Source organism: Caldimonas brevitalea (assembly GCF_001017435.1).
Classification (GTDB): domain Bacteria; phylum Pseudomonadota; class Gammaproteobacteria; order Burkholderiales; family Burkholderiaceae_C; genus Caldimonas; species Caldimonas brevitalea.
Genome location: NZ_CP011371.1, coordinates 3,374,978 through 3,490,320 on the forward strand (window position 1 = coordinate 3,374,978; position 115,343 = coordinate 3,490,320).

Consider the following 115,343-nt stretch of genomic DNA (forward strand, 5'->3'; position numbering starts at 1 on the left):
ACCGGCGGCGGCCGGGCGGGCAGGCAGCAGCCGCTCAGGCGCTGATCGCGACGTTCAGCGGACGCAAGCCTTCGATGCGGCCCTGCAGCAAATCGCCGCTGACCACCGCGCCGACGCCTTCCGGCGTGCCGGTGTAGATCAGGTCGCCGGGCGCCAGCGTCCACGCGGCCGACAGGTGCTCGATGACCTCGGAAACATTCCAGATCAGTTTGCTGGTGCGGCTGCTCTGACGGGTCTGCCCATTGACTGTCAGCACGATTTCAGCATCGTGGATGCCGGGCACCACCCCGGCCGGCGAGATCGGCCCGATCGGCGCCGAGGCTTCGAAGCCTTTGCCGATCGACCAGGGCCGGCCCTGCTGCTTCATTTCGTTCTGCAGGTCGCGGCGCGTCATGTCGAGACCAACTGCGTAGCCCCATACATGCTCCAGCGCCTGGCCCGACGGAATGTTGCGCCCGCCCTTGCCGATCGCCACCACCAGTTCGAGTTCGTGGTGCAGGTTTTTCGTCAGCGTCGGATACGGCATCTGCCCCACGTCGCCTTCGCCAACCGGCAGCACGACGTCGGCCGGTTTCAGGAAGAAAAACGGTGCTTCCCGTCCGCTGTGGCCCATCTCGATGGCGTGCTCGACATAGTTGCGGCCCACGCAATAGATCCGGCGCACCGGAAACTGGCCGGCGCCGCCGGCGATCGGCACGCGGGGCACCTCGGGTGCGGGTATGACGTCGTTCAAGGGTTTCTCCTGATCATCAGGTCTCCATGCTAGCGCGGAGATGCTTGCACCCACCTTGCCGCCTCACGCGGCACGCTACACTGCCCGCCATGCTCCACGCCCGACAGATCAAGCATTGCCGAGCCTGCGGCGCCGCCGTGAACTACGTCGTCCCGGCGGACGACAACCGCGACCGCGCGGTGTGCGCATCCTGCGGCACGATCCACTACGAAAACCCGCTCAACGTGGTCGGCACCCTGCCCATCTGGCAAGACCAGGTGCTGCTGTGCCGCCGCAATATCGAGCCCCGCTACGGCTTCTGGACCCTGCCCGCCGGCTTCATGGAACTAGGTGAAACCACCGAGCAGGGGGCGCTGCGCGAAACCGAGGAAGAAGCCGGCGCGAGCGTCGAACTCCAAGGCCTCTACACCGTGATGAACGTGGTGCGCGTGGGCCAGGTGCATCTGTTCTACCGGGCGCGCCTGCTCAACACCCATTTCAATCCCGGGCCGGAAACCATCGAGGCGCGGCTGTTCCGCGAAGACGAAGTGCCGTGGGACGAATTGGCCTTTCGCACCGTGCGCGAAACGCTGAAGTGTTACTTTTCCGACAGAATTCGGGGTCAATTCGGGCTGCACACGGCCGATATCGCTTAGGAGCACCGTCCCCGCACGTCCTTCCCCCGCGCCCGCCCGGCGCCGCCCCATGCAGTCGTCCTCTCCAGCGCAGTCCGTCGGCCCCAATCCTGCTTCCGCTACCGCGGGGCGCCAGCGCGAGGACCTGATCCACCCCGACCCCCTGCTCGACTGCCTGATGGAGGTGTGCCGGCTGCACGGCCACGCCGCATCACGGGCGTCGCTGTCGGCCGGGCTGCCCCTGGTCAAGGGCCGGCTGACACTGGGGCTCACCGAGCGGGCCGCAGCCCGCGCCGGCATGGTCAGCAAGCTGCAGCGTCGCGCGCTCGACAAGATCGACCTCGCGCTGCTGCCGGTGATCCTGGTGCTGCACGAAGACGAAGCCTGCGTGCTGCTGGGCTGGGACGAGACGAGCGGTGACGCCCGCGTGCTGATGCCGTCTTCGGGCCAAGGCGCCGTGACGCTGAGCCGCGACGAACTGCAGCGGCGTTATGCCGGCCTGGCGTTGTTCGTGCGTCCGCATTTCCGTTTCGATGCGCGCACGCCGCAAGTTCGGCGCGAGCGGGCCCGCCACTGGTTCTGGGGCGCTTTCGCCGACCAGCGTTTCGTCTACCGCGATGTCTTGTGGGCGGCCCTGCTGATCAATGTGTTCGCCCTCGCCTTCCCGCTGTTCTCGATGAACGTCTACGACCGCGTGGTGCCGAACAACGCGGTCGAAACCTTGTGGTCGCTGGGCATCGGCGTGGTGCTGGTGGTTGGCGCCGACCTCGTGATGCGCTTGCTGCGCGGGCGTTTCGTCGACGAGGCCAGTGCCCGCATCGACGTGCAGATTTCCGCGACGCTGATGGAGCGCGTGCTCGGCATGCGCATGGAAACCCGGCCGGAATCGGTCGGCTCGTTCGCCGCCAACCTGCGCGGGTTCGAGCAGGTGCGCGACTTCATCGCCTCGTCCACCGTGACGGCGTTGATCGACCTGCCGTTCGCGCTGCTGTTCGTGGTGGCCATCGCCTGGATCTCGCCGTGGCTCGCGATCCCGGTGGTGACGGTGTTCGTGCTGATCCTGATCGCCGGCTACATCCTGCAGCACCGGCTGCACACGCTGTCCGAAACCACCTACCGCGCCAGCGCGATGCGCAACGCTACGCTGATCGAAAGCCTGAGCGCGCTGGAAACCATCAAGTCGCAGGGCGCCGAGGGCGTGATCCAGAGCCGTTGGGAGCGCGCCAACAGCTTTTTGGCGAGCATCAATGTGCGCATGCGCGGGCTGACCGCGGCGGCCATGTACGGCACCGCGTCGGCGCAGCAGCTGGTGTCGGTGGTGTTGATCGTCTGCGGCGTCTATTTGATTGCGCAACGCGAGCTGACCATGGGGGGCTTGATCGCCTGCACCATGTTGTCGGGGCGCGCCTTGGCGCCGGCCGGGCAGATCATCGGCCTGCTGATGCAATACCAGGGCGCCCGCACCGCGATGGAGTCGCTCAACCGCATCATGGACCAGCCGGTCGAACGCCCGCTCGGCCAGAGCTTCGTGCAGCGCAAGGAACTGAGTGGCGAAATCGAGTTCCGCAACGTCAAGTTCGCCTACCCGAACCGGCAGGAAGCGGCCCTCGACGGCGTCAGCTTCAAGATCAACCCGGGTGACCGGGTGGCCCTGATCGGCCGGGTCGGCTCGGGCAAAACGACGATCGAAAAGCTGATGCTGGGGCTGTATGCGCCCACCGAAGGGTCGGTGTTGCTCGACGGCATCGACCTGCGCCAGCTCGACCCGGCCGACGTGCGCGCCAATGTGGGCTGTGTCTCGCAAGACGTGACGCTGTTCTATGGCACCTTGCGCGAGAACATCACCTTCGGGCTGCCGTACGCCGACGACGCGGCCATCGTCGCGGCAGCCGAAGTGGCAGGGCTGACGGAATTCATCAACCGGCACCCACGCGGCTTCGACATGATGGTGGGCGAGCGCGGCGAGTCGCTCTCGGGCGGGCAGCGGCAAAGCGTGGGCATCGCCCGCGCCGTGTTGCACAACGCGCCGATCCTGCTGCTCGACGAACCGACCAGCGCGATGGATTTTTCGACCGAGGCGCACATCAACCAGCGCATCTCGCAGTACGCGGAAGGCAAGACGGTGGTGCTGGTGACGCACCGCACCTCGCTGCTGTCGCTGGTGAACCGGGTGATCGTCGTCGACGGCGGCAGGATCGTCGCGGACGGCCCGCGTGACCGCATCCTCGAAGCGCTGTCGACCGGCAAGATCGCGAGGGCGGCATGAGCGCCCGCCTGACCGCCCCGTTCCTGTGGCTCGGCGCTGCGCTGCGCGGTGCGGCCGACCGTGTGCTGGGCAAGGTGCAGCTCCAAGAAGAGGAAGAGCGCGCGGCCTACCGCGGCTTCGAGTTCGAGGCCGACGAAGTGATGGCGCGGCGCGACACGCAGCGCGCCCAGCGTATCGTGCGCGCCGCGGTGATCGTGCTGGCGCTGTTCGTGGCCTGGGCTGCACTCGCCCATGTCGATGAGATGACGCGCGGTGAAGGCAAGGTCATCCCGTCGCGCCAGCTGCAGGTGTTGCAGGCGCTGGACGGCGGCGTGGTGGAGGAGATCCTGGTGCGCGAGGGCGAGGTGGTCGAGCCCAACCAGTTGCTGCTGCGCATCGACAAGACGCGTGCGGTTTCCGGCGTCAACGAGAGCCAGTCGCAGGTGTTCTCGCTGCAAGCGCGGGCGGCGCGGCTCAAGGCCCTGGCCGAGGGCAGCGCCTTCAACCCGCCGCGCCCCGGCGCCGACTCGCCGGACGAAGCGAGGACGGTCGAGGAAGAACGCCGCATGTACGAATCGCGCGTCTCGGAGCTGGGCACGCTGATGTCGATCAGCCGGCAGCAGCTGGCGCAACGCCAGGAAGAATTGGCCGAAGCGCGCGCCAAACGCAGTTCGGCCGAGCGCAGCCTCGAACTGGCGCAGCAGGAACTCAACAAGACCCGGCCGTTGCTCGCCTCGGGCGCGGTGTCGGAAGTCGAAATCCTGCGGCTGGAGCGCGAAGTGATCCGCTTCCGGGGCGAGGTCGAACAATCGACGGCCCAGATCGCACGGGTCCAGGCGGCCATCGGCGAGGCGCAGCGCAAGATCCAGGAAACCGACATCACCTTCCGAAACGAGGCCCGCAAGGAGCTGTCGGAGGTGCTTGCGAAACTCAATGCGCTGACCCAAGGCGCGCCAGCGCTGGCCGACAAGGTCGAGAAGACGGCGGTGCGCTCGCCCGTGCGCGGGCGCGTGCAACGGCTGCTCGCCAACACCGTCGGCGGTGTGGTGCAGCCGGGCAAGGACATCGTCGAAATCGTGCCGCTGGACGACGCGCTGCTACTCGAAGCGCGCATCCTGCCCAAAGACATCGCCTTCATCCGGCCCGGTCAGCGCGCGCTCGTCAAGCTCACGGCCTACGACTTCTCCATCTACGGCGGACTGCCGGCGACGGTTGAAAACATCAGCCCCGACACCGTGGTCGACGAGCGCGGCAACGCGTTTTATGTCGTCCGCGTGCGCACCGACCAGCCCAACTTCAGTGAAAAGCTGCCCATCATTCCCGGCATGACGGCAGAGGTCGATATTCTCACCGGGAATAAGACGGTGCTCTCCTACCTGCTCAAGCCGATCTTGCGCGCCAAGTCGGTGGCCCTGAGCGAACGCTGAACCGGACCGGTCAGCCGTGTACCGCAGGGCCCGCCACGGGCCCTGTTCCGCTAAAGATTCCACAAAAACTGCCGTATTTCCCCCCGAAAGCGTCACTCGGGGCGGAACGCTGGGCGCGGTGCGCTCTCCATCGCAGGGCAGTCCTTCAATTTGTGGGAAATCGTGCCGGTTTTCGTGCAGGCGATCACGAAACCCGCTGACCCTGCCGTCCCCCCGGAACACGCTGCCTCGGTATTCTGTAGCTAACTGTATCTGGCTGTCACCAGCCGCTCGCGCTCAAGGAACAACGCATGGCCACCGCCCCCTCCACACTCACCGGCAAGGTTTCCGCTGTCGTCGGGAAGGCGTATCTGAAATTGGCCGACGGCTCGATGCGCGAACTGAAGGTGGGCGACGTGATCCGCGAAGGTGACGTCGTGGTGGTGGCCGACAACGGTCGGGTCGAAATCACCGACGAGTCCGGCGCGGTGTACGTGCCACGCAGCGGCGAACCGCTGAGTCTGGCGGATCTCGACACCAGCGCTCCGTCCGGGCGCCGCGCGGCGGCAAATGCGGCGGTGGGTGACGACGACCTCGACCGGGCGATCGCGGCGGTGGACGCCGGGACCGATCCCAATGAAGCCCCTGCCGCTGGCCTGACCGGTGACGCGGGCGGCGGTGACGGCTTCGGCCCCGGGTTGCGCGTGGACCGTGTGAGTGAGGCGGTAACGCCCGCTGGGTTGGAGACCGGGACGGTGAACGCCGGCGCCGCGCCGCCGGTGCAGCAGACGACCGGCAGTGCGTTGGCGGCAGAGACCTCGTCCGCCCCGGCCCCGGCCCCGGCCCCGGCCCCGGCCCCGACCCCGACCCCCGCGCCCGCCCCGGCCCCGGCGGTCGTGTCGACTGGCGCCGGTGCGGTGAGCGAGGACGTCGCACTGTCCACCGGCGGCACCTTGGCCGCCTCCGACGCCGACAACCCCGGGCTCGCCTTCGTGCCGCAGACGGTCACCACCGCCTTTGGTCTGTTCTCGATCGACGCCGCAGGGGCTTGGACCTATCGGCTCGACAACACCACAGCGCAGAGCCTGGCCGACGGCGAAGTGCGCAGCGAAGCGGTCACGGTGGTGCTGACCGACGGCACCACCACACAGGTGCGCATCGACATCACCGGCCAGGACGACGCGGCCGTGGTGGGCGCTTCGCGCGCCGAGACGTCTGAAGACGGAACGTCGTCGCTTTCCGGCAGCCTGAGCGCGGCCGACATCGACAACCCGGGCCTGGCCTTCGTGCCGCAGGTGGCCGCCGGCGGCCTTGGCAGCTTCGCGGTGGACGCGGCGGGCAACTGGACTTACACGCTCGACCGCGGCCCCGCACAGGGTTTGGCTGCCGGCGCGGTACGGACCGAGAGTTTCGTCGTCGCGCTGAACGATGGCTCGTCGACCACCGTGACCGTGTTGGTCTCCGGGGTGAACGACGCGCCGGCCGTGGTCAGCGCGCTGAACGGCGTGAGCAGCGTCGACGGCGCGGCCGTCTCGGTGAGCACCGCCGCCGCGTTCGCAGACGCCGATGCTGGCGACACCCTGCGCTTCTCGGCGACCGGCCTCCCCCCCGGCCTCAGCATCGATCCCGCCACCGGCGTCATCTCCGGTGCCCTGCAGGCGGATGCCAGTGTGGCCGGGCCTTATCTGGTCAATGTCACGGCGACCGACGCGAGCGGTGCCACAGTCTCCCAAGGGTTCACGCTGGCAGTGCGCAACGCAGCGCCGGTGGGCACCGACCTGGCGGTTTCGGCTGCGGAAGACGGCACGCTGTCGGGCAGCGTGACGGCGAACGACGCGGACGGCGACAGCTTGTTTTTCTCGAAGGCTTCGGACCCGGCGCATGGCACGGTGGTTGTGAACGCCAACGGCAGCTACACCTACACGCCCAACGCCGACTACAACGGCCCGGATTTGTTCACGGTCACCGTGACGGACGGCCAGGGTGGTGCCGACACGATGACGGTCAACGTCACGGTCACGGCTGGCAACGATGCGCCGGTGATCGTGGGCGCCCTGGCGAACCAGACTGGCACCGACGCCACCGCGGTCAGTATCCCGACCGCTGCCGGCTTCGCCGACATCGACGCTGGCGACACGCTGACTTTCTCTGCCACCGGCTTGCCCGCTGGCTTGACCATCGACCCGGCCACGGGCGTCATCTCCGGCACCTTGGCGTCGAACGCCAGTGTCTCGGGCCCGTACTCTGTCAATGTCACGGCCACCGACACGGCGGGCGCCGCCGTCTCGCAGAGCTTCTCACTGACAGTCGGCAACCCCGCACCGGTCGCTGCTGATCAAACGCTCTCGACCACCGAAGACACCGCACGCACCGGCACCGTCACGGCAACTGATGCCGATGGCGACGCGCTCACGTTCACGAAGGCAACCGATCCGGCTCACGGCACAGTCGTCGTGAACGCCAACGGCAGCTACACCTACACGCCCAACGCCGACTACAACGGCCCCGATTCGTTCACCGTCACGGTGAACGACGGCCAAGACGGTGCCGACACGATGACGGTCAACGTCACGGTCACGGGTGGCAACGATGCCCCGGTGATCATCGGCGCTCTGTCCAACCAGGTTGGCACCGACGCCACCGCGGTGAGCATCCCCACCGCTGCCGGCTTCGCGGACATCGACGCTGGCGACACGCTGACTTTCTCGGCCACCGGCCTGCCCGCTGGCTTGACCATTGACCCGACCACCGGTGTTATCTCCGGCACCCTGGCCTCGAACGCCAGCGTCTCTGGCCCCTACACCGTCAACGTCACGGCCACCGACGCGGCTGGCGCCGCCGTCTCGCAGAGTTTCTCGCTCACCGCCGGCAACCCGGCTCCGGTCGGTGCGGATCAAACGGTGTCGACCACCGAAGACACCGCCCGCACCGGCACCGTCACGGCCACCGATGCCGACGGCGATAGCTTGTCCTTCTCGAAGGCCTCGGACCCGGCTCACGGCACAGTCGTCGTGAACGCCAACGGCAGCTACACCTACACGCCCAACGCCGACTACAACGGCCCCGATTCGTTCACTGTTTCGGTGACCGACGACCAAGGCGGTGCCGACACGATGACGGTCAACGTCACGGTCACGGCTGGCAACGACGCCCCTGTCATCGTGGGCGCGCTGGCCAACCAAATCGGTACCGACGCAACGGCAGTCAGCATCCCGACCGCTACCGGCTTCGCTGATATTGATGCCGGCGACAAGCTGACTTTCTCCGCCACCGGCCTACCCGCTGGCTTGACCATTGACCCGACCACCGGTGTCATCTCGGGCACCTTGGCGTCGAACGCCAGTGTCTCCGGCCCGTACTCCGTCAACGTGACGGCGACCGACGCCGCCGGCGCTGCCGTCTCGCAGAGCTTCTCGCTCACGGTCGGCAACCCCGCACCGGTTGCTGCTGACCAAACGGTTTCGACCACTGAAGACACTGCCCGAACCGGCACCGTCACGGCAACGGATGCCGATGGCGACGCACTGACGTTCTCGAAGGCCTCGGACCCGGCTCACGGCACAGTCGTCGTGAACGCCAACGGCAGCTACACCTACACGCCCAACGCCGACTACAACGGCGCCGATTCGTTCACCGTCACCGTGACGGATGGCCAAGGCGGTGCCGACACGATGACGGTCAACGTCACGGTCACGGCTGGCAACGATGCCCCGGTGATCGTCGGCGCCCTGCCCAACCGGACCGGCACCGACGCCACTGCAGTCAGCATCTCCACCGCTGCCGGCTTCGCGGACATCGATGCTGGTGACACGCTGACTTTCTCCGCCACCGGCCTACCCGCTGGCTTGACCATCGACCCGGCCACCGGTGTCATCTCCGGCTCCTTGGCGTCGAACGCCAGTGTCTCGGGTCCCTACACCGTCAACGTCACGACCACCGACGCCGCTGGCGCTGCCGTCTCGCAGAGCTTCTCGCTCACGGTCGGCAACCCCGCACCGGTTGCTGCTGATCAAACGGTTTCGACCACTGAAGACACTGCCCGAACCGGCTCCGTCACGGCAACTGATGCCGATGGCGACGCGCTCATGTTCACGAAGGCAACCGATCCGAGTCACGGCACCGTGGTGGTCGCCGCCAACGGCAGCTACACCTACACGCCCAACGCCGACTACAACGGCGCCGATTCGTTCACCGTCACGGTGACCGATGGTCAAGGCGGTGCCGACACGATGACGGTCAACGTCACCGTCACCGCCGGCAACGACGCCCCTGTCATCGTGGGTGCGCTGACCAACCAGAGCGGCACCGATGCCACTGCGGTCAGCATTCCGACTGCTGCAGGCTTCGCCGACATCGATGTCGGCGACACGCTGACCTACTCCGCCACTGGCCTGCCCGCTGGCTTGACCATCGACCCGGCTACCGGTGTCATCTCCGGCACATTGGCCTCGAACGCCAGCGTCTCAGGCCCATACTCCGTCAATGTCACGGCCACCGACGCGGCTGGCGCCGCCGTCTCGCAGAACTTCTCGCTCACGGTCGGCAACCCGGCTCCGGTCGCTAACGACCAGACGCTCTCAACCAACGAAGACACCGCTCGCAACGGCACCGTCACGGCCACTGATGTCGATGGCGACGCACTGACGTTCTCGAAGGCCTCCGATCCGGCTCACGGCACAGTCGTCGTGAACGCCAACGGCAGCTACACCTACACGCCCAACGCCAACTACAACGGCGCCGACTCGTTCACGGTCACCGTGAGCGACGGCCAAGGCGGGGCCGACACGATGACAGTCAGTGTCACGGTCACCGCAGGCAACGACGCCCCTGTCATCGTGGGCGCGCTGACCAACCAGACCGGCACCGATGCCACTGCGGTCAGCATTCCGACTGCTGCAGGCTTCGTAGACATCGATGCCGGCGACACGCTGACCTACTCCGCCACGGGCCTGCCCGCTGGCTTGACGATCGATCCGACTACCGGTGTCATCTCTGGCACCTTGGCGTCGAACGCCAGCGTCACGGGTCCCTACACCGTTAACGTCACGGCCACCGACGTGGCTGGCGCTGCTGTCTCGCAGAGCTTCTCACTGACGGTCGGCAACCCTGCACCGGTCGCTGCTGACCAAACAGTGTCGACGACCGAAGACACGGCTCGCACCGGCACCGTCACGGCAACTGATGCCGATGGCGACGGGCTCACGTTCACGAAGGCCTCCGATCCGGCTCACGGCACAGTCGTCGTTAACGCCAACGGTAGCTACACCTATACGCCCAACGCCGACTACAACGGCGCCGATTCGTTCACTGTGACGGTGACCGACGGCCAAGGCGGCGCTGACACGATGACGGTCAACGTCACGGTCACGGCTGCCAACGACGCCCCGGTGATCGTCGGCGCTCTGGCCAACCAAACCGGTACCGACGCCATCGCGGTCAGCATCCCGACCGCTGCCGGCTTCGCGGACATCGATGCTGGTGACACGCTGAGTTTCTCCGCCAACGGCCTGCCCGCTGGCTTGACGATCGATCCGGCCACCGGTGTCATCTCTGGCACCTTGGCGTCGAACGCCAGTGTCTCCGGTCCGTACTCTGTCAATGTCACCGCCACCGACGCCGCTGGCGCCGCCGTCTCGCAGAGCTTCTCGCTCACGGTCGGCAACCCCGCACCGGTTGCTAGCGACCAGACGCTGTCCACCGGCGAAGACACGGCCCGTACCGGTACCGTCACGGCCACTGATGCCGACGGCGACACCTTGTCCTTCTCGAAGGCCTCCGACCCGGCGCATGGCACCGTGGTTGTGAACGCCAACGGTAGCTACACCTACACGCCTAACGCCAACTACAACGGCGCCGACTCGTTCACGGTTTCGGTGACCGACGGCCAAGGCGGTGCCGACACGATGACGGTCAACGTCACGGTCACCGCTGGCAACGATGCCCCGGTGATCGTCGGCGCTCTGGCCAACCAAACCGGTACCGACGCAACCGCGGTCAGCATCCCGACCGCTGCCGGTTTCGCTGATATTGATGCCGGCGACACGCTGACTTTCTCGGCCACCGGCCTGCCTTCCGGGTTGACCATCGACCCCGCCACCGGTGTCATCTCTGGCACCTTGGCCTCGAACGCCAGTGTCTCCGGCCCGTACTCCGTCAACGTCACCGCCACCGACGCGGCTGGCGCCGCCGTTTCGCAGAGCTTCTCGCTGACGGTCGGCAACCCCGCACCGGTCGCTGCTGATCAAACGCTCTCTACCAGCGAAGACACTGCTCGCACCGGCACCGTCACGGCAACTGATGCCGATGGCGATACCTTGTCCTTCTCGAAGGCCTCGGACCCGGCTCACGGTACCGTGGTGGTGAACGCCAACGGCAGCTACACCTACACGCCCAACGCCAACTACAACGGCGCCGACTCGTTCACGGTCACCGTGACCGACAGCCAGGGTGGTGCCGACACGATGACGGTCAACGTCACGGTCACGGCTGGCAACGATGCCCCGGTGATCGTGGGCGCGCTGGTCAATCAGACCGGCACTGACGCCACTGCGGTCAGCATCCCGACCGCTGCAGGCTTCGCGGACATCGACGCCGGCGACACGCTGACTTTCTCTGCCACTGGCCTGCCCGCTGGCTTGACGATCGATCCGGCCACCGGTGTCATCTCTGGCACCTTGGCGTCGAACGCCAGTGTCTCGGGCCCGTACTCCGTCAATGTCACGGCCACCGACGCCGCTGGCGCTGCTGTCTCGCAGAGCTTCTCGCTCACGGTCGGCAACCCCGCACCGGTCGGAGCTGATCAAACGGTTTCGACCAACGAAGACACCGCGCGCACCGGCACCGTCACGGCCACTGATGCGGACGGCGACACCTTGTCCTTCTCGAAGGCCTCCGACCCGGCGCATGGCACCGTGGTTGTGAACGCCAACGGCAGCTACACCTATACGCCCAACGCCGACTACAACGGCCCGGATTCGTTCAACGTCACGGTGACCGATGGCCAAGGCGGCACCGACACGATGACGGTCAACGTCACGGTCACGGCAGGCAACGACGCTCCTGTCATCGTCGGTGCCCTGGCGAACCAGGTTGGCACCGACGCCACCGCGGTGAGCATCCCCACTGCGGCTGGCTTCGCGGACATCGATGCCGGCGACACGCTGACTTTCTCCGCCACCGGCCTGCCCGCTGGCTTGACGATCGATCCGGCCACCGGTGTCATCTCCGGCACCTTGGCGTTGAACGCCAGTGTCTCCGGCCCGTACTCCGTCAATGTCACGGCCACCGACGCCGCTGGCGCTGCCGTCTCGCAGAACTTCTCGCTCACCGTCGGCAACCCGGCTCCGGTCGCTAACGACCAGACGGTCTCGACCAACGAAGACACCGCTCGCAGCGGCACCGTCACGGCCACTGATGCCGACGGCGACGCACTGACGTTCTCGAAGGCAACCGATCCGGCTCACGGCACAGTCGTTGTGAACGCCAACGGCAGCTACACCTACACGCCCAACGCCAACTACAACGGCGCCGACTCGTTCACGGTCACCGTGAGCGACGGCCAAGGCGGGGCCGACACGATGACAGTCAGTGTCACGGTCACGGCCGGCAACGACGCCCCTGTCATCGTGGGCGCGCTGACCAACCAGAGCGGCACCGATGCCACTGCGGTCAGCATCCCGACTGCAGCTGGCTTCGCAGACATCGATGCCGGCGACACGCTGACCTACTCCGCCACGGGCTTGCCCGCTGGCTTGACCATCGACCCGGCCACCGGTGTCATCTCCGGCACTTTGGCGTCGAACGCCAGTGTCTCTGGTCCGTACACGGTAAACGTGACGGCCACCGACGCCGCTGGCGCCGCCGTCTCGCAGAACTTCTCGCTGACCGTCGGCAATCCCGCGCCAGTAGCGGCAGACGCGTCGTTCTCAACAGACGAAGATACGCTCCTGACTGGCGCCCTCTCCGCCACCGACGCTGATCACGATGCCCTGACTTTCACCAAGACCAGTGAGCCGGCTCACGGCACGGTCACGGTCAACACCGACGGCTCCTACACCTACACGCCCGACGCCAACTTCCGTGGCAATGACAGCTTCACGGTCCAGGTATCGGACGGCCAGGGCGGCGTCGACACGTTCACCGTTTCGGTGAACGTCGACTCCAGTAATGACGCGCCCGTCATCGTCGGCGTGCTGCCCAACCAGGCCGGCACCGACGCCACCGCGGTCAGCATTCCCACTGCGGCCGGCTTCGCCGACATCGACGCCGGCGACACGCTGACCTACTCCGCTACCGGCCTGCCCGCCGGCTTGACCATCGATCCGGCCACCGGTGTTATCTCCGGCACCCTGGGCTCTGACGCCAGCGTCTCGGGGTCATACTCCGTCAATGTCACGGCGACCGACGCCGCCGGCGCTGCCGTCTCGCAAAGCTTCTCGCTCACCGTCGGCAATCCGGCTCCGGTCGCTGCTGACCAAACGGTGTCGACCACCGAAGACACTGCTCGCACCGGCACCGTCACCGCGGCTGATGCCGATGGCGACACCTTGTCCTTCTCGAAGGCCTCCGATCCGGCTCACGGCACCGTGGTTGTGAACGCCAACGGCAGCTACACCTACACGCCCAACGCCAACTACAACGGCGCCGATTCGTTCACCGTCACCGTGAGCGACGGCCAAGGCGGTGCCGACACGATGACCGTCAACGTCACCGTCACGGCCAGCAACGACGCCCCTGTCATCGTGGGCGCGCTGACCAACCAGAACGGCACCGATGCCACTGCGGTCAGCATTCCGACTGCTGCAGGCTTCGCCGACATCGATGCCGGCGACACGCTGACCTACTCCGCCACCGGCCTGCCCGCTGGCTTGACCATCGACCCCGCCACCGGTGTCATCTCCGGCACCTTGGCGTCGAACGCCAGTGTCTCTGGTCCGTACACGGTGAACGTGACGGCCACCGACGCCGCTGGCGCTGCCGTCTCGCAAAGCTTCTCGCTCACGGTCGGCAACCCGGCTCCGGTCGCTAACGACCAGACGGTCTCGACCAACGAAGACACCGCACGCACCGGCACCGTCACGGCAACTGATGCCGATGGCGACGCGCTCACGTTCACGAAGGCAACCGATCCGGCTCACGGCACAGTCGTCGTGAACGCCAGCGGCAGCTACACCTACACGCCCAACGCCAACTACAGCGGCGCCGATTCGTTCACTGTTTCGGTGAGCGACGGCCAAGGCGGTACCGACACGATGACGGTCAATGTCACCGTCACGGCGGGCAACGATGCCCCTGTCATCGTGGGCGCGCTGGCGAACCAGGTTGGCACCGATGCCACCGCCGTCAGCATCCCGACCGCAGTTGGCTTCGCGGACATCGATGCCGGCGACACGCTGACTTTCTCCGCCACCGGCCTGCCCGCTGGCTTGACCATCGATCCGGCTACCGGTGTCATCTCCGGCACCTTGGCGTTGAACGCCAGTGTCTCCGGCCCGTACTCCGTCAATGTCACGGCCACCGACGCTGCCGGCGCTGCTGTTTCGCAGAGCTTCTCGCTGACCGTCGGAAATCCCGCACCCGTTGCTAACGACCAGACGCTGTCGACTAGCGAAGACACCGCCGGCACCGGCACCGTCACGGCAGCTGATGCCGATAGCGACGCATTGACGTTCTCGAAGGCCTCCGACCCGGCTCACGGCACAGTCGTCGTGAACGCCAACGGTAGCTACACCTATACGCCCAACGCCGACTACAACGGCACCGACTCGTTCACCGTCACGGTGGCGGACGGCCAAGGCGGTGCCGACACGATGACGGTCAACGTCACGGTCACGGCAGGCAACGACGCCCCGGTGATCGTCGGCGCGTTGGTCAATCAGACCGGCACCGACGCCACCCCGGTCAGCATTCCGACTGCTGCCGGCTTCGCAGACATCGATGCCAGCGACACGCTCACTTTCTCCGCGACCGGCCTGCCCGCAGGCTTGACCATCGATCCGGCCACCGGTGTCATCTCCGGCATCTTGGCGTCGAACGCCAGTGTCTCCGGCCCGTACTCCGTCAATGTCACGGCCACCGACGCGGCCGGCGCTGCTGTCTCGCAGAGCTTCTCGCTCACGATCGGCAACCCCGCACCGGTCGGAGCTGATCAAACGGTTTCGACCACCGAAGACACCGCGCGCACCGGCACCGTCACGGCCACTGATGCGGACGGCGACACCTTGTCCTTCTCGAAGGCCTCCGACCCGGCGCATGGCACCGTGGTTGTGAACGCCAACGGCAGCTACACCTATACGCCCAACGCCGACTACAACGGCCCGGATTCGTTCAACGTCACAGTGACCGATGGCCAAGGCGGTGCCGACACGATGACGGTCAACGTCACGGTCACGGCTGGCAACGATGCCCCGGTAATCGTCGGCGCTCTGCCCAACCGGACCGGCACCGACGCCACTGCAGTCAGCATCCCCACCGCTGCCGGCTTCGCGGACATCGATGCTGGTGACACGCTGACCTTCTCGGCCACCGGCCTGCCCGCTGGCTTGACCATCGATCCGGCCACCGGTGTCATCTCGGGCACCTTGGCGTCGAACGCCAGCGTCACGGGCCCGTACTCCGTCAATGTCACCGCCACCGACGCCGCTGGGGCTGCCGTCTCGCAGAGCTTCTCGCTGACGGTCGGCAACCCTGCACCGGTCGCTGCTGACCAAACGGTTTCGACCACTGAAGACACTGCTCGCACCGACACCGTCACCGCGACGGATGCCGATGGCGACGCGCTCACGTTCATGAAGGCAACCGATCCGGCTCACGGCACAGTCGTCGTGAACGCCAACGGCAGCTACACCTACACGCCCAACGCCGACTACAACGGCCCGGATTCGTTCACCGTCACCGTGACCGACAGCCAAGGCGGTGCTGACACGATGACGGTCAACGTCACCGTCACCGCGGGCAACGACGCCCCTGTCATCGTGGGCGCGCTGACCAACCAGAGCGGCACCGATGCCACTGCGGTCAGCATTCCGACTGCTGCAGGCTTCGCCGACATCGATGCCGGCGACACGCTGACCTACTCCGCCACCGGCCTGCCCGCTGGCTTGACCATCGACCCCGCCACCGGTGTCATCTCCGGCACGCTCGCGTCGAACGCCAGCGTCTCCGGCCCGTACTCCGTCAACGTCACGGCCACCGACGCCGCCGGCGCTGCCGTCTCGCAGAGCTTCTCGCTCACCGTCGGCAATCCGGCTCCGGTCGGAGCTGACCAAACGGTGTCGACCACCGAAGACACTGCTCGCACCGGCACCGTCACGGCAACTGATGCCGATGGCGACGTGCTCACGTTCACGAAAGCGACCGACCCGAGTCACGGCACCGTGGTGGTCGCCGCCAACGGTAGCTACACCTACACGCCCAACGCCAACTACAACGGCCCGGATTCGTTCACCGTCACCGTGACCGACGGCCAAGGCGGCGCTGACACGATGACGGTCAACGTGACCGTCACCGCGGGCAACGATGCCCCGGTGATCGTTGGTGTCTTGGCCAATCAGACCGGCGCCGATGCAACCGCGGTGAGCATCCCCACCGCTGCCGGTTTCGCTGATATAGATGCGGGCGACACGCTGACTTTCTCTGCCACCGGCCTGCCCGCTGGCTTGACCGTCGATCCGGCTACCGGTGTCATCTCCGGCACCTTGGCGTCGAACGCCAGTGTCTTGGGTCCCTACACCGTCAACGTCACGGCCACCGACGCCGCGGGCGCTGCCGTCTCGCAGAGCTTCTCGCTCACGGTTGGCAACCCGGCTCCGGTCGCTGCTGACCAAACGCTCTCTACCAGCGAAGACACCGCCGGCACCGGCACCGTCACTGCGACGGATGCCGACGGCGATAGCTTGTCCTTCTCGAAGGCCTCCGACCCGGCTCACGGCACCGTGGTTGTGAACGCCAATGGCAGCTACACCTATACGCCAAACGCTGACTACAACGGCCCCGATTCGTTCACTGTTTCGGTGACCGACGACCAAGGCGGTGCCGACACGATGACGGTCAACGTCACGGTCACGGCTGGCAACGACGCCCCTGTCATCGTGGGCGCCCTGCTAAATCAGACTGGCACCGACGCTACGGCCGTCAGCATCCCCACTGCGGCTGGCTTCGCCGACATCGATGCCGCCGACACGCTGACCTTCTCCGCCACCGGCCTGCCCGCTGGCTTGACCATCGATCCGGCCACCGGTGTCATCTCGGGCACCTTGGCGTCGAACGCCAGTGTCTCCGGCCCGTACTCCGTCAATGTCACCGCCACTGACGCGGCCAGCGCTGCTGTCTCGCAGAGCTTCTCGCTCACGGTCGGCAACCCCGCACCGGTCGGGGCTGAGCAAGCGGTGTCGACCACTGAAGACACTGCCCGAACCGGCACCGTCACGGCAACTGATGTCGATGGCGACGCACTGACGTTCTCGAAGGCAACCGATCCGGCTCACGGCACAGTCGTGGTGAACGCCAACGGCAGCTACACCTACACGCCCAACGCCGATTACAACGGGCCGGATTCGTTCACGGTCACCGTGACCGACAGCCAAGGCGGTGCTGACACGATGACGGTCAACGTCACGGTCACTGCTGGCAACGACGTCCCTGTCATCGTGGGCGCGCTGGCCAACCAGACTGGCACCGATGCCACTGCAGTCAGCATCCCCACCGCTGCAGGCTTCGCGGACATCGATGCCGGCGACACGCTGACTTTCTCCGCCACCGGCCTGCCCGCTGGCTTGACCATCGACCCAGCCACCGGTGTCATCTCCGGCACGCTCGCGTCGAACGCCAGCGTCTCCGGCCCGTACTCCGTCAATGTCACGGCCACCGACGCCGCCGGCGCCGCTGTCTCGCAGAGCTTCTCGCTCACCGTCGGCAATCCGGCGCCGGTCGGAGCTGACCAAACGGTCTCCACCACCGAAGACACCGCCCGCACCGGCACCGTCACCGCCACTGACGCCGATGGCGACAACTTGTCCTTCTCGAAGGCAACCGATCCGGCTCATGGCACAGTCGTCGTGAACGCCAACGGTAGCTACACCTACACGCCCAACGCCAACTACAACGGCCCGGATTCGTTCACCGTCATGGTGACCGATGGCCAAGGCGGTGCTGACACGATGACGGTCGACGTCACGGTCACGGCTGCCAACGACGCTCCTGTCATCGTGGGCGCGCTGGTCAATCAGACTGGCACCGACGCCACAGCCGTCAGCATCCCGACTGCTGCTGGCTTCGCGGACATCGATGCCGGCGACACTCTGACTTTCTCGGCCACGGGTTTGCCCGCTGGCTTGACCATCGACCCCGCCACCGGTGTCATCTCCGGCACCTTGGCGTCAAACGCCAGTGTCACTGGTCCGTACACGGTGAACGTGACGGCCACTGACGCCGCTGGCGCTGCCGTCTCGCAGAGCTTCTCGCTCACCGTCGGCAACCCCGCGCCGGTTGCTAGCGACCAGACGCTGTCCACTAGCGAAGACACGGCCCGCACCGGTACCTTCACCGCGACTGATGCCGACGGCGACACCTTGTCCTTCTCGAAGGCCTCCGACCCGGCTCACGGCACGGTCGTCGTCAACGCCAACGGTAGCTACACCTACACGCCCAACGCCGACTACAACGGCCCCGATTCGTTCACTGTCACGGTGACCGACGGCCAAGGCGGTACCGACACGATGACGGTCAACGTCACGGTCACGGCAGGCAACGACGCCCCTGTCATCGTGGGCGCCCTGGCGAACCAGGTTGGCACCGACGCCACCGCGGTGAGCATCCCCACTGCTGCCGGCTTCGCAGACATCGATGCCAGCGACACGCTGACTTTCTCTGCCACTGGCCTGCCCGCTGGCTTGACGATCGATCCGGCCACCGGTGTCATCTCCGGCACCTTGGCGTCGAACTCCAGTGTCACGGGCCCCTACACGGTTAACGTCACGGCCACCGACGCTGCCGGCGCTGCCGTCTCGCAGAGCTTCTCGCTGACGGTCGGCAACCCGGCACCGGTCGGGGCTGACCAAGCGGTGTCAACGACCGAAGACACGGCTCGCAGCGGCACCGTCACCGCGACGGATGCCGATGGCGACACACTGACGTTCACGAAGGCCTCCGACCCGGCTCACGGCACAGTCGTCGTGAATGCCAACGGCAGCTACACCTACACGCCCAACGCCAACTACAACGGCCCCGATTCGTTCACGGTCACCGTGACCGACAGCCAAGGCGGTGCTGACACGATGACGGTCAACGTCACCGTCACCGCCGGCAACGACGCCCCTGTCATCGTGGGCGCGCTGACCAACCAGAGCGGCACCGATGCCACTGCGGTCAGCATCCCGACCGCTGCAGGCTTCGCGGACATCGACGCCGGCGACACGCTGACTTTCTCTGCCACTGGCCTGCCCGCTGGCTTGACGATCGATCCGGCCACCGGTGTCATCTCTGGCACCTTGGCGTCGAACGCCAGTGTCTCCGGCCCGTACTCCGTCAATGTCACGGCCACCGACGCCGCTGGCGCTGCTGTCTCGCAGAGCTTCTCGCTCACGGTCGGCAACCCCGCACCGGTCGGAGCTGATCAAACGGTTTCGACCAACGAAGACACCGCGCGCACCGGCACCGTCACGGCCGCTGATGCGGACGGCGACACCTTGTCCTTCTCGAAGGCCTCCGACCCGGCGCATGGCACCGTGGTTGTGAACGCCAACGGCAGCTACACCTATACGCCCAACGCCGACTACAACGGCCCGGATTCGTTCAACGTCACGGTGACCGATGGCCAAGGCGGCACCGACACGATGACGGTCAACGTCACGGTCACGGCTGGCAACGATGCCCCGGTGATCGTCGGCGCTCTGCCCAACCGGACCGGCACCGACGCCACTGCAGTCAGCATCCCCACCGCTGCCGGCTTCGCGGACATCGATGCTGGTGACACGCTGACCTTCTCGGCCACCGGCCTGCCCGCTGGCTTGACTATCGACCCGGCCACCGGTGTCATCTCTGGCACCTTGGCGTCGAACGCCAGTGTCACTGGTCCCTACACCGTTAGCGTCACGGCCACCGACGCCGCTGGCGCCGCCGTCTCGCAGAGCTTCTCGCTGACGGTCGGCAACCCTGCACCGGTCGCTGCTGACCAAACGGTTTCGACCACTGAAGACACTGCCCGAACCGGCTCCGTCACGGCGACGGATACCGATGGCGACGCGCTCACGTTCACGAAGGCAACCGATCCGAGACACGGCACCGTGGTGGTCGCCGCCAACGGCAGCTACACCTACACGCCCAACGCCGACTACAACGGCCCCGATTCGTTCACCGTCACGGTGACCGATGGTCAAGGCGGTGCCGACACGATGACGGTCAACGTCACCGTCACCGCCGGCAACGACGCCCCGGTGATCGTGGGTGCGCTGACCAACCAGAGCGGCACCGATGCCACTGCGGTCAGCATTCCGACTGCTGCCGGCTTCGCAGACATCGATGCCAGCGACACGCTGACTTTCTCTGCCACTGGCTTGCCCGCTGGCTTGACCATCGATCCGGCCACCGGTGTCATCTCCGGCACCTTGGCGTCGAACTCCAGTGTCACGGGCCCCTACACGGTTAACGTCACCGCCACCGACGCCGCTGGCGCTGCTGTCTCGCAGAGCTTCTCGCTGACGGTCGGTAACCCGGCACCGTTCGGGGCTGACCAAGCGGTGTCGACGACCGAAGACACGGCTCGCACCGGCACCGTCACCGCGACGGATGCCGATGGCGACACACTGACGTTCTCGAAGGCAACCGACCCGGCTCACGGCACAGTCGTCGTGAACGCCAACGGTAGCTACACCTATACGCCCAACGCCAACTACAACGGCACCGACTCGTTCACCGTCACGGTGACGGACGGCCAAGGCGGCACCGACATGATGACGGTGAACGTCACGGTCACGGCAGGCAACGACGCCCCTGTCATCGTGGGCGCGCTGGTCAATCAGACTGGCACCGACGCCACGGCCGTCAGCATCCCGACTGCTGCTGGCTTCGCGGACATCGATGCTGGTGACACGCTGACTTTCTCCGCCACGGGTTTGCCCGCTGGCTTGACCATTGATCCGGCCACTGGTGTCATCTCCGGCACTTTGGCGTCGAACGCCAGTGTCTCGGGCCCGTACTCCGTCAATGTCACGGCCACCGACGCCGCTGGCGCTGCTGTCTCGCAGAGCTTCTCGCTGACGGTCGGTAACCCGGCACCGGTCGCTGCTGACCAAACAGTGTCGACGAACGAAGACACTGCTCGCACCGGCACCGTCACCGCGACGGATGCCGATGGCGATACCTTGTCCTTCTCGAAGGCCTCGGACCCCAGCCACGGCACGGTGGTGGTGAACGCCAACGGCAGCTACACCTACACCCCCAACGCCAACTACAACGGCTCGGATTCGTTCACGGTCAGGGTGACGGACGGCCAAGGCGGTGCCGACACGATGACGGTCAACGTCACGGTCGCGGCCCGAAACGATGCACCGGTGATCGTCGGCGCTCTGACCCACCAGAACGGCACCGACGCCACCGCGGTCAGCATTCCGACTGCTGCAGGCTTCGCCGACATCGATGCCGGCGACACGCTGACCTACTCCGCCACCGGCCTGCCCGCTGGCTTGACGATCAACCCGACCACCGGCGTCATCTCCGGCACCCTGACCTCGAGCGCCAGTGTGTCGGGTCCCTACACCCTCAACGTTACGGCGACCGACGCCGCGGGCGCCGCCGTCTCGCAGAGCTTCTCGCTCACGGTCGGCAACCCCGCACCGGTGGGTGCGGATCAGACCGTGTCGACCAACGAAGACACGCCTTTCACCGGATCGGTGACAGCGACCGACAGCGATCGCGACACGCTGACCTACACCAAGGCCAGCGACGCCGCCCATGGCAGCGTCACGGTGAGCAGCGACGGCCGCTACACCTACACGCCGGACGCGAACTTCACGGGCAACGACAGCTTCACGGTGCAGGTGTCGGACGGCCAGGGCGGCGTGGACACCATCACCGTGTCGGTCAACGTCACGAGCGTCAACGACGCCCCGACCACCGGCAATGTCGCGACGACCGGCAACGAAGACGCCGTCTCGATCAGCATCACGCTGACCGGTGCCGACGTCGACGGCACCGTCGCCAGCTTCAGCCTCGCCGGCCTGCCGGCCAATGGCCAGCTGTACCGCGATGCGGCGATGACCCAGCTGGTCATGCCCAACACCGACCTGCCCGCGACGGCCAACTCGCTGACGCTGTACTTCAAGCCGGCAGCAGACTGGAACGGCAGCACGTCCTTCCAGTACACCGCCAAGGACAACCTCGGCCTGGTCGACGCCACGCCCAACACCGCGACGATCAGCGTGGCGGCTGTCAACGACGCGCCGACCGCCACGCCGACGACTGTCTCGGGCACTGAAGACCAAGCCGTCACGCTCACCTGGGCCCAGTTCGGCATCACCGACGTCGACAGCGCAACCAGCACGCTCGGCATCCGCGTCAGCGCCCTGCCGGCAGACGGCGCGTTGCAGATCAACACCAATGGTTCGTGGACGGCGGTGAGCGCCGGCACGTTGATCACCAAGGCGACGATCGACGCGGGCGGTCTGCGCTTCGTGCCGGACGCGAACGAATCGGGCCACGACGCGATGGGCGGCACGGGCACCGGCAACCGCCAGGCCGACTACGCGAAGTTCGACTTCGTGCCGACCGACGGCACCAGCAATGGCGCGACCCAATCGGTGCGCATCGACATCACGCCGACGGTGGATGCCGTCACGATCACCCATGCCGGCGGCAGCGATGCCGGCTCGGTACTGGGCCTCGTGAACTCGGTCGGACTGATGCGCGACTACTACGACGCCATCCCGACACTGACCTCCGGCGCCAACAGCACCAACCCGGGCACCGCAGAAACCGGCATCGAAAACGCCGTGCCGACCTCGAGCACCATGGTCACGAACGTCGGTGTCGCCGGCGGCGGCACCGGACTCACCGTGACCGAGGACGACGCCTACAAGGTGCAGGGCCTGGTGTACCTCGAGGCCGGTCGCAGCTACACCTTCTCGGGCTACGCCGATGACACGGTCCGCCTCGAGGTCGGGGGCAACACCTTGGTGTCGGGCCAATGGGGTGTCTCGGGCCAGGCGAGTGCCGGCTACTTCACGGCCTCGACCTACACGCCGACCGCCACCGGCTATTACAGCTTCGAGTTCTTCGTCTACAACACGAGTGGCCCGGGCAGCTACGACCTCAACGTCAGCATCGACGGTGCGGCCGCGGTCGACGTGTCCAGCGCCAACCTGCGGCTTTATGGCAGCGTCGGCCAGATCGACAACCTGGGCGGCCAGCACGGCGCCTTCGTGCCCAACAGCACGACCGGCGAAGGTGGCTACTACCCGGTGAGCTACAACGTCGGCATGCAGGACAGCGTGGTGCGCCTCGCACCGGTCATCGCCACGCTGGGCGACACGGACGGTTCCGAGGTGCTGACCGCGACCATCGCCGGCGTACCAGTGGGTGCCCTGCTGAGCGACGGTGTCAACACCTTCAGCGCGTCCGCGGGCAACACCACGGCCAACGTGAGCGGCTGGAACCTGAGCCAGCTGCGCATCGCGCCGCCGGCGGGCTACAGCGGCAGCTTCACGCTGCAGGCCGAGGTCACCGCCACCGAGTCGTCCACCGGCGCCAGTTCCAGCGCGTCCACCACGGTGCCGGTCACGGTGCTGGCGCCAACCATCGACGTGGCCGCCACCTTCAATGCCGATGCTGTGTTCGGCAAGGACGGCGCGGACGTCTTCACCGTGTTGCAAACCGGCAGCGGGTTGAACGTGGCGATCAGGCACGGCAGCACCGGCAGCTACAACACGATGAGTGGCACCGAGACGACCGTGACGACGTCGCAGGTCTTCGACACCGAGGGCGGCAACGACCTGGTCGACGCGGGCCTCGGCAACGACGTGATCTATCTCGGCGACTCGACCGCGGCGACGCAGTCCGACACCGCTGCGCGCCAGTTCATGACGATCGCCGACACGTCCATGCTGGATGCCGACGGCACCTTGTCCAGCAGCGCGATGTTCTACCGCAACAACGCCAGCCTCCAGGGCCTGATCGACATCGGGAATGGCGCGGGCGGTGACGACCGCATCTACGGCGGCGCAGGCTCCGACCTGATCTACGGCGGTGCCGGCAACGACGTGCTGGACGGCGGCAGCCAGAACGACGGCCTGCGCGGCGGTGCCGGCGACGACACGCTGCAAGGCGGCGCCGGCAGCGACGTGCTGCGCGGCGACGCCGGCGCGGACGTCTTCCGCTGGGAATTCGCGGACCGCGGCACCGTCGGCAACGCAAGCGGCACAGCATCGGACATCATCACCGACTTCGATGCTCGCCCCGTCAACGCCGGCGGCGACATCCTCGACCTGCGCGACCTGCTGAGCGGTGAAGCCAGGGGCAGCGCCAGCACGGGCACGCCGAACGGCACCGTGGGCGATCTGGCAGGCCACCTCGATTTCAGCGTGAGCGGCAGTGGCAGCAGCTTGCAGACCCAAATCCTGATCAGCTCGACCGGCCAGTTCGGCAGCGGCACCACGTCGTCGAACGTGGCCGACCAACGTATCGTGCTGCAGAACGTCGACCTGCGCGCCGAGCTGGGCCTGACCAGCAACGCCACCGACACGCAGATCATCCAGGAGCTGTTGAACCGCGGCAAGCTGATCACCGATTGATGCGAGGGCACAAGCCCCGACGTTCCGGCACGGTGGGCGCTTGCAGGCCCACCGCACCGGCGCTTTGGCACTCCCTCCCCGCCCGACGGGCGGTCCGGCCGTGGTGCCAGGCGACCGCCGGTGACATGGCCGTGGTGGCGCTGTTCGGTCAGGTCTGGTCCAGCTCGAACGCCGGCACCTGCCGGCCGTCCACGTCCGTGAAGCCGTACTCGCGCGCCAGGTCGGCGACCCGGTGCACCCGCCCGGTCTTCTGCAACACGTTCGGGTCCGCGGCAAGCGCGGCCACCGCCCGCCCCAGGTAGCGTGGCGACTCGGTGCGCGCCAGCGCCGGCCGCTCCTGCCAATGCGCCTCGTCGGTCTTGTGGCCGGCCAACACGAACTCGGTGCGCATCCAGCCGGGCGACAGCGCGAGCGAGGTCACGCCATGCGGGCGCAACTCCTGCGCCATCGCAAAGGCGAGCCGGTTCATCGCCGCCTTGGCGAGGTCGTAGTAGAGATTGCCGCGCAGGTAACGATCGCGGTCCCAGAAGGTGGTGGTGACGACCAGGCCCCGCCGCTGCCGCACCAACATCGGCGCCGCATGGCGACTGGCGAGCAAATGATTGCGGACGCCGCGGTCGAACATCGTGTCCCAATGCTCGATCGGGTGCTCCCAGAAAGGTGCATCGAACACGCCGTTGAAGCTCTCGTGGCCGCCCCAGGCGTTGTTCACCAGCAGGTCGAGCCGGCCGGCCTCGCGCTGCACGCGGTCGAACAACTGCGCCACGTCTTCGTCGCGCGTGTGGTCGCAGCGCACCGCGATACCCTGGCCGCCCTCACGCGTGACCGCTTCCGCGGTCTCGTCGATGGTGCCGGGCAGTGTCGACAGGCCCGACAAGGCCAGCAGTTCATCGTAGTTCGGCGCAGGCTCGGTTCGGGTGCTGCGCCCGGTGACATAGACCGTCGCGCCGGCCGCGCCCAGTTCGACCGCAATGCCCCGTCCTGCGCCCCGACTGGCGCCGGTGACCACTGCGATACAACCCTGCAGCGGCGGTGTGGTGCTTCCCGCTGTGCTTCCCATGCGCGCTCCTTTCGTTTGACTCGGTCACGGACGTCATGACGATAGCGTCGCCTGGACGGGGGGTCTGTGAAACTTGCAAACGAAGCGAGGTCACCACGCCGCGCGGCGCGACAGGTCAGCGCCTGCCGAGCCGGTCAGCCGACGCTGGCGTCAGGCAGCTTGGCGATGACCTTGATCTCGAACTGAAAGCCATAGAGCCAGGTGACACCGACGCCGGTGAGCGTCGGGTACGGCGCATCGCCCCAGTGCTCGGCGACCACCTTCCAGATGCGTTCCAGGTGCGCAGCCGGATCGACAACGAAGACCGTCACGTCGACCACGTCCTGGAAGGTGCAGCCGGCGGCCGACAGGATCGCGTTCAGGTTGTCGAACGCGAGCCCGACCTGCGCCTCCAGATCGGGCTCCGGTGACCCGTCGGGTCGGCTGCCGACCTGGCCCGAAACGAACAGAAGGCCGTTGGAACGGATGGCCGGCGAGTAGCGGTTCCTTTCGTACAACGCCTGGCGTCCGGCAGGGAACACAACATCACGTACAGACATGAAGGATCTCCTTGTATGGATAAGTTCGGGGGGCGATGGCAGCCCGCGCTGAAAGAACTCTAAAGGCGTGCTCGCGGCGGATCGACAAGCAAGCCGCACAATCACTGTTTGCACAATCCAAACAATCTTCGAAGGGTCAGGAGCAGAGATGGACCGTTTCGATGCGCTGCGGGCTTTTGTCCGTGTGGTGGAAGCGGGCAGCTTCACCAAGGCGGCGCAGACGCTGCACATGAACAAGACCAGCGTGACGCAGCTGGTGCAGCAACTGGAAGCGCGGCTGCGCGTCAAGCTGCTGAACCGAACCACACGGCGGGTCGCGGTGACGGCCGACGGCGCGGCGTATTACGAGCGTGTGGCACGCCTGCTGGCCGATCTGGAAGACGCCGACACCAGCTTGTCGGGCGCATCGGCCACACCCAAGGGTCGATTGCGCGTGGATGTGCCCAGTCCGTTGGCCCGCATGATCCTGGTGCCGGCATTGCCGGCGTTTCATGCCCGCTACCCCGAGATCCAGCTCGACATGGGCGTCAGCGATCGGATGGTGGACCTGATCGGGGACAACGTGGATGGTGTGCTGCGCGGCGGCGAGCTGACGGACACGTCCTTGATGGCCCGCCGTGTGGGCGATCTGCAACTCGGCGTGTACGCGGCCCCCAGCTACCTCGAACGTGCCGGCACGCCGTCGCATCCGAGTGAACTGGAAGACTCGCATCAGCGTATCGTGGGCTTTCTGCGGGCGCGCAGCGGCAAGGTGGCTGGCGTCACGATGCGGCGCGATGGCGAGCACATCGACGTGCAGGGCCGCTATGTCGTCGCGGTCGACGATGGCAATGCCTACCTCGCGGCCGGCCTGGCCGGCATGGGCATTCTTTGGCTGCCGCACTACATGGCCAAGGCTCACGTGGCGTCGGGCGAGCTGGTGCCGTTGTTCGACGACTGGCACATGGACCCGATGCCGCTGTACGTGGCGTACCTCCCGAACCGGCATGTCAGCGCGAAGCTGCGGGTGTTGATCGACTGGGTGGCCGAACTGATGGGGGAGCACGCGCCGCCCGTGACGGCCCGCCGTGAGCCCTGACGCTGCGCCTTGGTGCGGCCGACTCGGAGGCTGTCGCGGCTTCGCATGCCCGTCGCGTGCTTCGCATGCGGTGGCGTGCGACGGCACAGCCTTGCCGATGATGAAGCGGTTCAGGCCCCCCGCCTACGGCAGGCATTCAGGCGGCACCCTGAGTTCCTTCCCCGTCAGGAGCGCACGATGATCCCACCCCTTCGGCCCCGGCCCGCCATGGCGGCCGGCACCCCGGCCTCGACGCCCCCGCCCCCGCCCGCAGCGGGGATGGGTTCCTCCAACAGCGTGGCAACGCCTTTGTCACCGCCCGGGTTGGCCGCGCGTCCGCCGGCGCTGCGTTCCGGCGCCAGCGCGAGGGTGCCGCCGCCGCCGTCCTGGCTCACCGCCTTGCCCTGGACCGCCCCGGTGAAGCTGGAAGACCTGCGGCACCACCGGGGGACAGCACCGAAAACCGCCGGAATCTATGTCTTCACCAGCCACGACGGACCGTTGCACCCGGGCCCCGGCATGCTCTACATCGGCAAGGCCAGCTCCTTGAGAACACGGCTCGGCAGCTATCTGGCCGATCCCGAGAAGGTCCTCGTGCTGTCACGCCGCGCCGGGCCGCCGCAGGTGTCCAGCACCCTGCGGCATCCGGGCAAGTCGCTGCTCCTGATGGCCGTGCAGCAAAGAACCCGCGCGCTGCCGCACGGCGAATCAGGCGTCTGGATTCGGTGGACACCGGCGTCCGACCTGAACGCCTTGGAGTCACGTCTGGTCAAGCACCTGCAACCGGGCTACAACACGCTGCTGCGCTAGGGCCTGTTAACACTCAGGCCCTAGCCGCGCACCGCGCCCGCCGCCCAGGGGCCGGTGATGCCGTCGACGCCGCAGGTCCACAAGGCCTCGGCATCCGCCGCCGCCGTCACGCCTTCGGCGTACACCTGGATGCCGAGCCCGTGCGCCATCGCGGTCGCACTTTGCACGAAGTTGCGCACCGCCTGCTCTTCTGCGGCCCCGCGCACGAAGCGGGCATCGAGCTTCAGGTAGTCCAGCCCGATCTCATAAAGCCGCTCGATCTTGGGCAGGTGTTCCCCGGCGTGTTCGAGGCCGAAGCGCGCGCCGGCGTGACGCACCTGCTGGCACAGCTCGCGCACCAGCCCATGGTGCCGCAGCGCGGCCACCTCCGGCACTTCCAGCCACAGCTGGCGCGCCGCCGGCAAGCCTTCGAGGCGCATGCGCAGGGCGGCGGCAAAACCGGGGTCGACGACCGACGCGACCGACAGGTTGACGCCGACCGGACGTGCATTGGCCGCGATCTCCCGCAACGCCAGGTCGACCACCGCCAGATCGACCGCCGCGACCGTGTGCGTGCGCACGGCCAGCGGCAGCCATTGCGCGGCCGACAGGAAGGGGCCGCCGGGCTCGAGTTGCAGCCGCAGCGGACTCTCGTCGTGCACCAGCTGACCGCGGGGGTCGACCAGCGGATAGCGGGCCAGTTGCAAACGTCCCTCGGACAGCGCCGCCTCGATGCGACGTTTCCAGCCCTCCTCGCCGGTGGCCACCGTGCCGGCGGCACTGTCCGTTTGCACCACGCAGGCAAACAGCCCTTGCGATTCGGCACGCGCCAGCGCCTCGTCGGCGCGCGACAGCAGCTGCGACAGCGCCGTGCCGGCGGTGTAATGGACGGCCCCGAGCATCACCCCCTGGGCGGCCCCGAAAGGCTCGCAGGCGGCTCGAAGCGCGGCCATCAAACGCGCCGCATCGGCTTCGATCGCAGGCCGCTCGGCGTCGTGCGCCGGCAGGCACAGCGCGAAGTCCGAGCCGTTGAGCCGCCCGACCCAGCCGCCGTGGCCCTGCGCTGCATGCGTCTGCAGCACCTCGGCCACTTGCTGGATCAGCCGGTCGGTATCGCGCCGCCCCAGTTCGGCGTTCACCCGCGCCAGTTCGGCGATGCGCACCATGATCAGCGCGCCCTCGAGCGCCGCGTCCTCGCGCTCCAGCTCCGACTCCAGCCGGGTCAGGAAGTGACGGCGGTGCGAGACACCGGTGGCCGGGTCGCGCGTGGCCTGCTGCCGCAGCGTGTCGACCTGGCCGGCCTGCTCCTCGAAGGCGGTCTTGACCCGCACCACCATGCCGTTCATCGCGCGGGTCAAACGCTGCAGCTCGGGCACGCGCGGCTCCTCGACCGTCACGAACTGCCCGTCGGTCAGGGCCTGCGCCTGCCGCACGGTTCGGTGCAGCGGCCGGCGTATGCCTTGCACGATGACGTTGCCCAGCACGCCGGCCACCAAGGCCACCAGCGCCAGCCAGGCGCCCGCACGCAAACAACCGCGCCAAAGATCACGATAGGCATACGACACCTGGCTCACCACCTCGACCGAGCCGAGCGCCCGCCAGCCATCGCTCACCTGCCCCACCCCGGGCTCGGACGCGATCGGCACCAGGGCGACGAACCAGGCCGGCGCATCGGCGCGCGCGCGCGAGGGGTCGGCGACCCGCTCGATGACACGCCCGTCGGTGCCGCGGAAGCGGATGCGCTGATAGAAACCGGTGTCGAATTGCGCCGCCACCAGCAACTCCATCAGCTCGGCGTCACCCTTCTGCTGCGACAGCGACAAGGCCAGAGCCGCCGCGTTGTCGCTGTTCTTGACGCGCAGCTGGGTCTGCAGGTATTGCCGCGCCGACGCGACGGTGACGCCGAAGCTTCCAGCGAAGGCGATCACGGCGGTCGCCACGATCACCAGCCACATTTGTCGGATCAAAGACATCCGGTTGTCTCCTCGGCCATCACGGCAAGAATCCCTGGTCGCGGGCCTTGGCCAGCACCTCGCGCCAGCGCGACAAGCGCGTGGTCGGGTCGCCGGCCGACAAGGGACCGACCCCCTGCCACAGACCTTCGGCATTGAAACTGAACACCGGCGTCAGGTCCGGGCGGCGGGAGGCCGGTCGGATGTCGCCGATGAGGTTGTCGAGAATGAGCGGCTCGGCCTGCGGCGTGGGGTAGTAGGCCAGCACCATGTGCGCCTGGCTTGCGCCGCCGGGTCCGCCGATGGCCGCACGGACATAGACCAGCCGCATGCGCTCGGGCGGCATGCCCACGGCCAGCAGACTGAAGTACTTGGCCATCGCGAAGTCTTCGCAATCGCCCTGGCCCTGCTGCAGGGTTTCGAGCGGGCTGGCCCAGTAGTCGAGTTGGCCCCACACCAGCTGGTCGTCGCGGAAGGCGAGCCGCCGGTTGAAAAACTGGTTGACGCCGGCGAGCTTCTGCCGGTCTTCGGCGCTCTGCAGCTCGGCCAGGTCTTGCTGCAGCGCGCGGGCGCCACTGACGGCGTTGGGGCCGAGTTGCTGGGCGGCCTTCTCCATGCGCTGCGCATCGAGCGCCGCCACGCTCCAGGTGACGCCCAGCCACAGCAGCGCGCACGGCAGCAGCCGCGGGCGCAGCCCCGCGCGGGCGTGCTGCCGCCCGCGCCGGGTCGCGCCTCGCTTGGTCGCGGCGGCGGGAAACCAGAACATGAGGCCGCCAGACTACCGAAGGACCGCACCCTGCAGGCGAGGAATAAGGCCGCAAATGCGGCAGTTTTCGCTACTTGTCAGCGGCTCGCCGTGGGTAAGCTGCACATCGTCCTGCGGTGCCGCGAGTGCGCGCTACCTCGCGCCGCGCAGCGGCCACACCGGACCTGTCCATACTCAGGGACCGGCAAGGGGAATTACAGATAGATACACTGCGCAGCCTCCGGCGGCGTGTGGTGGACGCGCGCACCTGGCCGGCCGCCGATCTCGGCGGATGTGTGGCCGACCCGCTGCGGCATGCAGCGGCGCAGCTTGGAAAGAGTTTCGATGACCCTCAGAACCCGTGTTACCGCCCTTGCCCTGTTGCTGGCATCGCTGCCCGCAGCGGGCCAGTCGTCGCCCGCACTGCAAACGGCGGCACGGCAGGCGCTCGACAGCAACCCGGAACTGGGCGCGCGGCTGCATGCCTGGACGGCGGCCCGGCATGAAGTGGGCGTCGCACGCGGCGGCTATCTGCCGCGCCTCGACCTGACGGCGAGCGGCGGGCGGGATCGAGACAAGGTGGAGTCACGCACGCCCGAGAAATCGAGCCTGAGCCGCACCGGGGCCTCGCTGAGCGTCACGCAGATGTTGTGGGATGGGGGCGACACGCGCAGCGAAGTGCAGCGCCTGGGTCATGCCGGCCTGAGCCGCTATTTCGAATTCACCGATGCGGCGCAGCAGACAGCGCTGGAGGCGGTGCGGGCCTATTACGATGTGGCGCGCTTTCGGCGGCTGGTGGAGCTGGCGGAAGACAACTACGTCCAGCACAAGGCCTCGCACGATCAGATCCAGGCCCGCTTTCGGGCCGGCGTCAGCCGCGGCGTCGACCTCGAGCAAGCCGCCGCGCGGCTCGCGCTGGCCGAATCCAACCTGAGCACCGAGATCGCCAACCTGCACGATGTCTCGGCCCGCTATCAGCGCATCGTCGGCCAACTGCCGCCGGCCTCGGTCGAGCTGCCACAGCCGCTCCAGCAAGGCCTGCCGGTGAGCGCGGCGTCGGCGCTCGAGACCGCCGTCGCACGCAGCGGCGCGGTTAGCGCGGCGATCGAAAACCTGCGGGCGGTGCGCTGGCAGTTGCGCAGCGGCGAAGCGACCTATCAGCCGCGGCTCGAGGCGCGCTTGCGCTCCGGGTTCGGGCACAACTATGAGAGCGTGCCCGACCAGCGACGCGACACCAGCGCCGAGCTGCTGCTGACCTGGAACCTCTACAACGGCGGCTCCGACCATGCCCGGGTCCGCCAACTTGCCGACCTGGCCGAGCAGGCCGCCGCCCTGCGTGACAAGGCCTGCCGCGACACCCGCCAGACCACGACGATCGCCTACAACGACACCCAAAAGCTGGTCGACCAGCTGCGTTTCCTGGACGCCAACCAGCTGGCCATCGAGAAGGCGCGCGACGCCTACCGCAAGCAGTTCGACATCGGTCAGCGCAGCCTGCTGGACTTGCTGAACTCGGAAAACGAGCTCTACACCGCGCGCCGCGCCTACGCCAACGCCGAGTACGACCTCGGCATCGCCTACGCCCGCGTGCACGCGGCAGCCGGCACGCTGCTGTCGACACTGGGCATCACGGCGCAAGCCGAGCCCCCGCCCGAGGCGCAAGGCTGGGCCGCTGGCGAAGACCAGGCCGCCCGCTGCCCCGCGGCCGGCCCCGAGGTGCTGATCACCTCGAAGAGTCAGCTGGACGCGCGCGCGCATCGGCTCTCCAACGCAGCGCCGGCGTTGCCCCCGGGCGTGCTGCCGGGCACCGCCCCGCAGACCGCGCCGACGGCGCCGGCCGGCCCGGGAAGCCGCGATGGCGCCCCGGTCACCACCACGCCGTCTCGACCGGCCCCGTTGCCGGCGCCCGCCCGGCCCGGGGCTGTGCCGCCGGCTGGCGCGCCCCGCTGAAACACGGAGGGGGCGGCTAGCAAGCACGGCCCCCGGGCGCTGCTGCCGACTCGGTAAGACTTTCTTTCAGCCCGAAATACCGCGAGGGCCGCGTCTTGCCGCGGCCAGTGGTGCCGCCGAGCCGCCACGGGGCCGCCCATCCCTGCCTCGCCGACGCCCCCGCACGGCCGCACCGGCGCTGGGACCATCCCCCCTTTCCACAGTCGCCTGGGAGGCCTTGCAGCGGCTGCAGGCATTCCCGTTGCTATGTCTTGATTCGCCCTACACGGGTCTGCGACGTGCTTCGGACGACTCATCTGGTAACGACGCGACCCGGTATTAACCCGGGGTTCTTGTTAGCCTGCACGCTAGCGCTGAGCGCATCCGCGGCTGGAAGGCGGGGCCCGGGGTTCGAGATCCACGTCGGCCTGCGTCCAACGATCACTTCCGCCGGCCGCCACGTTGTCACTCAGGGAGAACGGATGAGCCGTGTAGACGCGGGCTCGGCGACCCAAGGTCGCCTCTATTGGTTGGACGGCGCACGCGCCGCGTTGATGCTGCTGGGTATCCCTTTCCATGCTGCGATGGTCTATTCCATCCAGGGCTGGGAACTGAGCTCGCCCGACAAATCGCCGCTGTTGACGGCCTTGGCCCAGGCGTCGGGCAGTTTCCGCATGCCCGCCTTTTTTCTGGTGGCGGGCTTTTTTGCCGCGATGCTGCTCGGCAAGCGCCCGCGGCTCGAGTTCGTGCGCGCCCGGCTGTTCCGGCTGGGCGTGCCGCTGATCACCTGTTTGCTGGTGCTGTCGCCGCTGCAGGTGGGGCTGCTTGAAATCGCCAGCACGGCCTCGGGTGGCACGTGGGCGCACAGCTTTTTCAACGCAGAGGGACGCGTGCGCGCGGACGCCGGCCGGGTCTGGGTGGCCCAGCTGTGGTTTCTGATCGACCTGATGCTCTACACGCTGGTGCTGGCCGCCGTCGCCACCCCCCGGGTCATGGCCGGGCTGGCGGCGCTGGCCCGGCGCGGCCTCCGGCTGACGTGGCTGGGCCTCGCCGCCCTGCTGGGGCTCCACGGCGCCTATTCGTTCGCGCTCGGTGCGTTCGACAACCTGACCGGGCTGCACCTGCCCGGCCCGCTGTGGGCGGCCATCTCGACGCAGAAACTGCTGTTCAACCTGCCCTTTTTTCTGGCCGGCGCCTTGTGTTGCCTTGAACGCGGCCTGCTCGCGAGCCTGGTCACGTGGCGCCGCGGTACGGTCGCGCTGGCGGCGCTGGTGCTGCTGGCGTGTGCCCTGTGGCCGCCGCACGGCGCCGCGTGGCAAAAGGCGCTGCGCCTGTTGCTGCTGCCGGCCGGGGCCTGGGCCGGCGCTCACCTGGTGCTGGGTGCCTGCGCCCGCTGGCTGGACCGTCCCTCCGCGCTGGTGCGTCAGCTGGTCGACAGTTCCTATTCGATCTATCTGTTTCACATCATCCCCATCTTCGGCGCCGGCCTCGCCTTCTGCTGGGTGGGGCTGCCTGCGTGGGTCGAGTTCATTGCCATCGTGACGATCTCGCTCACGGTGGCATGGTCGGTGCACGGGCTGCTGAAGCGGTACGCGCTGTACCGGCTGCTGTTCAACGGCGACGCGAGCGCGGTCCTCAAGGCGCCGACACCGGCATCGGAGCCGAGCCGGGGCGGCAGCCCGGCGTCGAGTTCGCTGCGCTGAGCCAAGCACGCCGGCTCGTCGCCTTCGGCAGCTCGTCGGCGGACCGGCCTCCGCACGGGCACGTCCCTTGCCGAAACGCTGGCACCCAGCCGGCGCATGGTGCGGCGGCGTCCACCTTCTGCTGCCATTGCCCTCATGACGCTCAAGCAAGCCTGGTCTTTGATTCGACAAGCGGTGTCCGCCTGGGTGGACGACAAGGCTTCCAGCATGGGTGCGGCACTGGCCTACTACACCGTGTTCTCGATGGCGCCGCTGCTCGTCATCGTGATCTCGGTGGCCGGGCTGGTGTTCGGCGAGGAAGCGGCACGCGGCGAGATCCTCGCCGAGCTGCGCGGCTTGATGGGCGACGATGGCGCGCAGGCGATCCAGGCCTTGCTGGAAAGCGCCAACAAACCGGTGCGCAGCACCTTGGCCGCGGTCGGCAGCATCGTCGCACTGCTGATCGGCGCCACCACGGTGTTCGCCGAACTGCAGGCCTCGCTGGACCGCATCTGGCGTGCGCCGGAGGCCGACGCAACGGCGGGCCTCTGGGGTTTTTTGCGCTCGCGTGTGCTGTCGTTCGGCGTGATCCTGGGCATCGGCTTCCTGCTGCTGGTCTCGCTCATCATCAGCGCCGCGCTGGCCGCGCTCGGGAACTGGTGGGGCCCGATGATGGGGGCCTGGGAGGTGGTGGCCACGGCGCTGAACTTCGCCTTCAGCTTTGCCATCATCACGACCGGCTTCGCGATGATCTACAAGCTGATGCCGCGGGTGCACATCCGCTGGCATGACGTCTGGATCGGCGCCGCGGTGACCGCGCTGCTGTTCACCGTCGGCAAGACGCTGATCGGGCTCTACATCGGCAAGAGCGGCGTCGCTTCGGGTTTCGGCGCGGCCGCCTCGCTGGTGGTGCTGCTGGTGTGGGTGTACTACTCGGCGCAGATCTTTTTGCTGGGCGCCGAGTTCACCTCGGCCTACGCCCACACCTACGGCTCGCTCAAGAACGTGCCGCGGCGCGCACCAGGCGCAACTGCGTGATCTCCGACGGCGCGCCCAGTCGCTTGGGCGGGCCCCAATAGCCGGTGCCGCGGCTGATGTAGACCCACAGCCCGTCATGGCGCTTCAGGCCCTCGGTGTAGGGCTGCTGCAGCGGCACGAACCACTTCCACGGCAAGAACTGCCCGCCATGGGTGTGGCCGGACAGCTGCAGGTGAAAGCCAGCGCGTGCCGCGGCAGGGGCGCTGCGTGGCTGGTGTGCCAGCAACAGCTTCACGTCGACATCGTCGGGCGCACCGCGCAGGGCCAGCGCAGGGTCGCTGCGATGCGAGCGGTCGAATTGGTGCGCGGTGTAGTCGGGCACGCCCGCCAGCAGCAGACGCGCCTTGCCACGCGCGATCACGACGTGCTCGTTCATCAGCACCCGCAGTCCCAGCCGGTTCAGCTCGGCAATCCAGGCGTGCCCGCCGGAGTAGTACTCATGGTTGCCGGTCACCGCGTAGACGCCGCAGCGCGCTTGCAACTGCGCGAGCGGCGCGATGTGCTCGGCCAGTTCGGCCACGCTGCCGTCGACACTGTCGCCGGTCACCGCCACCACATCGGCCTGCAAGCGGTTGACGGCCTGCACGACACGCGTGACGAACGGCCGGCGGATGGTGGGGCCGACGTGCAGGTCACTGATCTGCACCACGGTGAAGCCGTGCAACTCGTCGGGCAGGCCTGCGATCGGCACGTCGACCTGGCGCACCGGCGGCACCCGCCGCGCGATGAACAAGCCCAGCCCGCTGGCCGCCAGCGCCAGCACGGGCACGGCGACGGCCGACGCAAGGCGCAGCCGATCGTCCAGCGCCCTGCCCAGGCCCAGCACCTCGCCCAGCCACGCCACACCCAGCCCCAGGTCGCGCAGCAGCGTCAGCACCAGCAGGCTCGAAAAATAGCCGATCGCCGACAGCCCGATCCAGGCCCACCAGCCCTGCGTCGGACGGGGCCCGAACACATGGCTGAGACCGGAATACACCAGCGCGAAGACCAGCAACACGAAGGCCACCGCCGGCGCCCATCCGGCTGGGGGCAAGGCCGCCACGAGGCGGGCGCCGATGTAGCCGTGCAACAGCACGAGCAGCCCGAGGGCCAGGGGAGGATAGGTCATGCCCGATTGTCGCGGCTGCTGCCGGGCACGTGCAGGCCGGGCGGGCGGCGCTGTCGCTGGGACGCGAGGCGGCGCCTCAAGGGCCAACGCCGTCGAGCAGCTGGCACAGGGCGTCCGGCTGGTCCACCGCCGGCAAGCACTGCGTGCCGCGGCACAGCCAAGCGTGCGGCCGTGCGCCGACGGGCTTGTGCAGTGATGACGGCAGGCCCTGTGTGTCCTCGGGCAGTTGCACCACGATCAGGTCGGGACGGTAGCGGGCGTCGAGCGCGCGGGTCCAGTCGGCGAGCGATGCAGCAGGCCCGCTGAGCACCACCACGCTGGGCGGGTGCGCATGCTCGTCGAGCGCCTCGGCCAGCGTCGCGAACCCGTGCGGCAGCTGGATCATTTCGGTCGCGAACCAGGTCATCGTGCGCCCGGCCGCCGCGAGGTAGCGAGGTTCGCCCAGCAAATGGCCCAGACGCTGCAGCTGCCGGGCGGCCATGCCATTGCCCGAGGGCAAGGCGCCGTCGTGTCCGGTCTTGGGCCGCACCAGCAGCCGCTCGTGATCGTGGCTGGTGAAGTAGAAGCCACCGTCGCGGGTGTCCTCGAAGCGGGCCAGCATCGCGTCGGCCACGGCGAGCGCGAACTGAAGGTCGTCGTGGCGCACCGGGCCATCGCTTTGCATCAGTTCGAGCACCGCGGCCAGCAGGAAGGTATGGTCGTCGAGATACGCGTTCAGGTGCGAGCGGCCGTCCTTGCTGGTCGCCAGCAGGCGGCCGTCTTGCCACAGCGCGCGACGTACGAACTCGAGGGCGCGCCGGGCCGAGGCGATCCAGTCGGGCCGCCCGAAGACACGCCCGGCGAAGGCCATGGCGTCGATCGTCAGGGCGTTCCAGCTGGTCAACACCTTGTCGTCGCGGCCCGGGCGCGGGCGCCGCTCGCGCTCCGACAGCAGGCGCCGGCGCGCCCCCGCCACGTCGGCCTCGACCTGCTCCAACGAGGCACCGGCGCGCTCGACGACCTCCTCCAGCGGCAAGGCCAGGCGCAAATGCCATGCGTGCTGTTCGAAATTAGGCAAGGTGTCCAGACCGTAACGGGCGGCGAAGGCGGCGTATTCGGCCGGCGCCAGCAGCGGCTTGACCTGCTCGGGACGCCACAGGTAGTAGCGGCCCTCCTCGCCCTCGGAATCGGCATCCATGCTAGAGAAGTAGCCGCCGTCGGGGCCTTGCATCTCGCGCATCAGCCAGGCGGCGGTTTCCTCGCAGACCTGCCGGAACAAGGCCGAGCCGGTGAGCTGCCAACCCTGCGCGTACAGCCGCAACAACGGCCCGTTGTCGTACAGCATCTTCTCGAAGTGCGGGATTTGCCACTGCACGTCGGTGCTGTAGCGGAAGAAGCCGCCGCCGAGATGGTCGAACAAGCCGCCTTCGGCCATGCGGCGCAGCGTGAACAGCACCGCATCGCGCGCCTGGCGGTCGTTGCTGCGCCAGGCCTGCCGCAGCAAGGCCGACAGGCTCGACGACTGCGGGAACTTGGGCGCGTCGCCAAAGCCGCCATGCGCCGCGTCGAAGCCCGCCATCATCGCCTCGCGCAGGGCCGCCGGCCCTTCCGCGGCGGCACGCTCGAGTCGATCGCGCAGCGGCGCTGCGTCTTCCTCCGGGGTGGGCAGCGTGTCGCTCAGGTAGCGCACCAGCTCCTGACCCTGCGCCTCGAGCTGCTCGCGTTGCGTCTGCCAGGCCTGTGCCACCCGCTTCAGCAGGTCATCGAAGCCCGGCAAGCGATAACGGGAGCGCTTGGGAAAATAGGTGCCGCCGAAGAAGGGCTGTGCCTCGGGCGTCAGGAACATCGTCAGCGGCCAGCCGCCCGCACGCCGGGTGATCAGCTGGTGGGCCGATTGGTAGATCTGGTCGAGGTCCGGGCGCTCCTCCCGGTCGACCTTGATGTTCACGAAGCCGCGGTTCATCAAGGCCGCCGTGCCCTCGTCCTCGAAACATTCATGCGCCATCACATGGCACCAATGGCAGGCCGAGTAGCCGATCGACAGCAGGATGGGCCGCCCGGTCTCGCGGGCCAGCGCCAGTGCCTCGTCGCCCCACGGATACCACTCGACCGGGTTTTCGGCGTGTTGCTGCAGGTAGGGGCTGGTTTCCTGCGCCAGGCGGTTGGGCATGGGCGTGTCTCCGATGGGCCGGGTTCGTCCCCATTGCCGGCAACCGCCGGGCCTGCTCCCTGGGCGGAACAGGGCGCCGCGCGCCGGTCGGGGGCGGGGGGCCACGCGGCCGTAAAAGCGCTCTGCAGCGCCCGGCCACCACCTGCCCTATATTCGCACCTCGCCATTGGGTGGCGGACCCGTGCCGGGCGGCCTTGCGCCCGCGTGTACAGGACAGTGATGACCGTTGTGGGAGTTGTAGATGGGTGAAGCAAAACGCAGGAACGCGATGGCCAAACAGGTGGCGGACGACCTGCGCCGCCGCCTCGATGCGGGCGAGTTCGGCTCGCCCGGTAAGGCCGAGCACTACTGCCTCGTGCTGGACAAATCGTCACGCGGGCGCGACCTGCTCGCGACGCTGCGGACGCTGAGCGCGTTCGCGGGCCTGGAACCCTTGATCGAGGCGGAGGCCTTCCGGGTCTGGGAGGCGTCGAAGCTGTTCCGTTTCGTCGTGCTGTGCGCCGGCGAGGGCAAGCCCGACCAGCGCAGCTTGCTGGCCGCCGACCTCGGGCGGCTGCTGGGCGACACGCTGCCGAAGGCGCTGCGCCGCCTGCCCCCCGGCACGCCCCCTTCGGCCGTGCTGTTGGGTGTGGCCGAGGAAGACCTGCGCGCGATCGAACGGGGCGTCGCCGAAGCGCGTCCGTCCTGAACGAGCTTCGGTCAGGGCCGCGGGTGTTCCGCGAAAAAGCGCCACATTTCGCGTGACGCATCGGGCCCGTGGGCCTCGGTACAGCTCGCGTGCGGGTGCCCCCCGGCCCAGGCGTGGCCTGCGCCGTGCACCACCCACTGTTCGGCGAACACGTGCTGCCGGTCGGCTTCGAGATAGCAAAACCGCGTGTAGCGGCGTCCGCCCACCGTCCCGGACTGCTCCAGGCGGGCCCCGGGTCGCGCACCGCCCTTGCCGAGCGCCGAGGCGATGATGCCGTCGGCATTGCGCGGGTGCACCATCGGGTCGCGGTCGCCATGGAAGACGATGGTGGGCACCGCGGTGGACGGCGGCATGAAGCCTGTCGGCGGCAGCACAGGGTGCCAGGCCGGGCGGGGGCCTTCACGCATCGCCGCCAGCCCGGACGCGATGTCGAAGGCCGAGCCGGGTGGCAGGCCGGAATGGACGCCGACAGCGGCATACAACTCGGGATAGGCGTGTGCGACGATGGCGGCCATCGAGCCACCCGCCGACAGGCCGGCAATGTAGACGCGCCGCCGGTCGATGCGGTAGCGGTTCATCGTTTCGGCCGTCATCGCCGCCAGCAGGGCCGGTTCGCCGCGGCCCCTTTGTTGATGGTTGTGCTTGAACCAGTTCCAGCAGCGCGACTGGTTGGCGTTTTTGGTCTGCGCCGGGTACAGCACGTAGAAGCCGTGCTCGCGCGCGACCTCGTTCATCCGCGTGCCGGCGGCGAAATCGTCCGGGTCTTGCACGCAGCCGTGCAGCATCACGACCAGCGGCAGCGGCGCCTCGGCAGCCCCCGGGGGGATGTAGAGGCGGTACTCGCGGCTGCCACTCACCTGCGTGTAGTGGCCGCTCCTGAATTCACCCGGGCCCCGTCGCACCGGCACGTGGGCAGGACGTGTGCGGGTGCGACGGGCGCGCAGCGAGGGGGCCGGCTCGATCACCCTCGCCTCGACGTCCAGCACCAGCGGCTGTGGGGACGCGACGACCTCTTCCAGAGGCGGCGGCGCGCTCGGCGGGGCAGGCCGGGCTGACGCCGTGGAGCTGAAGCTGCGCTGCATCACGGCGGCGGCGTCGAACAGGCTGGCGGCCTGCGCCAGCGTCGCTTGACGCATCAAGTCTTGCCAGTTGGGCTTCATGCATGGCTTCCGTTCAGTCAAAACGGACGCGCCGGCGCGCCGCGTCCGTCGTAGCCGAGCGAGTTCGCTTCGCCACGGCACTCGCCGCGCCGTCGCCCGATACGCCACTTACAACGACAGCCGGCCTGCTGCCAGACGTGCCGACGCCAGCCCTTCTCCATCCACCCGGATGGTGCTCGAAGAACCCGGCGGCAGCGCGGTGGCTCGTCGAGTTCTTGGCATACGGCTTGCCCGTTTTGGGTATTCCACCACTTTGGAAAGGACCTCGCCATGAACCACGACGACGCATCGGCCGACAACCAGTTGCAAGAGATTTACCGCCAGTTGAAGCGGGGCCTCGGCCATGAACACGTGACCGACGACAACGTTTTCGGGCTGATCGAACTGGCGCAGCGCGACGGTCACCAGTTGCTCGAGCAGGAGCTGCGGGAGTGGCAGTCGCCGTGCGGCGGAGACGCCCGACCCAGCACCATCGCCCCCACCCCCGGCTTCAACCGCGAGAACGTGAAGCGCTAGCGAACCGTCTCGACGCGGGGGCGGCGCGCCGGTAGCCCGGCAAGCCCCGCCCTTCGCCGCGCACATCCGATCGTCGAGCCGACGCCGGTCCCGGCAAATGCCGCGGCCGGGGGGACCTGCAGGCGACCTGGGGCCGACCGGCCCCCGGTCCGTCGGGCACCTGTACCGGCAAATGCCTCGCACAGCGTCCCCTTCTGACCAACACCACGTGCGCCGTCAATGGCGCAATACGGGCCGTCTGGCCGGCACCTTGCAGGCGGCCTTGGTCACTGTCTTCAGGGTTGAGCGAACAGGGCGCGGCCGCGACTGGCGGCCGACACCGTCGACACCGTGCGCAGCCTTGGCACGGGTTCAGTGCTTCGCGATGTCTTCCTCGTCGGGGTAGAGCAAGGCGTCGGCGTTGAGCACAGCTCGCCACAGGTGCGGCGGCATCGCCCGGATCTGCTCGGGCGTCGGATGGTGCATCACGTAGCGCGTGATCTCGAGGTATTGCTCTTGCGTCAGCAGGCCCAGGCTGCGCATCTCGTCGAGTGTCTGCATGGCGGGCCCTTTCTCGACCGGACGTCCGGCCCGAGAACCATACCATGGGCGAGACCCGGTGTGCTGGGGCAAGCCGTGTGGCTCTGGCGCAGGACTGTGACGCTGCTCAACCCCTGTTTCCTTCCCGACACTTAGTGTCCTGTCTCAGAAATACGTGGCATTTCGATTCGGTCAGATGGTGATGATCGCGGGTGCGCCGGTCGGGGTCGATACCGGGTGGTATCGACCCCGACCGGCAAGCCTGCGAGGGCGCCATCTGGCCGAACCCCTGCGGGGCGGGCCGAAACGGGGCGATCGCCGCGTTGCGAAGCCGGGCAGATACCACCCGGTATCTGCCCGGCTTCTCGCCTTGCGCTCATCCCCGTTTCGGCCCGTCGAAATGCCACGTATTTCTGAGACAGGACACTACCTGACGAAATACAACACCGTCACATAGTGGCAGCCGGTGCCCGCCAGCACGAACAAATGCCAGATGCCGTGTGCATGACGCCAAGCATCGCTCTTCGCATAGAACAACACGCCCGCCGTATAAAGCAGCCCGCCGCCGACGAGCCATGACAGGCCGAGTGCCGGCAAACGCTCGAGCAACGGTATCGCCGCGACGGCACCGGCCCAACCCATCAGCATGTACAACGGCACCGACGGCAGCGTGTGCGGGCCTTTGCGCAACTCGTTGGCGATGCCGCCCACTGCGGTCAGCCACATGGCAGCGAACAAGGTCCATCCCCAGGGACCGCGCAGCGTCACCAGCGCGAAGGGCGTGTAGGTGCCCGCGATCAGCAGATAGATCGCGCAATGGTCGGCCTTGGCCAGCCACGCCTTCTTGTCGCCGCGCACGCTGTGGTAGAGCGTCGAGGCGGCATACAGCAGCACCATCGAGGCGGCGAACACGCTGAAGCTGGCCAGCTTCCAGACGTCGCCCTGATGCAGTGCGGTCTGCACCAACACGACCGATCCGCCCATGGCCAGGGCCAACCCGGCGAGGTGGGTCCAACTGTTGAAGCGTTCTCCGGGGTACATCTCGCAACTTCCTCTGTCAGGGGTCTCGAACGGCGGTGGCTGACCACGGGTCTTGCGTAACGGGTCTTGAACGAGATCTTCCAATTGCTGCAAGACAAACCCGTGACGGGGCCGCTGCAGGTCATTGGATGCAAAGCTGCTTGCCACGTCGATCCCTCATAAGCAGGACCTGCGCCAAAACCAACTGCCAGAGGGCATGCAGCTGTGTCAGCGGCTTCCCCGACCCCCCTAAGCCTTGGGATGCAGGGCGCCGGTTTTGGTGTATCCCCTGCCTTTGGGTGGCTTGTCGCTGCACGGCTGGTGGTCTAACTTCGTGTGACAGTGGGACTGGAACAGCGAGGCACGATAGATGCATGTGCCGCCGCGACGTATGAGGACGACGCAGCGGGCCAGTTCCCACCAAGGCAGCGACGTGGCTTGGAGCCGCGCGGCATGCCCGCCCAGCGCCTCCGATGCGCCGCGGCGACGCACTCGGTCCCCCGTTCAGCAGTCCGCCCACGGCGGCCGGGAAGCACGAGTGAGCAGGGACGGAAAGGAAATATCGATGACACAACAGCTGAAGACAGCGTGGATAGAACGCTGTGCGGCCCGTCTGCTGGCCTTGCGGCCCAGCATGCGGTCGGAGCATGCACTGGTGGTCGCTCGCCAGCGCTGGGAACACCAGTCGGCGCTCGACCCCGAGTCGGCGGCCGATTCAGAATTGCGCTGGGAGGACGCCACCTCGCACACGGCATCCGACGCAGACGTGATCGAAGGCCCGGCTTTCCGGTCCGCGGGGATCGGGGTGGTGCCACTGGCCATCGGGCGCGGACACGATTATTTCGCCGCTGCGCGCCTCGAGGGTGAGGCGGCCAGCGGCAACTGGACGAAACGGCCGATCTGGACCCAACGGGCCTATCTGCACCCTTCCGAGGCGCTCGATGCTGCGCGCTGGCTCGCGCAGGCACTGATCGAGGGCGGTGTGCGGCGCGCAAGCGAGCGCGCGCGTGCCCTGCCCTCACTCGATCCCGTCACGCCGCGTCGGGACAGCAGCCCTGCCGCCGCCGCCAACGACTGCCCGCCGCTCGAGGCGGCGGCCGACCGTTAGGCCGGACAGCCGCCGCCCTCTATGCCCGGCGCCGGGTCAGCCGGCGAAGAAGTAGTACGTCGCGCGGTAGGGCACGCGACGTTCGGTGCCGGCCCGGGCCGCGTCGCAGGCGTCGGTCGGCGCCTTGCCGCCTACCGTGGCCACCCGCTGGATGTAGCTCGTCGACGCGAACGTGCCTTGCCCGGCGTTCGAGGTCGACTTGAGCAGCAGCCATGGAATCGCGGCGGCATCTGGCCCGTCGTCACGTGCGGCCACGGCGGCCACCACCTTGCTGCCGTCGGCGGACTCCCAGGTCGGGCCGCCGTAGTGCTTGCCGATGCGCTTGCCGCTGGTGTCGAACAGCTCGGCCTCCGGCGCCTTGAACACCCACTCATGGCGCGCCGGGTCTGTCTTGCTCGGGCCACAGGTGTAGATCTGCACGCCCTCGGCCGGGCTCTCCAGGGTCAGTTTCGAACCCGCCGGCGGCTTCAGCTGCGGGGGCACCTGTTGGTGGGGTGCGGACGGCGTCGCACAAGCGGCGAGCAGGACCACAGGGGCCAAAGCGATCAGGGCTGATTTCATACGCAAACGTCTCCTTCTTGTCTGTACAACACACGCCACTCACGAAGACGCGAGTGCGTGCCGACGTTCTCACGACAAACCGCTGTGCCAGCACCGCGGCCGTCGTCCGAACAGGCCCGAGGCTACACCAGCGCCGGCAAAGGTCCTGTCGCGCCTGCGCCAAGGCCGCACCTGGCGGCATGGCAGGCAACACCCGGCTCGCACCCCATCGCGCCGGCCGCCTGCAGGCGCCGTTCATTCATAGGCATGGAGCCAGCCGGCGCCGTACACCTGCTTGTCGTCCAGCACGAACACGAGGCGGTCGTGCCGACCCCGCCAGTCATACCACGCGATTTCCGCGGGCCGGCGCGACGCCGGAGGTCGCTCGCCCACCCACTGCAAGGCCCGCAGCGAGGCTTCGCAGTCGGCCAGGCGGCAGTCCAGCACCTGGTCGGGCGCGCCCATCAGCGCGTGCAACTCGGTGCGCTGGGTCGGGTGGCTCACCACGTGGCGGGCCAACTGCCGCATCAGCGTGTGCTTCTCGCCGCCCCAGGCATCGACGGCGCCGTTCCAGCTCGCGCCGCCAAAGTGCCCTCCTGCCTTGCGCAGCTGCAGGTAGCGCGCCGACAGCGCGTCGGCCGAGGCTTCGGCGGATGCAGATTGCGGCGGCTGCGCTGCGGCCATCGACACCAAGCCGATAAATCCGAACAGCCCAACACCAAGCTGCATCAACCGGCAACAGCAAGGGACAAGTCGCATCTCGTCACCCTTTCTCAAACAGAATCGGCGCGCCACGTCGCCGGAGACCCACAAGGACCGCCGCGCCGAGGTCGATCTGCAACGATGCAAGAAGCGTCACTGTAAGGGAACTCCATGAAGGTCACTCATACGCACCTCGGCGCGGCACTGGCTGCCATCGCCCTCGGCACCGCCACCCTGCCGGCCCTGGCCGCCCCCGACTCACCACAGGCCTTGCGCGAACTGCGACAGCAGGAGAAGCAACGGGTCGACATCTACAAAGCTTTTTTCCCGGACGTCGCAACCGGTCGCAAGGCCGCCATCACCTTCGAAGCCAACGTGCTCGAAGCAGCCTACAACCGAGGCTACCTCGTCCTCGAGTTGAACGACGCCGAGATCGCCAAACTGCAACGCTTCGGCTTTCGCATCGAGCATGCGCCCGAGTACATCGCCAAGCGCGATGACTTCCTGAACGCTATCCAGTCGGCCAATGCAGCACGCCAGCGCGCCAACCCGAGCGCCACCGACATCGGCATCCAGGCCATCCCGGGCTATGCCTGCTATGAGACCGTCGAAGAGACCTTCGCCGCCGCGCAAGGCTTCACGACCAGCCACCCCCAGCTCGCCAGCTGGATCGACATCGGCGACTCGTGGGAGAAGACGCGCGGCGTCGGCGGCCACGATTTGCGAGTGCTCAAGCTGACCAACAACGCGGTGGGCGGCACGAACAAGCCCAAGCTCTTCATCAACAGCGCCATCCATGCGCGCGAATACACCACGGCGCCCCTGGTGCTCGATTTCGCCCGTTGGCTGGTGAACGGCCATGGCAACAACGCCGACGCCACCTGGATCCTCGACCACCACGAGGTGCACATGCTCCTGCACACCAACCCCGACGGCCGCAAGAAGGCCGAAACCGGGTTGTCGTGGCGCAAGAACACCAACACCGCCTATTGCGGCAACAGCAACAACCGCGGCGCCGACCTGAACCGCAACTTCGGCTTCAACTGGAACTCGACCGGCGGCGAAGGCTCGAGCGGCAACCAGTGCGACCTCACCTATCGCGGCCCGTCGCGGGCCTCGGAACCGGAGGTCCAGGCGGTCGAGAACTACATCCGGCGCCTCTGGCCGGACCGCCGCGGACCCAACCGCACCGACGCAGCACCGACCGACACGAGCGGCATCCACCTCGACATCCACAGCTACAGCGAGCTGGTGTTGTGGCCGTGGGGTGACGTCTCAACGCCGGCGCCCAATGGCACCGCGCTGCAGACGCTCGGCCGGCGCTTCGCGTACTACAACAACTATTCGCCGATGCCGTCGATCGGCCTGTACCCGACCGATGGCACCAGCGACGGGCCGAGCTATGGCGAGCTGGGCGTCGCGGCCTTCACCTTCGAGCTCGGCACCAGCTTCTTCCAGAGCTGCGGCGACTACACCAACACCATCAAGCCCGACAACCTGCCGGCGCTGATCTATGCCGCCAAGGTCGTGCGCACGCCCTATCTGACCCCCGCCGGCCCGGACGTGACCAGCCTGAGCTTGAGCCATGACGCGAGCGGCGCCGGTGTGCCTGCCGGCACGCGCGTCACGCTGACCGCCTCGGTGACCGACACGCGCTTCAACAACAGCAATGGTGCCGAGCCGGTGCAGAACATCAGCGGGGCCGAAGCCTATGTCGACGTGCCGCCGTGGCAGACCGGTGCCCAGCCGATCGCCTTGAACGCCGGGGACGGCGCCTACAACGCCACCACCGAAGGCGTGACCGGCACCCTCGACACGTCCAGCCTGGCGACCGGCAAGCACATCGTGTATGTGCGCGGGCGCGACGCGTCCGGGCAGTGGGGCCCGGTCACGGCCGCCTTCCTCAAGGTGGGCACCACCGGCACGCCGACGCTGAACGCCTCGTTCACCCACAGCTGCACCGCCTTGGCCTGCTCGTTCGACGCCGGCGGGTCCACCGGGGACATCACGTCCTATGCGTGGAACTTCGGCGACGCGAGCAGCGGCTCGGGCGTCACGGCGCGCCACAGCTATGCGGCGGGCGGCAGCTACAACGTGTCGCTCACGGTGTCCGACGGGCAGACCAGCAGCAGCACCACCCGCACGGTGTCGGTGACGGCTGCGCCGTCGATCACCTTGTCGCTCAGCGCCACGCCGCGGAGCTCGAGCAGTTCCTGGGTGAACCTCGCCTGGTCGGGTGCGAGCGGCACCTGGGTCGACGTCTACCGCGACGGCCGGCTGCTCGGCTATACGCGCAACGACGGCGCTTATCGGGAGGCACGTGCCTCCGGCACCTGGCGCTACCGCGTCTGCCAGCGCGGGTCGACCTCGGCCTGCTCGCCCGAAGCCAGCATCTCGTTCTGAGCATGCGGCCCCGCCCGTCCCTTGGCCGGCGGGGCCGCCAGTTCCCGAAATTACCGAAAGACATGGCCGGAATTGCGGGTTGCGTGGGGGCTCGGGAGGCGGGCAGCTTCCGCCGTTTCGGACGGACTCCATGTCAGCACCAGGGAATTCGGGCGTCCAGCACTCGGGGGCGTCGTGGGTCGTAAGGCGGCACAGGCTTTGCTAACGCCTGTCACCGTTGCACCGACCCCTTGCCTGCGATGCCGTCGCTCGATCTCGACACCACCCCTGCTGTACTGTTCACCACCTTGTCGGAACGAGACCATTGGATCGCCCGTTGTGCGGCCCGCCTGCGGCTGGCCCGCCCGGGCATCGACCGCCTGGCGGCGATCGATTTCGCGGCCTCGGTCTGGCTCGACAGCCAGGGCGCCACCGGGCCCGATGAAGCGGCCCAACAGCAATTGCTACGCTGGCCCGAGGTCGACCTTTGACCGCAGCGGCGCCTGCCGCTGCGATAATCGCCCGCCATGCCCCCTGCTTCTCCTTCTTCGCGTCATCAGGGCGCAACGCTGACGCCGTGGTTCTCTCCCGAGGCCACGCCCCATCACCGCGGCGTGTACCAGCGCGCGTTCCCGGCCGGCCCCTACAGCTGCTGGGACGGCCGCCAGTGGCGCTACGACGCCGTGTCGCCCGACATGGCGGCCTTGCAGACGGCGCCGAGCGGCGTGCAGGCCGCACGCTGGCGAGGCCTGAGCGAGCCGCCCCCGGAGCACTGCCTCACCTGTCGGGGCCATGGGGTCGTCGATCACGGCGATGACGACGCCAGCCGCGAGCCCCTGATCGATCCCTGCCCCGATTGTTGAGGCGGTGACTGGCCTCAGGCCGGCTCGCACCAGGACACGCTGGCGCGCCGATGCGGCACGCGCGCGGGCGCTAATGCAGCACGGCGCTCGCCAGCATGTCCACATTCACGGGTTTGACCAGATGCGCGTCGAAACCCGCCGACGCCGAGCGCAGGCGGTCGCTCTCCTGCCCGTAGCCGGTCACCGCGACGATCCTCATGTGGCCTGCGTTTCCTTCTGACTGCCGCAGCCGTCGCGCCACCTCGTAGCCGTCCATGCGCGGCAACCCGATGTCGAGCAGACACACCAGCGGACGGAATCGGTGCGCCACCTCCAGGGCGGACGGTCCGTCATAGGCCGTCTCGACTTCGCAGCCGAGCAAGCGGAACAATCGCGCCAGGGTTTCGGCATAGTCCTCGTTGTCGTCCACCACCAGCACCCGGGGCAGTTCGGCCCGCCCGTGCAGCTCGCCGGCCGGCGTTCGGGGGGAGGCGAGCGGCAGCTCCGGCACGGCACTGTCGGCCAGCGGCAATTCGACGATGAATTCGGCGCCTTCACGCTCGCCCTTGCTGTGGACCCGCACCGTGCCGCCGTGCAGTTCCACCAGGCCACGGACGATGGCCAGGCCCAGGCCGAGCCCGCTTTTGCGCCGGTCCAGCGCTTGCGGCAGCTGCACGAACCTCTCGAAGAGGGACCCGAGCAGTTCGGGGGCGATGCCCATGCCCTCGTCCTGCACCCGCAATCGCACCCGCCCCTCCACCGCAGCGGCGGAAATGCAGATGCGCGAGCCGGGCTGGCTGAACTTCGCGGCATTGCCCAACAGGTTCGCCACCACCTGGGCCAGCCGACCCACGTCCCCCCGCACCTTGAGGCCCTCGGACGGCACCTCCACCTCCAGGTGCTGCCGCTGCTGTTGCAATCGCGGCTGCACGGTCTCGACACCTTTCTGCACGATCACCGCGAGCTCCACCACTTCGGTGTTCAGCTCGACCTTGCCGTGCGCGATGCGGGACACGTCGAGCAGGTCGTCGATCAGCCTTGCCATCCGCTCCGCCTGCCGCTGGATCAGCGCCAGCTCGTCGGACGGCCCGTCGCGTCGCCACAGCAGTTGCACCGCCGTCATGATGGGTGACAGCGGGTTGCGCAACTCGTGGCTCAGCATCGCGATGAACTCGTCCTTGGCGCGATTCGATTCGACCAATGCCTGGCGACGTGCCAGCTTGATCTGCGCCGCCACCCGGGCCACCACTTCGCGCGCCGAGAACGGCTTGATCAGGTAGTCGTCCGCCCCGCCCTCCAGGCCTTCGAGCCGGGACTCCTCACCGGCGCGCCCCGAGATCATGATCACGGGGATCGCCTGCAGGCTCGGGTCGGCGCGCATGGCCCGCAGCAGCCCCAAGCCATCGAGTCGAGGCATGCGCACGTCGCTGAGCACCAGGTCGAAGGATCGTCGCCGCAAGATCGCCAGTGCTTGTTCGCCGTCGCCCGCGGCCTCCACCTGCCAGCGGCGCGACAGCAGCCTCACCAGGTAGTCGCGAATGTCCACGTTGTCATCGACCACCAGGATGCGGGCGTCACGTGTCTCGTCGTGCTCGGCCACCGCGGGCGGGCCCGACGGAGCACCCTGCACTTCGCCTCGCCGTGTCCAGCGCAGCGCCTCTTCCAGATAGGCCGACGCCAGAGCCCGCGTGGCGGCGGTTTCGGGCCGTGACAGCACGCGCTCGGGCGGCAGGTGCGCGCTGCCATAGCGCAAGGCGATGGTGAAAGTGGTGCCGCCGCCGGGTGTGCTCGAGACATGGATCTCGCCGCCGTGCAGCTGCACCAGCGCCTGCACCACCGCGAGGCCGATGCCCGAGCCTTCGTCGGTGCGGGACGGCGCGCCCTCCACACGGTGAAAGCGCTCGAACAAGTGCGGCAGTTCGGCTTCCGGCACACCGATGCCGGTGTCGCGCACGGCAAACACCGCCTGCCCGCCGTCGTCACGCACGCTCACCTCGATCTCACCCTCGAAGGTGAACTTGACCGCGTTGGACAGCAGGTTGAACACCACCTTCTCCCACAACGCCGGGTCGAGGTACACCAGCTGCGGCAAGGCCTCGCAATGCAGCACCAGACGCAGCCGGGCGCGTTCGATGGCAGGCCTGAACACTTCGGCCAGGTCCTGACTCAACTGCCGCAAATCGGTCGGCTCGAAACGCCCCTGCACCCGGTGGGCCTCGAGCCGGGACAGGTCGAGCAGTGCGTTGACCAGACGCAGCAAACGTGTTGCGTTCGCATGGGCGGTCTCCAGCAGCGGCGCCAGCGCCTGCTGGTCTGAGGACGGCAGCATCGCGAGGGCGTCCTCCAGCGGTGCGAGCATCAAGGTCAAGGGCGTCCGGAATTCGTGGCTGACGCTGCTGTAGAAGGCGGTCTTGGCGCGGTCGAGTTCGGCCAGGGCTTCGGCACGCCGGCGCTCAGCCGCATAAACCGTGGCCTCGCCCAGCGCGCTGGCAATCTGTCCGGCCACCAAGTCGAAGAAGGCCCGGTACGCAGCGTCCAGCGGGCGCCGCGGTCCGACGCCGACCACCAGCAGGCCGGCCGGCCTGGCGGGTGCGGTGCCGGCGATGGGCATCACCAGCGCCTGGGTGCAGGGTTCCGGCCAGGGCCTTCCGGTCAGTTTCACGCCCCGTGCCGGCAAGTCTTGCAGCAACTGCACACGCTGAAGGCGCAGCGCCGCCGCCAACGGCCAGCCGTCGGTCTCGTCTTCGGTCAAGCGGGGCTGGACCGGCAAGGGATGGCCGTCGGGCAGACCCGCGCTGGCGACCAGGTCGGCCTGGCGCGCGTCGGCGTCGGCCAGGTAGATGGCAGCAAAGGGAATGTCGTGCGGGTTCTCCGACAACATGGCGGCCGCTTGCCGGCAGGCCTGCTCCACCGTCGGCGGCTCACCCGAACGCAGACCCAGCCGGCGCAGCGTCTCCAGCCGCCGGTTGCCCACCAGCTTCTCGGTGGTTTCGGTGCACACGCCGAAGATGCCGTCGACCTGCCGCCCGTCGCCGAACACCGGGCTGAACGAGAAGGTGACGTAGACCTCTTCGTGAGCGACTCGGCGGTCGAAGAACATCAGCAGGTCTTCCGCCCAGTTGGCCTCACCGCTGCGCATCACCTGTTCGATCATCGGCCCCAACGTATCCCACACCTCCGGCCAGGCTTCGCGCCCCGGCCGCGCGAGGGCGGCCGGGTGTTTCTGCGGCCCGAGCAAAGGGATGTAGGCGTCGTTGTAGAACAGGGTCAACCTCGGCCCCCACCACACCTGCATCGGAAACTGCGAGGTCAGGCAGAGGCCCAGCGCCGCCCGCAGGCCCGACGGCCAGGTCGACACCGGACCGAGTTCGCTACGCGCCCAATCGACCGCCCGCATGCGCCCTGCCATTTCGCCGCCACCGGGAAACAGCGATTGCAGCACCGCCGCTTCGCTGTCGGGCGCCATCTGCAAGTCCGGCCCTCTCACGCTGCGCAGCGGCAACAGCCGCCGCCGCAACTCCGATCCCAGCACCTGCAGGTCGAGCGGCTTGGAGAGGTAGGCGTCGGTGCCCGCCGTGATCGAGCGCACCCGCGCCGCCGGGGTCGCGTCGGCGGTCACGGCAATGATGGAAAACGGCGGGACCTCGCCGCGCCTTTGCAAGGCGCGCAGCGCAGCCGTGCACTGCACGCCGTCGATCCGCGGCATGTCCAGATCCATCAACACGACGTCGGGCGGCGAGTGGCGGCATTGCTCGATCGCCTCCGCACCGTCGTGCGCCGTCACGGCCTGGCAGCCCAGCACTTCGAGCATCCCGGCGGCGACGATGCGGTTGACTTCGTTGTCGTCGACGATGAGGGCGCGCGGCCGCTGCACCTCGGGCACGTTGCCCGGCAACCGCGGCGGCGCCGGCGACAGGCCGTCGAGCCGACGTGTCAGGTCGTACAGATCGGTCGGTCCGAGCGGCAGCGCGCGCACCTGGAAACCCTCGACGGGCGTAAGGTTCAGCAGCGACGGGGAACCGACGATCACGGCCAGCACCAGCGTCGTCGACGGGGGCAGCAGCGCCGCCACGGAGCGCAGCGCGTCGCGGGTCACGTCGGGCGTTTCCATCACCACCAGCAGCGACGGCAGGCCCGGCTTGTCCTGCAGGGACCGCAAGCGCTGCTCGACCTCGACGCACGACCCGAACGCTTCGGTCGTCCAGCCCAGCCGCTCGAGGCGGCGCAGCAGCGCCTCGGCTGCCACAGCGTTGGGGTTGACAGCCCAGGCACGTGCGCCGCCGGCGTCGGGCAAGGGGCTGGTGTCGACCACGCCGGGCAACACCGCGGCCAGGCTGAACAGCACGCCTTCGGCCGGCAGGCTGGCAAACGACACGGCCGCCTGGGTCACGGGGCAAACGCCGCGTGCGCTGCGAGCGCCGGCGGCGCGACTGCCTGCATCTACACGCACTTCCGTCAGCTGCAACCGCTCCAGCACTTCGCCGATGCAGGCGTCGGGCTCCAACAGTCCGGTGCCCGCTGCCGTCACGGTCACTTCACACGTGCCGTGGCCATGCGGACGGCCCGAGCCGGTGAACACGACGAAGCCGGTCTCGAGCAGGTCGACGGCCCCACAGAGCAAACGGTAGATGCCCCGCTTCATCGCCGTGGCATCTCCCTGGAGCATCACCCGGGGCCCCCGGTAGTCGAAGCCGAACGACTGCTGCTTGGAGGCTGCGAGTGGAACGGCCTGCCGCACGCAGAGCGTGAACAGCTCTGCAAAATCGAAATGTTCTGTCTCCATAGCGTCCCTCCTCCCCGATGGGTTCGAGACTCAGCCGCCGCTGCCGCGGTAGCGAGTGGCCGGGCGACAGGCGCTCCCGAGTCGTGAGTCCTGCGCCTGAGCATGCGTCGTGCGCTGCCTCTTCTGCTTGTGGCCGGGTCGCCCCCGCAGACGGGTGACACCCCTACACCTCATTGCCGCTCCGGGGATCACCCGAGGGCTGCGACGGCGGGGCGACCGCAGCCGATGTGCAGCAAGCAGCGCACCTTACAAGGGGTTGTTTCGGGCTTTGAAGCACCGTCCTGTCAGGTCAACCAGGGGCTCATCAGCGATCCTATGGTTCGCTCGCATGTGCTTCAGACTCGACAGCTGCTAAAAATTGAAGAACCGCCGTGGGGACGCGCAGCCACGGCCGGAGGGCGGGTCCAACGTTTGCAGAAAGGTCACATGCGCTCGCCGCCCCTCAAGCCGACAGACGCCGCGCACACCGCCGCCATGCCGGCCCACCGGTGGAGCCATTCCATTCTGTGGCGGCAGTTCAAGTGGTTGACCTTGGCCGGCACCGCGGTCGCCCTGATGCTGGCGGTGCTGCAACTGCTCTACCACGCTCGTGCCGAGCGAGCGCACCTGGGGCGGCAGATCGAACAGTCGCTGGACGCCGCCCAGGCCCCGGCGCAGCAGGCCGCCTACGACCTCAACCCCGATCTGGCCCAGGTGGTGGCCGCCGGACTGGCCGCCTCCGGGCCTTATGCCGAGGTCGAAATCCGCGACGACGAAGGCCGTTTGCTCGCCGCGGTCCTGCGGTCCGCAGAACGTCCGCGCTGGCCCGTCCTGTTGGGCCATCTGCTCGGTCCTGTCGAACATCACCAGCGTGTCTTGATGCACCCGTTGACAGGCCGGGCGGTAGGCGAACTGCATGCGCACTTGAACATGCGACAGCTCGAGACCGATTTGTTCGCGCGGTTGCAGGCCGGCTTGTTGTTGTCGTTGCTGCTGCTGGTGCTACTGGCCGCTGCCGTGGCGGCCCTGTTCTACTTCACCAGCACCCGCCCCCTGTTGCGGGCGGCCCAGACCCTGTCCGGTGCCGACCTCACGACCGGGTTGGAACCCCCGGTCGGTCATGAGCACACCGAGATTGGCGCGCTGTTCGCGCAGTTTGGCCGTTATGTGGAGCGGCTGCGCGCCGCTGAAGCGCAGGCTCAGTTTGCCGGCAAGGAACTGGCCGATCACGAGGCCCGCATGTCGGCCCTGATCGAATCGCTGCTCGAAGGTATCGTCGGTGTGGACGCCGAGGGCCGGGTGCTCAGCGTCAACCCGGCCGCAGCCACACTGCTCAAACGAGAGGCGGAGGATCTGATCGGGCGGCCGGTGGCGGAAGTGCTGCCGCAGCTGGAATCCGGCGAGCCCCTCGGGGCGCCGGTCTATGGCCCGCCCCAGGCGGCGCCGGGCGCGTCACGTCACGGCACCGTGCGGCTCGGGCTTTCGAACGGCAGCCAGCGGGTCGTCGAGCTGTCGGAAAGGCAACTCATCTTCCGTGGCCAGCCGATGCGGGTGCTGTTGCTGCGCGATGTCTCCGCCTGGCTCGAACTCGAACAGGCGCGCCGGGAACGCGCAGCGGCCGAGGCGGCGGACCAGGCCAAGACCGCTTTCCTGTCCCGCATGAGCCATGAGCTGCGCACGCCGCTCAACGCCATCCTCGGTTTCTCTCAGCTGTTGATGCTCGATCCGGGCGGTCACCTGAGCGAAGCACAGCACAAGCATGCAGGACTGATCCACGATGCCGGCCAGCACCTGCTGGCCCTGATCCGCGACCTGCTCGACCGCAGCCTGATCGAAAGCGGCAAACTGCAGCTTGACCTGCGTCCGGTGGATGTGTCGACCATCGTCGCCGAGTGCCTGCCCTTGGTGGAGTCGATGGCGGCCCAGCAGCAGGTGCAGTTGCACAGCATGCCGTCGGACGACACGGCGGGCCGGCTCAGGGTGCGGGCCGACGCGACGCGGCTGCGCCAGGTGCTGGTGAACGTGCTGAGCAATGCCATCAAGTACAACCGGCCGGGCGGCAAGGTCGACATCTCGGCCGAACGACAGGACGAGACGCATGTGGCCCTGTCGGTGCACGACACCGGCATCGGCGTACCGCCGGAGCGTCTCACACAGTTGTTCGAGCCCTACAACCGGCTCGGACAGGAAGAGGGGCAGATCGAGGGCGTCGGCCTGGGGCTCGCCTTGTCGCGGCAGCTCATCGAGATGATGGGCGGCGAGTTGACGCTGACCAGCACCGAAGGCGTGGGCACGGTCGTGCGCATCGCTCTGCAGGCAGAGCCGGCGCCGACACTCCCTTGACCGGCCATGCAAGGTGTCGATCAGCGTGCCGTGTCCTTGCCCTGCAATGACTTGTTGAGTGCAGGGCACGTGACGACCGCACGCAGACGGGCGTATTCGCCCGACGCTCGCAAGGCTTTCAAGCCGTTGTCGAACGCCTCGCGCCGCGTCTCGCTCTTCGGCAGTACGGTGGGCAGCAGCAAATGGGTGGTGAACTGCAGCGTCATGGGTCGGCGATGGGCCTTCAAGACGGCAGCGTCGGCGGCGTTGAGATAGCGGCTGATCAAGTCGCACGCCACATAGCGTTCGATGGGCACCACGTCGACACGCCGCCTGATCAGTTTGCGCAAGGCGGCCAGGTCGTCGGGTGTCGGGTCGATGTGTAGCTCTCCGGCAGCCACCATCGCCTTGAGCCCCGCGTTGTAGGAGTAGTCCTGGATCATCGCAATCCGCCAAGGCTTCAGATCGTCGAGCGTGTGCCAATCGAAGTCGACGTCGCGGCGGTGCAAGAACACCCACTCCTCCTCGATCACCGTGTCGCTGAGCAGAAAACCTGCTTCCCGTTCGGGCGCCCGCCCCCAGTACGCGGTGCCGTCCCATTTGCCCTGACGTGTCTCTCGCAACGCCCGCGACCACGGCAGGAAGGTGTAGCGAACGCTGTAGCCCGACAACTCGAACGCACGTCGCACGATGGACAGCGCAATGCCCTGGTCGTCGCGCGATTGGGTCGCGTAGGGCGGCAACTCCCCAGTGGCGATGCGCAGTGGCTGGTTATCAGCGGCGCTGCGATGAAACCCCACCGACAAGGCCAGCGACGTCGCCAGGACGAAGCAAAGTCGGACCATGCTGTTTTCCGCGCTCTTGATCCAGGGTCGAACCGTCGACGATGTTAGGACCGCGACGGCGCCGGCACGGCGCAACCCCCTGCCGATGACACGGTGGGAGCGAGGCCACCGGCGGCGCCAAGCGGCAGGACGGCCTCGACTCTATTTCTGAAAACACAATGATCTGCTGTGCAACTTCTCCTTCACCGGGTCAATTTTCTTGCCGTCGCCGTCCTGGTCGGCAGGAGTTGGTGCATCCGCGCCCTGAATACTTGCCATTTTTGCAACGATCCATTGAAGCGCCGCCCGTTTTTCGCCCGTCCGTTCATCTCTAAAGTTCATCCCATCGATGAGCACAAACGAATCACGCTTGCGACTCAGCGATGGGCCAGACGGCTTACCCGCCCGACCCGGACCTATCACCTGATTGAAGAACGGAGTAGCACCATGAACGTCCAGAAGAACTTGATCGTCGCCGTGATCGCCACCTTTGCCGCCGCCGGCGCTTTCGCGCAGGAAGCCACGCCCGAAGACGACAACTTCCACGCCCAGTACGCCTCGCTGAAGACCCGCGCTCAAGTGAAGGCCGAACTGCTGCAAGCCCGCGCCGACCAACCCCTGGTGGTCCACAGCGGTGAAGCCAGCATGTCCCCGATGACCGCTCGCAGCGCCGTCACCCGCAGCCGCGATGACGTGAAGCGCGAAACCATCAGCGCGCTGCGCAGCGATCGCGCCGAAGCCCCGATCAACATCGGCGGCTGAAGCCGGCGGCCTTCGAGCGCTGTCCCGGCCGGGCCGGCCTACAGACAACAAAAAACCCGCCAAGGCGGTTTTTGTTGGGCGGGGCGCCCGCAGCAGACCGGTGCCACCGCGGGCGCTCGCACCTGTCAGGGCGCCGGCGGCACGATCTCGCGCACCGACGGCAGGGCAAAATCGATGCGCTGCCAGCCGTCGACCCGCAAGGTGGTCAGCGGCCCGCCCCAGTGGGCGTACTTGCTGAAGTGCCCGGTGTCGGTCCCGTCGACATCGACATACTCACTGAACAAGCGCCAGCGGTTGTTGGGCTTGCCGGTGGCCCGGTCGAACGGGTCGCGGTCGAGGTAGAGCCGGTTGATCACACGCGACCGATTCGACGGGTCGGCGTAGCTGACCAGCTTCAAGCCCACCCAGGTGTTGTCGACCAGGCCCGCGTCGAACTTCGGCTCCAGCCGGACGTAGTCGTAGTCGGGGTGGGTCAGCTCCTTGGCGAAGCGCGCATTGCGGCTGCTGTCTGCCGGGCCCAGCGTCATCATCACGCAGGAGGCGGCATCCGGGTCGCTGCCGCTGTGGCGGCCGCCGCGCACCTTCAGCTGCGCCTGCGAGCGACCGGCGTCGAGCAGCTGGTGCACGCGCAGGTACACGGTGAACTCCTGGTTGCGGAAGTCCTTGGGGCTCGCCAGGTAGCCCTTCTTCTGCGTCTTCCAGGTGTAGCGCTGCTCCTCGTCGCTGGCCTTGAAATGCAGTCGCATGGTCCAGCCGGTGCCGCCGCTCGCATAGTTGAGCGGGTACGACTCGGTGCTCCAGTAGCGCAGCGCACCCTCGTCGCGGGCGTATGCCTTCTGTTTCTTCTCGAGATAGATGCGCGAGGTCTGGTTGGGGTCGTTCTCGCCCAGGCGCAGCGAGGTGCCCTTGGTGGCCGACGGCAACAGCATCTGCACACCGTCGTCGTCCAGGCCCGGCGCCGTGGGCGGCGGCGGGGCGGGCGGCGGGTTGCCGTCGACCGCGGCGATGCGGTAGCTGTCGCCGTAGACCTTCCACTCCAGCGGCGTGTTCAGGTCGAGGTTGCCCTTGCGCAGGAACACACGTTGGGCAGTGTCCACCCGGCTGGTGTCGCTGTGCGCCTCTTCGGTCTTCATCGCCGCCACACGGGCATCGAGGAAAGCATTCAGGTAGGCCACCTCGTCGCCGCCCTGCGAAGGCGGCTTGGCCCGCCGCAAAGCCTTTTTGCGGATCCCGCCGAAGCTCACGCTGTCGCTGCCGGGGCCATGCATCACCAGCGCGTCGTAATAGATGAACTGGCCCAGCGCACGCAAGCCGTCTTGCTTGGCCTGCTGCACGGCCGGGTTGAAATACACCTCGTCGCGCACCGCGTCCTGCGATTGCCGGAAGGCCGGGTCTTGCGCCGCACGGCGCCAGTCGGACACGAAGTTGGGGTCCAGGCCCTCATGCGAGTCGGAGCCGTCGACCCGGCGCAACGCCGGCAGGTATTTGGCCAGCACGTTGCCGGGTGCGCGCCGGTTGTACGTTTCGACCAGCTGCAGCATGTCGCCGGTGCCCGAACAAAAGCCGACGATGCCGGCCGTGTAGCCGCGGCCGTCGCCGATGTCCTCGATGTAGCGGTACTGCGCACGCCAGTCGAGCGACGAGTTCTCGGCGCTCGAGACGAGTTGCATGGCGATGTCCTTCTTCGCCGGGTCGCTCAGGTCGTTGCGGCTGCCGGCCTGGGGCGCCGCCAGGGGCTGCAGCTGGGCCTGTGCCGGCCCGACAGCGGCGGCACCCGCGGCGCAACACGCCGCGGCGAGCCAGGGAAGCAAGGTGCGGGTCAATCGCATCGGTGGAGACTTTCAAGGGATGGAGGGGGACCGGCATTCGACGCGCGTGGCGGGGCCGGCTCGCGGGCACTGTGCCGCATGCCGCCGGCGAACACCACAGCCCGGGCCGAGCGGTTGCAAAAGACACCTGCATCTCACACTGCACACCGCGTGTCGCCCACCATCGCCCTGGCATCCTGGCCTCACCATCGCAGACCGGTTGCGGTGCCGGCCGCCCGACACGTTATGCTGCTGCCGTCGCCGGCCGCTAGGGAAGCCGGCGGCAGCCGCCTGTCCGGCCCGTCCGCACCGGTCCGGACGGACTGCTTGCGCGCGGGTAGCATGCGCGAGCGCGCGCAATGCTGTGCAGGTGCGCCAACCGGGCTCGCGGGCCGCCGGGTGCTGAGCGCCTCATCCGCCGCTCGCGCCGCCAGCCCTCATTTGTATTACGACGAACGGATCGATCCGCATGAACACACCACTTCGCCTCACGAGCCTGCTGATGCTCTGGCTCGGCGCTTCCTGCAGCGTGCTGGCCCAGACCGAAACGGGCGCCAGCGCGCCCAAGACCGGCGGCGGCGAAGCGGCGGCCACGCCGGCAGCACGAGCCGGCGAACGCTGCGAAGCGGCGGTGGCCGAAACCATCAAAGCCATGCGCGGCCGCAGTGCCGACGAGGTCCAGTTCAGCGGCGCCAAACGTGCCCTGTCCCCGATGACCGATGACGAGACCGGCGTCAAGGGTGAAGGCCAGTACGCCGGCAACGGCAGCTCGCCGATGCCTTTCACCTACAGCTGCGCGTTCAACGCCAAGACCGGTGCCACCTCGGGCGTCGTGTTTCGCGACACCGGCAAGCGCCGTTCGGCGCCAGAGCAGGTGGGCGACGCCGATTTGACGCATATCTCGCCCGAAGCTTGCGAAACGGCCACCGCGTCGGCGCTCAAGCAGAAATACCCGCGTGTCGGCCGCATCGCCTTCGGCTCCGACTCACGCCGCGTCCGCTCTTCCGCCGCCACCCGTGCCAGCCTCGAAGGCCAGGGCGGCGTCGAACGCGCGCCCGGCATGAGTTCGGTGCCGTTCACGTACCGCTGCGAGTTCGAAACGCGCAGCGGCAAGCTGCTGAGCGTGCAAACGCGCGAGTGAGCCCCGCCGCGAGCAGGCTGGCCCGGACGGCTCAGGTCGCGCGACGGCGCTGGCCGTGCGGGTGCCGTGCTTGCGCCCAATGCAGGGCCAGGCATGCGCAGGCGACGAGCCCGAGCACCGTGTGCAGCAAGGCGATGCCGCTGGCGAGGGTCTCGTCGGCGAGGTAGTAGACCCCCAAGGCGGTCACGATCAGGGCCAGCGCGAGCAGTGCGAGCGTCAGCCCGGTGGTGCGATGCCGCCGCCGGCCCCAGCCGGCGCGCATGTGGACGCTCCACAAGGCCCCGAGGAACAAGGTGCAGCCGAACGCAAGTGCGGCATGCAGCGATGCGGTGGCCAGACGTGCCGCGCCGCCCAGACGCCAGCCCGGGTCCCAGTCGAGCCGCATCTCCAGCATCGTCGGCACCAGCAGCAGTCCGGTCAGCAGCAGTGCAGCCAAGGCCCACAGCAAGCAGGGCGTGAACCAGCGGGGATAGCCTTTCATGATGCTGGGCCACCCGGGACCGCGGGTGTCACCAGCCGCCCGCCCAGGCTGGCCACGGCTCGGTCGGCCGCGTCCCCAGCGTTGGCCGCCACTTTGGTCAAGGCATCGGCTCGCCATGCCGACCGTGCCAACACCGTCCAGACGCCGGCGGCGTCCGCCGCCCTGAGGTCGGGAGGTGCGACGATGCAGCCAGGGCATCGATCGTCCCCCAGCCCACCGGCCTTCCGTTGTGACGTGGCCACTGCCGCCTCGCGCAGGATGCCCAGGGCCTGCATCCGGCCGTCCGGCTCACGGCGGTGCACCGGCAGAGCCAGGTCTCCGAACACCCGCAGGTCGCCGCCCGCGTTGACCCAGCCGGCCCTCGCCCCTTGGCGCTTGAGCGTTCCGACAGCGAGGTCCACCGCATAGCCCTTGGCAATGCCGTCCAGGGTCAGCCGCAGCGGGCGGCGCAGGCGCGCCCCGGCCGCGCCGAGTTCGAGGTCGCCGGCCTCCCCGACGTCGATGTAGTCGCCGCCGTGGTCGGGCAGCACGCCCCGGCGCACCAGCAGGCCGCCAACGGTGCAATTGAAGCGGCCGCCGCTGCGGAGCATCAGCGCGTGGGCAATGCGCAGCAAACGCAGTGTCTGGGGATGCAGTGCAAGCGGCTGCGTTCCGCTGCGGTTGAAGCGGGTCAACTCGCTGTCGGGGTCGTGGAAGCTCCATCGCGCGTGCGCCCGCTGCAGACACTCGAAGGCCGCTTCGACCGCGCGCTCCAGTCGCGGCCGGCTCCCCCTCGCGCCCACCTCGACATAGGTGCCGAGCAGCGGCCGCATGCGGCGCACCTCAGCCATGGGACGACAGGTAGAGCTGGTGCAGCGTCAGCAATCGCTTGACGCCATCGGTGATGTTGCGGCACGACAAGGTCGCGCCGCTGATGTTGGGGACGTCCTGATCGAGCTTCAGCGGGTCAGCCAGCGTCTTGCCGGCGAAGTGCTTGCGCCATTGGGGCTCGCGCACCTGACCGCCATGGGTCTCGCGATAGCTGAGGATCTCGACGCCCAGCACCTCGCCTTGTGGAGAGATGGCCACCGCATAGGTGATGAACTCGTGCTTGCCGATCACGTCGTCCTGGATGAACCAGCCCTGCAGCCGGCCGTCCTTCTCGGCGCGCCACACCTTTTGCTCGTCCCAACGCTGCCGCAGACCACTCACCGCCTTGACCCGGTCGCGCTGCTCGGCGCTCAGCTTGAGCGGCTGCTCCAAAAAGGCTTGTGCCTGCGGGAACAACAGCTTCTGAGCCTGAGGGACCGACAAATAGTCGGTCGCATAGACAGGCGAGACCAGTGCCGCGGTGGGCACCAGGAACCAGCTCCAATCACGTCGGCTCATGGTGCATTCAGAAGTTGTAGCCCACCTTCAGCCGGACCTCGCGGCGCGTCTTCTCGATCAGGTGCAGGTCGTCCTGACGCTGGCCTTCGTACTTCTCGCCGCCGCCGCGCAGCTGCTGGAACCAGGTCAACGACGCCCACCATCTCTGACCACCGTAGTGCAGCGTCGGGCCGCCGAACAGCGACCAGCGCTCCTTGCCGACCTCGGTCTCGTACTCGATCTCGTGCAGCAGTTCGGCGCCCACGTACCAGCTGGGGGCGAAGCGGTAGGCGAGGCCTGTGCCGATCTTGGTGCTGATCTCCATCTCGGGGTCGGTCGGCCACTCGATATCTTCCGACAGACCCTCGATGGCCTTGCGGTCTGCATATCCGGCTCGCACCCCGACATTGGCGACCCAGGTCAGCTGCCCCTCGAGAAAGTACTTCTGCGCCAGCAAGCCCGTCTCGACCTCGTATTCGCTCTTGCGCTGGCCCGAATGCCGGTCGAGCCGCCCATAACCGAGTGTCGCGTAGCCGGACAGGCCGACGTCTTCCTTTGCCGGGCTCATGAAGTTGTACTTGAACGAGGCTTCCAGGCCCGACAGCCTGAGGCCGGTGTCCTTCTCCTGCGGCAGATAACCGTCGATCAACAGGCCCGACGTGTCGACCGCCAAGGCGTTGAGTGCGATCGCCGCCTGGAAGCGGTCGGTCACGCCGTACTCGAACTCGGTCTTGGAGTCGATCGCACGGTACTCGCCAGTCCCCTTGTCATCGCGCACCGTCACCCACTGGTACAGCTCCTTGGCGCCCTTGGGCAGCGTTTCGGCACCCTTGACATAGCCGAACAGGTTTTCGTCGGCGACCGCCGGTGCCGACCAGGCGACGACGAGAGTGACCGCAGCTGCGGCGAGAACGCGAATGGACATGAGGTGCTCCCTGAAGGCAACGCTATGACTTGGTATGAGACCCAAGGCGGCCCAGACGGCGGCAGCCTCTGGACAGCGCGGTTCGGCCGCCATTGCGGCAACCGACTGTCCAAATAAAACTGAGAATCGTTATTGTTCCGCACCTTTCAAGATTTGCGTGACCGCTGTTGCGCCCGCAGCACACCCTGCCGCCTCCGCTGGACCCGCCGCCCGGCCGGGATAACCCCAATCACCCTCGCCCTCTGACACTGGTCAAATCGAGCGCGATTGGAACCGGTTCCATTTGACCGATTCCGGCCCGTCATCTGTCGGAGGCTTACCGTTGTTGCGCGATCTCACCCTGCCCTCGTCTCTCGCACCGCCCGAAGACTCGTCGATGTGGCGGCCCGATTTCCTGTTCGGTGCCGCGACCGCTGCCTACCAGATCGAAGGTGCCGCGGCCGAAGATGGCCGTCTCGCGTCGATCTGGGACATTTTTTCCCGCACTCCGGGCAAGGTACTCAACGGCGACACCGGCGACCACGCCTGCGACCACTACCGGCGCTGGGCGGAAGACCTCGAGTTGGTGGCGGGCCTCGGCCTCGGTGGCTACCGGCTGTCGATCGCGTGGCCCAGGGTGATGGACGAGGCCGGCAGGCCCAACACGAAGGGGCTGGATTTCTACAAGCGGTTGCTCGACCGGCTGCAGCAGCAAGGGCTGCAAGCCTTCGTCACGCTGTACCACTGGGACCTTCCGCAGCACTTGCAAGACCGCGGCGGCTGGCTCAACCGCGACACCGTGCAACGCTTTGCCGACTACGCCGACGTGGTCAGCCGCGAATTGGCCGGGCGGGTCAACGCCTGGACGACCTTGAACGAACCCTGGTGTTCGGCTTTCCTGGGCTACGGCAACGGGCACCACGCCCCAGGGCTGAAGAGCGTGCGCTACGCCGTCGACGCGATGCACCATCTGCTGCTGGCCCACGGCGAGGCGGTGCGGGTGCTGCGCGGCAACGACCGCGCGCCGGTCGGCATCGTCTCCAACGTCAACGCTGTGAAGCCCGACAGCGAGCGCCCTGAAGACCTGCACGCGGCCCGGCTCGCCGAGGCCTGCGCGAACCATTGGGTGCTCGACCCGCTGCTGCTCGGCCACTACCCGGAAGCACTGCGCGAGCTGTGGCCCGGCATCGAGCCGGCGGTACGCCCGGGCGACTTGGCGCTGATCTCGACGCCGCTCGACTATCTCGGCATCAACTATTACTTCCGCGCCAACGTCGGGAGCGACGGCGCGCACGGCTACGTGGAGCGCTCGCAGCCTAACGTGGAGCGGACGCAGATGGGCTGGGAGGTCTATCCCGAGGGCCTGCGCGACCTGCTGGTCGGCTTCAAGCGACGTTACCCGGGCCTGCCGCCGATCTACATCACCGAGAACGGCATGGCCAGCGACGACCGGGTGGTCGACGGCCGGGTCGACGACCCCCAACGTATCGACTACTTGCGGCGCCACTTCGCCGCGGTCGACGAGGCGATGCGGCAAGGCGTCGAGGTCAAGGGCTATTTCGTCTGGTCCTTGCTCGACAACTTCGAATGGGCCTACGGCTACGAACGCCGCTTCGGCATCGTGCACGTCGACTACCGCACCCAGCAGCGCACCTTGAAGGACAGCGCACTGGCGCTGCGCGAGTTCCTGGCGCAGCGCCGCTCGCGGGCGTGAGCGACGGCAGTCTGCCCGATCTAAACCACACGGGCGCCCGCAGCCCTGCACACGAGGAGACCCACATGAGCAGCACGACCCGTATCGCCATCGGCCTGTGCCTGGCCGCCACCACCGCCCTGCCCGCCGCGGCGCAAACGCGTGCAGAGGTGATCCACTGGTGGACGTCCGGTGGCGAGTCGGCCGCCGTCAAGGAACTGGCGGCCGCCTACAAGGCCGCCGGCGGCACCTGGGTGGACAGCGCGGTGGCCGGGGGCGAGTCGGCCCGGGCAGCCGCGATCAACCGCATCGTGGGCGGCAACCCGTCGACCGCGGCGCAGTTCAACACCTCCAAACAGTTCCATGACGTGATCGACGCCGGCCTGCTCAACCACGTTGACGACGTCGCGCAGAAGAACCACTGGGACAAGCTGCTGCCGGCGCCCATCCTGAACAGCATCAAGGTCAAGGGCCACTACTACGCGGTGCCGGTCAACGTGCACATGCCGGCGTGGTTCTGGTACTCCAAAACGGCGTTCGACATGGCCGGTATCAAAGAGGAGCCGAAGACCGCCGAGCAGCTGTTCGCGGCGCTCGACAAACTCAAGGCCGCCGGTGTGGTGCCGCTCGCCTTCGGCGGCCAGCCGTGGCAGGAAAAGCTCACCTTCGACGCCCTGCTCGCCCACCTGGGCGGCGCCGACCTGTATTTGAAGGTCTACCGCGACCGTGACCAGAAGGCGATCCAGTCGGAGGCCTTCAAGCAGGTCCTGCTGTCGTTCAAGCGGCTGAAGGCGTACGTGGACGGGGGCGCCGCGGGCCGCAACTGGAACGACGCCACCTCGATGGTGATCGCCGGCAAGGCCGGTGTGCAGATCATGGGCGACTGGGCCAAGGGGGAGTTCCAGGCCGCACGGCAAACCGCCGGCAAGGAGTTCGGCTGCTTCCCGGGACTGGGGCCCAGGTCGCCTTACATCATCGCCGGCGACGTTTTCGTGTTCCCCAAGACCAGCGATCCGAACGCCATCAAGGCGCAGCATCTGCTGGCCGCCACCATCACGGCACCGGCCGCACAGGTGGCCTTCAGCAACCGAAAAGGCTCGATCCCGATCCGCACCGACGTCGATGCATCGGCGATGGATGTGTGCGCGCAGCAGGGCCTGCAGGTGATGAAAGACGCCTCCCGCCACCTGCCCAACCCTGAAATGCTGGTGTCGCCCGACATCGCCGGCGTGCTGCAAGACATCATCACCAAGTACTGGAACACGCAGCAGCCGGTGGACGAGGTGGTCAAGGCCATCGGCGCGGCCGTGAAGGGCTGAGGCCCCCCGACCGACCCTGAAGGCGCCGTCATGAGCCCCGCTCGGCCAGTGTGCGGCATGGAGGTCATCGAATGAACAGAACCCGGCGCCGCCCTGTGCGACTGCATCGATGGGCCGCCTACACGGCCATGCTGCCGATGGCTGCCACCGTGCTGCTGGCCTATGTCGGCACGGTCGCCTGGTCGGTCAGGGTGTCGATGAGCAGTTCGCGCAGCCTGCCGGTCGACGATTTCGTCGGCCTTGCACAGTACAGCCGGCTGTTCGGCAGCGACCGTTGGCTGCTGTCACTGGAAAACGTCGCGCTGTTCGGCGTCCTGTTCATCGGAGCCTGTTTGGTGCTGGGTTTCCTGCTGGCCGTCTGCATCGATCAGCAGGTCGCCGGCGAAGGTGCGCTGCGCACCGTCTTCCTGTACCCCTACGCGATGTCGTTCGTCGCCACCGGCCTCATCTGGCAATGGATGTTGAACCCGGAGCTGGGGCTGCAGGCCAGCGTGCGCAGCCTCGGCTTCGAGCACTTCCACTTCGACTGGATCGTCAGCCAGGACAAGGTGATGTATGCCGTCGTGCTGGCCGCCGTCTGGCAGGCCTCGGGGCTGGTGATGGCGCTGATGCTCGCGGGCTTGCGCGGTATCGACGACAGCCTCTGGAAGGCGGCGCGTCTCGACGGCATCCCGACATGGCGGGTCTACCTGAACATCGTGCTGCCCCTGCTCGGTCCGTCGATCGCCACCGCGGTGGTGCTGTTGTCGGTCAGCGTCGTCAAAGTATTCGACGTGGTGGTGGCGATGACGCAAGGCGGCCCGGGGGTGGCCAGCGAGGTGCCGGCCAAGTTCATCATGGATCACTTGTTCGGCCGCTCCAACATCGGCCTGGCCTCGGCCGCGTCGACGGTGTTGCTGCTGACGGTCCTGGCCTTGCTGGCCCCGTGGCTGTATGCGCGCCAACGCGCCGCACGCCGCGAGGCACCAGGAGGGGCCCGATGAGCACGCTGACGACCGGCCTGTCCGCCGCAAGACCGGCCCTGCCCAGCCGTGCCCGGCGCCGCCGCACCACCACCCCGGCCCGCTGGGGCCTGTATGCCTTTCTGCTCGGAGCGGCGGCGTTTTTCCTGCTGCCGCTCTACGTGATGCTCATCACCTCGGTGAAACCGATGGAGGAGATCCGCCTCGGCAACTTGTTCTCGCTGCCGGTGAAGATGACGCTGGAGCCCTGGGCGGTGGCGTGGGCCGGCGCCTGCACCGGGCTGCAGTGCGAGGGCATCCGCGGCGGTTTCGTCAATTCGCTGCTGATCGTGGTGCCGAGCACCGCCGTCTCGATTTTCCTGGGCGCGCTGAACGGCTACGCGCTGTCGTTCTGGCGGCCGCGCGGCGGGCAGTGGCTGTTCGGCGTTCTGCTGCTGGGCGCCTTCGTGCCCTACCAGGTCATCATGTTCCCGCTGGTACGAGCTTTTGCCGCGTTGTCGCTGTTCGGCACACTGCCGGGCATCGTGCTGATCCACACGGTGTTCGGCATGCCGGTGATGACGCTGCTGTTCCGCAACTACTACGCGTCGATCCCGGCCGAGCTGTTCAAGGCCGCACGCATCGACGGCGGTGGCTTTTGGCGCATCTTCTTGCAACTAATGTTGCCGATGTCGCTGCCGATCATCGTGGTGGCGGTGATCATGCAGGTCACCGGCATCTGGAACGACTTCATCCTGGGCTTGGTGTTCGCCGGCCGGGACCACCTGCCGATGACGGTGCAACTCAACAACGTCATCAACACCACCACCGGCGAACGCCTCTACAACGTCAACATGGCGGCCACCCTGCTCACCTCGCTGGTGCCGCTGGTCATTTACCTGGTGTCGGGCCGCTGGTTCGTGCGCGGCATCGCGGCCGGGGCCGTGAAAGGCTGAACTGCATGTCCAGTGTGTCCATCCATGCGCTCAACATCCGGCTCGGCGCCGCGCCCATCCTCGAGAGCCTCGACCTGCAGGTGCGCGAAGGCGAGTTCCTGGTCCTGCTCGGGCCTTCGGGTTGCGGCAAGTCGACCCTGCTGCATTCGATCGCCGGCCTGCTCGACGTCGACGAGGGGCGCATCGAGATCGGGGGCAACGATGTCACCTGGGCCGACCCCAAGGACCGGGGCATCGGCATGGTGTTCCAGTCGTATGCCCTCTATCCGACCCTGAACGTCGAACGCAACCTGTCGTTCGGCCTGCGCATCGCCGGCGTCGAACGACACGAGATCCAGCGGCGGGTGCAGCGCGCCGCGTCCATGCTGCAGCTCGACTCCCTGCTCGACCGCAAGCCGTCGCAGCTGTCGGGCGGCCAGCGGCAGCGTGTCGCGATCGGGCGGGCCCTGGTGCGCCAGGCCCAGGTGTTCCTGTTCGACGAGCCGCTGTCCAACCTCGACGCCAAGCTGCGCGCCGAACTGCGCCGCGAGCTGAAGCAGCTGCACTGCGAACTCGGCTCGACCATGATCTACGTCACGCACGACCAGGTCGAGGCCATGACGCTGGCCAGCCGCATCGCGGTGATGCGCGCGGGCCGCATCCAGCAGATCGGCACGCCGTCGCAGGTTTACGACACGCCGGCCAACCTGTTCGTGGCCGGCTTTCTCGGCTCGCCCAGCATGAATTTCATCGATGGCGAACTGGGGCCCCGCACCGACGACCAGGTCAGTTTTATCGCCCACCGCTTGCAGGTCCCGCTCGGCCTTTATCCGTTCTTGCAATGCCCGCAGCCGGGGCGCAAGGTGGTGCTGGGCGTGCGCCCGGAACACCTGACGCTGCAGCCGCCGGGCGAGGCCAGCGGACACGGCACCGTCACCTTGGTCGAGCCGATGGGCTCGCACGCCATCGTCTGGCTCGACGACCACGGCCGCCGGCTCGCCGTTCAGGCGCCGGCGGGGCAAGAACCGGCCCCCGGCGCGAAGGTGGCGTTCCATCTCGATCCGGCCCGAGTGTCGCTGTTCGACCACGCCACCCAGCAACGTCTGTGACATCTTCCCCGCCGTAGCTTCTATCATCGCCGCCTCAGGAACACCGGCAGAGTGGTGATGGCAACGATCAAGGATGTGGCACGGCTGGCAGGCGTCGGGGTGGGCACGGCGTCTCGCGTGTTGTCGGGCAAAGGCTCTTTCTCGGCCGAGGCGCAGGCGCGTGTGGAGGAAGCGATCAAGGCGCTCGACTTTCGCCCCTCCAGCACCGCGCGGGCGTTGTCGCTGCGCAGCACGGGCACGGTCGGCGTGTTCGTACCGGATTTCAAAGGGCCGTTTTACGGCCCGATGCTGCATGCCATCGACACCGAGCTGCGCCGGCACGGGCGTCACATGGTGGCGGCCAACGGCTGCGGCCACGAGGACGCGCGGCAACAGGCGCTGGACGGCGCGCGCTTCCTGATCGACCGCGAATGCGACGGCCTCATCGTCTCCAGCAACGCCTTGCGCGACGCCGACTTTGTCGACCTGCAGCAGCGGCAGCCCCGCATCGCGGTCGTGAACCGGCAGGTCAAAGGTTTCAAGTCGACCTCGTTCAGCGTCGACCATCGCCTCGGCGGGCGTCTCGCGGCGCAGGCCTTGCTTGGGCAAGGCCACCGACACATCGCCATCATCCAGGGTCCGCAAAGCGCGCCGGACAACCGCCAGCGCGTGCAGGCCTTCCTCGATGAGGTGGGGCGGCATGGCGTGGCGCGCGACCGCGTGGCCATCGAAGATGGCGACTTCACCGCGCACAGCGGCTGGCAGGCCACCGAGCGGTTGCTCGGGCGGGGCGAGCGCTTCACCGGCCTGTTCTGCGCCAATGACCAGATGGCGATGGCCGCCATGTCGTGCCTGCAGTCGGCGGGCCGGGTGGTACCGCGAGACGTGTCGGTGGTGGGCTACGACGATGCCGACATCGCCGCCTTTCTGTCGCCACGCCTGACCACGGTCCGTATCGCCATCGGCGACATGGCGCTGAACGCCTGCCGCATGATCATCAACCTCTGCTACCGCACCGAGCTGCCGGTGTCGCAACAGTTCATGCCTGAACTGGTGGTGCGCGAATCGCTCGGTCCCGCACCGCGCCGCCCTTGAAGCGCGTACAGAAGCCGTGGTGCGGGCGGTGATGTCGGTGGCCGCCTGGCCGCAACCTACGCTGCCCTGGCCCGCACGCCATTTGATCGACGTCAAGCTCGCCTGGCGCAGCGACGCCTCGCCGATCGGCGAGGTGTAGGGACCGCGGCGGCGGGTGCCGATGCCCCCTGCGCCGACACGCCTTCCTGGTGCCGGAGCCGGCCCCCGCCCTATCCTCTTGGGCAGGATCCCGGGCCCGGGCTGTGGTCGGTGCAGCGCCCCGCTGCACTGGTGGGTACACGGCATTGCCGGCCCGGCCCGCACCCGATGGAGCCACACCAGCGCCACTTTGTGGAAGATGGGCATGCCGATCCGGGCGGTCTCGGCAGGGGGCCGGCGATCGGGGCGAATGATTTGCCCGCGGGCCCCGACTTCGGACCGGTCGCGCGCCTGGCCGCCACGCTTTGCGACACCCCGTCGGCATTGATCACCGTTCACGACGGACAGGCGCCCCGGGTGGTGGCCACCGCCGGCCTCGACGCCATCGCGGTCGCCGCTGGCGCCCTGGTACTGCAGTGCGAACCGCTGTCGGGTGAGGCGACGCAGGTCGTCGAAGACTTGCGCGCGGACCGCCGCTACGCGGGCGCCCCTTGTGTGCTGGCGCCGCCCCATCTGCGCTTTTATGCCTGTGTGCCGCTGCGCTCGCCATCAGGCCTCACGCTCGGCACGCTCGCGGTGCTCGACTGCGTTCCCCGACAACTCCGTGTCGACCAGATCCAGGCCCTGGAGACCGCGGGCCACCTGCTGGCGGTCGAGATCGAGCTGCGTCGCCGTTGGCAGGCCCAGCTTTGCGAACGTGCCGACACGATGCGTCGCACCAACTCTTTGCTGGCAATGGCGGGCCGTCTTGCCCACGTCGGTGGCTGGGAACTCGACTTGGCAAGTGGCCACGCGCAGTGGTCCGACCAGGTGGCGGCCATCCACGGCGTCCCTGCCGGAGAGACCCTCGAAGTCTCGGCCGCGCTCGCGTTGTACGTCGACGAGTCCCGCGAACGCCTGAAGGCCGCCTTCGACCGGTGCGCAGCCACCGGCGCCAGCTACGACGAGGAGGTCGAACTGTGCGCGCTGGATGGGCAGCGGCGCTACGTGCGCAGCATCGGTCACGCCGTGAAGGACGCGACCGGCGCTGTCGTGGGCGTGCAAGGCGTGCTTCAGGACATCACCGAACGCCGGCTGGCCGAGCAGCAGCAGCAGCAGCAGCAGCAGCAGCAGCAGCAGCAGCGTTTGTCCTCGCGTCTTGCCGAGACCCTCGAAAGCATCACCGACGCATTCTGCTGTGTCGACCCCGACTGGCGGCTGGTCGTCGTCAACCGCGAGTTCGAGCGCTTGCTGGAGCTCAGTCGCGACGAATGTCTTGGCGGCGTGGTGTGGGATCTGTTTCCGGATTCGCTCGGCAGCACTTTCGAGATGGAGGCGCGCAAGGCCGTGAAAGACCATCGGGCGACCGACTTCGAGACGTACTACGAGCCGCTGAAGCGATGGTTCGAGGTGCGCCTGTTTCCGTCGCCGGAAGGGCTGGCCATCTATTTCCGCGACGTCAGCGAGCGGCACGCCCGGCTCGAACAACTGCGGCTGCTCGACATCGGCATCGGACACTCCAACGACGTGCTGATGATCACCGACGCCCGCCTGGAACCGCCCGGCCCGCGCATCGTCTACGTCAACCAGGCCGTCGAACGCTTGTGCGACTACCACCGCAGCGAAGTGCTAGGCAGGAGCCCGCGCATGCTTCAGGGGCCGAAGACGCGCCGCAGCGAACTGGAGCGCATCTCGGCAGCGCTGCATGCCAAGCACAGCGTGCGCGCAGAGCTGATCAACTATGGCAAGACCGGACGCGAGTACTGGGTCGAGCTCGAGATCTCGCCCATCTGCGACCGCGACGGGCGCTGTACGAACTTCGTGGCCGTCGAGCGCGACATCACGCTGCGCAAACAAGAAGACGAACGCCGGCGCGAACTGGAGGACCAACTGCGACAAGCGAAGAAGATGGAGTCGGTCGGCACCTTGGCCGGTGGCATCGCGCACGAGTTCAACAACATCCTGGCGGCGATCCTCGGCAATCTGCAGTTGGCGCAAGAAGACCTGCCGGATCGGGCGGCCGCGCTCGAACACCTGGCACACATCCGGCAGTCGAGCCAGCGAGCCCGCTCGCTGGTGCAGCACCTGCTGGCCTTCGGCGGGCGTCAGAGTTCCGAGCGACGCCAGCAGGACATCCGCGCGGTGATGGACGAGACGCTGGTGCTGCTGCGCCACACGCTGCCCGACACGATCAACCTGCAGGTGAGCGTGAGCGCGGCGCCATTGTTCGCCGCACTCGACGGCAACCAGCTCCAGCAGGCTTTGCTGAGCCTGTGCACCAACGCCCGACAGGCGCTGCCGGACGAGCAGGGTGTCATCACGATCGGACTGGAAGACGTGACACTGGAGCAAGCCGATGTGTCGCGGCTGGGATTGTTGGCACCCGGCTGCCACGCCCACCTGTGGGTGAGCGACACGGGGAACGGCATCGACGAGTCGACGCGCGCACGCATCTTCGATCCGTTCTTCACCACCCGGCCGCCCGGCCAGGGCACCGGCCTCGGTCTGGCCGTCGTGCACCGCATCGTGATGGCGCACGACGGTGCCGTGGCGGTCGAGAGCACGCCCGGCCAGGGCAGCACCTTCCACCTGTACATCCCGGCCCTGCGCGACGCGGGCGACGAAGACGCGCCCACCCGCCCCGGTGCCCTCGACGCGCTGCACGGTGCGGGTCAGCATGTGCTGTACGTCGACGACGACGAGATGATGCTGCTGACGGTCGAAGCCCTGCTGCAACGGCTGGGCTACCACGTCACCTGCTATGCGGACCCGCACGTGGCGGTCGCCGCCCTCACCAGCCAAGCGAGGCGCTGCGACCTTTTGCTGACCGACCAGAACATGCCCGGGCTGACCGGTATCGAGCTGGCGCGCCAGGTACTGCAGCTGCACCCTGAGCTGCCCGTGATCATCATCACCGGCTTTCTCACCGACGAGCTTCGCCACGAGGCCTTGCAGGCTGGCGTGCGCGACATCATCCCCAAGCAGAACTGCGTCGAGGAACTCGGCGGCGCGGTGGCACGGACACTGGCCGCGTCCACCTCGGCCCCCCAGCTTCCCTCTCACTGACCGCCCTTCTCGCGCCCATAGGGACCGGCGCAAGGTCCGGCGGCACCACGGCGCCCGGGCGTCTGAGGAAGTAAAACTTTCACATAGAATGCGAACGCTTCGCATTTACAAGAAAGATTTGCACGCATGCGTCCTGACGTTTCGCGCTTTCCCGCCCTCTCTGTCCTCGCCACGGCCTGTGCCGCCTTGTGCGGCCTGCCCGATACCGCCGCGGCCCAGTCCGCCTCTGCCGACACCGCGCTGCCGGAGGTCAGGGTCTCCGGGCAGCGCAGCCGCAGCTTCACGTCGAACAGCGTGCAGGTGGGAACCTTCCGCGACCAGGACCCGCTCGACGTGCCGATGACCAACAACGCGGTCACCCGCGAGGTGCTCGATGCACAAGGCGCACGCACGCTCTACGAGGCCTTGCGCAATACCGCCGGGGTGACGCGCTCGCAACTCAACGGCGCCACCTACGACAACATCTCGATCCGCGGCATCCTGGTCGAAAACCGCGGCAACCACCGGCTCAACGGCTCGCTGCCGATCATCAACCTGGTCGAGGTGCCGCTCGAGAACAAGGAGCGCGTCGAGGTGTTGAAAGGCGCTTCGTCGCTCTACTACGGCTTCATCCCGCCGTCGGGCATCGTCAACTACGTCACCAAGCGGCCCACGGCGCAGGCGCTGAGCAGTGTCACCACCTCGGTCAACCAGCACGGCGGGGCCGACCTGCACATGGATGTGAGCCGGCGTTTCGGGCCCGAGGGCACGATGGGACTACGGGTCAATGCGGCGGCGGGCAAGGTCGAGACGGGGGTGGAGAAGGTCAAGGGCGACCGTTCGCTGGCCTCGCTCGCCTGGGATTGGAAGGTCAGCCCCAAGCTGAATCTGAAGTTCGACCTCGAGCACTATCGCAAGGACGTCAGCGAACCGCCCGCGCTGACTGCCACCACGCAGGTGCCGCCCATGCCGGCCAACGACTTCAACCTCGGCGACGAGTGGCAGCGCTACAAGGGCGCCGCCACCAACATGCTGTTGCGGGCCGACGTGGCCTTGAACGACACCTGGCTGCTGACGCTGGAGGCCGGTCGCGCGCGCACCGTGCGCGACCGGCGCTACGCGTCGTTCACGCTGCAGAACCCCGCCACCGGTGCCGGCACGCTGCAACAGAACTTCGTCGACGACCAGAGTTACGTGAACCAGAACCTGCGCGCCGAAGTGTCCGGCCGGGTGGCCACCGGCCCGCTCCAGCATGAGCTGACGGCCGGTGTCACGCGCAACCGGCGCCATGACGACGCGCTCAACTACGACAGAGTCAACCGTTCGCAGAATCTGTACCAGCCCGTGGCGCTGCCCGAATTGCCCCTGCCGGCCGCGAGCGGCGATAACGACACCGAGATCGTCGACACCGGGCTGTACCTCTCCGACCGGTTGATCCTCAATGACCAGTGGCAGGTGCTGGCCGGCGTCCGGCACACCGACTACCGCTACGACTCGACACGCCGCGTCTTCGCCAGCGCCGCGTCGTCCGACACCCGCTACGACACCTCGGCCACCACACCCAACGTGTCGCTGCTGTACAAGGCCACGGATGCACTGTCGGTGTATGCGAGCTACCTGGAAGGCCTGGAGGAAAGCGCCCAGCCCGGCGAGCGGAACGCCAACTACGGCGAATTCTTGCGCCCCGCGGTGAGCCGCCAGAAGGAGCTGGGCGTGAAGGCGCGGGTCGGCCGTGGCCTGTTGCTGCAGTCCGCCTATTTCGACATCGACCGCGAGCTGACGACCACCGAGGCCAGCACCATGCGTTTGCTGTTGGCCGGCCGCAGCCGCTCGCGCGGTGTGGAACTGTCGGCCGCGGGCGAGTTGAGCCCGCAGTGGTCGTTCATCGCATCGGCGCAGTGGCTGGACGCCGAGATCACCGAGTCTCGCGTCGCCGGCGAGCAAGGCAAGACGCCGGAGAACACGGCCAAACACACCGCGAGCCTGTTCGCTGAATACAAGCTTGCGGCAGTGCCGGGCTGGGCTGTGAATGCAGGCGTCTATCACGTCGGCAAGCGCGCGATCAACAACACCAACACCGGCTACGTCGGCAGCTATACCACCCTGTCGGCCGGCACGCGCTACACCACACAGTGGCAGGGCGTGCCGGTGACCTGGCAGGCCAACCTCGACAACGCCACCAACCGCGACTACTGGAGCACCGCCGGCAACGGCTTGGTGGGGGTGGGCCTGCCGCGCACCTTGCGTCTGGCGGCGAAGTTCGACTTCTGAACCGTGGCCCGCGCAAAAGCACGCCAGGCATGGCGGCTGGCACACCGCTGGCTGGGGCTGAGCCTGGGCCTGTTGCTGCTGCTCTCGGGCCTCACGGGTGCGGCCCTCGTCGTCGCCCGGCCGCTCGACGCCTGGGCACATCCCGAGCTGTTCCGCGCCACCCCGGTGACCGGTGAGGTGCAGCTCGACGCGATCCGGCAGCGTCTGGTGCACGAGTTCGGCAGCGGCACCACCCTCACGTTCCGCCCGCCACGCGTGGCCGGCGAAGCCCTGCAGGTGTTTGTAAGAGGCGACGCCTGGCATGGCACCTTGCACCTGGACCCGGCCAGCGGCGACGAACTGGGCCGGCGTGGCGAACACGAGGGCGTGTTCAATTTCTTGTTCGAGCTGCACGCCACGCTGCTGCTGGAAGACACCGGCCGAGCAGTGCTTGCGACGGCCGTGCTCGCCTACCTGGTGCTGCTGGTGTCGGGCGTCGTGTTGTGGTGGCCGGCGCGCTGGTGCCATGCGGTACGCATCAAGCTCGATGCCGGGATGCTGCGCGCGCTGTTCGACTTGCACCGGGTCACCGGAGCGGCCCTGGGCCTCGGCATCCTGGTCAGCGTCGTGAGCGGCGCCTACATGGCGTGGCGGCCCCTGTCGGCCTGGGTCACCCAGGTCAGCGGCGGTGTCGCGCGATCCGCTCCTGCGCTGCCGGCTACCGCTGCGGCAAGCCAGCCCGTGTCGCTCGACGCAGTGGTGGCCGAGGCGCGCCGTCGCCTGCCGCAGGGGCAGCTCGGTTATGTGCAATGGCCGCCCGCAGGCAAGGCCGGGCGGGTGCGTCTGCGGCTGCCGGACGACCCGCACCCGAACGGCCTGAGTTCCGTCTACTTCGACCCACGCGACGGCGCGGTGCTGGCGGTGCACCGCTGGCACGAGCTCGACACCGGCGCGCGCGCCTACACCTGGGTCTATCCGCTGCACATCGGCAGCCTGGGCGGGCCGTGGCAGACGGTGGTCAACCTGCTGTTCGGCGCCGCACTGGCCGGGCTCGGCGGCAGCGGGCTGGTGTTGTGGTGGCAGCGGCGCGCGCGCCCTGCCCCAGCGCGTGGACGCGCCGTCGGTGTGGAAGGAGCGCCGCCGAAAGGCTGAGAGGCTTTGCGGCTCAGCCCTGTCCCGCTCGCGGCGTCACGACCTGGCGCCCCTTCGCAGGCGCCACGGGCCTGGCGCCGCGTGCGGCCAGATGCAACCGGGCCCAACCGCGGCGCAACAGCAGTTGCCACAGTGCGGGCGTCAGCAGCCCCTGCGGAAACGGCCGCGGCCAGAAGAAGTTGACGTTGAGCGCATACCCGGACACCACAGTGACCTGATGGAACCACCCGACCGGGATGTAGAGCGACTCGCCCGGTTGCAACACGCACTGCCATCCGCGTGCGTTGCGCGCCAACGGAAAGCGCTCGAAATCGGGCTGGTTGGGGTCGAAGCGGCAATGGGTGCGTCCGGGCAGCTGGTACAGCCAGCGCGCCTGCGACGGCGGGTACAGCATGAAGTGCTTGCGGCCCGCCACCTGGACGTTGCAGTTGGGCGTCACGTCGGAATGCAGACCGCACGAGGTGCCCAGCACACCGCACCAGAAGATGGTGTCCACCGGCGCCTCGCGATACCACGGCGGCGTGCGCACATCGGCGAGCAGCTGCGGCAGGCATCGGTGCAGGTTGGCATCGAGGTAGTAGGAACACTCGAAGCCGGTGTCGCACACCGCCTGCGAGATGCGGCCGGGGTCGGCTGAGGCAGTGGCTTCGATGGCACGGAAATCGGGCGCCTGTGCCAGTTCCAGCACCCAGTCGAAGTACTGCGAGAAGGTGATGCGCCCGCCTTGCGACAGGTTCTGGTAGATGTTGCGCGGTGCCCCTGTCGCCTCACGGACGGCCACTGACGTGCCGCCCACGACGCGCTTGAGGTAGTCGGGCTGCCAACGTCTCAACGCGGGCCAGTCATCGACGTTGCCCTCGACGACGCGCGGTTCTCGACTCCAGCGCGGCGGCCTGAAGCGGCGCGCATCGACCCTCGGGATGTCGATGGTGTCCATCTCGCGCCGCCCCTGCCTCGCCCGCTCAGGCCTGCGGGTTGATCACGTCCTCACCAAAGACAGGCGGCCTGTCGCAGGTCCAGAGGCTGTGTCCCTGGGTCTCGATCAATCGCTCCCAGAGGTTCAGGTCACGCACCGTCTCGCGCGTCAGCGGCAGCTTGCGCTTGCCGTCGGCCGACGTGGTGCCCTCATACATCTTGCCCGCCAGTTCCAGCACGCCGGCCAGCAGCGTCTGCTCTTGCAGGCTCAGGCTGGACGCCGCCCATTGCGACAGTTTTTCGGTCAGGCGGGTGACGTCGTCGTCGGTGACGCACGGGTTCGGTGACATGAGCAGCTCCCTTCGTGGTGGGCCCGAGGCAGGACGGCATCGCGTTCGGTCTCGGGTCTGGCTTCATGTTCGTTCACGCCTGTGGGCCGTCCCATCCGTGAACACCCGATGAGCACCTGCGCGCAGGGCCCCTCTGAAGGGGGATGCCGGACCAGGCAACACCGCGTACCGTAGGCAGCGATGGCGTGAAGGAGAGCCTGCCGATGCAGCACCCGTCGAAGCCCAAGGATGTGCAGCGCGCCAAGCCGGGGCTGCGCTGCGCCGGCTTTTTCGTCCTGCGCACCCCGGCGCTGCCGTGGGACGAGATCCACGCGTGGAGCGCGGAGCTGTCGGCCCGCCGGACCTGGGATACCGACGGGGCGTTGGCTGACGCGCTGGCGCTGGACCGACAGCGGTTGCGACAGCGCTTGCGCAGCATCATCCAACGCGCCGAGGTGCAGGCCGCGCTCGAGGTCGCTTCCCCCGGCCTGTGCCACCGACTCGGGCCGTGGCTTGCCGGCTCCCCCGGCCGCGCCGCCCTGCAACTCGAGGCGACGTTGGTGCGCTACCTGATGCGCATGGCGGGACGTGCGACACCTTTCGGCCTCTTCGCCGGCACCAGCACCGGCCGCCTTTCCGACCGTGTGCACCTTGTGGTGCCGCCCCGGCGACACCACGTACGCCACACACGGCTCGACCTCGAGCACGTGCTGCAGCTGGCCGCGCACTTGTCGCAAGACCCCAGCTTGCGCTCGCAGCTGCGCTTTATCGCCGCCTCCTCTGTCTACGAGGTGGCAGGACGCTGGCGTTACCACGAACTCCGATTGCAAGGCCGCACCCGCAGCTGCCACCTGGTCGACGTCGAGCCCACCGGCTATCTGCGCGTGGTGCTGCAGCGTGCGGGTGATGCCCCAGGGGCGACGCTGGACGAGTTGGCGCAAGCCTTGTGCGCGCAGTTCGACGACGTCGACCTGACGCAGGCGCACGACTACCTGCTCGAGCTGGTCGACGCCGGCTTGCTGCGCTCGCCCCTGGACCTCGTCTTGACCGGCCCTGACCCGGTGCAGGCCCTGGCGGACCGCCTGCGCGAGCTGCCCGACGGCCGGGTGCCGGCCGCCACGCTGGACGAGGTGCAAGACGCGCTGGGTGAACTCGACCGCAGCCGCGACGACGACGATACGCGCCGCCGACGGCTGGCGCACGTCGAGGCCCGCTTGCGCAGCCTGCCAGGCGTCACCGACCCGGCCCGTTTGCTCCGCATCGACCTGCACAAACCGGGCGGTGACCCACAGCTGTCGCACCGGGTGGCTGACGAGGTGGCCGCGGGTGCCGAACTGCTGGCCCGGCTCGCCGTCGACGGTCATGAGCGGGCGCTGGACGACTTCGTGCATCGTTTCGAACAGCGCTATGGCGACCGCGAGGTGCCACTGCTGGAAGCGCTCGACGAAGACGGCGGGCTCGGCTTCGGCGACGACGGTGTGTCGGCCACCGCGGACACGGCGCCCTTGCTCGACGGCTGGGCTTTCGCGCCACAGGTTCCGGCAGCCCCGGCCTGGACACGGCGCGACGCGGTGTTGCTGCGTCGGCTGGGTGAGACGCTACAGCAGCAGGCCCTCGAGATGGAGCTGACCGAGGACGACCTGCACGACCTGACCGAGGGACAGCGGCCGCAACTGCCGCCGGGCATGGGCGTGCTGGTCACGCTGGCACCGCGCCCCGGGGCGGCCCTCGCCGAACCGGACTACACGCTCCACCTGCGCCGCTGTCTCGGCCCCAGTTCCGTGCGCTTGTTGGGCCGCTTCTGTCAGGGGGACGCCGAACTGGAGCGCCTTGTGCGCGCCGCGCTGCGCGCCGAAGAGGCCTGCGACCCGGATGCCGTGCATGCCGAGGTAGTGCACCTGCCGCAGGGCCGGGCCGGCAACGTGATGGCCCGACCGGTCTTGCGCGAATACGAGATCCCGGTGCTCGACCCGTCGGGCGCGCCGCAGGACCGGCAGCTACCGCTGTCCGATCTGCTTGTTTCGGTCGACCGCGGCCGCATCCAATTGCGCTCGGCGCGCCTGGACCGGCGCGTGTTGCCCCACTTGTCCTGCGCCCATGCCTGGCGCCGCAGCAGTTGCAGCGCTTATCGATTTCTGGTCAGCCTGGCGGCACACGGCAGCGTGGAGGACGCCGGCTTTTCATGGGGCGCGCTTGCCGACGCGCCCTTTTTGCCGCGTGTGGTGCAAGGCCGGTTGGTGCTGTCGCTGGCCACCTGGAACCTGGCCGGACGCGAGATGCCGCCGGAGCCGGGGCCAGACGATGCCGCGCACTATGCCGCGCTGCAAATGTGGCGCGCGCGCCTGAAGCTGCCCCGCTTCGTCTGCCTCGAGGACGGTGACCTCACGCTGCCCGTCGATCTGGACAACTGCTTGTCGCTCGACAGCCTGGTGCAACAGGCTCGACGACGCGCTAGCGTCCGGCTCTGCGAGATGTTCCCGCCCCCGTCGGACCTCGTCGCCGAAGGTGAACAGGGGCACTACGTGCACGAGCTGGTGGTTCCCTGTGTCCGGGCAGCCGCGGTGGCAGCACCCGCGTTCGCGACGTCAGCGCCCCGCTGGCGGCATGAAGAGGCCGGCGACGACGAGGCGGCCACCGGCTGGCTCTATCTGAAGCTGTACTGCAGCGTGGCGGCACAGGACCGGCTGCTGTGCGAAGTGCTGCGACCGGCGATCGCGGCGTTGCGCCGCGAACCGGGTTTCGATCGCTGGTTTTTCGTTCGGTATGCCGACCCTGCGCCGCACCTGAGGCTGCGGCTGCGCGGCACCCCGGCATGGCTGTGGCGCGAAGCCGCGCCCCGGTTGTTTGCCGCATGTGGCGCCGCCGGCGACTGCATCCGCAGCATTGCGACCGATCGCTACGTGCCGGAGCTGGTGCGCTACGGCGGCCCGGCGGGGCTCGATCTGTGCGAACAGCTGTTCGAAGCCGACAGCGATGCGACGGTGGCCCTCATCGCGGGCGAGCGCAACACCGGGGATCGCTGGCGGCTCGCACTGCTCGGCATCGCGGCCTGGTTGGAGGCGTTTCGGTTCGACCCCGTGCAGCGACGTGACGTGGCCCGGGCCTGCCGCGATACGCAGCTGACGCACTTCGCCGGCCTGCCGGATCTGCAGCGTCGGCTCGGCGCCACCTGCCGGCGCCACCGGGCGGAGGTGCAGGCGCTGCTCGACACACCACCGCCGCACATGCGGCGCGCCGCGCAGACGCTGAGCCTGCGCACGCAAGCAGCCACGGCGGCGATCGCGGGGCTGCAACAGCTGGCAGCAGCAGGACGGCTTTCGTCTTCCCTCCCGACGCTGGCCGGCCACCTCGTGCACATGTCGGCCCACCGCATGTTCCGGCACGCCGCCAATCTGCAGGAGTTGGTGCTCTACGACCTGCTATGCCGGGCCTGGGATGCGCGCCTGCAACAACGGCAGCAGGCCGAGGCGACCGACCTCGGTTGAGGGCGTCGGCGACCGACGAAACGACAAGGGGCGGGCGCCTCACGGCGCCCGCCCCTGTTAGGTCTAGCCTCGGAAGGTCAGAAGCTCACGGTCTGTTCCGCCGAGCACACCGCGGTCGAGCCGGCCTGGCACACCTTATAGGTCCAGGTGCCGGCCGGTTGCAGGTCGTTGAAGCTGCCGTCGTTGCGCACCGTCCGCAGCAGGCTGCCGTTGCGGTACACATCCACACGGTCCCCGGTGGCGCCGGTCCATTGCAGCTGGACCCAGCCGAACAACCACAGCTTCTTGACGTTGGCGGTCAGCCCGATGGTGGCCGGGCGCTTGACGGTCAGGTCCTGGCTGACCGTACGCGTCGCGGTGTTGTCCGAGACCGTCAGGGTCACCTTGTAGCTGCCGGGGCCGCTGAAGGTGTGGCCGGTCTTGACGCCGCTGGCATGGCCGCCGTCACCGAAGTTCCAGGCATAGGCCACGATGTTGCCGGTCGAGGCGCTGGCGTCGAACTGGCAGGTCAGCGCCGTGCAGTCGGCCGTGAAGGCGGCCTTCAGCGGCACCGGCGGCACCGCCTGGCTGACGTTCAGGAAGGCGGCGGACACCGGGCCGTATTGACCGGAAGCGTCGCGCGAGCGCACATAGACCAGATGGCGTCCGGTCTTCAGGCCCTTGGTGTTGAGCACCCCCTGGAAGCGTTCGGACTTGGCGTCGTAGCGCCCGTCCACCGGCTGCAGCGGCACCGCCACGGCGCCCGGCACCCACGGCGGCACGTCGATGTAGGCCTCGACGGCCGTGATCGGGTGCGTCGGCTCGGTGCCGTTGCTGTTGTTGTAGCGCTCGTCGGTCGCAGCACCTTCGATCCACGCCTCGGTGCCGGCCGGCACGCCGCCCTCGTCATAGATCAGCAGCGCGTTGACGTCCGGGCCACCGGGCAACAGGTACGGCGCGCGCGACACCTTGGCGGCGTAGACCAGCGCCGGCAGGTTGTCCGGCCGGATGGTGTTCTGGTAGGCGGTGCAGTCCTGGAAGAAGCTGGTGCCCAGCTCGAAGGTGTAGGCCGCCACCCCCAGCTCGCCATAGCTCGGGCCGTCGCTGGTGCCGTCGGTCGGGTACAGGCCGATCGACTGGGTCGGCGTGTACTTGTTGAAGAAGGCGAAACGCCGCCCCAGTGTTTGCAGGGCATCGCCATTCGGCGCCGGCTCGGTGCCGGTGCCCCACGGCCACAGCACCAGCTGGCTGTAGCTGTGGATGTCGAGGTGGATGCCGCTGGTGTCGGGCGGTGCCGCGTCGGTGCGCGCCGGGCCGCGCCGGTCCGGCCAGATCTTGCGGATGTAGTTCTCCAGCGCCGCGACCTCAGGCTCGGACGAGGGGCTGGGCCCGCGGTAGACCATCGAGCATTGCTCGCCGCTCGACCCTTCGTCGTTGGTGACGTTCCAGTCGAAGGTGAAGTTGCGGTTCAGGTCCGCCCCCGGCCAGTCGCCGGTCGGGCAGTAGTTCGTGTTGACGTTCTTGCGCCAGAGGATGCCCGCCTCGGCCTTCTTGCGGCCGTCGGGGTTGGTGTGCAGCAGGAAGTGCACCTCATGGTGATCGACCAGCCAGGTGGCGTCGGCGTCCTTGCCGTAGCCGTCGATCAGCCAGCGGGCGAAGTCCAGCGCGAGCGGCGCAGTGGCGTACTCACGCGCATGGATGGCGGAGTTGATCAGCAGCTTGGGCTTGTCGCCGGTCACCGCCTTGTTGGTCACCTTCAGCACGCGCAGGTCGTAACCGCCCTGCCCCTGTAGCTTCTGCCAGGATTGGCCGATCGAGAACCACTCGGCGAGGTTGGGGTGCCGGGTCACGATGTCTTCGGCGGCCGCAAAGGTCTCCTCGACCGTCTGATAGCAGGCATAGCCGGGAATGGCCTGAATGCCGACGTCGGTCGCCGCCGCCGATGCGCTCTTGTTGCGCTGCCGGGCCGCATTGGCCGACTCGATGTCGGCGAGGAACTGGTCGCGCTTGGCGATGAACTCGGGCGCCGGCTCGATGCGGAAGCCGAAGCGCTGCAGCTTGGCGATCTCGTTGCGGCGCAGTTCCAGCACCAAATAGCCCTGGGCGTAATCGGCCTGCAGCAGGTTGGCGTGGAAGCTGATGGCCGCCTTGCGGCCGGTCGCGGCGTCGGGGAAGTAGGCCTTGTAGATCTCGGTGCGCTGGCGCTCCTGCGCGCGCAACTGGCTCGGTGCGCTGCTGTGCTCGGGCCCGGCAGAGGCCAGCGGCGCCGCGAGCGCGAAGCCGGCGGAAACCAGCAGCGTCGCACCTCTCGAAAGCATCGTCTTCTTCATGGTGTCCTCGATACGAATGTGCACGATGGAATGAAACGGTTGCGGGGCGCGGTGCAACCCAAAAACCGCTGATCCCGCAGGGAACGCCGATCGTCCTCATCGAACATGACTTGGGGACCGTAATGTCCCTTCGAGGGGTGCGGCACAGCTGTAGTGAATTAGTAAGAATGGCTGCGAATTGCATGGTTACGAAGAGCGCTGCGATGCTTGACATCGCCAGGGCTCGCGTCAACAGTGGGTGGCCCGTGCCTGCGAGGTAAGTGCAGATGCAACCACCTGACGGCGAGGTCGACCCCGTCGTTCCTCCGCTGCAAGACGACCTCGACACACTCGACGCTCACCGCCTGCTCGTCGTGTGCCTGTTCATCTCGTCGTTCGCGATCGGCACGCTCTACCTGGCGGTGGGCTTGTTCTTCGCGGCGACCGGTGAAGGTGGGCGGGTCGTGACGCCCCTCACCGCCACCATCGTGGCAGGCGCCGGCGGTGGTTTCGTCAGCTGTTTGCGCCGGCTGTACGCCTTTCAGGACGTGTTTCCCCGCAAGGGATACGAGCGCTTGTTCCGCCGCATGAACTTCTATGTGCTGGCGTATTCCAGCGTGCCGGCCCTGGTCGGCATGATCGGCGCGGTCGTCGTCTACCTGGTGTTCGCCGCCGGCTTGCTGCAGGGCGATCTGTTTCCGGCCTTCGAGTGTGTCCATGGCACCTGTCAGAGTTTCCAGGACTTCATCCAGTACTGGAGTCCTACCGATGCCCAGGCGTATGCCAAAGCGATCGTCTGGGGGTTCATCGCCGGCTTCTCCGAGCGCCTCGTGCCGGACATCCTGAACCGCATCGGCAGTGGTCAGAGCGCGGGCCATGCGACCAAGGTCGACAAGCGGCAAGTGGAGTGAGCCCCTAGGGTTAACCCTCAACATCCGGCGGCTCTCAACTGCCTTAACTTTGCCCCGGCAGGGTCAAGCGCTAGATGCCGCCATCGTGTGCGTCTTTGAGACACGTCAGAGGCCCCGCCGCACCCCCCTGAACGAGTGGGCAAAGCAGCGTGAACTTGTCGCCACTTCGTTCGTTTCTTTCTGTAACCTGGCGCCCCTGGGACACAGTACCACGCGAGCGATCGCTAGCATCGGCCCATACCAAGTGACCAGTCCAGGTCATCTCAACGACAACAACCAAGGGGGCACCTCGATGGGTGATCTCAAGCGACGCGCGTTCCGCATCGCCGTGATGCTTTCGGCCATGGCGGCCGGTTCCGCGCAAGCGCAAACGCCGACCGGCGAACCGATTTCGCCGCTGCCCGCCAAACCCGCGGCGGATCCGCGCAAGGTAGCCCTCGGCTCCCGACTGTTCCGTGACGTGCGTTTCGCGAAGGACAACTCGGTGTCCTGCGTGAGCTGCCACAGCTTCCAGCATGGCGGCGCCGATCCGCGGCCGCTGTCGGTCGGGGCCGGCGGCAAGACCCATGTCTTCAACACCCCGACGGTCTGGAACTCGGGCCTGAACTTCCGGCAGCAGTGGACCGGCGGCGCGGCCTCGCTCGAAGAGCTGACGGGCCTGGTGGTCAAGAGCCCCCGGGTGTTCAACTCGAGCTGGGAAGAGGTGCTGGGCAAGCTGAACCAGGACGCACAGCTGACGCGCGATTTCAAAGACTTGTATCCCGAGGGCATGACCGCGCGCAGCATCTCCGACGCGCTGGCCGTGTACCAGCGCTCGTTGCTGACGCCCTCGCGCTTCGACCGCTACCTGCAGGGCGATGCGAATGCCATCACCGCCATCGAGAAGCGCGGCTACGAGCGCTTCAAGGCGTATGGATGTGTCGGCTGCCACCAGGGCGTCAACATCGGCGGCAACATGTTCCAGCGTTTCGGCGCGATGGGCGACTACTTCAAGTCGCGCAGCGCCGCCGGCAAGCCGCTGACCGACGCCGACCAGGGCCGCTACAACGTCACCAAGAAACCCGAAGACCGCTATGTCTTCAAGGTGCCGAGCCTGCGCAACGTGGCGCTCACGCCGCCCTATTTCCACGATGCCTCGGCGAAGACGCTCGAGGAAGCCGTCGAGGTGATGTTCCGCTTCCAGTTGGGCCGCACCGCGCCGCGAGACGACAAGGACGCGATCGTCAAGTTTCTCGGCAGCCTGAACGGCGAAATCAAGGAGTGAGGACATGAAAGCCTGGCTCCGAGGGGCGTCGACCGCCGCCGTGCTCGTGCTGCTGGCCGGCGGCTGGGCCTATCTCTATACGCACAGCCGCACCGTCGACGCGCATCAACAAAATGCGACGCTGGCGATGCTGAAAGACCTGAAGCAGATCGACACCGACTGGGGCGCCGACGTGCTGCGCTCGCAAGCCGACCTGCACAAGTCGTACGACGCATTGGTCCGTCCGCTGCAACTGTTCGCCACCCTCACCGCCCGCCTCGACGAAGAAGCGGCGGCCTGGGAGGACGCGGCGTTGCGCGACGCCTTGCTCGACATCAAAACCACCCTTGCCGAAAAGTCGGAACTGATCGACCGCTTCAAGGCCCAGAACTCGCTGCTGAAGAACTCGCTGCATTACCTGCCCACTGCACACCGCGACATCCAGTCGGCGATGCGGACTGAACGCGACCGCAGCTTCTCGAGCACCCAACGGCTGCTGGGCACGCTGCCGGCGGAGCCGAAACGTGCGCAGGCGCCGGACGCGGAGATCAGCAGCGCCGTGGTGCAGGCCGACCTTGAAGCGCTGCGCCGCCGCATGGACGAGCAGGCGCGCCAGGCCCGGGCACTGAACCGCGAGGCCGTGGCGCTGGTGCAATGGGAAAACGCTGTCACGCAGGTGGTGGGTGAGGCACTGCGCTACTACGCGGTGCCCGACGACGCCGAGGGCGAGAACCTGAAGCGCGAGCTCGATGCCCTGCGGGCCAGCCTGCCGGGCTACCCGGCAGCCCTGCAAGAGCCGATCGGCAACCTGGTCGCCCACGTCGAGGCTTTGCTGCAGTTGCGCAGCCGCCAGACTGCGCTGCTGCGGGACATTGCAGCGGTGCCGGTGCCGGCCAAGATCGACGCGCTGAGCAACGGCTTGATCGCCCGCTTCGATGCCGAGCTGGCGCAGCAAGGCCGCTACAACGGTCTGCTGCTGTTCTACAGCGCAGCGGTGCTCACGCTGGTGTTCGGCGCCGCCGGCTTCATCACCTACCGCAACGCCACCGAGCGCCGCCGCCTGGCGGAACTGGTCGACCGCCAGACGCAGGAGCTGAAGGACAACGAGGCACAGCTGATCCACGCGCAGAAGATGAATGCGCTGGGCGAGATGGTGGCCGGCATCACGCACGAAGTGAACACGCCGCTGGCGGCCGTGAAGAGCGGGCTGCAAAGCACGCGCGAGGTGATGACCACCATTGCCGAAGTCATCGACGGGGCCGGCCATCTCAGCGGCGCATTGCTGCAGCCGACGCCCAAGGAAGAGGCGCAGCGGCGCGAACGCAATGCGGCCTTGTCGGCGCGGGTGCGCCGGCTGGTCGAGTTGCGCGACGAACTGGCGTCGTTCCAGGCCGTCGAGACGGTCAACCAGCTGCTCGACGACGGCATCCGCAGCGTCGAGCACATCAGCCGCGTCATCTCCAACATGCTCAACTTCTCGCGCCTGGACCGCAGCCGTATCGCGCTGAGCCGGGTGGAAGACGGCCTGGAGAGCACGCTCGCGATGGCGGCCCACTTCCTCGGCAAGTACAAGGTGGTGAAGGAGTACGGCACCACCGAGCCGGTGCATTGCGACCTGGCCCAGATCAACCAGGTGCTGCTCAACCTGATCCGCAACGCCGCCCAGGCGCTGCCGGCCAGTGGCGGCACCATCACCTTGCGCACGGGCATGCGCGGACCCGGGCAGGTGTGCATCGAGGTGATCGACAACGGCCAGGGCATCACGCCCGACGTGCTGCCCAAGATCTGGCAGCCGTTCTTCACCACCAAGAAGGAAGGCGCCGGCACGGGCCTGGGCCTGAGCACCAGCAAGAAGATCGTGGAAGCCCATGGCGGCACGATCGAAGTCAGCACCGAGGTGGGCGTCGGCACGCAGTTCACGATCGTGCTGCCGGTGCAGCCGCCCGCCGAGTTGTATGAACAGCAAGACCGGCTGGCGCTGGCGAGTGCTGGGGCATGAGCATGACCCGCCCGAAAGTGCCCGCACGCAGTGCGACGCACGGAGGTACCGAATGACCGCCACTGAAAGCGAGCCATGAACAAACCTTCCCTGCTGTTTGTCGACGACGAGCCGTCGATCCTGGTGGCGTTGCGGGTCGTGTTCCGCACCGGCTACGACGTCGTGACCACCACCGATGCCCATCAGGCGGTCGAGCTGCTGAAACAGAAGCGCTTCGACGTGATCGTCAGCGACCAGCGCATGCCCGAGATGACGGGGGTGCAATTGCTGCGGCACGCCTGCGAGCTGTCGCCCGACACCACGCGCATCTTGCTGACCGGGTATTCCGATGCCGACGCCATCGTCGGCGCGATCAACGAAGGTGAGGTCTACCGCTACGCTCAGAAGCCCTGGGACAACGCGACGCTCAAGGCCCTGGTCGACGAGGCCGTGGTCGTGGCGCGGCGGGTGCGCGAGCCCGAGTCGGGCGTGGGCGAACTCGCCGAAGCGCTGGCGCCTCCGGAGCAGGAGGTCGCCGCGCCGGTGGCGGGCGACCGCGAAGTGGTGTTGGTGGTCGACCCGAAGTCGGCGCTGTACCCGCGCGCCCGCCACGAGATTGCCGCCGATTTCGAACTGGTCGCCGCCGCCCGCCTGGACGAGGTGTTCAAGTTCATGGACCGCTCTCCGGTGGGCATCATGATCTGCGCCTTCGACGTGCAGAACGAAGCCGACTGCCGCTTCCTGCAGGCCTTGAAGCAGCAGTACCCGCATCTGCTCGTGATCGCCGTGTGCGATTCGATGGACTCGGCGCGGCTGATCGAACTCATCAACCGCGCCAAGATCTTCCGCTTTGTCAAAAACCCCGTGCCGTGGGCACTGCTCGGGCGATATCTCGGCAGTGCCGTGTCGCACCTGCGTGAGCTGAAGCAGAACCCGGCCTTGCTGTATCGCCAGGCAGCCGACCCGCTGCCCGGGGTGGCTGCCCTCGTCGCGCCCGCCGCCGGCGCGCCCGCTGCACCGGCCGCCGTGCCCTTGGCCGGGGGCGCACGGTCGCTGAGCGGGTATTTCGCGAAGATGTTCGGCTTCTCGAAACGCCGCTGACAGCGCGGTGCGGCGCGCTCAACAGAACCACAGCGGGCGCTGTGGCGGTGTTCTGGGACGCGCGGCGCCGCGCCCGCTGCCGCTTCCGCTCGGCCACAGACTGTTGCGGCCGCCCGGGTGCAGGGCTCGCAACCTGGCATAGCGCCGCTGCAGATAGTCGTTCCAGGTCAACTCGTACGCGGCCTGCAACATCAGCGCGCGATCCAGCTGCGCTTGCGGCCACGGGTTCTCGTCGAAATGACAAAGGGTGGCGAACAATTCGCCCTGCGGATCGAACAGAGGCACGCCGGCATACGCCCGGTACTGTTCTCGCTTGGGATGCCCGGCGACTCGTGTGTCGAGCAACGAGTCGAGCGTCGTGAAGCAGTCGCGGCGCTGGCGCACCAACTTGCAGTAGGAGCTGTCCACCGGCACGTCGAGCGGCGCCCGCGCGTGCGCATCGAGGCGGTCGACGAAGTAGAGGCAGTGCAGGATGTCGCCGCCGCCGAATTCGAAGATCCCGGTGTAGCGGAACGGGGTGCGCGAGTTCAAATAGGTCAAGGCCTCCTGCACCCCGCGTGCGGTCAGCAGCAGGAGGAAGGTGGCGAGCTCGACCGAAGTAGCGGCGTGCAGCATGGGCATCGTCCTTCCGTCCCCGCCCGCAATCGCCATGCCCGGCTGCCACGGTGGGCCACGCCCCGAAGAGAGGCCGCACACGGGCCGGCGCCTGCCCGCCTGTGAAGAATCTTCCGACCCATGACACCCGGAAGGCGCTGTCGAGCAGGCTGTTGACGGCCTCAGTCAAGAGGGGTTTGCTGCAGCCCGCCTGGGGTCAGGGCTCGGTGCTCAGGGGCACGCCAGTTGCCCGGATTCCAATGCAAGGCGCGCGACGGCCGCGCGCCGCAGGCACTGGACACAGCAAGGAGCAGTGATGAAGAAGATCTGGGTGGTCGTGGCCGACGAGGCCATCGCACGAATACTGCAATGGCCCGAAGACGGGCACGAACTGGAAAGCGTCGATGAATTGACCGATGCGGCCACTCATGCCAGTGGTGCTGACCTGCACCGCGACGCTTACGGCCGCCGTGCCGCCGGCGTGACGCACGGCGCCCGGCAGAACACACCGCACCGGTTGAACAGCGTTTCCAACATCACGGCTTCGGCCGGCGAGGACGAACAACACCTCGAAGCCGAAGGTTTCGCGCGGCGCGTTGCAGCGCATCTGCTCGACGCCCTGCATCGCCACCGCTACGAAGAACTGCGCATCGTCGCGGCGCCGCGCTTCCTCGGCATGCTGCGCAAGGCGATGAGCGACGAGGTGAGCCGCCTGGTGACCGACGAGGTCGACAAGGAGCTGGTGCATCTGGACACGCGCGAACTGACCGACCGGTTGTTCCCGCGCCCGCCTGCTTCGGGCGCAGGCGGCACCACCGGTGCCGGCGCCCACCGCTGAGCACCGATGCCCGGCGGGCACGCGTCCGAGTGCGCTCGGCGCGTGCCGTCTTCATGCACCGTGGAGGGGTCCCCGCCACTCGTGCCAGCGGAACCTTCTGCCGCAGCCAACGCGGGTCACTCCCTCACGGGGCCCCGCACAGGGCGACGGAACTTGAACTCGCATTTCAGCGACCCCACCGACTCGCCCTGGCGCACGGTCCCGTCCACGCAGAGTCTCGAGTTCCCGAGGTCGAGGCACTCCGCCTCGCCCTTGCACTGACACAACCCTGTTTTCGAGTTGCAGGTGAAGTTGCTGAGCTCACCGCCGCCGGGCACCGGGCTGATCGGGTCCTGTGCCGGCGCTTGCGCGAGCGCGGGTTGGAAAGCGGCGACCGCGGCGGCGGTCACGAGGCAGCGGGTCCAAGCGTTCATGATGTGATCTCCAAGTGAAGCATGACAGGTGAAGGAAGGAGGGACGGGCCCTCCTGCCGGATTACGCAAGGTGCGGCGGGTCGGATGCACCCCGCCCTGCCGACCCGCGACCTGCCTTACCATCGCCGCGCCGCCACTACAGGACGTCGACCGCGCATTCCCCGATGAAACGAACTGCCTCGCTCGCGGGTGCCTTGCTGCTGCTCGCACTACCCCTCGTTTGCCACCCCCAGCAGCGTGCCTTGAAACCCGGCGAGTACGTCACCGAAAAGGGCTGGGGTCACCTGAGCCTGCAGCGGAGTCGCAACGGCCAACTCAACTTCTCGCTCACGGCGGTGGGTGCCAACGCCCACACCTGCGACCTCGACGGCGAAATCGGCAGCCGGGGGCAGACCGTGCTGGTCGACGACAGCGGGGCGACCGACGGTGCCTGTGTGATTGACTTTCGTGCGCGTGGCCGAGATGTCGAGGTGCGCCACAACAACGCGCCCAGTTGCGCGAGCCATTGCGGCGCCAGGGCCAGGTTCGAGGGCCTCTACCTGAGGCCCTCCCCGTCCTGCCATCCGGCGCGGCGCGACAAGACCCGAGCCGCTTTCAAGCGCCTTTACGATGCCGGCGAATACGCCCGCGCGGCAGCCTTGTTGCAGCCGGTCATCGAACAGTGCGCGCCGCTGCTCTCCTGGACGGAAGCGGGCTGGCTGCGCAATGACCTGGCGCTGGCGAAGTACCGCAAGGGCGATCGAGCGGGTTGCCAGGCGATGCTGGCCCCGCTGGCCGGCGACGCGGGCAAAACCGACACCGAGCTACGTGAGCAGTGGGCGGCCGAGCCGATGCTGGAAGACACCTATTTCGGCGTGGTGCGCGCGACCCGTACCAACCTCGGCTTGTGCCAGGCAGAGGGCCGGCCCGCGCCGCCGTGACCGGAGCCGGCACGGTGGAGCGGCTGGATCGGGGGTGCGAGGCGCGACGCGCCGCCGCCCCTCAGGCGAACGCGATCGCGGTCTTTTGGTCGACGCTGGCGGTCGCGGCCTCGTACAACGACAGCCACACCAGGCCCTCGACCCAGTGCCCCTCCCGGCGGTCTGCCAGCGCGTTGAGCCGGGCCGCCTCTTCGTCGCTCAACACACCGCCCTGCAGCTCCACGCCGATATAGGGCGCCACCAGCACCAGCTCGCCGAGCAGGCGGTAGCTGGAGCCCAGCATGCCGCCGGCCAGGCGACCCGAGGCGTCGAAGATCAAGTCGCCGAAGTCGACCGGCACGTAAAAGCCTTCGCAATCGGAGTGGCACAGCAGATGGCTTTCCAGCCGTTCGGTCTCGGCATGCAGCACGGCATCGTCGACCGGCTCGTCCCCTGCATCCGTCGCCGGCGCCAGCACCACATCCGGGTCGGCAGCGGCATACGCGTAGGCGCGCCGCAGGTGGTGGAGCCAAGCGTACGGATAAACGGCCCGCGCGCACCGCGAAGGGCGTGCCGCAAGCCGTTGCGGCTCCTGGTGCAAGGGCCAGCCGTGTGCCCCCAGCAATTCGTTGACGACGTCGAGCTGCCGCTCCAGCCAGGCGCTGCCCTCCGCGTCATGACGACGCAGGTCTGCCAGCAAACCAGTTCTGACGGCCAATCCCATGTGGTACTCCCCCGCAGATGACGTCCCGTGGCCAAGGCACGGTATCGGCGAAAGCGTAAGGCAAGCCGCCGCTCGCGCCGCACCCTGACCGCTGAAAAAGGGCCGGGGCGAGAAATATCCGTCAGCCGCGGCGATGCCGCCGGCCGGCACAGAGCGAGCCGAAGGCGCCGCTACCCCTCGCATCGCGCGGGCATCACGGCCGGTGGGCAACCCGGCCGGAATAATCGCCGCCGCAGTTCTCCGCCCCTGCGTCGCCGACGCACGGTGGAGCCCCACAACCGGGGCCATGGAGTGCGGCAAGGCGTTCGCGCCGGAGCCCGCCGGCGGAGGTGCCGAGCCGCGCACGGGTCCGCACTTCCCCACGGTGGTCGCCATGATGCGCACTCTGTCTTCCGCAACCGTCGCACTGTCTCTCATGACACTGGCTGCCCCGACGGCCAGCGCCACCCCGCCCGACGCGGCACCCCACTGGCATTACACCGGGCCTGCGGGGCCGGCGGCGTGGGCCCAGCTCGACCCCCAATTCGCCGCCTGTTCCACCGGGCGTTTGCAGTCGCCCATCGACATCCGGGACGCCACGCCGGCGCCGCTGCCACCGCTCGAGTTCGGCTACGGCTCGATCAGCCCGGCCATCGTCAACAACGGCCACACGGTGCAGGTGAACGTGCCGCCGGGGCATGTGCTGAAGGTGGGCGAGCGGCGCTACGAGCTGCAGCAATTCCACTTCCACACGCCGAGTGAAGAACGCATACAAGGTCGTGCGAGTGCGATGGTCGCCCACCTGGTGCACCGCGACGCCGAGGGCCACCTGGGCGTGGTGGCCGTGCTGCTGCAGCCGGGAGAACAGCGCTCGGGCTTCGACGCCGTGTTCGAACATCTGCCGCAGCGGGCCGGCGAGACCCTCACGGTCGAAAACCTCTCGCTCGACCTGCCCAGCCTGCTGCCCGCGACCTCGCGCTACTTCGACTACGAAGGCTCGCTGACGACGCCGCCGTGCTCGGAGGGCGTGCATTGGATGGTGCTGCGCGAGCCGGTCCGCCTGTCGCCCCGCCACATCAAGGCATTCCGCCGCTTGTATGGGTCGAATGCACGGCCGGTGCAACCGTTGAACGGCCGGCCGATCAAGGTCTCGCCATAGAGGGGCGTCGCCGCGGCCGGGCCGGTACGGCACCCCGCCAACCGACGGCGCACAATGAGAGGCAGAACGCGGTGCCAGACCACGCCGCGACCTGCCCTCACCGCCCAGCCGTGCCGCTCAGGACGGCACAAGGAGCTGCCCTGATGACCTCAGCCCCCGCCACGCCCGCTTACGACACGCTGGTACAGCTGCACCGGCGCTTGCACCGGTTCGAACACCTGCAGTCCATCGCCTGGTGGGACCAGGCGAGCAACATGCCGCCCAAAGGCAACGAGGCGCGTGCGGCGGCGCTGGGAGAAATGGCGGCGCTGTTGCATCGCATGCGGACCGCCCCCGGCTTGAGGGACGACATCGCCCGCGCCGAACAGGAGCCGCTGGACGACTTGCAGCGGGCCAATCTGCGTGAGATCCGCCGCGAGTGGCAACGCGCCAACGCGCTGCCGGAGGCACTGGTGGAGGCCAAGTCGCTGGCCGCTTCCAAGTGCGAGCATGCCTGGCGCGTGCAACGCCCGACCGAGGACTGGCCCGGCTTTCTCGAGAACTTCCGCCCGGTGCTGGCGCTGGCGCGTGAGGAAGCGACCCTGCTGTCACAGCAGAGCGGTCTGTCGCGCTACGACACCCTGCTCGACCGGTTCGAGCCCGACATGCGCAGCGCAACCGTCGAACGGCTGTTTGCCGATGTGCGGGGGTGGCTGCCGGGGCTGATCGAGCAGGTCACCCAGCGCCAGGCCCGGGCAGCGGTGACGCAGCCGAGCGGACCGTTCCCGCGCGCCCAGCAGCGCGCCTTGTGCCATGAGGTCATGCAGCTGCTCGGCTTCGATTTCGACGCCGGCCGCCTCGACGAGAGCACCCATCCCTTCTCGGGTGGTGTGCCGGAAGACGTGCGCCTCACGACGCGCTACCGCGAAGACGATCTGCTGCAAGCCCTGATGGGCACGATCCACGAGACAGGCCACGCGCGCTACGAGCAGAATCTGCCGCGGGCACTGCTCGGGCAGCCGGTGGCCCAGGCCCGCTCGATGGGCCTTCATGAAAGCCAGAGCCTGGCGTTCGAGATGCAGCTGGCGTGCGGCCGGCCGTTCGCGGCACAACTGGCGCCTTTGCTCGTGCGTCATTTCGGGCCACAGCCGGCTTTCGAGCCCGACAACCTGCACCGGCTGCTGACACGCGTGCAGCCGGGTTTGATCCGCGTGGATGCCGACGAGGTGACGTACCCCGCCCACGTCATCCTGCGCTTCGAGATCGAACGGGCCTTGATCGAAGGAGAGATCGAGGCCGAGGACATTCCGGCCCTGTGGGACGAGAAGATGATGACGCTGCTCGGCGTCGACACGCGCGGCAACTACCGCGACGGCTGCCTGCAGGACGTGCATTGGCCCGAGGGCATGTTCGGCTACTTCCCCTGCTACACCTTGGGCGCGATGTACGCGGCGCAATGGTTTGCGGCGATTCGCCGGGCGACCCCCGATCTGGATGTGAGGGTGGCGAGCGGGGATCTGGCGCCGGTGTTCGACTGGTTGCGCGAGCAGATCTGGCTGCAGGGCAGCCGGTGGAGCGCGGATGAACTGGCGGTTCGGGCCAGTGGAGAGGTGCTCAACCCGGCGCATTTCCGGGCGCATCTCGAAGACCGCTACCTGGGGGACTGAAGAAGCGGCAGCCCTGTTCCACCCGAACGTCTACCAGTTCGCAGTCGGACTCATTGCGGGGCTTTGCCTGGTTGTGGTGTTGCCTCGGGCACGCCGCAGGCGCGGCTGCCGCAGATCCGGTTCAGCGCTGATCGACATCGCGCCGAGCCAGCCCTCTATACGAGGCCTCCGCGGCCGCACCAGAAAGACAAAAGGGTCAGTAGGAACTAACCTACTGACCCTTGTCAACTTTGGTCGGGGTGGCGGGATTCGAACTCGCGACCCCTTGCACCCCATGCAAGTGCGCTACCAGGCTGCGCTACACCCCGACGAAGCCTTAGATTATACGGTGGTTTTTCTCAGATTGCCAACAGTGTTCTGATCGATATCAGTTCTTGACGCACCTGGTGCACGGTGTAAGGCGTGCGAGCCGTGGCGGCCGTCGCAGACGGCGGTTCGACAGCCGACGCGGCCGACACCACGACCGCTGCAGTCGCGGGCGCATCGACCGGAGCCAACAACCCATTGCCCCCCTGCCCCACGCCCACCTCGCCGAGCGATTCGGCGACCACCACTTCTTCGGCCACCAACTCTTCGACGTCGACGCCGGCCGACGGGGCGACCGATGCCGCCAGTTCGAGCGCCGGGGCCAGCGACTCGGCTTTCGCATGGCCCCCCATCTCGGCGAGGCGGTTGCGGGCACCGCTGATCGTGAAGCCTTGCTCGTACAGCAGTTCGCGGATGCGCCGGATCAGCAGCACCTCGTGGTGCTGGTAGTAGCGCCGGTTGCCGCGGCGCTTCATCGGTTTGAGCTGCGTGAATTCCTGCTCCCAATAGCGCAGCACATACGGCTTGACGCCACACAGCTCGCTCACTTCACCGATGGTGAAGTAGCGTTTGGCAGGAATGGCGGGAAGCGCTTTCTCCATTGAAATCAACAAGATTGGGAGAGAAACTCAGACTTTACTCGAACTCCTCCCCGGCGGGTATGTCTCCTTGCACGACACCCTTCAACTTGTGACTTGCGTGAAAGGTGACAACGTTGCGCGCTTTGATCGGGATCGCCTCGCCGGTGCGCGGATTGCGCCCGGGCCGCGGCGCCTTGCGACGGATCTGGAAGTTGCCGTAGCCGGACAACTTCACGTCTTCACCGTTCACCAGGCTGGCGTGGATGATCTCGAAAAAGGCCTCGACCATGTCTTTCGACTCGCGCTTGTTCAGCCCGAGGCGTTCAAACAGCAGATCGGCCAGTTCGGCCTTGGTCAGGGTGGGCGTCTCGATCGACGGCAGGATGGCTCGCTCCATGGATGCTCCCGATCTCAACCGCGCAGACGCGCGCCGACGCGCGCCGCCAAGTTGTCCACGACGGCCTTGACCGCAGCGTCGATGCGCTCGTCGGTCAGCGTGCTGTCGTCCGCCAACAGCTCGAGGCGGACCGCCACGCTGCGCTCATGCTCCGCGATGTCGGCGCTGGCGGTCTTAGGCTTGTAAATGTCGAACACGCGGGCGTCGCGCACGAGGCCGTCTGTCGGCGCGGATGCGATGGCCGCCATCAAGGCGTCATGGCCCACCTGGTCGTGCACGATGGCTGCAATGTCGCGCAGCACCGGCTGCTGGCGCGAGATCGGCTTGTAGTTCGGCAGCGGGCGTTGCTGTAGCAGGTCCGCGTCGAGCTCGAACACGACCGGTGCGAGCGGCAGTTCATAGCGCTGGCGCCAGCGCGGGTGAAGTTCACCGACGTGGCCCACCAGCTGCTCGCCCAGCATCACACGGGCCGCGCGGCCGGGGTGCAAGGCCCGGTGATCGGCTGGCTCGAAGCGCAAGGACAGCGGCGTCAGCAAGGCTTCGAGGTCGCCCTTGACGTCGTAGAAGTCCACCGCCTGATCGCCCTGCCCCCATTGCAGCTCGGCCGCCGAGCCATAGGCCAGGCCTGCCACGCGCAAAGGTTGGCGCAACCCGGCGACGGTCGTGTCGCTTTCGGCCACGCCCGGGTCACGCAGGAACACCCGACCGATCTCGAACACACGCACGCGGCCCGCCTTGCGCGCCAGATTGAAACGCAGCACCTGCACCAGGCTGCCGATCAGCGACGAACGCATCACGCTCAGCGTGCTGGCGATGGGGTTCAACAGCTGCAGCGGCTGGGCATTGCCCGCGAAATCGCGTTCCCAGGCTTCTTCGACGAAGCTGAAATTGACGGTTTCCTGGTAGTCCAGCGCGGCCAACGCATGCCGCACCGCATGCAGGCTGCGCCGCGCCTCGGGTTGTATCCGGGGCACGACCGGGCCGAGCGGCGGCGTGTCGGGCAGCTGCGGATAGCCCACCACCCGGATCACCTCTTCGATCAGATCTTCTTCGATCTGCAGGTCGAAGCGCCAGCTGGGCGGCGTGACGGTCAGCACGCCAGGCGCCTCGGTGAAGGCCAGCCCGAGGCGGCGGAACACCTCCGCGCACTGGGCCTGCGTGACGGGCATGCCGATGACCTTGGCGGCACGCTCGACCCGCAGCGACACCGGCGGCCGCTGCGGAAGGCGCACCACCTGGTCGTCCATCGGGCCCGCTTCACCGCCGCAGATCTCCAGCACCAGCTGCGAAATGCGTTCGATGTGCTCGACGGTCAACGCCGGGTCGACGCCGCGCTCGAAGCGATGCCCGGCGTCGGTCGAGAAGTTGTAGCGTCGCGAACGGCCGGCCACCGCCTGGGGCCACCAGAACGCAGCTTCGACATAGATGTTGCGGGTGGCGTCCGAGACGGCCGTGGCGTCGCCGCCCATGATGCCGGCGAGCGACTCGACCGCCTGGTCGTCGGCGATCACGCCGACCTTGTCGTCGACTTCGATGGTGTTGCCGTTCAGCAATTGCAAACGCTCGCCCGCACGGCCCCAGCGCACCGTCAGCCCGCCATGAATTTTGTCCAAGTCGAAGATGTGCGACGGACGGCCGAACTCGAACATCACATAGTTGGAGATGTCGACGAGCGCCGTCACCGACCGTTGGCCGCAGCGCTCGAGCCGCTCGACCATCCACGCCGGCGTCTTGGCCTGCGTGTTCACGTTGCGGATCACACGACCGGAGAAGCGGCCGCACAGGTCGGGCGCTTCGATGCGCACGGGCAGACGCGTGTCGTGCTGCACCGGCACCGGCGGGAACTCGGGCTGCCGCAGCGGCGCCCCGGTCAGCGCCGAGACTTCGCGGGCGATGCCGTAAACGCTCAGGCAGTGCGCCAGGTTGGGCGTGAGCTTGAGCGTGAACAGCGTGTCGTCGAGGCGCAGGTGTTCGCGGATGTCGCGGCCGACCGGCGCATCGTCGTCGAGGATCAGCAGACCGCCGTGGTCCTCGGACAGTTTCAGCTCGCGCGCGGAGCACAGCATGCCTTGGCTCTCGACGCCGCGCAGCTTGCCCAGCTTGATCTGAAACGGCTTGCCGTCATCACCCGGCGGCAACTCTGCACCGACGAGTGCACAAGGCACCTTGATACCGGGGCGCACGTTGGGCGCACCGCAGACGATGTTGAGCGTCTCGCCGGTGCCGGCGTCGACCTGGCACACGTTCAGGCGGTCGGCGTTGGGGTGCTTGGCGACTTCGACCACCCGCGCCACGACGATGCGGCTGAACGGCGGCGCGACCGGGCGCAGTTCTTCGACCTCCAGGCCGGCCATCGTCAGCAGTTCGGCCAACGCTTGGGTGCCGAGCGGCGGATTGCAGAATTCGCGCAACCACGATTCTGGGAATTGCATGGATCGGACCTCTTACTACTTGAACTGCGACAGGAAGCGCAGGTCGCCGTCGAAAAACAGTCGCAGGTCGTTGACGCCGTAGCGCAACATGGCCAAACGGTCGATGCCGGAGCCGAACGCGAAGCCGATGTAGCGCTCGGGGTCCAGGCCCATGTTGCGGATCACCTGCGGGTGCACCTGACCCGAGCCGGACACCTCCAGCCAGCGGCCCTTCAGCGGCCCGCTGTTGAACATCATGTCGATCTCGGCGCTGGGCTCGGTGAACGGGAAGTAGCTCGGCCGGAAACGGATCTGCATGTCGTCCGTTTCGAAGAACACGCGCAGGAAATTGACGTAGACCGACTTCAGGTCCTTGAAGCTGACGTTCTCGCCCACCCACAGGCCTTCGACCTGGTGAAACATCGGCGAATGGGTGGCGTCGCTGTCGACACGGTAGGTGCGGCCAGGCGCGATGACGCGGATGTCGGGCATGGCCTGCCCGGCCTCGAGCAGCGCGCGGTGGCGCTTCACATGCTGCACCGCATAACGAATCTGCATCGGGCTGGTGTGGGTGCGCAGCAGATGACCGCCTTCGACATAGAAGGTGTCGTGCATCGAGCGCGCCGGATGGTCGGCCGGGGTGTTCAATGCGGTGAAGTTGAACCAGTCGACCTCGATCTCGGGGCCATCGGCGACATCAAAGCCCATCGACCCGAAGATAGCCTCGATGCGTTCCATCGCGCGGGTGATCGGATGCAAACCACCCGTGCCCCGCTTGCGCCCCGGCAGCGTCACGTCGAGCGCCTCGGCCTTCAACTGCGACGCCAGTTCGGCGTCGGCCAGTGCCTGGCGGCGCTCGTTCAGCGCCTGCTCGACCTGCTGCTTGACCTCGTTGATCGCGGCGCCGCGCGCCTTCTTCTCTTCGGGCGCCAGCTGCGCCAGCCCCTTCAACAATTCGGTCAGGCGGCCGGCCTTGCCCAGATAGCGCGCCTTGGCGTTCTCGAGGTCGGCCGGCGTCTGCGCCTGGCCAAACTCGGAGCGCGCCTGCGCAACCAATTGATCGAGCTCGTTCATGTTGTGGGGGCGGACCAGCGGCTCGCGCCACCGATCTCCTTGGGTCTGGACATAAAAAAAGGCCGCACCAGGTGTCGGCCTTTGATGCTGACCCCGCCGAAGCGGGGTGCTGCAGTGGTCAGGACATTCCCGACGAAATCACGGCAATCAAGCAGCGAATTGAGCCTTCACCTTGGCGACGATGCTGCCAAAAGCGGCCGGATCGTTGACAGCCAGATCGGCCAGGACCTTACGATCGATGTCGATCGCGGCCTTCTTGATGCCGTTCATGAACTTGCTGTAGGTGATGCCCTGCTCACGGGCCGCCGCGTTGATACGGGCGATCCAGAGACGGCGGAACTCACGCTTCTTGGCACGGCGATCGCGATAGGCGTACTGGCCAGCCTTCATCACCGCCTGTTTGGCGATGCGGAATACGTTCTTGCGGCGACCGCGGAAACCCTTGGCCAGGGCCAAGACCTTCTTGTGACGGGCGCGTGCGGTGACACCACGTTTGACGCGAGGCATGTCTTTTCTCCTTCAGACCTAGATCAACAACAACAACAACCGATCAGAGACCGGCGAAGGGCATCATCTGTGCGATGTGGCCCATGTTGGTGTCGTGCACGTTCACGGCGCCGCGCAGCTGGCGCTTACGGGTCGTGGACTTCTTGGTAAGGATGTGACGCTTGAACGCCTGACCGCGCTTGACGGTGCCACCCGGACGAACGCGGAAACGTTTGGCCGCGCTCTTCTTGGTCTTCATTTTGGGCATGACTGCTCCTTCTTTGTTGTGCCCGTGAGGCGCCGCGAACCTTTCGCGGTCTTGTCGGCCCCGGGCCACTTGCCTCACCGCCCGTGACCAAACCGGCGGCAAGGTGATGGCGCAAGGGCTGTGTACAGCCCTTCGCGCGTGATCCGTCTTCTTGCTTACTTCCGCTTCTTCGGCGCCAGCACCATGATCATCTGGCGGCCTTCGAGCTTGGGCATGTTCTCGACCACGCTGACATCGGTCAGGTCGTCGCGGACCCGCTCCAGCAGGCGCATGCCCAGTTCCTGGTGGGTGATCTCGCGGCCGCGGAAGCGCAGCGTGACCTTGCCCTTGTCGCCTTCTTCAAGGAAGCGGCGCAGATTGCGCAGCTTGATCTGGTAGTCGCCCTCGTCGGTGCCGGGGCGGAACTTCACTTCCTTGATGTCGATGACGTGCTGTTTCGCCTTCGCCTCGGCCGCCTTCTTCTGCTCCTGGTACTTGAACTTGCCATAGTCCATCAGGCGGCAGACCGGCGGCGTCGCCGTGGGCGCGATCTCGACCAGGTCCACGTCGTGTTCCTGTGAAAGCCGCAGTGCCTCCTGCAAGCTCACGATGCCGATCGGCTCATTGTCGGGCCCGTTCAGCCGGACTTCCGGCGCCGTGATTTCCCGATTCAGACGATGCTTGCGCTCCACGTTGGGAGTGCGCCGGTCCATGAAAGTAGCGATGGTCTAGATCCTCAGGGGTCCCGCCCCAATAACAAAAAACACATAGCCCGCCCCGGTCGGCCCAGGCGGCGGGCAGCCGCCTGAACTCACACCTTTTGGGCAATGTCGCTTGCAATCTTCTGGGAGAAGGTGTCGAGTGCCATCACACCGAGGTCTTGGTTGCCCCGGGCGCGCACTGCGACGGTTCCCGCCGCTTTCTCTTTGTCGCCGACAACGAGGATGTAGGGAACCTTCTGCAACGAATGCTCGCGGATTTTATACGTGATTTTTTCATTGCGCAAATCGGCCTCTGCCCTAAGTCCTTGTTTTTGCAGCGTTTTGACTACTTCTCGAACGTAATCCGCCTGCGCGTCGGTGATATTGAGTACAGACACCTGCTGCGGCGCCAGCCAGACCGGCAGCGCGCCGGCGTGCTGCTCGATCAGGATGCCGATGAACCGCTCCATGCTGCCGACGATCGCGCGGTGCAACATGACCGGCACCTGGCGGTCGCCACTTTCCGTGACGAATTCCGCACCCAGCCGGCCCGGCATCGAGAAGTCGACCTGGATCGTGCCCACCTGCCACTGGCGCCCGATCGCGTCCTTCAGCGTGTACTCGATCTTCGGCCCGTAGAAGGCCCCCTCGCCGGGCGAGATCGCGAATTCGCAGCCGGATGCGCGCAGGCTCTCGATCAGCGCCGCTTCGGCCTTGTCCCACACCTCGTCCGAGCCGATGCGGGCGTCGGGCCGGGTCGCGACCTTGTAGATGATGTCGGTGAAACCGAAATCACGATAGACACGCTGCAGCAGCGCCGTGAACTCGGTGCACTCGGGCAGGATCTGGTCTTCGGTGCAGAAGATGTGGCCATCGTCCTGCGTGAAGCCGCGCACCCGCATGATGCCGTGCAAGCCACCCGTCGGCTCGTTGCGGTGGCACTGGCCGAACTCGCCGTAGCGCAGCGGCAGATCGCGGTAGCTCTTGATGCCCTGCTTGTAGATCAGCACATGGCCGGGGCAGTTCATCGGCTTGAGAGCATAGTCGCGCTTCTCGCTCTCGGTCGTGAACATGTTGTCGCGGTACTTGTCCCAGTGGCCGGTCTTCTCCCACAGCGCGCGGTCCAGCAACTGCGGGCCCTTGACCTCGCGGTAGCCGTTGTCGCGGTACACGCCGCGCATGTACTGCTCGACGCACTGCCAGACCGTCCAGCCCTTGGGATGCCAGAACACCACCCCCGGCGCGTGATCGTCGATGTGGAACAGATCGAGCTCACGCCCGAGCTTGCGGTGGTCGCGCTTTTCGGCTTCCTCCAACATGTGCAGATACTGCTGCAGCTCGTCCTTGCCGGCCCAGGCGGTGCCGTAGATGCGCTGCAGCTGCTCGTTGCGATGGTCGCCGCGCCAATAGGCGCCGGCCACCTTCATCAGCTTGAAGTGCTTGAGCTTGCCGGTGCTCGGCACGTGCGGGCCGCGGCACAGGTCGGTGAAGCCGCCTTCGCTGTAGAGCGACACGTCTTCGTTGGCCGGAATGCTGGCGATGATCTCGGCCTTGTAGTGCTCGCCCAGGCTCTTGAAGTACGCCACCGCCTCGTCGCGCGGCAGCACACGGCGCTCGACCTTCTCGTCTTTCTTGGCCAGCTCGGTCATCTTCTTTTCGATGGCCTGCAGGTCTTCGGGCGTGAACGGCCGCTTGTACGAGAAGTCGTAATAGAAGCCGTTCTCGATCACCGGGCCGATCGTGACCTGAGCCTCGGGAAACAGCTCCTTGACGGCATAGGCCAGCAGGTGCGCCGTCGAATGGCGGATCACGTCCAGGCCGTCGGGGTCCTTGTCGGTGATGATGGCCAGCGTCGTGTCCTGCTCGATGCGGTAGCTGGTGTCGACCACGCGCGCCGCGTCGCCCTGCCCCACCCGCCCGGCCAATGCCGCCTTTGCCAGGCCGGCGCCGATCGACGCCGCCACCTCTGCCACGGTCACCGGGCCCGGAAACTCACGTCGGGACCCGTCGGGCAACTGAACTGAAACCATCTTGACCTCTCACCGGCGCCGCCAGCGCCACAAACAAGCCACAAACAAGCCACAAACAAAAAAGCGCGGTGGTCGCCGCGCTTTCTTGGATTCGAAAAAGACAAACAAACGAAAGCCGCGGCCGACCGACTAGACCTCAAAAACGTCAGCGGTGGTAGTTCGCGGTGTCATAACCCGTTGTGCCTTTCTCGCTCTTGACTGGGTGAAGAAGAGCGCAATTCTAACGCAATAGACGCAAAAAAGCCCGGCAGCGTCGCTGCCGGGCCAATGCATCTTCACATCAGATGCTTCGCGCGTCTCACGAGCGCGCCGCCCAGCGGCGCGCAACGGAGTCAGGACATCGGCGCCGCCGGCTCGAGGCCGGCGACGGGGCCGATCAGCCGTGCTTCTGGTCGAAGAACTGCTCGTCTTCGGTCGAGCCCTTCAGCGCCGCGGTCGAGGCATCGCGCTCGATCGTGGTGGTGACGGCGTCGAAGTAGCCGGTGCCCACCTCGCGCTGGTGCTTCACGGCGGTGAAGCCCTTCTCGGCGGCGGCGAACTCGGCTTCCTGCAGCTCGACGAAGGCGCTCATCTGGTTGCGGGCGTAGCCGTAGGCCAGGTTGAACATCGAGTAGTTCAGGCTGTGGAAGCCAGCCAGCGTGATGAACTGGAACTTGTAGCCCATTGCGCCCAGCTCGCGCTGGAACTTGGCGATGGTGGCGTCGTCCAGGTTCTTCTTCCAGTTGAACGAGGGCGAGCAGTTGTAGCTCAGCAGCTTGCCGGGGAACTGCTTGTGGATCGCCTCGGCGAACTTCTTGGCGTAGGCCAGGTCGGGCTTGCCGGTTTCGCACCAGATCAGGTCAGCGTACGGCGCGTAGGCCAGGCCGCGGCTGATGGCTTGCTCCAGACCGGGCTTGGTGCGGAAGAAGCCTTCGATGGTGCGCTCGCCGGTGAGGTACGGCTTGTCGTTGTCGTCCACGTCGCTGGTCACCAGGTCGGCGGCTTCAGCGTCGGTACGGGCGATCAGCACGGTCGGGGTGCCCGACACGTCGGCCGCCAGACGAGCAGCCACCAGCTTGGCAACGGCTTCGCGGGTCGGCACGAGCACCTTGCCACCCATGTGGCCGCACTTCTTGACGGACGCGAGCTGGTCTTCGAAGTGCACGCCGGAGGCGCCCGCTTCGATCATGGCCTTCATCAGTTCGAAGGCGTTCAGCACGCCGCCGAAACCGGCTTCCGCGTCGGCCACGATGGGCGCGAAGAAGTCGACGTCGTTCTTGCCTTCCGACCACTGGATCTGGTCAGCGCGCTGGAACGTGTTGTTGATGCGCTTGACGACTTGCGGCACCGAGTTGGCGGGGTACAGCGACTGGTCGGGATACATTTCGCCGGCCAGGTTGGCGTCGCCAGCGACTTGCCAGCCGGACAGGTAGATGGCCTTCAGACCGGCCTTGACCTGCTGCATGGCCTGGTTGCCCGTCAGCGCGCCCAGGGCGTTGACGAAGGGCTCGGTGTTCACCAGGTGCCACAGCTTCTCGGAGCCGCGCTTGGCCAGCGTGTGCTCGATCTGGACCGAACCGCGCAGGCGCACCACGTCGGCGGCGGTGTAGCCACGCTTGATGCCCTTCCAACGGGGGTTCTCCGCCCAGTCCTTTTCAAGAGCAGCGGCTTGTTGTTCGCGGGTCAGGTTCGTCATGAAGACCTCCAGTAAGTGAAAACAAGGTGTTGATGGGCTCTAGCTTACGGCGGCCGGGGGCGGAAGGGAACACTTATGTCTTATATAAGACACCCAGGCTACACCCAGCAAAATCAATGACTTGGCGAGCACATTTCGCGATGCGGAAACCAATTTTTCACAATGAAAGATTTTTCTGCAGTGCACCAAAGCACTTTTCCGCATTGTGAAATGGCAAGGTCTCCATGTAAAAAAGACGCACCCACCGGTGCACCAAGAGCGTGTGCTGCCTCATGGGCCTGCACCAACGTCGCGCGGTGCGTCGGCCCGTCGGCGCGCCCCACCAGCCATCCTGTGGCGCATGTCGCCTGGACTTCTTTGTGCGGACCGGGCGGCCGACGGGGGCTGATGCCGGGCGTCAGATGTTGAGCGCGGTGGTGCGTTTCACCGTGCGCAACACCAACATCGAGTTGGAGCGCACCACGCCGGGCAATCGCGCCAGCACCTCGGTATGGAACTGCTCCAGGTCTTCGGCATCGCGATAGGTGAAGCGCAGCAGGTAGTCATTGCTGCCCGCCACATAGAAACAATCGAGGATCTGCGGCTCGTCGCGCACCGCCTGCTCGAAGCTGCGCAAGGTCTCGGGTGTGGTCCGCTCGACGTTGACGATGGTGTACGACGTGCCCGGCTGGCCGACGGCCTTGGGGTTGAGCAAGGCGACGTACTGGGCGATCACGCCGCTCTCCTCCAGCTGCTTGACGCGTCGCAAACAGGCCGACGGCGACAGGTGCACCTTGTCGGCCAACTCCACGTTGGTCAGGCTCGCGTCTTCCTGCAGCGTCTGCAGAATCGCGCGGTCGATGGCATCGAGTTGCACGGTACGGGCAGGGCTTCGCATGAAATGCAGTGGTAGGCCGGTTGTTTCGCATGATATGCGAAGGGTCCCGCCGCGGCGGCTGCAATGCGCAATCCGATTGCGACCGCTGCGGCATAGACTGACCCAACGCCTGCCGGGCCGGCTGGCCGATCCCTGCCGCTTGCCCTGCTCCCCTCGCCCACCGAACCACCGCTGCCATGGACCAAGACCTCGACGCCTACTGGATGCCCTTCACCGCCAACCGGCAGTTCAAGAAGTCGCCGCGGCTGCTGGCCCGCGCCGAAGGCATGCATTTCTGGACGCCGGAAGGGCGCCAGGTGCTCGACGGGGTGGCCGGCTTGTGGTGCGTCAATGCCGGCCATGCGCGACCCAGGATCGTCGAGGCGATCCGGCAGCAGGCCGGCGAGCTCGATTACGCGCCGCCCTTCCAGATGGGGCACCCCAAGGCTTTCGAGCTGGCCGAACGGCTCGTGAAGCTGACCCCCGCGGAGCTCAACAAGGTCTTCTACACCAACTCCGGCTCTGAATCCGTCGAGACGGCCCTCAAGATGGCGCTGGCCTACCATCGTGTGCGCGGCGAAGGCCAGCGCACCCGGTTGATCGGGCGCGAGCGTGGCTACCACGGTGTCAACTTCGGCGGCATCTCGGTGGGCGGCATGGTGGCCAACCGCAAGATGTTCGGCACCTTGTTGGCCGGCGTCGACCACATCCGCCACACCCACGACCTGCAGCGCAACGCGTTCTCGCGCGAGCAGCCGGCCCATGGCGCGGAGTTGGCCGACGACCTCGAACGCCTGATCGCACTGCACGACGCCTCCACCATCGCCGCCGTGATCGTCGAGCCGGTGGCCGGCTCCACTGGCGTGCTGATTCCCCCGCAAGGCTATCTGCAGCGGCTGCGCGAGATTTGCGACCGGCACGGCATCCTGCTCATCTTCGACGAGGTCATCACCGGCTTCGGACGGCTCGGCTCGCCGTTCGCCGCCGAGCACTTCGGCGTCACACCCGACCTGATGACGGTCGCCAAGGGCATCACCAACGGCGCCGTGCCAATGGGGGCGGTGTTCGTGCGCCAAGCCGTGCACGACGCCTTCATGAACGGGCCGGAGCATTTGATCGAGTTCTTCCACGGCTACACCTATTCGGCGCATCCGCTGGCCTGCGCTGCGGCGCTCGGCACGCTCGACACCTACGAGGAAGAGGGCCTGCTGACGCGTGGTCGTGGTGAGCTGGCGCGCTACTTCGCGGATGCTGTGCACGCCCTCAAAGGCCAGCCGCACGTGATCGACGTGCGCAACATCGGCCTGGTCGGCGGCATCGAGTTGGCACCGCTGCCCGGCGAGCCCGGCAAACGTGCCTTCTCGGTATTCCTCGACTGCTGGGAGCGCGGCGTGCTGATCCGCACCACCGGCGACACGATCGCGCTGTCGCCTCCGCTGATCATCGAGAAGAGCCACATCGACCAGATCGTCGGCACCGTCGCCGACGCGCTCAAGCGGGCGGCCTGAAGGCGGCGCGGCGGGCTGGCGTGAGGCCGCACGCATGCGCATTCTGCACACCGACCTCGACCTCGCGCGTGACAGCTACTACGCTGCGACCGCGCCACAAGGTGCCCGCCAGCCGCCGTTGCAAGGCGAGCTCGCCGTCGACGTGGCGGTGATCGGTGCCGGCCTGGCCGGCTTGTCGGCCGCGCTCGAACTCGCCGAGCGCGGCCTGCAGGTGGCCCTGCTCGAGGCACATGAGGTCGGCTACGGCGCCTCGGGCCGCAACGGCGGCCAGGCGATCGCGGGCCTGGCGTGCGAACTGTCGACGATCGAAGCGCAACTGGGGCTGGCCGACGCACGCCGCGTCTTCGGCATGACGCTGGAGGCACTCGACCTCCTCCACGAACGGTGCCGGCGCTACGGCATCGATTGTGAATGGCAGCCGGGCTTTCTGAACGTGGCGGTGAATGCTCGCAAGGCACGCGCACTGCGGGCGACACACGACCGTTTGCAAGTGGTGTACGGTGACGCCTACGCCGCCGCCTCGCAATGGGTCGCACCAGCCGATCTGCCACGCTGGATCGTCAGTCCGCGCTACCACAGCGCCGTGCACGATGGCCGCAGCGGCCATCTGCATCCTCTCAAATACTGTCGCGGGCTCGCGCGGGCGGCCGTGGAGCGAGGCGTTCGGCTGCATGAAGGCACGCCAGTCGTGCGGCTCGAGCACGGGCCGCAGCCGCGCTTGCACACGCCGGAGGGCAGCGTACGTTGCGAGCAGGTGCTGCTGGCCGGCAACGTCTATCTGCAGGGCGTCGCGCCGCAGTTGGCGGCGCGCATCATGCCGGTCGCCACCTATCTCGTCGGCACCCGGCGTGTCGCGCCCGCACGGCTGAAGGCGCTGCTGCCGACAGAGGCCGCGGTATGCGACACCAATGTCGTGCTCGACTACTTTCGCCCGACGCGTGACGGCCGGGTGCTGTTCGGCGGCGGCGTCAGTTACAGCCGCCGCACACCGCGCAGCGTCGCCGACAAGTTACGGCGACGCTTGGTCGCCACCTTTCCGTCTCTGCAGGACGTCGAGGTCGAGTACGCCTGGGGTGGTTTTGTCGACATCACGATGAACCGTGCGCCCGATTTCGGGCGCTTGCGCGCCGACGGTGCGCCTGGCGCATCTCGCAGCAGCAACGTGTACTACGTCCAGGGCTTCTCGGGCCACGGCCTGGCGCTCACCGGCCTGGCCGGCCGATTGGTGGCGGAGGCCATGGCCGGCGATGCCGGCCGCTTCGACACGTTTGCACGGCTGCGGCATCGTGCCTTTCCCGGTGGCAGCTATTTGCGCACCCCGGCACTGGTCCTCGCGATGGCGTACTACCGCTTGTTGGACCTTTGGTGAACGACTTGTCGCGATGTCCCCTGCCGTCAGGGGCCGGGGACTCTTGCCATTGACACCCGCCCGGGCTTTGGCACACTCATTGCAATCGAACGAACAGCTCGACACTCGGCAACAGCAAGCCCAGTGCGTCGTGTCGCAAGACCGGGACCCCACCCACGCAGCAAGCCCAATGACCGCCCAGACCTCGTCCTCCTCCCGATCACGCCCCGTCGTGCTCGTCCCCGCCTGCAACAAGATGGTGGGGCCCTACCCGTCCCATGTGGTCGGCAAGAAATATGTCGACGCCGTGCGCCTGGCCGGTGCGCTGCCGCTGGTGGTGCCCTCCGCCGACGCGCAAGAGGTGGACGAACTGCTGACGTTGGCTGACGGCGTGCTGTTGACCGGCTCCCCCTCCAATGTCGACCCCCGCCATTTCGGCGAATCGGTGCTCGACGAAACGCTGCCGCTCGACCCCGAACGCGACGCCTGGACGCTCGCGCTGATCCCCGCCGCCTTGCTGCGCGGCGTGCCGTTGTTCGCGATCTGTCGCGGCTTGCAGGAGGCCAACGTGGCACTCGGCGGCTCGCTGCACCAGGCGGTGCACGAGCTGGCCGACATGCGTGACCACCGTGAGCCCGAACAGGCCGAACTCGAGGTGCAGTACGGCCCGGCCCACCGGGTGCAAGTGCAGCCGGGCGGCTTGCTCGCGTCGCTCCTCGGCGGCGCGACCGAGATCGAGGTCAACAGCCTGCACGGCCAGGGTGTCAAACAGCTCGGCCCGGGCCTGCACGTCGAGGCGCTCGCGCCCGACGGCCTGATCGAAGCCTTTTCCAACCCGCAGGCCTCCGCCTTCAATCTCTTTGTGCAATGGCACCCGGAATGGCAGGCCGAGCACAACCCGGTCTCGCTCAAACTCTTCAAGGCCTTCGGCGCGGCCTGCCAGGCCTACCGGGACCGACGCCGCGACCCGCTCACCTAGTGACACCCTGACATCGATCCGGTCCACAAGGCGGGCGGCGCCCGCGATGCAAGAAACGGGGATGTATGGTGGTGCGAGACAACTTCACTTTCAGCGAGCTCGAGCAGTGGCTGAACGAACGCCGCGTGACCGAGATCGAGTGCCTGGTGCCCGATCTGACCGGCGTCGCGCGCGGCAAGATCCTGCCGCGCGAAAAGTTCACCGAAGACCGCGGCATGCGGCTGCCCGAGGCCATCGTGGCGATCGGCGTGACGGGCGAGTTCCCCGATCAGGGGCCGTACTACGACGTGATCACGCCGACCGACCGCGACATGCATTTGCAGCCCGACCCCGCCACGGTGCGCATCGTGCCCTGGGCGGTCGACCCGACCGCACAGGTCATCCACGATTGTTTCGACCGTGCCGGCAACCTGATCCCGTATGCACCCCGCTCGGTGTTGCGGCGCGTCTGCCAGCTGTTCGAAGTGGAAGGCTGGCAGCCGGTGGTGGCCCCCGAGCTCGAGTTCTATTTGATCGAGCGCAGCATCGACCCCAACCAGCCGCTGCGGCCACCGCGCGGGCGCAGCGGCCGGGCCGAGACCTCACGCCAGGCCTATTCGATCGACGCAGTCAACGAGTTCGACCCATTGTTCGAAGACATCTACGCCTATTGCGAGCAGATGGAGCTCAACGTCGACACGCTGATCCACGAGGTGGGCGCGGGCCAGATGGAGATCAACTTCTTCCACGACCATCCGCTGCAGCTCGCCGACGAGGTGTTTTTCTTCAAGCGCACCATCCGCGAAACCGCGCTGCGCCACGAGATGTACGCCACCTTCATGGCCAAGCCGATGGCTCACGAGCCGGGCAGTGCGATGCACGTACACCAGAGCCTGGTCGACAAGGCCACCGGGCGCAACCTGTTCAGCAACGAGGATGGCAGCCCTTCGAAGCTCTTCTATTGGTACATCGGCGGCCTGCAGCGTTACGTGCCGGCGGCGATGGCCCTGTTCGCGCCATATGTGAACTCCTACCGGCGCCTGGCCCGCTCCACTGCAGCACCGATCAACATCCAGTGGGGCACCGACAACCGCACCGTCGGCATCCGTTCGCCGGTGGCCTCGCCGGCGGCACGGCGCATCGAAAACCGTGTCATCGGGGCCGACGCCAACCCCTATGTCGCGCTGGCGGCCACACTGGCCTGCGGCTACCTCGGCATCAAGAACCGCATCGAGCCGAGCCCCGAATGCAAAGGCGATGCCTATCTCGGCGAGTACACGCTGCCGCGCAGCCTCGGCGATGCGCTTGACAAGCTGAAGGACGAAACCGACCTGCACGAGGTCCTCGGGCGGCCCTTCATCACCGTCTACACCGAAGTGAAGGAGATCGAGCACGAAGAGTTCATGAAGGTGATCTCGCCTTGGGAGCGCGAGCACCTGCTCCTGCACGTCTGATGACCGGGCCTCGTTCCGGCGGCTCACCGCCGCCCTGCCCGGTGCCACCTTCTCGGGAGACCCCATGAACGCCCTCACCCAACAGCCTTTGCTCACCACCCGCAGCACCCGCGAGTGGCAGGCCGCCGACGCGGCCCACTTCCTGCATCCGTTCACCGACTTCCAGTCGCTGGCGCGCAAAGGCTCGCGCATCATCACGCGCGCCGACAACATCTACCTGTGGGACAGCGACGGCCGCAAGATCCTCGACGCGATGAGCGGGCTGTGGTGTGTCAACGTCGGCTACGGCCAGCAGGCCCTGATCGACGCTGCGACGCGCCAGCTGCGCGAGCTGCCCTTCTACAACAGCTTCTTCCAGACCGCCACGCCGCCGGCGATCGAACTCGCCGAGCTGCTGGCCGAGATCACGCCGCCGCAGTTCCAGCACGTGTTCTTCACCGGCTCCGGCTCGGAGGCCAGCGACACGGTCGTGCGCATGGTGCGCCGCTACTGGGACATCCTCGGTCAGCCGCAGCGCCACACCATCATCAGCCGCAAGAACGCCTATCACGGGTCGACGATGGCCGGCGCCTCGCTCGGCGGCATGGGGGCGATGCACGCACAAGGCGGCCTGCCCATCCCCGGCATCGTGCACATCGAGCAGCCGCACGCATACCAGCTGGCCCGCGAGATGGCGCCTGACGCGTTCGGCCGGCTGGCCGCCAGCTGGCTCGAAGACAAGATCATCGAACTCGGTCCCGACCGCGTCGCCGCCTTCATCGGCGAGCCGGTGCAAGGTGCCGGCGGGGTCATCATCCCGCCCGACACCTATTGGCCCGAAGTGCAGCGCATCTGCGACCGCCACGGCATCTTGCTCGTCAGCGACGAAGTGGTGTGCGGCTTCGGCCGCACCGGCCACTGGTTCGGCTGCGAACGGTTCGGCACCCGCCCCGACCTGATGAGCTTTGCCAAGGGCGTGACGTCGGGCTACGTGCCGCTGGGCGGCGTGATGGTCGGCGAACGGGTCGCGCGCGTGCTGATCGAGCAAGGCGGCGATTTTGAGCACGGCTACACCTACTCGGGCCACCCGGTGGCCTGTGCGGTGGCGCTGGCCAACATCCGTTTGATGCAGCAGCTGAAGCTGGTGGAGCGCGTACGCGACGACACCGGCCCGCATCTTGCATCGCTCTACGCCAGCCTGGCCGAGCACCCGCTCGTCGGCCGGGCCGAGACCTGCGGCTTGATGGCGGCGCTGCAGTTGGTGCGCGACAAGGCGAGCGGCACGCCGTTCCCGCCGGAGCGCCAGGTCGGCCTGTTGTGCCGCTCGCACTGTTTTGCCAACGGACTCGTGATGCGCGCGGTCGGCGACCGGATGATCGTCGCCCCGCCCCTCGTGATGACACGGGCTCAGGTGGATGAAATGGGAGCGCTGATCCGCCTGTGCCTGGACAAGACCTGGGCCGATGTGCAGCACCAGGGATGGCGGTGAGCCCGACGGCTCACCCCGACCCCGGGGGCCCTGTTTCGACAACAGCAACCACACCACCCTCAGAGGAGGACAGAAGATGAGGTTGAAGCACACTGCCCCCGGTCTACCGCACGCCGCGGCCGCCCTGTTGTTGGCCGCCGCCTCGCTGGCGGGCCCGGCGCCCCTGCGCGCCCAGGAAGAAGAAAAGGTCCTGAACGTCTACAACTGGTCCGACTACATCGCACCGGACACGCTGGCGAACTTCGAGAAGGAAACCGGCATCAAGGTGCGCTACGACAACTTCGACAACAACGAGATCGTGCATGCCAAGCTGGTGGCGGGCAGGACCGGCTACGACGTGGTGGTGCCGTCGTCGTACTGGGCCAAGCTGCAGGCCGACGGCGGCCTGCTGCGCAAGATCGACAAGTCGCTGCTGCCCAACTACAAGTACCTCGACCCAGCGCTGCAGCAGCAGCTGGCCAAGCTCGACCCGGGCAATCAATACCAGGTCAACTGGCTGTGGGGCTACACCACGGTCGGCATCAACGTCGACAAGGTGAAGGCGGCGCTGGGCAACCTGCCGATGCCCGACAACGCCTGGGACCTGTTGTTCAAGCCCGAATACATCTCCAAGCTCAAGTCCTGCGGCGTCAGCTTTCTCGACTCCGCCACCGAGGTGGTGCCGGCCGCGCTGCACTACCTGGGCAAGCCGCCCTACAGCCGGCAGGCCGCCGACTATGCCGCGGTGGGGCCGCTGCTCAAATCGATCCGCCCCTACGTCACGCTGTTCAGCTCGTCGGGCTACATCAACGACATGGCCAACGGCTCGATCTGCGCCGCGCTCGGTTGGTCGGGTGACATCAACATCGCGCGCCAGCGTGCCATCGACGGCAAGACCGGCCAGAAGATCGAGGCGCTGATCCCCAAGACCGGCGGCCTGCTGTTCTTCGACGTGATGGTGATCCCGGCCGACGCGCCCCACCCGCTCAACGCCCACAAGTTCATCAACTACATCCTGCGGCCCGAGGTGCACGCCGCATTGACCAACAAGGTCTTCTACGCCAACCCCAACCAGGCGTCGCGCCCCCACATCAAGCCGGAGGTGGCGAGCAACCCGACGGTGTTCCCGAGCGAGGCCGACATGAAAAAGATGACGGCGCCGGACGCGTTGAACAACGACACCCGGCGCACCATCACGCGTTTGTACACGTCGTTCAAGACCGGCCTGTAAGACGCCGCTCCGGCGCACCAGGGAGGAGGACACCGGATGGCAACACCGGCAGGCTCGGGCCGCGCCGCTGCGGCGACCCGTCGCGCTCGCATCGCAGCGCGCAGCACGAAGGTGGACCCATGAACGGCGGGCCGGGCAGCGCGTTCCTGCAGATCGACCAGGTCGTCAAGGACTTCGACGGTGTGAAGGCCGTCGACCATGTCAGCCTCGACATCCACCAGGGAGAAATCTTCGCGCTGCTGGGTTCGTCCGGCTGCGGCAAGACCACCCTGCTGCGCATGCTGGCCGGCTTCGAGACGCCGACCGCCGGTCGTATCGTGCTGGCGGGCCGGGACCTGGGCGAGCTGGCGCCGTGGCAGCGGCCGATCAACATGATGTTCCAGTCCTATGCGCTGTTCCCCCACCTCAACGTCTGGGACAACGTCGCCTTCGGCCTCCGGCGCGACGGCCTGGCCCGTGGCGAACTGGCCGACCGCGTCGCCGCCATGCTGAAGCTGGTGCAACTGGACACGCATGCCAAACGCCGGCCGCACCAGCTGTCGGGCGGCCAGCAGCAACGGGTCGCGCTGGCCCGCAGCCTCGCCAAGCAACCCCAGCTGCTGCTGCTCGACGAACCGCTCGGCGCGCTGGACAAAAAACTGCGGGAAGAAACGCAGATCGAACTGGTGCGCATCATCGAAGAGGTGGGCGTCACCTGCGTGATGGTCACGCACGACCAGGAGGAGGCGATGGCCATCGCGTCGCGCATCGCGGTGATGAGCGTCGGTCGCATCCTGCAGGTCGGCACGCCGGCCGACGTCTACGAAACGCCGGCCAACCGGTTCGTGGCCGACTTCATCGGCAACGTCAACCTGATGGACGGCACCGTGGTCGAAGATCAGCCCGACCATGTGGTGATCGACTGCGCCGATTGCCGGCACTATGTCGGCCACGGCATCACCGGGTCGGTGGGCATGCCCGTGAGCGTCGCGGTGCGGCCCGAGAAGATCCGGTTGCAGCGGCACCCGCCCACCCAGACCGTCAACTGCGTGAGTGGCAGGGTGCGAGGCATGTCGTACTTCGGCAGCTACACGCTCTACCAGCTGCAGCTGCCGAGCGGCCAAGTGCTCAGGGTCAGCCAGAGCCACCAGGAGCGGCACGCCGACGACCCGCCGCCCTGGAACGACGAGGTGTGGGCCACCTGGCCCGACACTGCTCAAGTGGTGTTGACCGGCTGATCGCGCATGCAAGGCGCTGCCGCCCCCACACCGAGGTCGACCGAGAAGAAGGCCGCGCCAGCGCCATGGCAGGCCGGCAGCGGCCGACGCTGGGTGATCGCGCTGCCCTATGCCTGGCTGCTGCTGTTTTTCCTGCTCCCCTTCCTGATCGTCGTCAAGATCAGCGTCTCCGAGATGGAGACGGTGACCCTGAAAGACCTGCTGACGTACCAGGACGACGTGCTGCAACTCACCGTGCGTTTCAACAACTACCGCTTCCTGCTGCAGGACGACCTGTACTTCAAGACCTACCTCGCCAGCCTGCGTTATGCCGCCATCGCCACCGCGTGCTGTCTGCTGCTCGGCTACCCGTTCGCCTACTTCATGGCACGGGCGCGCTCCAGCCTGCAGCCCGTCCTCGTGATGGGCGTGATGCTGCCGTTCTGGACCTCCTTCTTGCTGCGCGTCTATGCCTGGAAGGGCCTGCTCAGCGAGCACGGCTGGGTGGCGGAGATGGCCGTCGCGCTCGGGCTCGACCAGCTGCTGTGGTGGGCCGGCGCCATCCCCGCCCCGGGGAAGCTGATGCACACGCCCTTCTCCCTCGTGCTGGGCATGGTCTACACCTATCTGCCTTTCATGGTGCTG

The 115,343-nt window shown here is 67.5% G+C and carries 79 protein-coding genes, 1 tRNA gene and 1 pseudogene (2 of these 81 running past the window's edge); 45 read left to right on the forward strand and 36 right to left on the reverse strand.

Going from position 1 to position 115,343, the window contains the following annotated elements; genetic code table 11:
* Positions 1-45 carry the end of a chorismate--pyruvate lyase family protein gene (locus AAW51_RS14510; protein ID WP_053013581.1) on the forward strand. Its footprint begins 558 nt before the window's first position, so only the last 45 of its 603 coding nucleotides appear in the window; its start codon lies beyond the left edge, outside the window; its stop codon occupies positions 43-45.
* Here the strand turns inward: AAW51_RS14510 and AAW51_RS14515 are convergent.
* Positions 35-733 (reverse strand): fumarylacetoacetate hydrolase family protein, encoded by a 699-nt coding sequence (locus tag AAW51_RS14515; RefSeq protein ID WP_047195174.1) that lies wholly within the window; start codon positions 731-733, stop codon positions 35-37. The genes AAW51_RS14510 and AAW51_RS14515 overlap by 11 nt on opposite strands.
* Before the next feature lie 89 nt (positions 734-822).
* Here AAW51_RS14515 and AAW51_RS14520 point away from each other — a divergent pair, with 89 nt between their 5' ends.
* The 4 genes from AAW51_RS14520 (at position 823) to AAW51_RS29960 (ending at position 24,779) form a co-directional block, all read left to right on the forward strand.
* Positions 823-1,368, forward strand: coding sequence for an NUDIX hydrolase (locus AAW51_RS14520; RefSeq protein WP_047195175.1), 546 nt, complete (start codon positions 823-825; stop codon positions 1,366-1,368).
* 49 nt (positions 1,369-1,417) lie between these two features.
* Positions 1,418-3,613: a type I secretion system permease/ATPase gene (locus tag AAW51_RS14525; protein WP_047195176.1), complete on the forward strand. Its 2,196-nt coding sequence runs from the start codon at positions 1,418-1,420 to the stop codon at positions 3,611-3,613.
* Positions 3,610-5,019, forward strand: a complete 1,410-nt coding sequence (locus AAW51_RS14530; RefSeq protein WP_047195177.1) for an HlyD family type I secretion periplasmic adaptor subunit — start codon at positions 3,610-3,612, stop codon at positions 5,017-5,019. Before AAW51_RS14525 ends, AAW51_RS14530 begins: the two co-directional genes overlap by 4 nt.
* Positions 5,020-5,309: 290 nt before the next feature.
* On the forward strand, positions 5,310-24,779 hold the full coding sequence (locus tag AAW51_RS29960) for an Ig-like domain-containing protein (protein WP_047195178.1): 19,470 nt from the start codon (positions 5,310-5,312) through the stop codon (positions 24,777-24,779).
* A gap of 148 nt (positions 24,780-24,927) precedes the next feature.
* On the opposite strand, the gene AAW51_RS14540 is transcribed toward AAW51_RS29960, so the two are convergent.
* Both AAW51_RS14540 and AAW51_RS14545 read right to left on the reverse strand, forming a co-directional pair.
* Positions 24,928-25,839: an SDR family oxidoreductase gene (locus AAW51_RS14540; RefSeq protein WP_047195179.1), complete on the reverse strand. Its 912-nt coding sequence runs from the start codon at positions 25,837-25,839 to the stop codon at positions 24,928-24,930.
* A 134-nt stretch (positions 25,840-25,973) separates the two neighbouring features.
* The gene (locus tag AAW51_RS14545) at positions 25,974-26,378 is read right to left on the reverse strand and encodes a RidA family protein (RefSeq protein ID WP_047195180.1); all 405 of its coding nucleotides are present in this window, start codon (positions 26,376-26,378) and stop codon (positions 25,974-25,976) included.
* 148 nt (positions 26,379-26,526) lie between these two features.
* Between AAW51_RS14545 and AAW51_RS14550 the strand changes: the two genes are divergently transcribed.
* The gene (locus AAW51_RS14550) at positions 26,527-27,456 is read left to right on the forward strand and encodes a LysR family transcriptional regulator (RefSeq protein ID WP_047195181.1); all 930 of its coding nucleotides are present in this window, start codon (positions 26,527-26,529) and stop codon (positions 27,454-27,456) included.
* Positions 27,457-27,633: 177 nt separating this feature from the next.
* Positions 27,634-28,245 carry a GIY-YIG nuclease family protein gene (locus AAW51_RS14555; protein WP_157359894.1) on the forward strand — a complete coding sequence of 204 codons (612 nt, stop codon included), beginning with the start codon at positions 27,634-27,636 and terminating at the stop codon, positions 28,243-28,245.
* A gap of 20 nt (positions 28,246-28,265) precedes the next feature.
* Here the strand turns inward: AAW51_RS14555 and AAW51_RS14560 are convergent, their stop codons facing one another.
* Together AAW51_RS14560 and AAW51_RS14565 are read right to left on the reverse strand one after the other, a co-directional pair.
* On the reverse strand, positions 28,266-30,197 hold the full coding sequence (locus AAW51_RS14560) for a bifunctional diguanylate cyclase/phosphodiesterase (protein ID WP_047195183.1): 1,932 nt from the start codon (positions 30,195-30,197) through the stop codon (positions 28,266-28,268).
* A gap of 19 nt (positions 30,198-30,216) precedes the next feature.
* Positions 30,217-30,942, reverse strand: a complete 726-nt coding sequence (locus tag AAW51_RS14565) for a transglutaminase-like cysteine peptidase (protein WP_083438304.1) — start codon at positions 30,940-30,942, stop codon at positions 30,217-30,219.
* Positions 30,943-31,266: 324 nt separating this feature from the next.
* Here AAW51_RS14565 and AAW51_RS14570 point away from each other — a divergent pair, with 324 nt between their 5' ends.
* The 3 genes from AAW51_RS14570 (at position 31,267) to AAW51_RS14580 (ending at position 35,570) form a co-directional block, all read left to right on the forward strand.
* Positions 31,267-32,871, forward strand: a complete 1,605-nt coding sequence (locus AAW51_RS14570; protein WP_157359896.1) for a TolC family outer membrane protein — start codon at positions 31,267-31,269, stop codon at positions 32,869-32,871.
* 461 nt (positions 32,872-33,332) lie between these two features.
* Complete coding sequence (locus AAW51_RS28180; protein ID WP_053013583.1) at positions 33,333-34,553, forward strand: acyltransferase family protein; 1,221 nt, start codon at positions 33,333-33,335, stop codon at positions 34,551-34,553.
* A gap of 135 nt (positions 34,554-34,688) precedes the next feature.
* The gene (locus AAW51_RS14580; RefSeq protein ID WP_047195184.1) at positions 34,689-35,570 is read left to right on the forward strand and encodes a YihY/virulence factor BrkB family protein; all 882 of its coding nucleotides are present in this window, start codon (positions 34,689-34,691) and stop codon (positions 35,568-35,570) included.
* Here the strand turns inward: AAW51_RS14580 and AAW51_RS14585 are convergent.
* Together AAW51_RS14585 and AAW51_RS14590 are read right to left on the reverse strand one after the other, a co-directional pair.
* Positions 35,530-36,678: a metallophosphoesterase gene (locus AAW51_RS14585; protein ID WP_047195185.1), complete on the reverse strand. Its 1,149-nt coding sequence runs from the start codon at positions 36,676-36,678 to the stop codon at positions 35,530-35,532. The two genes, AAW51_RS14580 and AAW51_RS14585, sit on opposite strands and share 41 nt — an antisense overlap.
* Positions 36,679-36,754: 76 nt before the next feature.
* On the reverse strand, positions 36,755-38,827 hold the full coding sequence (locus tag AAW51_RS14590; RefSeq protein ID WP_047195186.1) for a thioredoxin domain-containing protein: 2,073 nt from the start codon (positions 38,825-38,827) through the stop codon (positions 36,755-36,757).
* A 241-nt stretch (positions 38,828-39,068) separates the two neighbouring features.
* On the opposite strand from AAW51_RS14590, the gene AAW51_RS14595 reads away from it, so the two are divergent.
* Positions 39,069-39,515, forward strand: coding sequence for a hypothetical protein (locus AAW51_RS14595; RefSeq protein WP_157359897.1), 447 nt, complete (start codon positions 39,069-39,071; stop codon positions 39,513-39,515).
* A gap of 11 nt (positions 39,516-39,526) precedes the next feature.
* Here AAW51_RS14595 and AAW51_RS14600 read toward each other — a convergent pair whose 3' ends face one another.
* Positions 39,527-40,675, reverse strand: coding sequence for an extracellular catalytic domain type 1 short-chain-length polyhydroxyalkanoate depolymerase (locus AAW51_RS14600; protein ID WP_047195188.1), 1,149 nt, complete (start codon positions 40,673-40,675; stop codon positions 39,527-39,529).
* Between the two features lie 270 nt (positions 40,676-40,945).
* Between AAW51_RS14600 and AAW51_RS14605 the strand changes: the two genes are divergently transcribed.
* Positions 40,946-41,191, forward strand: coding sequence for a hypothetical protein (locus AAW51_RS14605; protein ID WP_047195189.1), 246 nt, complete (start codon positions 40,946-40,948; stop codon positions 41,189-41,191).
* A gap of 351 nt (positions 41,192-41,542) precedes the next feature.
* Here the strand turns inward: AAW51_RS14605 and AAW51_RS14610 are convergent, their stop codons facing one another.
* Both AAW51_RS14610 and trhA read right to left on the reverse strand, forming a co-directional pair.
* On the reverse strand, positions 41,543-41,731 hold the full coding sequence (locus AAW51_RS14610; RefSeq protein WP_047195190.1) for a hypothetical protein: 189 nt from the start codon (positions 41,729-41,731) through the stop codon (positions 41,543-41,545).
* A 405-nt stretch (positions 41,732-42,136) separates the two neighbouring features.
* Positions 42,137-42,751, reverse strand: coding sequence for a PAQR family membrane homeostasis protein TrhA (gene trhA, locus AAW51_RS14615; RefSeq protein ID WP_047195191.1), 615 nt, complete (start codon positions 42,749-42,751; stop codon positions 42,137-42,139).
* Between the two features lie 544 nt (positions 42,752-43,295).
* Here trhA and AAW51_RS14620 point away from each other — a divergent pair.
* Positions 43,296-43,838: a hypothetical protein gene (locus AAW51_RS14620; RefSeq protein WP_047195192.1), complete on the forward strand. Its 543-nt coding sequence runs from the start codon at positions 43,296-43,298 to the stop codon at positions 43,836-43,838.
* Positions 43,839-43,874: 36 nt separating this feature from the next.
* Here AAW51_RS14620 and AAW51_RS14625 read toward each other — a convergent pair whose 3' ends face one another.
* Positions 43,875-44,399 (reverse strand): DUF3455 domain-containing protein, encoded by a 525-nt coding sequence (locus tag AAW51_RS14625; protein WP_047195193.1) that lies wholly within the window; start codon positions 44,397-44,399, stop codon positions 43,875-43,877.
* A 234-nt stretch (positions 44,400-44,633) separates the two neighbouring features.
* Entirely contained in the window at positions 44,634-45,107 is a 474-nt protein-coding gene (locus AAW51_RS14630; protein WP_047195194.1) for a hypothetical protein, read from the reverse strand.
* Positions 45,108-45,251: 144 nt separating this feature from the next.
* On the opposite strand from AAW51_RS14630, the gene AAW51_RS14635 reads away from it, so the two are divergent.
* From AAW51_RS14635 to AAW51_RS14645, 3 genes are all read left to right on the forward strand, one after another.
* The gene (locus AAW51_RS14635; protein ID WP_053013584.1) at positions 45,252-47,483 is read left to right on the forward strand and encodes a M14 family zinc carboxypeptidase; all 2,232 of its coding nucleotides are present in this window, start codon (positions 45,252-45,254) and stop codon (positions 47,481-47,483) included.
* A gap of 239 nt (positions 47,484-47,722) precedes the next feature.
* A complete protein-coding gene (locus AAW51_RS14640; RefSeq protein ID WP_047195195.1) occupies positions 47,723-47,953 on the forward strand; it encodes a hypothetical protein in 231 nt (76 codons plus the stop codon).
* Positions 47,954-47,989: 36 nt separating this feature from the next.
* Entirely contained in the window at positions 47,990-48,325 is a 336-nt protein-coding gene (locus tag AAW51_RS14645; protein WP_157359898.1) for a hypothetical protein, read from the forward strand.
* A gap of 70 nt (positions 48,326-48,395) precedes the next feature.
* Here the strand turns inward: AAW51_RS14645 and AAW51_RS14650 are convergent, their stop codons facing one another.
* Positions 48,396-53,087: a response regulator gene (locus tag AAW51_RS14650; RefSeq protein WP_053013585.1), complete on the reverse strand. Its 4,692-nt coding sequence runs from the start codon at positions 53,085-53,087 to the stop codon at positions 48,396-48,398.
* A gap of 426 nt (positions 53,088-53,513) precedes the next feature.
* Between AAW51_RS14650 and AAW51_RS14655 the strand changes: the two genes are divergently transcribed.
* Positions 53,514-55,409, forward strand: coding sequence for a sensor histidine kinase (locus AAW51_RS14655; protein WP_047195197.1), 1,896 nt, complete (start codon positions 53,514-53,516; stop codon positions 55,407-55,409).
* Between the two features lie 20 nt (positions 55,410-55,429).
* Here the strand turns inward: AAW51_RS14655 and AAW51_RS28185 are convergent, their stop codons facing one another.
* On the reverse strand, positions 55,430-56,233 hold the full coding sequence (locus AAW51_RS28185) for a substrate-binding periplasmic protein (RefSeq protein ID WP_053013586.1): 804 nt from the start codon (positions 56,231-56,233) through the stop codon (positions 55,430-55,432).
* A 168-nt stretch (positions 56,234-56,401) separates the two neighbouring features.
* Between AAW51_RS28185 and AAW51_RS29965 the strand changes: the two genes are divergently transcribed.
* On the forward strand, positions 56,402-56,974 hold the full coding sequence (locus AAW51_RS29965) for a DUF4148 domain-containing protein (protein ID WP_157359899.1): 573 nt from the start codon (positions 56,402-56,404) through the stop codon (positions 56,972-56,974).
* A gap of 125 nt (positions 56,975-57,099) precedes the next feature.
* Here the strand turns inward: AAW51_RS29965 and AAW51_RS31185 are convergent, their stop codons facing one another.
* Positions 57,100-58,803 carry a chitosanase gene (locus AAW51_RS31185; protein ID WP_083438306.1) on the reverse strand — a complete coding sequence of 568 codons (1,704 nt, stop codon included), beginning with the start codon at positions 58,801-58,803 and terminating at the stop codon, positions 57,100-57,102.
* Positions 58,804-59,251: 448 nt separating this feature from the next.
* Here AAW51_RS31185 and AAW51_RS14675 point away from each other — a divergent pair, with 448 nt between their 5' ends.
* Positions 59,252-59,923 (forward strand): hypothetical protein, encoded by a 672-nt coding sequence (locus AAW51_RS14675; RefSeq protein WP_157359900.1) that lies wholly within the window; start codon positions 59,252-59,254, stop codon positions 59,921-59,923.
* A gap of 31 nt (positions 59,924-59,954) precedes the next feature.
* Here AAW51_RS14675 and AAW51_RS14680 read toward each other — a convergent pair whose 3' ends face one another.
* The 4 genes from AAW51_RS14680 to AAW51_RS14695 are packed head-to-tail and all read right to left on the reverse strand — an operon-like array spanning position 59,955 to position 62,676.
* A complete protein-coding gene (locus AAW51_RS14680; RefSeq protein WP_047195200.1) occupies positions 59,955-60,404 on the reverse strand; it encodes a hypothetical protein in 450 nt (149 codons plus the stop codon).
* Positions 60,401-61,216 carry an FAD:protein FMN transferase gene (locus tag AAW51_RS14685; RefSeq protein ID WP_238947599.1) on the reverse strand — a complete coding sequence of 272 codons (816 nt, stop codon included), beginning with the start codon at positions 61,214-61,216 and terminating at the stop codon, positions 60,401-60,403. The genes AAW51_RS14680 and AAW51_RS14685 overlap by 4 nt, the downstream gene beginning before the upstream one ends.
* Before the next feature lie 10 nt (positions 61,217-61,226).
* Positions 61,227-61,772, reverse strand: coding sequence for an FMN-binding protein (locus AAW51_RS14690; RefSeq protein WP_047195202.1), 546 nt, complete (start codon positions 61,770-61,772; stop codon positions 61,227-61,229).
* A gap of 7 nt (positions 61,773-61,779) precedes the next feature.
* Positions 61,780-62,676: a DUF6662 family protein gene (locus AAW51_RS14695; RefSeq protein WP_047195203.1), complete on the reverse strand. Its 897-nt coding sequence runs from the start codon at positions 62,674-62,676 to the stop codon at positions 61,780-61,782.
* 376 nt (positions 62,677-63,052) lie between these two features.
* Here AAW51_RS14695 and AAW51_RS14700 point away from each other — a divergent pair, with 376 nt between their 5' ends.
* From AAW51_RS14700 to AAW51_RS14740, 9 genes are all read left to right on the forward strand, one after another.
* On the forward strand, positions 63,053-64,369 hold the full coding sequence (locus tag AAW51_RS14700) for a GH1 family beta-glucosidase (RefSeq protein WP_083438701.1): 1,317 nt from the start codon (positions 63,053-63,055) through the stop codon (positions 64,367-64,369).
* Positions 64,370-64,434: 65 nt separating this feature from the next.
* Positions 64,435-65,667, forward strand: a complete 1,233-nt coding sequence (locus tag AAW51_RS14705; RefSeq protein WP_047195205.1) for an ABC transporter substrate-binding protein — start codon at positions 64,435-64,437, stop codon at positions 65,665-65,667.
* Positions 65,668-65,738: 71 nt separating this feature from the next.
* Positions 65,739-66,650 (forward strand): carbohydrate ABC transporter permease, encoded by a 912-nt coding sequence (locus AAW51_RS14710; RefSeq protein ID WP_047195206.1) that lies wholly within the window; start codon positions 65,739-65,741, stop codon positions 66,648-66,650.
* The gene (locus AAW51_RS14715; RefSeq protein ID WP_047195207.1) at positions 66,647-67,564 is read left to right on the forward strand and encodes a carbohydrate ABC transporter permease; all 918 of its coding nucleotides are present in this window, start codon (positions 66,647-66,649) and stop codon (positions 67,562-67,564) included. The genes AAW51_RS14710 and AAW51_RS14715 overlap by 4 nt, the downstream gene beginning before the upstream one ends.
* A 5-nt stretch (positions 67,565-67,569) precedes the next feature.
* The gene (locus AAW51_RS14720; protein ID WP_047195208.1) at positions 67,570-68,652 is read left to right on the forward strand and encodes an ABC transporter ATP-binding protein; all 1,083 of its coding nucleotides are present in this window, start codon (positions 67,570-67,572) and stop codon (positions 68,650-68,652) included.
* A 57-nt stretch (positions 68,653-68,709) separates the two neighbouring features.
* Positions 68,710-69,726 carry a LacI family DNA-binding transcriptional regulator gene (locus AAW51_RS14725; RefSeq protein WP_047195209.1) on the forward strand — a complete coding sequence of 339 codons (1,017 nt, stop codon included), beginning with the start codon at positions 68,710-68,712 and terminating at the stop codon, positions 69,724-69,726.
* Between the two features lie 393 nt (positions 69,727-70,119).
* Positions 70,120-72,909: a hybrid sensor histidine kinase/response regulator gene (locus AAW51_RS28190; RefSeq protein WP_169788031.1), complete on the forward strand. Its 2,790-nt coding sequence runs from the start codon at positions 70,120-70,122 to the stop codon at positions 72,907-72,909.
* A gap of 126 nt (positions 72,910-73,035) precedes the next feature.
* Positions 73,036-75,159 (forward strand): TonB-dependent siderophore receptor, encoded by a 2,124-nt coding sequence (locus tag AAW51_RS14735; protein ID WP_047195210.1) that lies wholly within the window; start codon positions 73,036-73,038, stop codon positions 75,157-75,159.
* A 3-nt stretch (positions 75,160-75,162) separates the two neighbouring features.
* Positions 75,163-76,290, forward strand: coding sequence for a PepSY-associated TM helix domain-containing protein (locus AAW51_RS14740; protein ID WP_047195211.1), 1,128 nt, complete (start codon positions 75,163-75,165; stop codon positions 76,288-76,290).
* 13 nt (positions 76,291-76,303) lie between these two features.
* Here AAW51_RS14740 and AAW51_RS28195 read toward each other — a convergent pair whose 3' ends face one another.
* Both AAW51_RS28195 and AAW51_RS14750 read right to left on the reverse strand, forming a co-directional pair.
* Positions 76,304-77,227, reverse strand: coding sequence for a cupin-like domain-containing protein (locus AAW51_RS28195; protein ID WP_053013588.1), 924 nt, complete (start codon positions 77,225-77,227; stop codon positions 76,304-76,306).
* A gap of 25 nt (positions 77,228-77,252) precedes the next feature.
* Positions 77,253-77,555 (reverse strand): hypothetical protein, encoded by a 303-nt coding sequence (locus AAW51_RS14750; RefSeq protein WP_047195212.1) that lies wholly within the window; start codon positions 77,553-77,555, stop codon positions 77,253-77,255.
* A gap of 203 nt (positions 77,556-77,758) precedes the next feature.
* Between AAW51_RS14750 and AAW51_RS14755 the strand changes: the two genes are divergently transcribed.
* Positions 77,759-81,019 carry a lantibiotic dehydratase gene (locus AAW51_RS14755; protein WP_053013589.1) on the forward strand — a complete coding sequence of 1,087 codons (3,261 nt, stop codon included), beginning with the start codon at positions 77,759-77,761 and terminating at the stop codon, positions 81,017-81,019.
* Positions 81,020-81,096: 77 nt separating this feature from the next.
* Here the strand turns inward: AAW51_RS14755 and AAW51_RS14760 are convergent, their stop codons facing one another.
* Positions 81,097-83,328: a M14 family zinc carboxypeptidase gene (locus tag AAW51_RS14760; RefSeq protein ID WP_053013590.1), complete on the reverse strand. Its 2,232-nt coding sequence runs from the start codon at positions 83,326-83,328 to the stop codon at positions 81,097-81,099.
* Between the two features lie 266 nt (positions 83,329-83,594).
* Between AAW51_RS14760 and AAW51_RS14765 the strand changes: the two genes are divergently transcribed.
* From AAW51_RS14765 to AAW51_RS14780, 4 genes are all read left to right on the forward strand, one after another.
* Positions 83,595-84,218: an ABC transporter permease gene (locus tag AAW51_RS14765; protein ID WP_047195213.1), complete on the forward strand. Its 624-nt coding sequence runs from the start codon at positions 83,595-83,597 to the stop codon at positions 84,216-84,218.
* A 292-nt stretch (positions 84,219-84,510) separates the two neighbouring features.
* Positions 84,511-85,482, forward strand: coding sequence for a cytochrome-c peroxidase (locus tag AAW51_RS14770; protein ID WP_053014022.1), 972 nt, complete (start codon positions 84,511-84,513; stop codon positions 85,480-85,482).
* Between the two features lie 4 nt (positions 85,483-85,486).
* A complete protein-coding gene (locus tag AAW51_RS28200) occupies positions 85,487-87,460 on the forward strand; it encodes a DAHL domain-containing protein (protein WP_053013591.1) in 1,974 nt (657 codons plus the stop codon).
* 75 nt (positions 87,461-87,535) lie between these two features.
* On the forward strand, positions 87,536-88,540 hold the full coding sequence (locus AAW51_RS14780) for a response regulator (RefSeq protein WP_047195214.1): 1,005 nt from the start codon (positions 87,536-87,538) through the stop codon (positions 88,538-88,540).
* Positions 88,541-88,558: 18 nt separating this feature from the next.
* On the opposite strand, the gene AAW51_RS14785 is transcribed toward AAW51_RS14780, so the two are convergent.
* Positions 88,559-89,155 carry a GAF domain-containing protein gene (locus AAW51_RS14785; RefSeq protein ID WP_157359901.1) on the reverse strand — a complete coding sequence of 199 codons (597 nt, stop codon included), beginning with the start codon at positions 89,153-89,155 and terminating at the stop codon, positions 88,559-88,561.
* Between the two features lie 295 nt (positions 89,156-89,450).
* Here AAW51_RS14785 and AAW51_RS14790 point away from each other — a divergent pair, with 295 nt between their 5' ends.
* Positions 89,451-89,972 (forward strand): host attachment protein, encoded by a 522-nt coding sequence (locus AAW51_RS14790; RefSeq protein WP_047195216.1) that lies wholly within the window; start codon positions 89,451-89,453, stop codon positions 89,970-89,972.
* Positions 89,973-90,088: 116 nt separating this feature from the next.
* On the opposite strand, the gene AAW51_RS14795 is transcribed toward AAW51_RS14790, so the two are convergent.
* Positions 90,089-90,385 carry a hypothetical protein gene (locus tag AAW51_RS14795; protein ID WP_047195217.1) on the reverse strand — a complete coding sequence of 99 codons (297 nt, stop codon included), beginning with the start codon at positions 90,383-90,385 and terminating at the stop codon, positions 90,089-90,091.
* A gap of 164 nt (positions 90,386-90,549) precedes the next feature.
* On the opposite strand from AAW51_RS14795, the gene AAW51_RS14800 reads away from it, so the two are divergent.
* Positions 90,550-91,305 (forward strand): hypothetical protein, encoded by a 756-nt coding sequence (locus AAW51_RS14800; protein WP_157359902.1) that lies wholly within the window; start codon positions 90,550-90,552, stop codon positions 91,303-91,305.
* Between the two features lie 61 nt (positions 91,306-91,366).
* Here AAW51_RS14800 and AAW51_RS14805 read toward each other — a convergent pair whose 3' ends face one another.
* Positions 91,367-92,008, reverse strand: coding sequence for a hypothetical protein (locus AAW51_RS14805; RefSeq protein WP_047195219.1), 642 nt, complete (start codon positions 92,006-92,008; stop codon positions 91,367-91,369).
* A gap of 415 nt (positions 92,009-92,423) precedes the next feature.
* Between AAW51_RS14805 and AAW51_RS14810 the strand changes: the two genes are divergently transcribed.
* Together AAW51_RS14810 and AAW51_RS14815 are read left to right on the forward strand one after the other, a co-directional pair.
* Complete coding sequence (locus AAW51_RS14810) at positions 92,424-93,146, forward strand: carbonic anhydrase (protein ID WP_238947600.1); 723 nt, start codon at positions 92,424-92,426, stop codon at positions 93,144-93,146.
* Between the two features lie 143 nt (positions 93,147-93,289).
* On the forward strand, positions 93,290-94,792 hold the full coding sequence (locus AAW51_RS14815) for a carboxypeptidase M32 (RefSeq protein ID WP_047195220.1): 1,503 nt from the start codon (positions 93,290-93,292) through the stop codon (positions 94,790-94,792).
* 231 nt (positions 94,793-95,023) lie between these two features.
* Here AAW51_RS14815 and AAW51_RS14820 read toward each other — a convergent pair.
* The 11 genes and pseudogenes from AAW51_RS14820 to AAW51_RS14870 all read right to left on the reverse strand — a co-directional run bounded on the left by AAW51_RS14820 (position 95,024) and on the right by AAW51_RS14870 (position 105,577).
* A tRNA-Pro gene (locus AAW51_RS14820) sits at positions 95,024-95,100 on the reverse strand.
* Positions 95,101-95,447: 347 nt separating this feature from the next.
* A pseudogene (locus tag AAW51_RS30810) lies at positions 95,448-95,700 on the reverse strand (MerR family transcriptional regulator); the annotation flags it as partial.
* A 34-nt stretch (positions 95,701-95,734) separates the two neighbouring features.
* Complete coding sequence (locus tag AAW51_RS14830; protein ID WP_047195222.1) at positions 95,735-96,076, reverse strand: integration host factor subunit alpha; 342 nt, start codon at positions 96,074-96,076, stop codon at positions 95,735-95,737.
* A gap of 14 nt (positions 96,077-96,090) precedes the next feature.
* Positions 96,091-98,508, reverse strand: coding sequence for a phenylalanine--tRNA ligase subunit beta (gene pheT, locus AAW51_RS14835; protein WP_047195223.1), 2,418 nt, complete (start codon positions 98,506-98,508; stop codon positions 96,091-96,093).
* Positions 98,509-98,523: 15 nt separating this feature from the next.
* The gene (gene pheS / locus AAW51_RS14840; RefSeq protein ID WP_047195224.1) at positions 98,524-99,561 is read right to left on the reverse strand and encodes a phenylalanine--tRNA ligase subunit alpha; all 1,038 of its coding nucleotides are present in this window, start codon (positions 99,559-99,561) and stop codon (positions 98,524-98,526) included.
* 147 nt (positions 99,562-99,708) lie between these two features.
* Positions 99,709-100,068, reverse strand: a complete 360-nt coding sequence (rplT, locus tag AAW51_RS14845) for a 50S ribosomal protein L20 (protein ID WP_047195225.1) — start codon at positions 100,066-100,068, stop codon at positions 99,709-99,711.
* 43 nt (positions 100,069-100,111) lie between these two features.
* Positions 100,112-100,315 (reverse strand): 50S ribosomal protein L35, encoded by a 204-nt coding sequence (rpmI, locus tag AAW51_RS14850; RefSeq protein WP_047195226.1) that lies wholly within the window; start codon positions 100,313-100,315, stop codon positions 100,112-100,114.
* A 155-nt stretch (positions 100,316-100,470) separates the two neighbouring features.
* Positions 100,471-101,007 carry a translation initiation factor IF-3 gene (infC, locus tag AAW51_RS14855; protein ID WP_047195227.1) on the reverse strand — a complete coding sequence of 179 codons (537 nt, stop codon included), beginning with the start codon at positions 101,005-101,007 and terminating at the stop codon, positions 100,471-100,473.
* Positions 101,008-101,105: 98 nt separating this feature from the next.
* On the reverse strand, positions 101,106-103,025 hold the full coding sequence (gene thrS / locus AAW51_RS14860) for a threonine--tRNA ligase (protein WP_047195228.1): 1,920 nt from the start codon (positions 103,023-103,025) through the stop codon (positions 101,106-101,108).
* A gap of 376 nt (positions 103,026-103,401) precedes the next feature.
* Positions 103,402-104,691, reverse strand: a complete 1,290-nt coding sequence (gene aceA / locus AAW51_RS14865; protein WP_047197850.1) for an isocitrate lyase — start codon at positions 104,689-104,691, stop codon at positions 103,402-103,404.
* A 406-nt stretch (positions 104,692-105,097) separates the two neighbouring features.
* Positions 105,098-105,577, reverse strand: a complete 480-nt coding sequence (locus AAW51_RS14870; RefSeq protein WP_047195229.1) for an Lrp/AsnC family transcriptional regulator — start codon at positions 105,575-105,577, stop codon at positions 105,098-105,100.
* Between the two features lie 176 nt (positions 105,578-105,753).
* Here AAW51_RS14870 and aptA point away from each other — a divergent pair, with 176 nt between their 5' ends.
* From aptA to AAW51_RS14910, 8 genes are all read left to right on the forward strand, one after another.
* Positions 105,754-107,064, forward strand: a complete 1,311-nt coding sequence (gene aptA / locus AAW51_RS14875) for an omega-aminotransferase AptA (protein WP_047195230.1) — start codon at positions 105,754-105,756, stop codon at positions 107,062-107,064.
* Between the two features lie 34 nt (positions 107,065-107,098).
* Positions 107,099-108,433, forward strand: a complete 1,335-nt coding sequence (locus AAW51_RS14880; protein WP_047195231.1) for an NAD(P)/FAD-dependent oxidoreductase — start codon at positions 107,099-107,101, stop codon at positions 108,431-108,433.
* 169 nt (positions 108,434-108,602) lie between these two features.
* Positions 108,603-109,391 carry a gamma-glutamyl-gamma-aminobutyrate hydrolase family protein gene (locus tag AAW51_RS14885; protein WP_047195232.1) on the forward strand — a complete coding sequence of 263 codons (789 nt, stop codon included), beginning with the start codon at positions 108,603-108,605 and terminating at the stop codon, positions 109,389-109,391.
* Between the two features lie 65 nt (positions 109,392-109,456).
* Positions 109,457-110,824 carry a glutamine synthetase family protein gene (locus tag AAW51_RS14890; protein ID WP_047195233.1) on the forward strand — a complete coding sequence of 456 codons (1,368 nt, stop codon included), beginning with the start codon at positions 109,457-109,459 and terminating at the stop codon, positions 110,822-110,824.
* 64 nt (positions 110,825-110,888) lie between these two features.
* The gene (locus AAW51_RS14895; protein WP_169788033.1) at positions 110,889-112,292 is read left to right on the forward strand and encodes an aspartate aminotransferase family protein; all 1,404 of its coding nucleotides are present in this window, start codon (positions 110,889-110,891) and stop codon (positions 112,290-112,292) included.
* 76 nt (positions 112,293-112,368) lie between these two features.
* On the forward strand, positions 112,369-113,502 hold the full coding sequence (locus AAW51_RS14900; RefSeq protein WP_047195234.1) for a polyamine ABC transporter substrate-binding protein: 1,134 nt from the start codon (positions 112,369-112,371) through the stop codon (positions 113,500-113,502).
* Between the two features lie 119 nt (positions 113,503-113,621).
* Positions 113,622-114,719: an ABC transporter ATP-binding protein gene (locus tag AAW51_RS14905; protein WP_047195235.1), complete on the forward strand. Its 1,098-nt coding sequence runs from the start codon at positions 113,622-113,624 to the stop codon at positions 114,717-114,719.
* 6 nt (positions 114,720-114,725) lie between these two features.
* Positions 114,726-115,343: the 5' portion of an ABC transporter permease subunit gene (locus tag AAW51_RS14910; RefSeq protein WP_083438308.1), read on the forward strand. 351 nt of this gene lie beyond the right edge of the window; the window shows 618 of its 969 coding nt (coding positions 1-618); its start codon is at positions 114,726-114,728; its stop codon lies off the right edge, out of view.

Bases quoted from the DNA above. Each gene is read 5' to 3' on its own strand.
- AAW51_RS14520 (WP_047195175.1), top strand. From the start codon at position 823: ATGCTCCACGCCCGACAGATCAAGCATTGCCGAGCCTGCGGCGCCGCC.
- AAW51_RS14525 (WP_047195176.1), top strand. From the start codon at position 1,418: ATGCAGTCGTCCTCTCCAGCGCAGTCCGTCGGCCCCAATCCTGCTTCC.
- AAW51_RS14530 (WP_047195177.1), top strand. From the start codon at position 3,610: ATGAGCGCCCGCCTGACCGCCCCGTTCCTGTGGCTCGGCGCTGCGCTG.
- AAW51_RS29960 (WP_047195178.1), top strand. From the start codon at position 5,310: ATGGCCACCGCCCCCTCCACACTCACCGGCAAGGTTTCCGCTGTCGTC.
- AAW51_RS14540 (WP_047195179.1), bottom strand. From the start codon at position 25,839: ATGGGAAGCACAGCGGGAAGCACCACACCGCCGCTGCAGGGTTGTATC.
- AAW51_RS14545 (WP_047195180.1), bottom strand. From the start codon at position 26,378: ATGTCTGTACGTGATGTTGTGTTCCCTGCCGGACGCCAGGCGTTGTAC.
- AAW51_RS14550 (WP_047195181.1), top strand. From the start codon at position 26,527: ATGGACCGTTTCGATGCGCTGCGGGCTTTTGTCCGTGTGGTGGAAGCG.
- AAW51_RS14555 (WP_157359894.1), top strand. From the start codon at position 27,634: ATGATCCCACCCCTTCGGCCCCGGCCCGCCATGGCGGCCGGCACCCCG.
- AAW51_RS14560 (WP_047195183.1), bottom strand. From the start codon at position 30,197: ATGTCTTTGATCCGACAAATGTGGCTGGTGATCGTGGCGACCGCCGTG.
- AAW51_RS14565 (WP_083438304.1), bottom strand. From the start codon at position 30,942: ATGTTCTGGTTTCCCGCCGCCGCGACCAAGCGAGGCGCGACCCGGCGC.
- AAW51_RS14570 (WP_157359896.1), top strand. From the start codon at position 31,267: ATGACCCTCAGAACCCGTGTTACCGCCCTTGCCCTGTTGCTGGCATCG.
- AAW51_RS28180 (WP_053013583.1), top strand. From the start codon at position 33,333: ATGAGCCGTGTAGACGCGGGCTCGGCGACCCAAGGTCGCCTCTATTGG.
- AAW51_RS14580 (WP_047195184.1), top strand. From the start codon at position 34,689: ATGACGCTCAAGCAAGCCTGGTCTTTGATTCGACAAGCGGTGTCCGCC.
- AAW51_RS14585 (WP_047195185.1), bottom strand. From the start codon at position 36,678: ATGACCTATCCTCCCCTGGCCCTCGGGCTGCTCGTGCTGTTGCACGGC.
- AAW51_RS14590 (WP_047195186.1), bottom strand. From the start codon at position 38,827: ATGCCCAACCGCCTGGCGCAGGAAACCAGCCCCTACCTGCAGCAACAC.
- AAW51_RS14595 (WP_157359897.1), top strand. From the start codon at position 39,069: ATGGGTGAAGCAAAACGCAGGAACGCGATGGCCAAACAGGTGGCGGAC.
- AAW51_RS14600 (WP_047195188.1), bottom strand. From the start codon at position 40,675: ATGAAGCCCAACTGGCAAGACTTGATGCGTCAAGCGACGCTGGCGCAG.
- AAW51_RS14605 (WP_047195189.1), top strand. From the start codon at position 40,946: ATGAACCACGACGACGCATCGGCCGACAACCAGTTGCAAGAGATTTAC.
- AAW51_RS14610 (WP_047195190.1), bottom strand. From the start codon at position 41,731: ATGCAGACACTCGACGAGATGCGCAGCCTGGGCCTGCTGACGCAAGAG.
- trhA (WP_047195191.1), bottom strand. From the start codon at position 42,751: ATGTACCCCGGAGAACGCTTCAACAGTTGGACCCACCTCGCCGGGTTG.
- AAW51_RS14620 (WP_047195192.1), top strand. From the start codon at position 43,296: ATGACACAACAGCTGAAGACAGCGTGGATAGAACGCTGTGCGGCCCGT.
- AAW51_RS14625 (WP_047195193.1), bottom strand. From the start codon at position 44,399: ATGAAATCAGCCCTGATCGCTTTGGCCCCTGTGGTCCTGCTCGCCGCT.
- AAW51_RS14630 (WP_047195194.1), bottom strand. From the start codon at position 45,107: ATGCAGCTTGGTGTTGGGCTGTTCGGATTTATCGGCTTGGTGTCGATG.
- AAW51_RS14635 (WP_053013584.1), top strand. From the start codon at position 45,252: ATGAAGGTCACTCATACGCACCTCGGCGCGGCACTGGCTGCCATCGCC.
- AAW51_RS14640 (WP_047195195.1), top strand. From the start codon at position 47,723: ATGCCGTCGCTCGATCTCGACACCACCCCTGCTGTACTGTTCACCACC.
- AAW51_RS14645 (WP_157359898.1), top strand. From the start codon at position 47,990: ATGCCCCCTGCTTCTCCTTCTTCGCGTCATCAGGGCGCAACGCTGACG.
- AAW51_RS14650 (WP_053013585.1), bottom strand. From the start codon at position 53,087: ATGGAGACAGAACATTTCGATTTTGCAGAGCTGTTCACGCTCTGCGTG.
- AAW51_RS14655 (WP_047195197.1), top strand. From the start codon at position 53,514: ATGCGCTCGCCGCCCCTCAAGCCGACAGACGCCGCGCACACCGCCGCC.
- AAW51_RS28185 (WP_053013586.1), bottom strand. From the start codon at position 56,233: ATGGTCCGACTTTGCTTCGTCCTGGCGACGTCGCTGGCCTTGTCGGTG.
- AAW51_RS31185 (WP_083438306.1), bottom strand. From the start codon at position 58,803: ATGCGATTGACCCGCACCTTGCTTCCCTGGCTCGCCGCGGCGTGTTGC.
- AAW51_RS14675 (WP_157359900.1), top strand. From the start codon at position 59,252: ATGAACACACCACTTCGCCTCACGAGCCTGCTGATGCTCTGGCTCGGC.
- AAW51_RS14680 (WP_047195200.1), bottom strand. From the start codon at position 60,404: ATGAAAGGCTATCCCCGCTGGTTCACGCCCTGCTTGCTGTGGGCCTTG.
- AAW51_RS14685 (WP_238947599.1), bottom strand. From the start codon at position 61,216: ATGCGGCCGCTGCTCGGCACCTATGTCGAGGTGGGCGCGAGGGGGAGC.
- AAW51_RS14690 (WP_047195202.1), bottom strand. From the start codon at position 61,772: ATGAGCCGACGTGATTGGAGCTGGTTCCTGGTGCCCACCGCGGCACTG.
- AAW51_RS14695 (WP_047195203.1), bottom strand. From the start codon at position 62,676: ATGTCCATTCGCGTTCTCGCCGCAGCTGCGGTCACTCTCGTCGTCGCC.
- AAW51_RS14700 (WP_083438701.1), top strand. From the start codon at position 63,053: ATGTGGCGGCCCGATTTCCTGTTCGGTGCCGCGACCGCTGCCTACCAG.
- AAW51_RS14705 (WP_047195205.1), top strand. From the start codon at position 64,435: ATGAGCAGCACGACCCGTATCGCCATCGGCCTGTGCCTGGCCGCCACC.
- AAW51_RS14710 (WP_047195206.1), top strand. From the start codon at position 65,739: ATGAACAGAACCCGGCGCCGCCCTGTGCGACTGCATCGATGGGCCGCC.
- AAW51_RS14715 (WP_047195207.1), top strand. From the start codon at position 66,647: ATGAGCACGCTGACGACCGGCCTGTCCGCCGCAAGACCGGCCCTGCCC.
- AAW51_RS14720 (WP_047195208.1), top strand. From the start codon at position 67,570: ATGTCCAGTGTGTCCATCCATGCGCTCAACATCCGGCTCGGCGCCGCG.
- AAW51_RS14725 (WP_047195209.1), top strand. From the start codon at position 68,710: ATGGCAACGATCAAGGATGTGGCACGGCTGGCAGGCGTCGGGGTGGGC.
- AAW51_RS14735 (WP_047195210.1), top strand. From the start codon at position 73,036: ATGCGTCCTGACGTTTCGCGCTTTCCCGCCCTCTCTGTCCTCGCCACG.
- AAW51_RS28195 (WP_053013588.1), bottom strand. From the start codon at position 77,227: ATGGACACCATCGACATCCCGAGGGTCGATGCGCGCCGCTTCAGGCCG.
- AAW51_RS14750 (WP_047195212.1), bottom strand. From the start codon at position 77,555: ATGTCACCGAACCCGTGCGTCACCGACGACGACGTCACCCGCCTGACC.
- AAW51_RS14755 (WP_053013589.1), top strand. From the start codon at position 77,759: ATGCAGCACCCGTCGAAGCCCAAGGATGTGCAGCGCGCCAAGCCGGGG.
- AAW51_RS14760 (WP_053013590.1), bottom strand. From the start codon at position 83,328: ATGAAGAAGACGATGCTTTCGAGAGGTGCGACGCTGCTGGTTTCCGCC.
- AAW51_RS14765 (WP_047195213.1), top strand. From the start codon at position 83,595: ATGCAACCACCTGACGGCGAGGTCGACCCCGTCGTTCCTCCGCTGCAA.
- AAW51_RS14770 (WP_053014022.1), top strand. From the start codon at position 84,511: ATGGGTGATCTCAAGCGACGCGCGTTCCGCATCGCCGTGATGCTTTCG.
- AAW51_RS28200 (WP_053013591.1), top strand. From the start codon at position 85,487: ATGAAAGCCTGGCTCCGAGGGGCGTCGACCGCCGCCGTGCTCGTGCTG.
- AAW51_RS14780 (WP_047195214.1), top strand. From the start codon at position 87,536: ATGAACAAACCTTCCCTGCTGTTTGTCGACGACGAGCCGTCGATCCTG.
- AAW51_RS14785 (WP_157359901.1), bottom strand. From the start codon at position 89,155: ATGCTGCACGCCGCTACTTCGGTCGAGCTCGCCACCTTCCTCCTGCTG.
- AAW51_RS14790 (WP_047195216.1), top strand. From the start codon at position 89,451: ATGAAGAAGATCTGGGTGGTCGTGGCCGACGAGGCCATCGCACGAATA.
- AAW51_RS14795 (WP_047195217.1), bottom strand. From the start codon at position 90,385: ATGAACGCTTGGACCCGCTGCCTCGTGACCGCCGCCGCGGTCGCCGCT.
- AAW51_RS14800 (WP_157359902.1), top strand. From the start codon at position 90,550: ATGAAACGAACTGCCTCGCTCGCGGGTGCCTTGCTGCTGCTCGCACTA.
- AAW51_RS14805 (WP_047195219.1), bottom strand. From the start codon at position 92,008: ATGGGATTGGCCGTCAGAACTGGTTTGCTGGCAGACCTGCGTCGTCAT.
- AAW51_RS14810 (WP_238947600.1), top strand. From the start codon at position 92,424: ATGACACTGGCTGCCCCGACGGCCAGCGCCACCCCGCCCGACGCGGCA.
- AAW51_RS14815 (WP_047195220.1), top strand. From the start codon at position 93,290: ATGACCTCAGCCCCCGCCACGCCCGCTTACGACACGCTGGTACAGCTG.
- AAW51_RS14830 (WP_047195222.1), bottom strand. From the start codon at position 96,076: ATGGAGCGAGCCATCCTGCCGTCGATCGAGACGCCCACCCTGACCAAG.
- pheT (WP_047195223.1), bottom strand. From the start codon at position 98,508: ATGCAATTCCCAGAATCGTGGTTGCGCGAATTCTGCAATCCGCCGCTC.
- pheS (WP_047195224.1), bottom strand. From the start codon at position 99,561: ATGAACGAGCTCGATCAATTGGTTGCGCAGGCGCGCTCCGAGTTTGGC.
- rplT (WP_047195225.1), bottom strand. From the start codon at position 100,068: ATGCCTCGCGTCAAACGTGGTGTCACCGCACGCGCCCGTCACAAGAAG.
- rpmI (WP_047195226.1), bottom strand. From the start codon at position 100,315: ATGCCCAAAATGAAGACCAAGAAGAGCGCGGCCAAACGTTTCCGCGTT.
- infC (WP_047195227.1), bottom strand. From the start codon at position 101,007: ATGGACCGGCGCACTCCCAACGTGGAGCGCAAGCATCGTCTGAATCGG.
- thrS (WP_047195228.1), bottom strand. From the start codon at position 103,025: ATGGTTTCAGTTCAGTTGCCCGACGGGTCCCGACGTGAGTTTCCGGGC.
- AAW51_RS14870 (WP_047195229.1), bottom strand. From the start codon at position 105,577: ATGCGAAGCCCTGCCCGTACCGTGCAACTCGATGCCATCGACCGCGCG.
- aptA (WP_047195230.1), top strand. From the start codon at position 105,754: ATGGACCAAGACCTCGACGCCTACTGGATGCCCTTCACCGCCAACCGG.
- AAW51_RS14880 (WP_047195231.1), top strand. From the start codon at position 107,099: ATGCGCATTCTGCACACCGACCTCGACCTCGCGCGTGACAGCTACTAC.
- AAW51_RS14885 (WP_047195232.1), top strand. From the start codon at position 108,603: ATGACCGCCCAGACCTCGTCCTCCTCCCGATCACGCCCCGTCGTGCTC.
- AAW51_RS14890 (WP_047195233.1), top strand. From the start codon at position 109,457: ATGGTGGTGCGAGACAACTTCACTTTCAGCGAGCTCGAGCAGTGGCTG.
- AAW51_RS14895 (WP_169788033.1), top strand. From the start codon at position 110,889: ATGAACGCCCTCACCCAACAGCCTTTGCTCACCACCCGCAGCACCCGC.
- AAW51_RS14900 (WP_047195234.1), top strand. From the start codon at position 112,369: ATGAGGTTGAAGCACACTGCCCCCGGTCTACCGCACGCCGCGGCCGCC.
- AAW51_RS14905 (WP_047195235.1), top strand. From the start codon at position 113,622: ATGAACGGCGGGCCGGGCAGCGCGTTCCTGCAGATCGACCAGGTCGTC.